We start from the raw sequence: 112,525 nt of genomic DNA, 5'->3' as shown, positions 1-112,525 counted from the left end.
GTAGACGTCGGCGTCGGCGAAGGCCTCCTTGAAGTCCCGGCAGCGGGCCCGCAGGTCGTCCTCATCCAGGAAATAAGCCGGCGTGCCGTGCTCCGCGGCCAGGTCGGTGACGCTCACGCCACCGACTTCCAGGACCCCTTCATCGGTACGCACAACCGTGCGCGGCCACAGCTGCGGCACGAGGGCATTGACGTCCTCCGGGCTACGCAGCCATGCCGGCCCCCGGTTGCCGATGTCGCCGTGCAGCGCTCCGGCCTCATGTGCCCGCATGACCTACATCCTCTCGGGCGCGGAGACGCCCAGCAGTCCCAAACCGTTGGCGATCACCGTTCGAGTGGCGTCGTTCAGCCACAGGCGGGCCCGGTGGAGGTCGTTGATCTCCTCGTCGCCCATCGGGGTCACCCGGCACTTGTCATAGAAGCGGTGGTAGTCCCCCGCCAGATCCTCCAGGTAGCGCGCGACCCGGTGCGGCTCGCGGAGCTCCGCGGCGCTGCCGACGACCGCCGGGTATTCGCCGATGGCCTTGAGGAGGTCGTTCTCCTTCTCGTGGACCAGCAGCTCGGGCCGGAAGTCAGCCGGCTCGCCGCGGGTCAGCCCGACCTCCGCGGCCTGGCGGGCGACACTCGCGGTCCGGGCTGCGACATATTGCACATAATAGACCGGGTTGTCGCTTTTCGCCCGGGTCCACAGGTCGACGTCGATGTCGATCTGCGAGTCGGAGGAGTAGCGGGCCAGGGCGTACCGCGTGGCGTCGACGCCGAGCGCGTCGACGAAGTCCTCCAGCGTCACCACCGTGCCGGCGCGCTTGCTCATCCGGACCGGCTCGCCGTCTCGTACGAGATTGACAAGCTGGCCGATCAGGATCTCGAGGTTGACCGCCGGGTCGTCGCCGAAGCACGCCGACATCGCCTTCATCCGGCCGATGTAACCGTGGTGGTCGGCGCCCAGCATGATCACGACCCGGTCGAAGCCCCGCTTGCGCTTGTCCAGGTAGTACGCACAGTCCGCTGCGAAGTAGGTCCAGTCACCGTCCGACTTGCGCAGCACCCGGTCCTTGTCGTCCCCGAACTCGGTGGTCCGCAGCCAGGTCGCGCCCTCGGACTCGTAGATGTGACCCTGCGCGCGCAGCCGGTCCAGCGCCTCCTGCAGCTCGCCGCGCTCGTGCAGGTCCTTCTCGTTGAAGTACGTGTCGAACCGCACCCCGAAGTCGGTCAGCGACTGGCGGATCTCGGCGAACATCAGCTCGACGCCGACCCGGCGGAACGTCTCCAGCGCCTCGGTCTCGTCCAGCTTCAGCACGTCGGGCGCCTCGGCCAGGACAGCCTGGGCGATCTCCGAGATGTACGCGCCGCCGTAGCCGTCCTCCGGCGCGGGCTCGCCCTTCGCCGCGGCAAGGAGCGAGCTGGCAAAACGAACGATCTGGGAGCCCGCGTCGTTGAAGTAGTACTCGGTGCCGACGTCCGCGCCGGAGGCCCGCAGCAGCCGGGACAGCGCGTCACCGACCGCCGCCCAGCGGACGCCGCCGATGTGCACCGGCCCGGTCGGGTTCGCCGAGACGAACTCCAGGTTGATGCGCTGACCGGTGAGGCGCTCGGTGTGGCCGTACTCCTGGCCCGCCAGCACCACCTCGCGCGCCAGCACCCCGGCCGCGGCGGCGTCGAGCCGGATGTTGAGGAAGCCCGGCCCCGCGATCTCCACCGACTTGATCCCCGGCTGGCTGCTCAGCTCCTCGGCGAGCGCCCCGGCCAGCTCACGCGGGGGAACGCCGGCCTTCTTACCGAGCTGCATGGCCATGGTCGACGCATAGTCGCCGTGCTCGGGGTTGCGGGGTCGCTCCACCGTCGTCGTCTCCGGCAACAGGGCGACGTCGAGGCCGCGAGTGACGAAAACGGCACGCGCAGCTGTGAGAACGGTGGAAGCGAGGTCAGCAGGAGTCACCGAGCCATGCTATCCGGGTAGACTTTGGCGCCCGGCGGCGTATCAGGGGCCTGCACGCGTTCCCGGGCGGACCAACCCCATGCCGGCCAACCCCATGAATTGACGAGGCACGATGAGCATGAGCACCCCGGGGCCCGAACGGACCCCGTCCTCCGTGAAGGTCGACAAGACGTCCGGCCAGGGCAAGCCCCCTGTCGCCAAGAAGACCGTCGCCTCGTCGAAGAAGGCCGGTCCGTCGCGACCCACCGGCAAGGGCAAGAAGGTCGTCACCCCGGTCAAGGTCAGCGGGGGCCGCAACTGGGGCCCGATCGCCGTCGCCGGCGTCGTGGTCCTGCTCGCGGTCGGCATCATCGGCTACGGCGTCTTCGCCTCGGTCAAGGGCGGCGGCTCCTGGGAGGACAAGGTCAACGCGATCAAGGGCGTGACCGACTACCGCGCCCAGAAGAACGCGCTGATCGACTCGCGTAACCACAAGGACGGCACGCTCACCTACGTGACGAACCCGCCGGTGGGTGGCGACCACAACCCCACCTGGCAGAACTGCATGGGCGACGTCTACACCGAGCCCATCGCCAACGAGCACGCGGTCCACAGCCTCGAGCACGGCGCCGTCTGGGTGACGTACAAGCAGGGCCTCGCGGCCGACCAGGTCGCCAAGCTGCAGTCCAAGGTCGAGGGCAAGGACTACATGCTCATGAGCCCGATCGCGGGCCTGGACAAGAACGTCTCGCTGCAGGTCTGGGGCTACCAGCTCAAGGTCGACAACGCCGACGACTCGCGCATCGACGCGTTCATCAAGAGCGCCCGCCTGAACGCCTCCATGGAGCCCGGCGCGGCCTGCTCCGGCGGCAACACCACCTCCGACCCGGTCGCGGCAGCCACCACCGGCGCCACCGGCTCCTGATGACCGTCTCCACCGACCCGGACGCGGCTGCCCCGGCCGCCGCGGCGGTCAACGGCTCGGCCCCGAACCGCCCACTGCGGTTCGGGCCGATCTGGCTGGCCGCCGTCCTGGTCTTCGGCCTGCTGGTCGGCGCGGCGGGCGGCATCCTCATCCCCCGCCTCTACGGCACCCCGAAGGACACCTCGGCCGAGGCCGGCTTCCTGCGGGACATGAGCACCCACCACGCCCAGGCCGTGGAGATGGCCATGATCGCCCACGCCAACTCCACCAACCCGGCCGTCGTGACGCTCGCCGGCGACATCGCCCTCACCCAGCACGGCCAGATCAACTACATGCAGGCCTGGCTCCGCGACTGGAACCTCAGCCCCACCGGCTCCGAGGCCCCCATGGCCTGGATGCCCGACTCAGCCGGCGCGGTCCAGAACGGCCTCATGCCCGGCATGGCCACGCCGGAGCAGCTCGCCAAGCTCCGCACAGCCACCAGCCCCGACCTCGACATCCAGTTCCTGACCCTGATGCGCCAGCACCACCTCGGCGGCATCCACATGGCCCAGGCAATCCTGGACCAGTCGGACAACAAGGACGTCACCTGGCTCGCCCAGACGATGGTCGCGTCCCAGCAGGGCGAAATCACCCTGATCGACGACATGCTCAAAAAGCTCCAAACCAAGTAGCCCCCGGGTACGCAGCAGCCTGCGTACCCGGGAATACTCCCCACCCGTGACGCGTCGCACAAAGATCGCCGTCGCCGCGCTGAGCGTCACCCTGCTCGCCAGCCTCCTCCTCGGCCTGGTCATCCGCCCCTACCTGGCCCGAAAACCAGGCGACCCCGGCCCACAGCTGACCCACGTCTCCGCCGTGGCAGCCGCCGCCTACACCATCGACTCAGCCTTCCAGCGCGACGCGATGCACAAAGCCGACGAGTACGCCCACACGGCCGCCCAGTTCGAAGGCGTCGAGGTCATGTCCCTCACCGGCGAAACCCACTGGCAGAGCGGCATCGAACTCACGGTCCGCATCCCCGCCGACGGCATCGAAAAAGGCTGGGACGGCTACACCATCAAAACCAGCCACGAACTCATCTGCTTCCACTTCCACCTGGGCCCCGACGACGACACCCGCACAGACGACGTCCCCTGCCCTCCTTCGGCCCCACTGCAGATCGCGAAAGACCCCGACCTCACCGGCGTCGACGACCGCCTCAAAGCCGCCCTGACCGGCCGGGCCGATGAACCCAAGGTCCGCGCCGCGGTGGCCGCCCTCAACCTCGACCCCGCCATCCGCCAGGACTTCGCGTCAGGCGACGGCAAGGTGGGGGTCGCCCTCCGGGCCGCTCAGTACGAGTGCATCATCGCCCGGGTGGCTGGCGGCAAAGTCTCAACGTGGCGGCCCTCCCGCATCCAGCTCTCCCCCGGCGAGCTCGATTACACGGCAAGCATCGCCCTGGGCTCGACCTTCGGCACCACCCCACACTGACCCCGACGGGGGCGCGCCGCGTATCCGGTTGGCGGGGCTTCAGGGCGGGCTGCTAGAGTTTGCCTCGCTGAGCCCCCGTAGCTCAGGGGATAGAGCGTCGCCCTCCGGAGGCGAAAGCGCAGGTTCGAATCCTGCCGGGGGCACTCACTCAAAGCGAATCATGTCCGCTGAGAAGCGCGGACCTGGTTCGCTCGTTTATTTCCTGGGCACGAGCCCCAGACCCCACGCCGTGGGGCTCCGCCCCCGGATCCCCGGCCAGATGGTGGCTGGCCTGGTAAGGCGACTCCTGGACGAGCAAGTCCCAACGATGCTGGTCGAGCAGGACGCACGGGTATTTGTTTGGTGTGCAAACCCGGACTCCGTGACGTGCCAGCGCCTCGGCGGAAATCCGCTGGATTTCACCCGTGCCGCCGTTGCGCGCGCTGCTGTCCTGGGCGTTCCGCATCTGGTGTCAGCGGCTTACCGTTGGGCAAGTTGGCCGCGCCGAAATTTGATCACGCGGCCGAGCTTGGTGAGGTGGCCCTTTTGTTAGCGTCGGCCGCACGCCGAGAGAGTCTTCCACCTTAGGCGCAGCGTGAGATCCGCTGCCTTTAAGGGTCATGTTGTTGACCCTTAAACCGTATATCGGTCAGCATCTTGACCTTTACGTCGAAGGAGCGGCCATGCCTCGACCCTCTGCTCGCGTAAACGCAGCCGCTCGGAGTATTGGCGAGCAATTCACGGCGTGGCGAAAGCTCCAAGGGCTCACCGCTGTACAGGTGTCCGAGAGAGCTGGGATATCCCGGAACACCCTGCGCCGGATCGAGACCGGAGACACCGGTGTCGGCTTACAGGCATTCTTGGGCGTCGCTTGGGCATTGGGCGTGCTGGACGCTCTGGTGACCGCCACAGATCCCTATGAGACCGACCTCGGTCGCGCCCGTGCCGACGAGACCCTGCCGACGCGGGTGCGCACATGAGCCGCATCCGAAGCTATGTAGAACTCGGCGGAAAAACCATCGCTGCCGGGGATACCCACTTCAACTTCCGCCGCGGCCGGCTGACATCGACCTTCTCCTACGATCGCGGCTACGTCGCGCTACCTGGCGCTTATGCCGTCGACCCGGCACTGCGCCTGACAACGGGTTCATGGCCATTGCCTCAAGGACTCCCCGGGGCCTTCAGCGATGCAGCACCCGACCGGTGGGGCCGGAATCTGATCGCCAAGCGTCTTCGCGCCGAGGCCAGCGCTGAGAGCCGGGCCGTGCCGACTCTTGACGACCGGGACTACTTGCTCGGAGTGAGCGATGAGACACGGCAAGGCGCGCTGCGATTCAAGACAGATGCCGGTGACGAGTTCCAGCACCCGGCGCCGGACGTACCGAAGCTCATCGCCCTTCCCTCGCTGTTGTATGCCGCCAATGCTGTCGCCCGCGACGAGCCGGACAATCTGGATGCGATCAAGACGCTCCTGGACGCCGGGACAGGCTCACTCGGTGGCGCTCGGCCCAAGGCGTCAGTGCGCGACGACCGAGGTTCCGGTTGGAGACTGGCCCCCGCCTTCGACGTCAACCCCAACCCAGAGCTTGCGGCGCAACGCGTAACCAGCGTCGGCGGAGCAACCCGTCCGGCCGACGAGGTCAATGCACTCCTCGTGTACGCAGAGAGTTTCGGCTTAACGGACAGCCAGGCCCACGCCATCCTCCGTGAAGTAGCGGAGGCCGCCGACAACTGGGATCCGATCGCTCGCCGTAATGGAATCTCTCAGGCGGAGAGAGCCCGCTTCGAGCCGACCCTGAGCCACACCATCAACGCTGTACGCCCCCACTGAGCCCAGCCGGATCGCAGCACCTCGCCCCGCCCGTACCAGCCGGAGACAAGAGCAGAGCGGGGCGCCCCGAGAGAACGGGACGCCCCGGTCGTGCGGTAGTCAGAACGTCAGGAGATGTTCAGGGCTGTGTCGTCGATGGTGAAGGACGTCTGGAGGGATGAGTCCTCGGTGCCGTAGAAGCGGAGGCGGACGGTCTGGCCCGCGTAGGACGCGAGGCTGAAGGAGCGGGCCGTGTAGCCGCTGGCCGCGTTCAGGTTGGAGTACGTGCCGACCGTGCCGAGGACGGTGCCGCTCGTGTTCAGGACCTGGACCTGGAGCTTGTCGTACTGCGTACTCGTGGAGGTCTCGGCGGTGTCGATGTGCAGGTAGAACGACAGGGCGTACGTTGCGCAGCCGGTCGGCAGGGTGACCTGCTGGTAGATGTACTGCGTCGACGTGGAGCCGTTGCCGTTGAGCCAGGCGGCGTAGCTGCCGGTGCGGGCGGGTTGGGTGCTGTGGATGCCGATGACGCCGGACGGGCTCTGGGTCCAGGATGTGGCGCCTGATTCGAAGCCGGCGTTGGCGAGGAGCTGGGTGGCCGAGCAGGTTCCGCCGCCGCCACCGGACACGGTGAGCGTGTACGTCGCCGTGCGGGTGACCGAGGTGCCCGTGCCGGTGACCGTGATCGAGTAGGTGCCGGCCGGGGTTGATGCGGACGTGGCCAGCGTCAATGTCGACGAGGCGCCCGAGGTGATGGAAGCCGGGTTGAAGGTGGCCGTGGCGCCGGTCGGGAGGCCGGAGGCGGTGAAGGCGACGGTCTGGGCGGTGCCGGTGTTGACCGTGGTGGCGGTGGTCTGGACGGACGCGCCGGGAGCCACCGTGCCCGAGGTAGACGAGAGTGCCAGGGTGAAGCTGTTGCCGCTGGTGGAGCAGGTGGCGTCGGCGCCGGCCACGTTCACTGCGGTCCAGGCGGCCTGGACCGCCTTGTATTCGGTGCTGCAGTTGCCGTAGAGGTCGGTTGCGGCCGACAGGGTGTGGGCGCGGGCCGAGTTGGCCAGGTTGCTGGACAGGTAGTAGCGGGTGGTCGAGGTGAAGTACGTGCTCAGGGCGCGGTACCAGATGGCCGCTGCCTTGGCGCGGCCGATGCCGGTGACGGCCGGGGCGGAGCTGCAGACGGGGGAGGTTCCGTACGCCGTGGCGCCCGTACCCTCGGCCAGGTCGAAGAAGAAGTGGTTGCCGGGGCCTGACGAGTAGTGGACGTCGACGCTGTTCGTGGTGGAGGACCAGCAGCCGTGGGAGGCGCCGTCGAGCGTGGGGTTGTACATGTAGCGCAGCGGCGTACCGTCGCCGTTGATGTCGATCTCCTCGCCGATCTGGTAGTCGCCCGGGTCGGAGGTGTTGTTCGCCGAGAATTCGACCATCGTGCCGAAGATGTCGCTGGTCGCCTCGTTGAGGCCGCCGGACTCACCGGTGTAGTTCAGGTTCGCCGTGTTCTCGGTGACGCCGTGCGACATCTCGTGCCCGGCGACGTCGAGGGAGACCAGCGGGTCCGCGTTGCCGGAGCCGTCGCCGTACGTCATCTGCGCGCCGTCCCAGAAGGCGTTGACGTAGCTGCTGCCGTAGTGCACGCGGGACGGCACGCCGGCACCGTTGTTGAAGATGCCGTTGCGGGCATGGTTGTTCTTGAAGTAGTCGAACGTGAGCGCGGCGCCGTAGTGCGCGTCCACGGCGGCCGACTGGTCGCTCGACTGCGCGCCCGTACCCCACGCATTGTCGGTGTCGGTCATGGTCGAGCAGGTCGTGGTGGTGTTGTTCATGTCGCACGTGTAGCCGTTGCCGTGCGTGGGGTCGGTCAGCGTGTAGCTGCTGCCGGACTGGGTGGTGCTGAGCGTGACGGTGCCGACGTAGATGCCCCGGCCCGTACCGTCAACGGTCTCGATCTCGTCCCAAGAATCACGCACCGCACCGGTGGTCGCGTCCGTGACAACCTGCAGCCTGGACGGCGTCTGCCCATCAGTGGCCCAGCCTTCAACTTCCGTCTGGTACGCCAGCACGGCACCGCCCGCGGAGGCGTCCACGATCTTCTCCGGGGTGCCCACCTCGGTGACCTTCCCCCGGAACGCCTTCTTGGCCGCGGCAGCAGCGGCATCGGAGGAGATCGCGGCGCTGGTGCCCAGCGAGAGCGGCTTGGTGAGGCCCACCGACGCCTTCTCGAAGCTACCGTCCGGCGCGGTGTGCACCACCGTGTCGCCACCCCTGACCCGCAGGCCCTGATACGTACGGTCATAGTGGACGTGCGCGGAACCATCTGCGTCGACGGCACTGCTACGCACGGAGAACGCATCCGAGGAGCCGGCCTGCAACGCCGGGCGGTGCTCGGTGAGGGCACGCGAGGCCGCGGCCAGTGGCGTGACGGGAGCCGGGGGCGCCGCCGCGGCGGTCGCCACGGGGCCGACGCCTGCCATCAGCCCACCCAGGAGCAGGGCGGCACTGACGGCCGACAGAGTTCGATTCACTAGGTCCTCCTGAAACCGCAGGATCCGTAGCGGTAGCTACACATAGACATATAGCGATGTCCGTGTGTACGAGGAGGCTTCATGTTTCGGGCCGATGGTCTCCCAGCGGGAGGGATCGGGCATCCCAAAGATCCATAAGATCAAATGTATGGACCACCATCCGCCAGCCACGGCCCGCTCGAACACTGGGACGGCGGCCACACTCTGCGGGCGCGCGGTCTAATCTCGACCGTCCGATGTAGATCCACACCGTCCGCGCCCAGCCGGATGCGGGACGGCAGCCTCGATGCGAGGTGGAACCGACAAGGCGACGAGATCAGCCAAATAGCCGAGTGTACGTGAAATGAAACCGTGAATACATAGCACCTATCGCCTTGACGGACTCCGCTTTTCGGAGTTGGTAAGGTCACAATGGCCAACCGTGCCCACAATTGATCAACATTCACGCAAGGCTATGAACGATATGCGCCTAGTCGCTCGCTCGAACCGAGGACACGGTCGTACATCAGTCACTGAACGAGCTTTATTCATATAGCCCTCGATCGCTTCTGATCAGAAGTTTGGAGGTTCCCGTGCAGCCTGCCGGCAGGGGGGATCACGCCAGGGACCTTCGCTACGGACTCGTCGAGGGGCTCGTCCGGATTCCCCAGACCACCTCGACGGGCGACCGGCGCCTCCTGCTGAGCCTGATCCGCCGCGACACGATCCTGCCGGAAGTCGAGGAACATCCCGAGGCCCGGGGGCACATCGTCCGCATCGTCGTCGCCTGCCTGGAGCGGCCGGCCAGCCTCTGGGCCCTGCGTGCCGCGATCCAGGCGATGGCGCCGGACGAGGCCGGCACCCGCCGGGTCTGCGACCTGGTGGAATCTGCGAGTCTGGCCGGGCTGCTGCCCGAGGAAGACCTGAAAGAGGGTCGTGACCTGCTCCGGCGACTGACTGACACCGCCGGCTCAGCCGGCTGGCGGGCCGTCGTCGGGAACATCGCACCTCAGTTCGCCGACGTAGCCACCGACCTTGCCGGCTCGTTTGACCATCTGGTCGGCATCGGCGGCGGAGTCGATCGCCGGTACCCGGCCCTGACCCTGATGGGATGGGCTGCCCGGACAACAAATGAGCCGATCGGCGCTGAGCTCCGTAATTGGTGGCGTAAGCAGTCAGATCGGCTTGGTGCACCCTTGGGGCCGGCCCTGGATACCGAGGCGGTTCCTGCAGATACCACGGAGTCCGGAATGACACCTGGCTGCCCAGTTGACGGGCAGGGAGGCGACACCCATTCGGGCGTCTCAAAGATACCTACTGATAGTGAAGAAAACGCTAAGTTGGACTTATTAGACAACCTGACTGACGGCGAAACCGGAGACGACATGGACACGGCCGCCGCTACCATGGCCGGTGCACCACGGTTGCCGCGTGTCTGGGGCGGAGTTCCACCGAGGAACCCCAACTTCACAGGCCGCGATCTAATCCTGGGGCGCTTACATCAGGACCTCCTGGAAGCTCGGGAGGCAGCAGTGCTCCCCCAGGCTCTGCACGGCATGGGTGGTGTCGGCAAGTCGCAGGTCGCGATCGAATACGTGCACCGCCACAGCGGCGACTACGACCTCATATGGTGGATTCCCGCCGAACAGAACAGCCAGGTCCTGGCTTCGCTCACCCGCCTCGCGCAACGCCTCCACCTCGAAGTCAGCCCGGAGGCCAACACCGCCGTCCCCGCCGTGCAGGACGCCCTGAACACCGGGGAGGTCGAATACAAGCGATGGCTGCTCGTCTTTGACAACGCGGAATCGCTGACGGATGTCCGGCCCTACTTCCCGACCGGGGGTGCCGGGAAGATCCTGGTCACCTCGCGGAACCCGGAATGGTCGGCGGTCGCGCGCTCTCTCGAGATCGATGTCTTCACCCGAGAGGAGAGCCGAAGCTTCCTCAAGAACCGGACACCCGAGCTCTCCGACGCCGACGCTGATCGGCTGGCCGAGGCGTTGGGCGACCTTCCGCTCGCCGTCGAACAGGCCGCCGCATGGCACGCGACCACGGGCATGCCCGTCAGCGAATATCTCGACCTGCTCAAGAAGAAGCTGCTCGAGTTGCTCGCCGAGAATGCGTCCCCCGACTACCCGCTTTCGGTCGCCGCTGCCTGGAACGTCTCTCTGGACCGGCTCGAGAAAACGGACAGCGCGGCCCTTCAGCTGTTGCAGGTCTGTTCCTTCTTCTCACCCGAGCCGATCTCCCGGGAATTCTTCGGCGGCGCCCTCTCCTCCGGGATTGTCGAACCGCTGGACGAGACGCTGAAGGATCCGATCAAGCTCGCCCGTGCCATCCGGGCCATCTCCCGCTACGCCCTGGCCAAGTTCAACCATCGAACCAACACTCTGCAGATCCATCGGCTGGTCCAGGCCGTCCTGGTCAGCCGGATGGACGAGGACCAACGGGACCTGATGCGCGCCGGGGCGCAGGCGCTGCTCGCCAGCGCCAACCCGCACAGCCCCGGACGTCGCAGCAACTGGGACCGTTACCAAGCGATGTTGCCGCACGTGCGGATGTCGGACGCCCTCAACTCCACCGATCCCAACGTGCTTCGCCTAGTGATGGAAACAGTGGAGTTCCTCTATCACTGGGGCGACCACCGCGGTTGTCTCGAGTTCGCCGAGGAGGCGTACCACAACTGGCTCAGCAAGCTGGGCGAGGATAACCCGTACACGCTGCGGCTGGCGAAGTTCCTCGGCTATGTCAAGGCGCTCATGGGACAGTACGAGGAAGCGGCCCAGTTGTTCGAGCGTGCCCTGGAGTTGTATCGCGAGACCGTCGGCGCCGACGACGAGGACACGCTGGACGCCCAGCTCCTGGTGGCCTACTCGCATCGCCTGCAAGGGGACTTCAAGAAGGCCAAAGAGCTGGACGAGAAGACCTTCCTGGCCTGCCGCAGACATTTTGACGACGATGACCCGACGACCCTACGAGCTGCCCACAACCTCGGGCTGAGCCTGCGGCTGATCGGCGACTTCACCGGGGCTGCGAAGCGGGACAAGGAGACGTACGAACGCCGGCAGGAAATCCTCGGCAACGATGATCCCGATACCCTGCTCACGCTACGCAACTATCTTGTGGACCGACGGGAGGCCGGCGAGTTCGTCAAGGCCGCCCAGGAACAGGCAGCAGCGCTCAAGCGGACACTCGCGGCCACGGCTGACCAGAACAACCCGCAGGTCATGCACTCAACCCGGAACTTGGCGGTGGCGCGCCGCAAGGCCGGCGACCATTACGGCGCTCTCGAACTCTCTGGGGACGCGTTGGAGCGCTTCCGCCGCCGCTACGGCGACGATTTCCCGGACACGATGGCAGCCGCTCTGAATCACGCGGTTGATCTCCGTCAGACCGGTGACCTGGAAGGAGCGCGCGAGCTCGGCGAAGAGACCTTGAAGCGGTACCAGGCAAGCCTGAGCCCGCTGCACCCGTACACCCTCTCGGCGCAGGTGAATCTGGCTGTCGTGGACCGCCTGCTCGGCCAGCCGCAGAAGGCGTACCGATCCAACAAAGCGGCCCTGCAGGGCCTCACAGAGCAACTGGGGAAGGACCATCCCACCTCGCTCGCCTGTGCCACCAACATCGCGAGTGATCTCTTTGCGATGGGTGATGTCCAGGCCGCTTACGAGCAGGACACGGACACGCTCGTACGCTCGGAGAAGACGCTCGGGGTGGAACATCCATCAACCTTGGCCGTCGGCGTCAACCTCGTGCTCGACCTGCGCAAGCTCGGGCGGGAGCAGGAGGCGGACCTCCTGCACGCGGACACCATGGCCCGGTTCCGCCGGTCCCTGGGCGATCAGCATCCCGCGACCTTGAACGCGCTACGAAGCCTGCGAGCGGACTGCGACCTGGATCCGATGCCACTCTGAACGTCGCCGGGGCCGCAGCACACCGGGTTCGGTCAGGACCGGTGTGCGCGGCCCCGATCGGCGTCCAGCCAGACGGCGACGGCGAGCGGAGAGACCGAGCCTCGGACAGCGTGCGCGGCGACGTACACGGCCCGGACCAGATCGGGCCTGCGCGTGAGGGCCTTCCAGGCCGTACTGCCCGCCGTGGCGCCGTTTGCGACCGCCAAGCCGGACCAGGCGGAGATGTCGTCCGGATCTGCGGCGATCATCGCCCGGTACCCGGCGGCGGCCCTGGCGATCCGGCCCTGAACGAGAGCCAGATCGGCCTGGCTGGCACCATGGCGCGCCGACCACCGAGATGACTCCTCCGGCCCACCCCGCACCAGCTCCGGCCGGTAGAGACCGTCGCGATGCAGTGCGACCCGAGCGAAATTCCACTCTCCTGGCTGGGGGGTGAGTATCGACTCAACCTGCCGCGTCCCGCGTGGCGGTCGCCCGGCCAGGAACATGCGAGCCAGGCGGCCTACGCCGTCCGGGTCCGGCCGGAAGTGTCGCAACTTCCAGACAACTTGATGATCCGTCGCGGCTGCCCAGGCGGTGCGCGCCGCAGCAGACGTGACCGGCTCGGCGTGCTGGCTCCTGACCTCCCGGGACAACTCTGCGACGAAGCTCCTGCCGAGGTCAGTCAGCTGCGAGGTCCGCCGTAGCGCGTTCATCCCCAGCCGGGTCTGGCGGCGGGCGTAGGCGAATTCGAATTCGGCGACGGCCCTGTCGGCACCGGTCAAACCATGCCGGTAGTTCTGCCAGAACTGCGCTATACCGAAGAACGCGAACACGCCCTGGAGCAATCCGGAAATAGGCCTCGGGTCATTTCTCCACGGGGCGTAGGACAACTCCGAATTCATTTCCGGCTCCAGCAGGGAAACCATATGGAGCAGACCACCGAGCTTGATGTGCTGAAATTCGTGGATCAAGGCGACGGCCAGCGCAACCGGGTCGGCCGGCGGGGAGATGAGCGCCGACCCGAATCCGTCACCGGTTGAGCTGCTTCGGGTCTCGGCGCGATCGCCCTCGGGCAACGGCGCGAGCGACTGCATACCGGCGCCCATGGCTTCAGCGGTTTCCGGGAACACGCGGGACACAATCTGCCAGGCATCGCCGATCTGCCGGCGCCAGCGCTGAAAGTCGGAGTCGCTCAGCCGCACCGCCGGAACCGGGTCGGCAAGGTCCCGATAGGGATCCAGGTCGTCGAGCCAGATGTCGAGCCGGGCCGCGTCGTGGCCGACGACCACCTCGCGTAGGCCCCACCAGCCGTTGCCGTCCTCCTCGGTAGCGGCCGGGATGACCACCTCGGGCTCGCCGAGCCTCAGCCAGGCACCAGTGAGCTCCGAATATCCGGCCTCCACGACAGACCAGGCCTCGGTCGCGGGAAGACATGCCATTCCCAGCGTGGGAATCATCACGTGGCCCGCGCGGGCCGGAATGCTCGTTTCCAACGCGGTTTTCGTGCGGACAGCCACCGCGAAGGCAATGGCATGCAGGTGACCGAGCTCCACCCATAACGGGCCGGCACTGACCGCTCTCCCGCGGAGCAGCCGGAGCATGCGGGACAGCCAGATCCCCACCTGGGGGCTGAGCAGCACCTTCTCAACCGTCGCGGAATCCTGCTCGTTCGCCTTTACCAGCGCCGCCCAGGCCCGGTCGTAATGTGGCAGCGGACCGAGTGCATCGGGATGAGACTTGAGCTGGTCGAGCAGGAGCCAGACCATCAGGAGCCGGCGGCTGCGTTCACCGGCGAGCATCACCTTGATGGCCTCTGCCCCGCCCTTGCCTCGGGCCAGTTCCCGGAAGCGCCGCAAAGGCAGGACGTGGGGGCGAAGGTGCTCGTGGTCTGACGAGGACATCGCGGACGCCTCCGGCGATACGATCAATCGACCCGCCCGGGCGGCCCGGTGCCGGCATTTTTCCGTGGCCTGTCGACCTGCTGCAGAATGACTCTCGCGGACGATTCCAAATCCCGCGGATCGCGGCTTTCTATCTGCGTTATCGAGACCGATTCTAAATCGACAAGAAGAGTCTCTATATCCATATCGGGTTGACTCACGACTCAGTTCCTCCCGCCAAGGGACCTGATGAGGTAGACGCGGGATCACCGCCGCTGGCGATTCGACCGTCACCAGCCAATCTACAGGCATCATTGGCGCATGCACATAGTAACGCTATGTATTTCACGGGGGCGGGCATATTCCCACCAGGTCACCCTCTGTGCAAACTGGACGGCTCGGCGACTACCTGCACTTCGGCGCATCGGGACGAACGAAACGATTACTGAGCCGGACCAGCGGCACCTGACGCTCTGTACTTGCTGGCTTCGCTCTGCGACGCTTAGGTTTTGCTGTCGACCTCGAGCGGTGGTTGCCGGGTGGAAAAATCGCGGATCTTGATTGGTCTGGTGACCGCGTTATCTGACGAGTGGGACGCGGTTGAATCGACGATCGACAATCCAGCTCAGGTGACCGTCGATGGTGACACGACCTCCTATCTTTACGGCACCGTGCCCAGCCGGGTGCAGGGACAACCGCACCACGTCATTGCCGTCCAGCAGGTGATCGACGGCAACCGGAGCGCGGCGGCGGTCAGCGCCCGCCTGGCAGCCAGCTTCCCGGGCGTCCGGCATCTCATCATGTGTGGCATCGCCGGAGGTGTCCCGTCAGCGGGCCACGACATCCGGATCGGCGATGTCGTTTCCTCGACCAGAGGAATCGTCGACTACGACCATGTGCGATCCGAGGCAGGCGGCGACCGGCTCCGGCGTCCGGTGGAGGGCCTGTCGAAGCTGCTCCTCAGCGCGGACCAAAGACTGGAGGCCGCGGAGCGGGCTGGACGGGCGACCTGGTTCCAGGCACTTGAGGCACCCTTTGACAGAAAGCCGGCCGTGCACCGCGGCGCGATCGGCAGCGCTGACCGGTTGCTGCGCAACGCCGCACTCCGCGATCGGCTGGCGCGCGAGTTCGGCGTCATCGCCGTCGAGATGGAAGCGGCCGGCCTCGCCGTCGGTGCGGACCTCAACGGCCTGCACTGGTACGTCGTCCGGGGAATCTCCGACCTCGCCGACGGCACGAAGAGCGACGACTACCACAAATACGCCGCGTCCACTGCTGCCGCCTACGTCCGTTCGCTTCTGCACGAGGTGGCGCCGCCCTCGGGCCACGCAGAAGTCTCGGAAGACGGGTTCGGTGCGATCGTTTCGGCACTGACGCTGCTGCTGAGCGACGAGCAGAACCGCCGGACCATTCTGCGCCGACTCCCCGCGAACATCAGGACTCAGGTTCCCAACCGGGACACCGCCCGAATCCAAGCGGTCGAGTTGGTGGGAACCTGCGAACGTTTTCCCGGTGGCGGGGAGAGCCTGCTCGATGCCGTCGGCGCGGTGGCGGCCGACGATCCGGATTTTCCGATGTTCACCGAGGCGCTCCGCCTGCATTGGCGGGGTCGTTAGCCGGGTCGGGAACGAGGCTGTCAGTCGTCGGAGTCGGTGGTCCAGGCGGCTAGGCCGGGGCCGAGGATGGCGGCGAAGATCATGAGGAGCCAGGCGGCCCAGGACCACCACGGGAGCACCGAGTTGGGGCCGACCAGGTCGTTGGCGAGCTGGACCGCCTGATCGGTCAGGGTGCTGATCACGCGTGGGCTCCTCGGCTCGGTGGGCACTCCTTATCGGCGGGTTGGACCCGGACTTTAGGTACGGCGCCAGGTCCAGTCGCGCAGGTCGACCTCGTGTTGTGGGGCCCAGGTGGCGTTTTCGCCGGGCCAGAGGGAGATTGCTTCCGCCTGCAGGCGGGCGGTGACAACAGAGCCCCAGCCGGTCTTGGGGGTACGCGAATACGGCGCCGGAAGCCGGTGCCCGTCCACGGCGAGCCGCACGCGAAGGCGTACCGGATCGACGGTGAAGTTGACCGTGTGCCAGGCGGTGTCGGGCCTGAGGTATCCCGCGGGCGTCCAGGAGTCGCCGGTCCAGGCCATGACCTGGCCGAAGGTGTCGACCCACGGGTTGAGCACCCACTGGAACGCAGTGCCGTGATCGAGCCCGCCGTCCCACACGAACAAGCCGCCCTCGACGGTCTGCGCGTTCAGGTCGCCGCCGGCCTGCGACGGGAGGTACGGCAACCGGAACGAGAAACCCGCGCGATGGGTCACCCGCATCATTCGGCTCCCACTCCGGCTCGCGTACGAGATCCCGTGCGCCATCACACCCCGGTTGAGAACATTGGCGCGCAGCCGCGAATACGTCCCGTAGTTCTCCAGCGCGATGTCCGCGTCGGTAACGGGGTCCTGCCCAGTGGCTGCATACACGCCGTCGCCGACCACCGTCGTGAAGCCGGAGAGGTCCCAGTGTCTTCCGGCTCCGAGGCCTGCCGCCGCGGCAACCCCGCCACCGAGCACCGTCAGAAATTGCCGCCTACTGGTCACGCACCGCGTTATCGGCGCCTGCGAGGGCGAGTTGAGCGGGACCGGTGGTGATTCTCATCCCGGCTGGCCTGCTTTCCAGTAGCCGCCGAAGTAGTGCGACTTGCTGTCCCATCCGCGGTCGCTGCAGAGGTAGCGGCGTACGTCGCGGACCACCGCGCTCTCGCCCGCGACCCAGGCGTAGGGGTTGCCGGTCGGGAACTCCGCCCCGCGGACGGCGTCGGCGAGGCCGTGGCCGATGGTCCAGGTGATCTGGGTCCGGCCGGCGCAGGGCAGGTCGCGGACGTCGCCCGCGTGGGGGACCTGGACGAAGACGTGGGCGGCGGCGCCGGGTGGGAGGGATTCCAGGATGGAGGCGATCGCGGGTATGGCGGTGTCGTCGCCGACGAGGAGGTGCCATTCGGGATCGGGTTCGCTGGGGGCGTACGCGACAGCATTGATCTCGTCGTTGATCCCTGGGCCGATGATGCCGAGTTTGCTGCCGGGACGCGCGGCACGGGCCCAGGCCGATGCCGGGCCCGCGTCACCGTGGAGGGCGAACTCGATGTCGACCAGCGGGCCGTCCTGGGAGCGGATGGTGAAGGTGCGCATGATCGGGCGTTCGTCCTCCGGCATGGCCAGCCACGAGCCGTACCAGTCGGATTCCTCGGGAAGCCTGGGGCCGTCCTGGCCGGGGCGGGCCAGCAGGATCTTGATGCGCTGGTCGTAGCCGCCGCTGCTCATCTGCGAGCAACCGGCGAACGTGATCCGCTTGAACGACGGGCTCAGCTCCTGGACGGCGACCACCGTCGCCTCGACCACGGCTGCCATCAGCTGACTCCTCCGGTGCGGTGCCGTCCGATGGGGACGATCATGGGGGTACGCGAGACGGGGTCGGGGACCACCCGGCAGCGCATGTCGAACACGCTCTCGACGACCTGTTCGGTGAGGACCTCGCCCGGATCACCGGCGGCGACGATCGCGCCGTCCTTCATCACGACGAGGTGGTCGGCGTAGCGGCAGGCGAGGTTCAGCTCGTGCAGCACCATCACCACGGTCGCGCCCTCGGTCTCGTTGAGATCGGTGAGCAGGTCGAGAACCTCCACCTGGTGGCTCAGGTCCAGGTAGGTGGTGGGTTCGTCGAGGAGCAGGATGCCCGTACGCTGCGCGAGCGCCATGGCGATCCACACGCGCTGCCGCTGCCCGCCGGAGAGCTCGTCGACCGACCGCGCGGCGAGCTCGAGCGTGCCGGTTGCCGTCAGAGCCGCCGTGACCGCGGCGTCGTCCTCGGCCGTCCAACGCCGGAAGTAGCCCTGATGCGGGTGCCTGCCCCGGCTCACCAGGTCGGCGACGGTGATGCCGTCCGGCGCGATCGGGCCCTGCGGCAGAATGCCGAGCTGGAGCGCGACGTCCTTGCTCGGCGTCGAGTGGATCGACCTGCCGTCGAGCAGGACGGTCCCCGAGGAGGCCGGCAGCAGCCGCGCGAGGCCGCGCAGGAACGTCGACTTCCCGCAGGCGTTCGGGCCCACGATGACGGTGACCTTGCCGGCCGGGATCTCGAGGGTCAGGTTGTCGACGACGTGCCGGTCGCCGTAGCCGAGGGAGAGCTCCTCGGCTCGCAGGGTGGACGGTGCGGGCACGGTCATCCTCCTCGTCCGGTTCGGTTGGCCGTGGCGAGCAGCCAGAGCAGGTAGGGCGCGCCGATGACGCCGGTGACGACGCCGACCGGGAACTGGGCCGGGCCGAGCAGGTGTGATCCGATGAAGTCGCCGGCGAGCACGATCACCGCGCCGACGAGGCCGGCCGGGAGCAGGACCGGGCGTCCGCCGCCGACCATCCGCGCGGCGATCGGGCCGGACATGAACGCGATGTACGAGATCGGGCCGGCCGCCGCGGTCGCCGTGCCGGCCAGGCAGACGCCGACGATCAGCAGGAGCAGCCGGCCGCGTTCGACGTGCAGGCCGAGGCCGCGGGCCACGTCGTCGCCGAGCTGCAGCCCGGTCAGCGGCCGCCCGAGCAGCACGGCGCCCGGCACCAGGATCAGCGACGCGATCGCCAGCGGGACCACGTTGTCCCAGGTGCGACCGTTGAGGCTGCCGGCGAGCCAGATCAGTGCCTCCTGCGCCGCCCGCACGTCGGCGCGGGTCAGCAGGAACGAGGTCAGACCGGCCATGGCCGCGCCGATCCCGATGCCGACGAGCACGAACCGATAGCCGCCGACGCTGCCGCCACGCCAGGCGAACAGGTAGATGAGCAGCGCGGTGATCAGCGCGCCGCCGAGGGCGACCAGCGAGAGCACCGGGCCGCTGGTGGAGAACACCACGATGGACAGTACGGCTGCCGTGGTCGCGCCCGAGGTGACGCCGATGACGTCGGGGCTGGCCAGCGGGTTGCGCAGCAGCTGCTGGAAGATCGCGCCGGCGAGACCGAACGCGATCCCGGCGAGCACGCCGACGAGCGCCCGGGGCAGCCGCAGCGTCTGCACGATGTAGTCGACCTGTGGCGGTGTCGGCTGCCCGAGCAGGGACCGCACGACGTCGGGCAGCGAGACCTGGAAGGACCCGTAGGACAGGCTCAGCGCGAAGAGCGCGACGAGCGCGACTGCAAGACCGATCGTGACGGTACGCGCGCGGCGCGATTCGTGGCGGCGGGTTGCCGCGACGACGCTCATAGTTCTGCCAACCGGCGCCGGCGGGCCAGGGCCACGAAGACGGGTGCGCCGATGATCGCGGTGAGCACGCCGACCTGGACCTCACCGGGCTGGGCGATCACCCGCCCGAGGACATCGGCGAGGAGCAGGAGCAAAGGCGCAAGCAGCATCGCGTACGGAAGCAGCCAGCGATGATCCGGACCGGTGATGATGCGAGCGACGTGCGGGACGACGAGCCCGACGAAGACCAGCGGGCCGGCCATCGCGGTAGCCGTGCCGCAGAGCACCACGACCGCGGCCGCGGCGACGAGCCGCGCGACGCCGACGTTCTGGCCCAGTGACGTGGCGACGTCGTCGCCGAGCGCGAGGGCGTTGAGCAGCCGCGCCGAGGCGAGGGCGATCACCACGCCGACGATCAGGAACGGCGTGCCCTGCTTCGCGATGTCCATGCCCCGCCCGGCCAGCGAACCGACCTGCCAGAACCGGAACTGGTCGTAGGTCTGCACGTCGGTGACCAGCACCGCCGTGGTGAAGGAGAGCAGTGCCGCGGTCAGCGCGGTGCCGGCGATGGCGAGCTTGACCGGGGTGGCACCGCCGCGGCCCATCGAGCCGATCGTGTAGACGACCACGGCGGCCAGCGCCGCACCCGCGAAGCCGAACCAGACGTAGCCGGTCAGGCTCGTGACGCCGAAGACGCTGATGCCGATGACCACGAAGAGCCCGGCGCCCGCGTTGACCCCGAGGATGCCCGGGTCGGCCAGCGGGTTACGGGTCACCGCCTGGATGATCGCGCCGGCCAGGCCGAGGGCGAACCCGGCGAGCAGGCCGATCAGGGTGCGCGGGATGCGTACCTCGGTGACGATGAGGCTGTCGCGGACCGAGTCGTCGGGGTGCACGAGCGCCTCCAGCACCGTGCCGAACGGCACGTGCTGGGAACCGACGGCGAGGCTGAGCAACGCCGCACCGGCGAGGGCCGCCGCGAGCACCACGAGACCTGTGGTGAGCGCGACGGCCCGGCGGACGCGGGTGTCCGGCATGGTTGGTCAGCCGGCCAGCGCGGCGGCGAGCAGCGGCGGAACCTTCTCCAGGGCGTACTTCAGGCCCAGGACGGAGTTGCTGGAGAACGCGGTCGAGATGCCGTTGTCGTCCAGGTAGACGACGTGACCGGCCTTGACGGACGGCACGGCCTGCAGCAGCTTGTCGCTCTTCACGTCGGCGGCGGTCACCCCGATCATGAAGACCGTCGTGAGGTCGGCGTCGAGCAGGCTGACCTTCTCCTGCGACAGCGGGATGAAGAAGCTGTCGGCCTTGAGCGCCTCGACCGCGGGCGCGTCCTTGAAGCCGAGCTTCTGCAGGAAGTCGACCCGGCCGTCGCCGCTGACGTAGGCGCCCCAGCCCGTGCCGGACTTCACGCCCGCGCTCACGGTCTTGTCCTTGAACTGCGGGTTCGCGGCAGCGACCGCGGCGAACTGCGCCTCCAGGTCGCTCTTGAGCTTGGCCGCCTCGGCGGTCTTGCCCAGCGCCTTGCTCACCAGGTCGAGCTGCTGCTCCCAGGTGGTCTTGTACGCCTCGCCGCCCTTGGGGATGTCGACGACCGGCACGCCGAGCGCGTTGATCTGGTCGTAGCGGGCCTTGTCGCCGCTCGCGCGGGTGTCGAGGATCAGGTCGGGCTTGAGCGCCGCGATCTTCTCCATGTCGAGCTCCAGGGTGCCCACCTTCTCGGGCGGGGTCGTGTACTTGCCCTGGTTCCAGACGCCCTGGCCGTCACCCTCGAAGGCCATCCAGTTGGCGTCGCCCACCGGCTGCACGCCGAGCGCGAGCGCCACCTCGGCGTCGCTCCAGCCCAGGGTCACCACGCGGGTCGGCTGCTTCGGGATGGTGACGTCACCGAACGCGGTGGTCACGGTGACCGGGAACTGGTCCCCGGCGGCGGACGAGGAGGCGGCCGGAGCAGCGCTGTCGTCATCCTCCGTGCCGGTCGTCGTGCACGCGCTCAGGGTCACGGCGGCCGCAACGGCGGCGAGCAGAACCCGGCGCCCTCGGTTGGGAACGAAACGCATATGTGATGACTCCGTGGTCTTGGAAGGTTTGCCTTACCTAACAATGCCTACCACTTGATCACCAAGCCGATGCGGAAAAGGTCACACAGGGAGCCCTTCCGCCCCCGCGAGCTTCCCCAAAATACGCGTCAGAGCGGCACGCTCAGTAGCTGACAGCGCCGTGACCAGCTCTTCATCCAGTGCGTCCGCGGCACCCACACAGTCATCCAGCAGCCGCTCCCCCACGGCGGTGAGCACGAGCCGCTGCCGCCGCCGGTCCCCCGGGTCCCGCTCCCGCGACACCGCCCCGAGCGTCTCCAGCTGATCGGCCAGCAGGACCACGAGGCTCGGCGCGACACGCAGGGTGGCGGCCAGCTCCAACTGCGAGTCGGCGGCACCCAGACGCAGCGAACTGAGCAGCGCCACGTGCTTCGGCTTCACCCCGTGCCCAGCGATCCGCCCGGCCCACCGCGCCTCCGCCATGGCGCCGAGCACGCCCAGCCGGAACGAGAGCGACGTGGCCGGCGTACGCGCGCTTCCCTGATCCATACCCATACGCTACCGTTCGAGAATGATTCAAACCGTGAATGATTCAAGCCGTAAACCGATGCTGGTTCTCAACGGGATCTCGGCCCTGGCCTCGGCCTACTTCGGGATCGTCGCCCTCGTCGCACCCGGCGCCCTACCAGGCATCAACGACGGCGTGACGGACACTGCAAAATTCTTCGCCGACATGTACGCCGTCCGCGCCCTGCCCATCGCGGCCGTACTCCTCTGGCTGGTGGCGTGCGGCTGGCGCCAGCACCGGCCGGGCCTGATACCGGTACTGCTGGTCGCGGGCATCTCGCAGTTCGGCGACGCGACCATCGGCATCGCCGCCGGCACCGCATCCATGATCGTCGGCGCCGCCTTCGCCACGATCGTTCATCTGGGTTCGGCCTGGTGGCTCGGGCGGCCCGCGGCACCGCGCTGATCAGCGGAGCTCCACCTGGTGGGCTGACCGGATTCACAGTGTCGCGGTATTCGACAAAAATGTTCATCGAGTTGGATCATCGCGGTTAACGGCAGCGGCTTCGATCACAAACTCGGCGGGATGCGGCATCGCGCAAATGATCTCATCGCCGAACAGTGCTTTCCCCTGCCGGAGATCCATCGGGAGCAAAGATCATCGATGGGGCCGCAGTCTGCGTGATGCTGCAGAATTCCAGTGATGTCCGTCGATGTCAAGCAGAAATGCACCCCACATATATCGGTAACATTCTGACGCTCCGCGACTTGTTGACCACTGCGTGCTTGCCTTCTTACGCTCCGACGCGGCACTTCCACACTGGACACTGGAGGTTTAGTCGTGCGAAATGTACAACTCTTCTCGACCGACACGGATGACGGTGTCGTCTCCGTAGTCGCCAAGACCGGGCCCGGCGAGCACCGCACCGTCAAGCAGATCAGGGTCGGCAACGCCCCGCGCGGTGGCGTCAAGTTCACCGCCGGCGGACGTGGCTTCGTGTGCAACACGAGCCAGAACACGATCTCGGAGATCGACGCCGTCGCTCTGCGCGAGGTGCGCCGCATCGAGGTCGGTTTCGCTCCCCGTGGGCTCGGGATCATGCCCGGCGAGAAGTACGCGCTGGTCAGCAACTCCGGCTCGGACAGCATCTCGGTGGTCGACCTCGAGCTCAACGTCGAGCTGCGCCAACTCGAGATCGGCCGGGACCCACGGCACATGATGATCACGAAGGACGGCAAGTACGCCTACGTGTGCATCTGGGGCGCCGGCTACGTCAGCAAGCTCGACGTCAGTGGGCTCGCCACCGGCGACGTGGAATCGGTGCACGAGGTGACCCGGATTCCGGTGGATGTCGAGGCGCACCCGTACAGCCTCAACATCGACCCCAGCGGTGCCCGGGTCTTCGTCGCCAACACGCAGGCCACGTACTGCACCGTGATCGACGTGGCCACCGACGAGGTGCACCAGGTCGACCTGGGCTTCATCGGCGGCCGCGCCGTCGCGTTCAGCACCGACGGCAAGTACGCCCTCATCACCGTCGAGACGGTCAGCCGGATCTACGTCATCGACGTGGCGACCCTGGAGGTCACCCGGCACATCCCCGTCGGCCCCGGCCCCCGCGGCGTGGTCGTCGACCACACCGATTTCACGGTCTACTGCAGCAATTTCGCCCGGGCATTCCACCGTGATGTGGAAGGACCGGACTACGGCCCCAACACCCTCACCATGGTCGACCTCAAGTCGGCACCGCTGGACCGGCAGGAAGGCGAGTTCACCTACGAGGAGATCTTCGTAGGATTCGGCCCCTGCAGCGTCACGATGTTCGATCTGGACTCGATTCCCGAGCAGGAGAGGCAGCGCCGCCTGGACTACGTCGAGGCATAGAGTTTCGCGCTGGGCGTGCTCGTCGATAAGCGTCATCGAGGCGGGCACGCCGCTCTCACCGAAAGGGAAGAAGTTGGCCGAAGTGAGGTTCTCGCCGATGCAGCCGTGGGCCCTCGTTCCGCAGGCGCACCGGATCGACAGGCGGGGCGCGCGCGAGGAACGCGACGCCTACCACGACCATTTCCGGTACAAGCGGATCACCAGGCTCGCCTCCGACTGCCCGCCCTGGGTGCTGGGTCAGGAGCTCGGCTGGGTGGTCCGGTCGCCGATCACCGTGGAGATGACGCCCGTCGGTGACATCGACTTCGGCCTCCCGGAGGGCGAGGACCTGCGGGTCGTCGGCAACAAGGTGGGCCGCAGCGAGATGTGGCGCCGGGGCGCCGGATGGATCGCCACCCGGGACACCGATTGGCTGCGGTTCCACGACTTCCAGACGCCTGCCGGGTGGGAGAGCATGTTCCTGCCGAACGGCGCGGGCACCGTCGAGTGGCGCCTCGGCTGGGGCATCCAGATTCCCGAGCGTTACTTCGTCATGGTGCTGGGCATGGCGGAGCCAGGCCTGACGGTGCCGGTCGGTGTCATCCCCGCCCGGACCGCCAACGCCATGACCAGCCAGGGCGGCTTCTCCATCGCGATCGAGCCGACGCGGACCGTGAAACTGAACCGCGGCGATCCCGTCGCCCGGATCGTGTTGCTGCACCCGGAATCGTTGCAGGCCACCGTCGCCGAAGAAGCGGCACATGCCTGAGCTCAGCAGCGATCGGGCTCGTGAGATCGCCGTAGCCGCGCAGGGACTGCACCTGAGGACCCCGTCTGACGGTACGGCCGCCGTGCTGCGGGCGCTGGGCACGATCCAGCTCGACACCATCCACGTCGTACGCCGCTCGCACGAACTCGTGCTGCGCGCCCGGGGCATCGCCGATCAGCAGGCCCGCGCGTTCCTCGACGACGTGCCCGAGCCGCGGCAGTTCGAGTACTGGGGACACGCGGCCAGCGTGATGCCCCTGGATCTGTGGCCCTACCTCGCGTTCCGCCGGCGGCGTTTCCTGGCCCAGGGCTGGAGCGGGCCCGACGTGGACCCGGCGGCGTGCGACGTCGTCCGCGCGGCGGTGGCCGACGGCGGCGCGGTGACGATCACCGATCTCGGCGGAGCCCAGGGCAGGGGGTGGGAGCGGAGCGCGCCGGCCAAATGGGCCGCTGAATGGCTGCTCGCCACCGGGGAGCTCGTGTGTGTCTCCCGGCGGGGCTTCAGCCGCGTCTACCGGTCCGCCGCCGAGGTGGTGCCCGATACGCTGCGGCACGACCTGCCGGACATCGACTGCTACGACCACCTCATCGCGGCCGGGCTGAGCGCGATGGGGGTTGCCACGGCTGACGACATCGCCGATTACTTCCGCCTGCCCAAGCCCGCTGTACGCGCCGGGCTGACCCGGCTCCCGGATGCTTCGCGGGTCACCGTGCGGGGCTGGGCCGAGCCGGCCTGGGTCAGCGAACGGGCGCTGGAGCACGGCGAGCTCGACGAGGATGCCTGCACACCGCTGTCGCCGTTCGATTCGCTGATCTGGCACCGGCCGCGCGCCCGCCGGCTGTTCGGGATCGATTACGTGCTGGAGGCGTACAAGCCTGCGGCGAAGCGTGAATGCGGTTACTTCGGCATGCCGGTGCTCAGTGGCACGGAGATCATCGGCCGGTTCGCCATGCGGGCCACCCGCGGCGTGGCGGCGCTCGAGGGGCACGAGGTCATCGAGGGCCACGACCCCGGACTGCTCGCCCGGGCCGCGCGGACAGCCGCCGGATGGGCCGGCGCGAGCCTGGTTCTGCCCGCCGTCGCGGCAGGTGCGTCATGAGCGAGCCCGGATACCTTCGTACCCTGCGGATTCCCGGGGTTCTGCCGGTGCTCGCCGCGGGCACCCTCGGCCGTCTCGCGTTCGGCATCGTCCCGTTCGCCACCGTGATCGCGTTCGCCACCACGCACGGCTTTCTCATCGGTGGCATCGCGTCCGCGGGTCTCATGTCGGCCATCGCCTTCCTCGCTCCGCTGCGAGGCCGGTTGACCGATCTGAAGGGCCCCCGCGTCCTGCCGCTCCTGGCCGGCGTCCACATCCTGCTGGTGGTCGCCACCACGCTGGCACTCGGCGGTGCCGCCTGGCCGGTCGCCCTGGTCCTGATCACGCTGGCCGGTGCCACCGCGCCACCGATCGGCGCAACCGTACGCACGTGCTGGTCCCGCCTCGTCAAGGACAAGGACCAGCTGCAGCAGATCCACGCACTGGACTCCATCGTGGAGGAACTGACGTTCGTCGTCGCGCCGCTGCTGACCACCGTGCTCCTCGCGGCGGTCACCCCCCGATGGGTGTTGCCGATCGGCGCTCTCCTGCTGCTCCCGGCGACCACCGGCATCGCGTGGTTCGCGGGAAACCAGCGTGCCGCCGCCGTCGCCGCCGGGGAGGACCCCGCGCCGGCCGGCAGGCGCCGATCCGTGATGCGGCTGGCCGACGGGCAGGGCATCGTGATTCCCGTGCTCACCCTCGGCGCGGTCGGGGGTGGGCTGGGCGTGCTGCTCCCGGCGCTCGCGGACCACACCGGCAACATCGGTTCCGCCGGGTACGGCTTCGCGGCGTACTCGCTCGGCGGTGTCGTGGCCGGGCTCATCTACGGGCGGTTGCGCTGGCACGCGTCGCTGCGGCGCAAGTACGTCATCATCGCGGCCTGTTTCACGCTCGGCGTGGCGCTGCTCATCCCCGCGGCGTCCACGGCGCTGACGCTGCCCGCGGTCTTCCTGGCCGGCGCGTCGATGACACCGATGTTCGTGGTCGGCTATCTGCTGGTCGACGAACGCATCCAGCCGGCCCAGCTCACCGAGGCGAACGCCTGGCTCGGGTCCGGTTACAACATCGGTTCCGCCGCGGGTTCCGCCCTCTGCGGGCTGCTCGTCGCCAGTCTGGCACCCACCGCCGTCGCCGCGGTGTTCACCGCCGTCGCCGCACTGGGCGTGCTCGGCGCGCTCCGGATCCGCCCGCTGTCCCCGGCGACGCACGCCCGCCCGGCCCAGAGCGCGCCGGAGACCGGCCCGGCCCCGGACGCCCCTCGGGAAGTCGCCCTTTCCAAGGAGACCTCGTGAAGGAGACATCGTGAAGGAGTCAACGTGAAGGAGACATCGTGACGGTCACCGATCAGGACACCACACAGTCGTCGGCACCGGCGGCCGTGATCGCGCAGACCTTCTCCACCCCGGTCGCCCGGATCCCCCGCCCGTACGCCGAAGCCATCAACGGCATCCTCACAGAGCTCGTACTGGCCAAGGCGCAAGCCGCGGGAAGCACCTACACCTACAAGTCCGAGACCCTGTCCGACCTCATGCAGTGGGACGACCCGACCGTCACGGCGCTCACCGACTGGACGCTGCAGATGGCGGGCCAGTTCGTCCGCACGGTGGGCCGCAAGCAGTCCGGCACCGAGCTGCCCGACTTCACCGTCGTGGTCGGCAGCGCCTGGGCCAGCGTCTACCGCAAGGGCGACCAGCACGAGTCGCACTTTCATCCCAACACCGCGCTGACCGCGATCTACTACGTGACCGCGCCCACGACCTGTGAGCTGGACCTGCTCGACCCCCGCGCCAACATCGACTACTTCGATCCCGGCATCTCCATCGCCGGCGAGGGCAGCCGGGTACGGCTCCGCAGCAGCCCCGGTGAGCTGGTGCTCTTCCCGGGCTGGGTCAAGCACGCGGTGCCCGAGTTCGACGAGGACGGCACCCGCATCTCCATCTCCTGGAACCTGGGGTACGACATCGCGGGCCGATAGCCGCCCGGAAGACGCGACCGGACCCGGCGGTCGAAGCCGGGTCCGGAAGCTCTTCACCCGTCGTGCGCGGGCAACAACCGAGCCGGGGAGGGGAGGCGCGCCTCGCGCGGTGCGGCGGGGGCGAGTGGCAGGCGGACCGTGAAGGTCGCGCCCGCGCCGGGGCGGCTCTCCGCGGTGATGGTGCCGCCGTGGCTCGTGACGACTTCGCGGAGCAGGGCCAGGCCGAGACCGAACCGGCGGTCGGTCGCGCCGGCACCGCGGTGGAAGCGGTCGAACAGCCGGGCGGCGTCGGCCGGGTCGAAGCCGGGGCCGGTGTCGTCGACGACGAGTTCGACGCGGTTGCGGGCGGCGGCCCGGACGGTCATGGTGATGCGGCCGCCCGGCGGGGTGTGGGTCAGCGAGTTGGCCAGCAGTTCGTCGGCGACCCTGCGCAGCGCCGATTCGATACCCGCCACGCACAGCTCGGTGCCGGGGGCGTCCAGCAGCATTTCGCGGTCGGGTCCGACTGCCGCGGCGACTGCCTGCCTCGCGACACGGACCAGGTCGACCGGGGCGCTCGGGGGCAGGTCGCCGGGGGCCGCCGCGAGCCGGGCCGAGAGCAGGAGTTCGTCGACGATCTCACCGAGACGGCGGGTGGTGCCGATCAGCCGGTCGAGGTCGCGGCGGTCGGCGTCGGTCCCGCTGGTCCGCGCTCTGCGGGCCAGAACCTGCGCGCGGGTGTGCACCTGGGCGATCGGCGTACGCAGCTCGTGGCTGGCGTCCGCGACGAACCGGCGCTGGCGGCCGAGCGCCTCCGCGAGGGGCGCAACCGCGCGACTGCCTACCAGGATGCCGGTGAGCACGGCTGCCGCGAGCCCGGCCGCGGCGGCGAGGAGGAACGCCATCAGCAGGTGACGCCGGTCGGAGATCTGGAAACGCGCGTCGAACACCGCCTGGACCACGCTCGCACCGCGGGGCTGGGTGCGGACGTAGTAGGTGGTCCCGTTGCGGTTCACCTCGGTCGTGGTCGCCGTGCGATCGGCGGCCACGGTGTCGATCTCGCTGGTCAGGGGGAAGCCGGGCGGTGGGGGGCGGTCACCGGTGTCGAGTGCGCTCCCGTCGTACAGAAAAATCCAGCTGCAGCCCGGCGGCCCGGCGGTGGTCCCGTTGGTCGCGCCATAACTCAGCTCGCGTTCGATCTGATTTTCCTGGCTGTGCAGCAGCGCCGTGTAGGCGATCGTGCCGGCGAGGGCCAGCAGCGCGCTGATCGCGAGACCGACGAGCAGCCCGATCCGCAGCCGGGTCCGCCGGACGATCTGATCCTCGAAGCTCACAGGGACCCCAGCCGGTAGCCGAGCCCGTGCACGGTCTGGATCACCGACCGGCCGAGCTTGCGGCGCAGGTAGTAGACGTAGGTGTCGACGATCGACGCGGCGGCGGCCTCGTCGAAGACCCGGCTGCGCAGCTCGGCGCGGGAATGCACCGCGCTGGGCCGGGCCGCGACGACCCGCAGCAGCTCGAACTCGCGTGCGGACAACGCGACCCGGGTGCCGTCGGGCAGCACGGCGTCGCGCAACGCGAGGTCGAGCAGCCCGGCACCGACCCGCAGGGCATCGGTCGAGTCGGTCGTACGCCGGCACAGCGCCCGGATCCGCGCGCTCAACTCGTCGAGGTCGAACGGTTTCACCAGGTAGTCGTCGGCGCCCGCGTCGAGCCCGGCGATCCGGTCGTCGACCGTGCCGAGCGCGGTCAGCATCAGCGCACGGGCCGCGACCGCCTTCGATCTCAGCCGGGTGACGAGGTCGAGCCCGTCGAGCGCGGGCAGGCGGCGATCGATGACCATGACGTCATACGTCCTGGTCAGACCGAGGTGCAGACCGCGCTGGCCGTCCGGGGCCTGGTCGACGAGGTAACCCTCGTCGACCAGCGTCTCGGACACCATGCCGCGCAGGTCGTGGTCGTCCTCGACCAAGAGCAACCGGTGCATATATCGACGATCTCATATGGACTGGGTGGCGTGACCAGTGAAACTTGTCTCTTCAACAGAAGTTGCGGAAGGCCGCTCGATCCAGGAGAGCAGCGGCGTGGTCATCAGCGTGGTGATCAGGGCGACCAGGACCAGCACGGTGAAGAGCGACGAGTTCACGATCCCCGCCTCGAGCCCGACGTTGAGCGCGATCAGTTGCATCAGCCCGCGGGCGTTCATCAGGGCTCCGACGCGCAACGCCACCCCGTTGGGCTCGCCCCGCAGCCGGGCCGCCGCCCAGCAGGCACCGAACTTCCCGGCGATCGCCAGCGCCACGCAGGCCGCCGCGAAGAGCAGCACCGACGTGTTGCCCAGCAGCCCGAACTCGGTACGCAGCCCCGAATAGGTGAAGAACAGCGGCAGGAACACGGTCGAGGCGATCGGGGTCAGCGTGTCGACCACCCTGTCGGTGCGTTCCGAGGGCGGCATGACCACCCCGACGGCGAACGCGCCGAACACCGCGTAGAGGCCGATCTCGTCGGTGTACCAGGCGACCAGGAACAGCAGCGTCACCGTGGCCAGCAGCCGTACCCGCTCATCGGCGACGGCCATCAACCGGGCGGTGATCCGGCCGCCGCCCAGCCACAACACGAGCCCGAAGAGGATGGCGCCACCGGCCGTGACGAACGCCGGGCCCGCCTTGCCGGACGCGAACGCCAGCACGACGGCGAGCAGGATCCAGGCGACCAGGTCGTCGATGGCGCCGCTGGCCAGCGCGAGTGAGCCGTGCCGGGTGCCGGCCTGCCCGCGCTCGGTGATGATCCGGGCGAGCATCGGGAACGCGGTGATCGCCAGCGCCACCCCGACGAAGGCCGCCGAGATGCCGACCGGGACGCCGTCGGCCTGGATCGGGACGGCGCCGGAGGTGACCAGCACCAGCAGGACGCCGAGCACGAGGGGCGCGGTGACCCCGGCCAGCGAGACCACACCCGCGGTGCCGGCCAGGTTGGTGGTGCGGTGCGACTTGAAGGCGTACCCGGCCTGGAACATGAAGAGGACGAGTCCCACCTGGCCGACCACGTAGAGGATCGGTAGCAGTGCGGGTGGGAAGAGCGCGGCCTGGGCGCCGGGGAAGAGCAGGCCGAGCAGCGACGGGCCGAGCAGGACGCCGGCGAGCATCTCGCTCACCACCGCGGGCTGGCCGACCTTGGCCAGCAGCCAGGAGACCAGCTTGCAGAACAGCAGGATGACGGCGACCGCGATGAAGAACCGCGGGGCCAGCTCAGTCGGTTTCACTGCCGGACCTCCGAGAAGTAGGTGGCGCACAGGCGCTGGCGACGGGCGTCGAGAACCATCCAGGTACCGAGCACGAGCTGTTTCAGCGAGCGGCCCGCGTCGGCCACGCGGTCGCGGCGCCGCAACCGGGCGAGCTGGGCCGGTCGGGGGCCGGGAACGCCGGGCGGGGTCAGGAAGGCCGGGCCCCGGTTGGGCAGGGAACGGGTGTGCGCCACCGAGGACGCGAGGGCGAAGTGCCGCAGCACCTCCCGGGTGACGGCCCGCATCATCACCGGGGCCGAGCCGCGTGCCGGGCACGCCCGGTTGGCCGTCACGCCGAACGGGATGAAGTGCGCGTCCTTACGCTTGAGTGTCAGCCACCGGCCGGGGTCGAAGCCGTCGTCCGCTGCGGGCCCGGAGCGCTGGTAGGCGAGGTAGTTGAAGAGCAGCACGGATCCGGTGGGAAGCGTGACGTGCTCGTCGACCACGATCGGCGCGGACGTGATCCGGTGGGCAATCCCGAACAGCGGATGCACCCGCAACGTCTCGTCGATCAGCCTGTCGAGGGAGTCGTCGTCCATGGGAAAGGAGTCGGCAGGGAAAGCGGTGGGAGCGCACAGCAACACGTGGGCCATCGCCTCGGACATCTGCACCACGGCCGTGTTGAAGAACGCGCCCTGCAGGTACCACGCCGTCTCCAGGTCGGTGAACGACGACGGCAAGGTCACCGGGCAGGTGCCGTCGGAAAGCCGGCCGAGCAGGTACTGCGTGAGTTTGTCGCGGCGGGACATGTGGCGCAGGCTGAGGCCCTTCAACGCGGTCACGACGTCGGAGGCGTTCGCCACGATCAGGTCGCGCACCGCACGCGGGCACGGTTCCTGGAAGACCAGTTCGTAGTAGACCTCGGCCCAGATCGGCATCATCAGGTCGCGCAGGCGTACCAGGCTGATCCGGTCGGACGGGAGCGCCGACAGGATCCGCCGGGCCGCCGCGGTGGCGAGCTCGTCCGAGCGTTCGTGCGGGATCGCGAGGACCTGCCGGGTCGTGCGGGCCACCGTCTTGTACCGCTCGCCGGGTTCCAGATGCTCCTGGTGCATCTGCGGGCCGGGCGCCAGCCAGTACCAGAACAGGTCGGAGAGGCCCGCGCCACGGCTGCGTCCGTCTGCGGCAGGGTCCGAGTAGACCCGCTCGAAATGCTCGACGCCGACCAGCGGCCCCGGCACCGGAATCCCCTCGTGCCCGTTGACCTTCTCGAAGATCCATTCGCGCAGCCGGATCACGGGGCTCATACCGCCACCAGGTCCGGCGTCAGGTCGGCCAGGCGTTTCGCCCCGGCCAGTGCCATCGCGTGGTCCAGCTCGCCGGTCAGGTCCCGCAGTTTTTTCAGTACGCCCGGAGCGCCGCCCGCCGCCAGCCCCCACACCACCGGCCGCCCGATGAGTACGGCGTCAGCGCCGAGAGCAAGCGCGACCAGCACATCGCCACCCCGCCGGATACCCCCGTCGACCAGCACCGGGACCCGGCCGCCGACCGCGTCGACAACAGCGGGCAGGGCGTCCACAGTGGCCACCGCGCCGTCGAGCTGCCGGCCGCCGTGGTTGGAGACGATCAGGCCGTCGACGCCGTGCTCGACCGCGAGCCGCGCGTCGGCCGGGTGCAGGATGCCCTTGAGCAGGAGCGGCAGCCCGGTGACCCCGCGCAGCCAGGCGATCCGGTCCCAGCCGAGGGTCGCGTCCATCTCGATCGACCGGACCCGGCCCTCGGCGTCACGCAGGTTCTCGCAGGCCAGCCCGGCGGGCAGGTCGAGGAAGCCGTTGCGCAGGTCCCGTTCGCGGCGGCCGAAGACCGGCGAGTCGACCGTCACCACCAGCGCCCGGCAGCCCGCCGCCTCGGCCCGCTTGATGACCGCAGCGGTGAAGGCCAGGTCGGGCTGCGGGTACAGCTGGAACCAGAGCGGTCCGCCCGCCGCGGCGATCTCCTCGATCGGCTGCGTGGCGGCCATGCTGACGACCATCACCGTCCCCGCCCCGGCCGCGCCCCGGGCGGTGGCTGCTTCGCCGTCCGGGTGCGCGAGCTTGTGGAAGGCCGTCGGCGCGACCAGAATCGGCGTTGCCAGCTCGGTGCCGAACAGGGTGAGCCGCAGGTCCCGGTCGCCGGTGGCACGAAGGACCCGCGGGACGATGCGCCGCCGCTCGTACGCCGCCTCGTTGGCGCGCAGCGTCCGCTCGTCCCCCGCACCGCCCGCAAAGAAATCCTCGTGCACCGGATCCATGTCAGCCCTCGGCGCCGGCGAGGCACCTGGCCAGGAAGGCTGCCAGCGGTTCGACGTGCACCGCGGGGCGGTCCCACTGGTTCTCCAGGTTCTCGGCGAGGTGGTGCGTGGCGACCACCGAACCCTCGCGGTGATAGCGGACCACCGGATGCAGGTACGCCGCATCGTGCGCCTGCCCGACCACGTCCTGCGCGACCCGGGACACCGTGATGTCGAACGGGTCCACCTGGTCGTGGTCGGGGCCGTACTCCAGCGTCACCACGAACGCGTGCTCGTAGTCGTGGTCGGCGGTGAAGAGCCCGGTCTGCGCGAAGTAGTCCACCGGGACTTCCTCGTGATAGCGCGCGCCGGATCCGTCCACGGTCACGACGTCGGCGAGGACGGCGAACTGCTGCCACAGCGCCGAGGTCCGGTTGACGCGGGCGATGATCGCGTCGGTCAGGGCCTCGGGGGTGGCGTCGAGCTTTTCCGTGGGCCAGGCGCTCTGGGCGTACCGTCGCTCGAGGATCTTGTGGAGCGCACGCACCGCATAGCGGAACCCGTGGATGAAACCGCTGGTGGATTTCTTGAAGTCACGCTCCTGCGAGAGCGTGCCGGCGAAGAACAGGCCGGGCACGTTGATCGACTCCCACGCCTCGGTCTGTGCCGGGAAGCGGTCCCTGATCACCAGCTCGGGCCGGCACGACTCGTCGAAGATCGACGCGTCGAAGCGGAAGCCGGTGCAGGCCAGCACCCGGTCGTAGTGCAGCTCCTTGATCACCTCGTTGACCCGGGAGAAGCTGAACGTGACCTTCAGCCCGTCGCCGTCGCGCTCGATGCTCTTGACGCTGCCGTCGAGGATCGCATTGGCCGACTTCAGCTGGTACGTGTCGAGGAAGTTGTTGTTGACCGCCCGCAGATGCCCGATGTAGTGGGTGCGCCACGCCATCCGCACCGAGCTCGGCCCGGCCAGGTGGATCAGCGTCGTCGTCTCCATCAGGCTGTCCGCGGTCTCGAACGCCGAGTTGCCCTTGCCGAGGATCAGGACCTTCTGGTCGAGATAGTCGCGCGGGTCGGTGGAGAACACGTCGTAGCCCTCGGCCAGCTCGAAGCCCGGGATGTCCGGCTCGACGGTCTTGGAGACGCCGGTGGCGACGATCACCGCGCGCGCCTGCCAGCTGTCGTCGCCCGCCGTGACCACGAAGACGCCGTCCCGCTTGGCGACGTTTGTGACGCGGGTGTTGTAGCGGACCTTGACGCCGGTCTTGGCCGCGAAGTCCGCGAGGTACTGCACCATCACGTCGGCGTCCGGGAAGTAGCGCTCGGTGTAGGACGTGAACCGCAGCGCCGGATCGTCGCTGAGCAGCGAGTTCCAGTCGAGCCGCAGGTTCAGCTCCGGGTCGTCGGTGCCCGTGTGCGGCTTGTTGATGGAGATCAGTTGCCGATGTCGGGGATAGGTGGCGAAGAAGGCGCCCGGCGCGTCCGAACCCTCCAGCACCAGGTAGTCGCGCTTGCCGTCGGCCTCGAGCAGGGCGGCCAGCTGAAGTCCGGCCGGCCCGGCCCCGATGATCAGGTAATCAAGCGTCACGGCGCTCTGTTCCAATCCGCAGCGGAAAACTGAGGTCAAAGCGAAGGGTATGAGTCAGAAATCAGAGAAATTTCAAGCTTTGCGAGTACGCGGGCCGCGGCGCGCACGTCGCCGTCCAGCGGACGGTCGGGATCTATCGGGGGTACGGCGTCCGCGAGCGCTTCGAAGATCGTGCGGGTGTGCGGCGCTGTGGGCGTACGCGAACCGACGTGAACGGCCTGGCGCAGACCCACCGCGAGCGACCCGGTGATCAGGCTGAGCAGCTCCGCCTGGTCCCATGCGCGCAGCGCGGCCTGCGTACCCAGGGGAATGACGTCCTGGTTGTGCAGGTTGGTGGGCAGGCTCTGCATGCTCGCCGGCATCGAGTCCCGCCGGATCTCGGCGATCAGCGCGGTCGAGGCGAGCTGGACGCCCTGCAGTCCGTGCTGCTGACCGGGACCCGCCGCGAGCATGGGTGGCAGGCCGTTGTTGCGGACCGGGTCGACGAGCAGGTCCAGCTGGCGTTCCGCGAGATTGCCGATCTGCGCGATCACCATCGTCAGCATGTCCCCCGCGAACGCCGCGGGCTGGCCGAAGAAGTTGCCGCCGTGCACCACCTTGTCGGCGGCGGCTTCGAAGATCGGGTTGTCACTGACCCCCGCCAGGTCGGCGGTGACCACGCCGTCCACATAGCGCAGGGCGTCCTCGGCCGCGCCGAGCAGCTGCGGCGAGCACCGGATGCTGTACGGCTCCTGCAGCGGCCGTTTGCCAGGCTCCACGCCCTGGAGAGTCGCGCGCATCGTGGCCGCGACGTCGATCGCGCCGGGGTGGGCGAAGCGGTCGATCAGGTCGGCGTCGAGGAACTGCGGATCGCAGCCGAGCAGGTCGGCGAGCAGACAGGTGAGCAGCTGGATCACCCGGTGCGAGCTGCGCACCCGGTCGAGGGCCAGCGCCAGCGCCGCCGTGGTCAGCGACGTGCCGTTGACCAGGGCGAGCGCGTCCCGCCCGTCCAGCGGCAACGGTTCCAGACCCGTTGCCTCAAGCGCTTGCGCCGCGGGGAGCCGCTCACCATCCACATAGGCGTAACCACGGCCTCGCAGCGCCTGCGCCGCAGCCCCCAGCGGGATCAGGTCGCCGCTCGCGCCGACCGAGCCGAGCCGCGGCATCGCCGGGGTGAACGTGGTGCCGAGCATGGCCACCAGCGCGTCGATCACATGCGGTGACACACCGGAGGCGCCCTGCGCGAGGGACCGGGCCCGGATCAGCATCGTCGCGCGTACCACGTCCAGGGCGATGTCCGGGCCCTGGCCGGCGCCGAGATGCGCGAGCGTGTTGTCGGCCTGGTCGCGCAGATCGGCCCGGCCCGCATAACCCACCAGCGCACCGAACCCGGTGGTGCTGCCATAGACCGCACGGTCGTCGCCGAGCACCTTGGTCAGGAAGACGCGCGACGCGGTGACCCGTTCCCGGACCTCCGGACCCGCGACCACCGTGATCGGATCGCGCGCTGCCCGCAGGTCGGCGATGCGCAACGGCGCCGCCAGATCCACCTCAATCGTCATGGTCGCCGACGGTAGAGACCATTTCTCAGAAGGCTCTGAAATCGCCTCAGTAGGTTGCGGCGCATGACGCACGACTACCTCATCATCGGCGCCGGACCCGCGGGTCTGCAGCTCGCCGCCCTGCTGGAGCGCGACGGTCAGGACTACGTCGTGCTGGAGGGCGGCGCCGCACCGGGCACGTTCTTCGCCACCTATCCGCGGCACCGCCAGCTGATCTCGATCAACAAGGTCTGGACCGGATCCAAGGATCCCGAGTACAACCTGCGCGCGGACTGGAATTCGCTGCTCACCGACGATCCGGCGCTGTTGTTCAAGAACTACAGCTCACGGTATTTTCCCTCCGCCGACGATCTCGTGCGCTATCTCGCGGATTTCGCCCGCGGGCTGAACGTCCGGTATTCCACGCCGGTTTCCTCGGTCTCCACGTCGACCGACGGCTTTGTGGTCAATGGGACATATCGGGCGCGGCGCGTCATCGTCGCCACCGGCGTCTCACAGCTCTACGTGCCGCCGATCGAGGGCGTTGAGCTGGCCGAACGCTACGACACCGTCAGCGTCGACCCCGACGACTTCGTGAACCAGCGGGTGCTGATCGTCGGCAAGGGCAACTCCGCCTTCGAAACGGCCGACGCGCTCATCGAGACCGCCGCGGTCATCCACGTCGCCGGCCCGCACTCCATCAAACTGGCCTGGCAATCGCATTACGTCGGGCACCTGCGCGCGGTCAACAACAACTTCCTCGACACCTATCAGCTCAAATCACAGAACGCGGTCCTCGACGGCACCATCGAGGAGATCACGCGCAAGCCCGGCGGCGGCTTCCGGGTCCTCTTCCGGTACGCCCGGACCGTCGAAAACCTGCGAGAGCTCGACTACGACCGCGTGATCCTGTGCACCGGTTTCCAGTTCGACGCGACCCCGTTCGACGACTCGGCGCGCCCCGCCCTGGTCATCAAGGACCGGTTCCCCGAACAGACCCCGGCATTCGAATCGGTCAACGTCCCCGGAATGTATTTCGCCGGCACCCTGACCCAGCAGCGTGACTTCAAGAAGTCGACGAGCGGTTTCATCCACGGTTTCCGCTACGGCGTCCGCGCCCTGCACCGCATCCTCGGCACCCGCTACCACGACACACCGTGGCCCGCCCGTGAGCTGGACCTGACGCCGGAGGCGATCGCCGACGCGATCATCGCCCGGATCAACGTGACCTCGGCGTTGTGGCAGCAGTTCGCCGTGCTGGCCGACGTGGTGACGGTCAGCGGGTCCGCTGTGCAGTACCAGGAGGAGGTGCCGGTCGCGTACCTCGCCGATGGTGGTCTCGGGGTCTTCGACCTGGCCTTCGTGACGACGCTGGAGTACGGCCCGGACCACGACCAGGTCGACCCCTTCGACATCAGCGTCCCCCGCATCGCCGAGAACGACGCGGCCGCGGCCCACGACGCGAGCTACCTGCACCCGGTGGTCCGCGTCCGCCGCGACGGCCAGGTGATCGCCGAGCACCACCTCGCCGAGAACCTCGAGAACCACTGGAACCTGCCGACCGTGCACCAGCAGCCGCTCGTCGCGTTCGTGAAGGGCATCCTCGCCGATGCACTCTGAAGTCTGGCCTCAGCCGCTGCTGGACCTGCTCGCCACGGGCGATGACCGCCCTGTCTTCGAGGACGGCGCGCGGGTGGTCACCGCCAGGGAGATGCACGGCATGATCCGCAGGATCGCGGCGGGCCTGCGGGGGCTGGGCATCGGCCCCGGGGTGGGCGTCGCGCTGAAGCTCGGTGTGTCGGCCCCGGCCTTCGCGGCCACCATCGCGGCTTTCACCGTCGGGGCCCGCGTCTCAGGCCTGCGGCCAGGGCTCACCCCGGCTCAGCTCGACCATCTGCTGAGCAACGACGACGCCACGCTGATCGACGACGCGGCGGTCACCGACCTGCTGACCACTGCGGATTCTTCTCACCCGCTCGTCGCGGAGGGAAGGCCGCCGGACATCGCCCGGATCATCTACACGAGCGGCAGCACGGGCGACCCCAAGGGCTGCACCCAGACGTACGCGGCCATGTCAGCGGCCTGGGCGCCCTACCCGGACCGCTGGCCCCCCGCCGTGGCCGAACTCGCCTCCCGGATGCAGCGCTACCTGGTCTTCGGCTCCCTCGCCAGCCAGGTGATGCTCGAATACGGCATCCTCACCCTGGCCGCGGGCGGCACCCTGGTCGTCGCCCACCCGCCGGCCTTCCCCGATGCCATCGTCACCCACCGGGCCACGGCCAGCGTCATCACGGTCGGCAAGCTCTACCAGCTCGTCCGCGACCAGCGCGCCGACCCCGCCGACCTGAGCAGCCTGGGCGCGCTGCTGGTCTCGGGCTCCCCGCTGGACCCCGGCCGGCTCGCCGAGGCCCTCGACGTCCTCGGCCCGGTCATCTTCCACGGCTACGGCCAGACCGAAACCGGCATGATCTCCATGGTCACACCCGCCGAGATGCTGGCCTCCCCGGCCGCCCTCGCCTCGGTCGGCCGCCCGCCCATGGTGAACGACATCTCCCTGCGCGACGGCGAACTCTACGTCCGCACCCCCGCCCAGGCCGGCTCCTACTGGAAGAACCCCTCCGAGTCGGCCGAGGTCTTCGCAGACGGCTGGATCCGCACCCGCGACCTCGCCGAACTCGACCCCCAGGGCAACCTGCGTCTCCTCGGCCGCACCCGCGACGTCATCATCGTCAACGCCAACCTCGTCTACGCCGGCCCGATCGAACGAACCCTCGCCACCGACCCGGCCGTCGCCGAGGCCTACGTCGTCGGCCGCCCGGACGAACAGACCGGCGAGGCCATCCACGCCTACCTCGTCGCGGCCATCGGCCAGACCCCCGACCCCGCCCTGCTCCGCAAACTCGTCGCCCACCGCCTCGGCGACGCCGCCGTCCCCCGGACGATCACCCTGATCGACCAGGTCCCGATCGCCCCCACCGGCAAGCCCGACAAGAACGCCCTCCCCTAGCCGCCGTAGCCTGCTCGGGCCAGTTGGCCCGACTATTTGTCGGGTTCCTGCATCCACCACTCGGTGAACTGGCGGGCCTGGCCGCTGTTGTCCAGGCGCAGCACCCACATGTTGCGGAAGACCCGGACCGCAGGTGCGGTGTAGGCGGTGCGGCCCTCGATGACGGCCAGCTCGTCGGTGACGATCACCGGGTGCCAGGTGAAGGTGAACGTGCCCGGGTCGTCCTTGCGGTCGAGCCACTTGGCGACGATGGTCTCGCGGCCCAGCCAGGGAGCGGCGAACGGCTCGGTGAAATAGGCGGCGTCCTCGGCGAAGAGGCCGCCGATCCCATCGGGGTCGTTGGAGAGCCAGGCCGCGCGGTAGTTCTCGACCCAGGCGGTGACGACGTCGAGGTTGGTCATGACGGCTCTGCCCCGGGGTAGTTCGCGATCTCCACGAGGTTGTCGTCGGGGTCCCGTACATAGACGCTGCGGATCTCGCCCTGGGCGCCGGTGCGGGTCACCGGGCCCTCGATCAGGGGCACCCCGTGCTCGGCCAGGGTGGCCATGACCTCATCCAGCGGGGTGGCGGCGATCAGGCAGAGGTCGGCCGTGCCGGGGGCCGGGTGGGCCGCCTTGGGTTCGAACTCGTGCCCGGCCTCGTGGAGGTTGAACTTCTGGGTGCCGAAGTGCAGCGCCCACCGCTCCCCCTCGAACGACTCGGCGCGCATGCCGAGCACGTCGCGGTAGAAGGCCAGGGTGCGGTCGATCGAGGCGACCGTCAGGACCAGGTGGTCGAGGGTGAGGATGCGCATCACTCGTACGCCAATCGCTCGAAGTCGGTCATCGTGCCGTTCCAGAGCACGTGGCTGGCCTGGGTGAACGCGAGTGCGATCAGGTTCTCGCGGCGGTTGTTGAACCAGATGGTGCCGTAGCCGCCGGGCCAGCCGTACCGCCCGTTGGTGTCCTTGACCGCCACGCCGAAGCCCCAGCCGTCGCCGTCGAGGAAGCCGGAGCCGGCGATCTGCTCGGGGGTCAGGTGGTTGGTGGTCATCAGGTCGACGGACTTCTCGGACAGCAGCCGGGTGCCGCCGTGCACGCCACGGTTGAGCAGCATCCGGGCGAACGAGTGAAACTCGTCCACAGTCGAGACGAGGCCGCCCGCGCCGGTGGGGAACGACGGGTCCTGAGCCCAGACCTCGGGGCCGGTCGCGGTGTTGGCAGTGAGCGAGCCGTCGGCGGAGTCGCTCGAGTAGTGCACCGGAAGGTCCCGGGCGCGCTCGGGCGGCAGCGAGAACCCGGTCTCGCGCATGCCGAGCGGGTCGAGGAGGCGCTCCCGCAGCACCTCACCGAGCGGTTTGCCTGCGGCGCGGGAGATCAGCACGCCGAGGACGTTGTAGGCGGTGTTGTACTGCCATTGCGTGCCGGGCTGGACCATGAGCGGCAGGGTGGCGAACCTGCGGATCCATTCGTCGGGCTCCCACGGCGTACGCGGCTCGGGGGCCCCGAGGGCGAGTTGCAGTTCCTCGGCCGCCTCGACGACGGGCCACACGGTCGCCGGGTTGAGGATCATGCCGGTGCCCATCCGGAAGGTCAGCAGGTCCTCGACGGTGACCGGGCGCTCCAGCGGAACCGTCTCGTCGAGCGGGCCGTCCGGGCGCGCCAGCACCCGCTGACCGGCGAGCTCCGGCAGCACCTTGTGGATCGGCTCCTCGAGATCGAGCACATCATCCTGCGCCAGCACCAGCGTCAGGGCGGCGAGCACCGGCTTGGTCATCGACGCGATCCGGAAAACAGTGTCGCGGCGCATCGGGACGCCGCCCTCGAACGCGGTCGCGCCGATCGTGTCGACGCGGACGTCATCACCGCGAGCGATGAGCGTGACGATCCCCGGGAACTCGCCACGCTCGACGCGAGCGGTCAGCACCTCATGCAACGTCATGGAACCCACCTTGCCAGGAACCTCCGGCTGCGGGGCTGTCGGACCCTCCGGATAGCGTCTTGGCGTGACCAATCAGTGGCGGCATCTGCCCGCGCCGGCCCGGCCCATCGCCGCGGCCCTGGCAGCGGCGGTCACAGCCGCGAAAGCCAAGGACAAGCAGGCCCTGACCGAGGCGGTGGCCGAGCTCAGCGCCCAGGACCAGGCCCAGACCGGGCTGATCCTGGGTACGACCGTCCGACTGCTCCTCGAGACCCGGCACCCGGACGGCATCGACGCCGACGACGTGCGCGCGGTGCTGAGCACCACCGTCATGCCGGCCCTGCCCTGGAGCCCCGAGGTCGACCCCCAGGTCCTGCTCTACCTGCTCGCCAATGCCCTCGGCGTCTGGGAGGACGACGGCGAGCCCAGCCCCAAACCGGAGCCGCTCGCGCTGAACGCCGCCCTGCTGATCGACCACCTCATCGGCGAGGACCCGATCGGCCAGGTGCTGACGGCGACCCTCGCCGAGATCGAGCGCGCCCAGCTCAACGACTGATCAGACCCTCGACCGGAACGCATGCCGGTACGCGTGCGGGCTGGTCCCGACGATGCGCTTGAACCGGTCACGAAAGGCCGTCGGCGAGCCGAACCCGACTGTCGATCCGATCCGGTCCACGCCCTCAGCCGTCGTTTCGAGCAGGTGCTGGGCCCGGCGGATGCGCGACAGGTGCAGCCACTGCAGCGGCGTCGTGCCGGTGTGCTCGCGGAAACGCCGGTTCAGGGTGCGGGTGCTCATGCCGGCGTGCGCGGCTATCTCAGCGGTCGTGAGCTCCCGGTCCCCGCTCTCGTCGAGCCAGCGCAACAGCGGTTCCATGGTCGAGCCACGCGGGGCGGGCGGCTGCTCGGGGACGATGAACTGCGCCTGACCACCCGCGCGTTCCAGCGGCATGACCGACAACCGGGCAGCGTCCGCCGCAACGGCCGAGCCGTGGTCCCGGCGGATCATGTGCAGGCAGAGATCCATTCCCGCGGCCGCTCCCGCCGAGGTCAGGAACTGTCCGTTGTCGACGTAGAGCACGCCCGGGTCCACCTCGACCGCCGGATGACGCGCCGCCAACTCGGGTGCGGCGATCCAGTGGGTGGTCGCCCGGAGCCCGTCGAGCAGGCCGGTCGCGGCCAGCACAAAAGCGCCGGCACAGATGGACGCGATCCGGGTGCCGCGCGCTGCGGCCTCCCGCAGCCCTTTTACAACCTCTTCGGGTACGCCCAGAGCCACGTCAGCGATCCCCGGCAGCACAATCGTGTCAGCGATCGCGAGGACGTCCAGCCCCCACGGCGCGCGCAGGGTGAACGCCCCGGCGTCGACCTCATCGGTTACGGCGCAGACGCGGACGTCGTACGGAAATGATCCGTCAGCCAGACGCGTGCGGGAGAAAACCTCAAGAGGCGTGGACAGGTCGAACGGCACCACGTTCTCCAACGCGAGCACGGCCACGATATGCATGGTCCCGGAGCCTATCCCGCCGCCTGGCTAAACTCCGTTGGCCTATGGCATTCCGGCCACTGTCCCCGGTTCCGGCGTGACCCTACGGTCGACAGACGTGACAGAAGTGCTCCTCTCCCTCCACGTCCTGGCAGCCATCCTCGCGATCGGCCCCGTAGCCGTCGCCGCCAGCATGTTCCCCGCGACCCTGCGCCGCCTCACCCCCGACACGGCCCCGGCACTGCGTACCCTCCACCGGATCTGCCGGGTCTACGCGGTCGTCGGCATCCTGGTCCCGCTCTTCGGCCTCGCCACCGCGAGCAGCCTGGGCGTACTGACCGAAATCTGGCTGATCATCTCCATGGCCCTGACCGCCGCGGCGGCAGCGATCCTCGCCCTGGCAATCCTCCCCCGCCAGGCGGCCGCCCTGACCGGCCCGCCACTGCCCGCCACCGCAGCCCGCCTCGGCATGCTCACCGGCATCTTCAACCTGATCTGGGCAGCCGTCGTCATCCTGATGATCGTCCGCCCCGGCTCAACAACCGGAGCCTGACCATGCCCCCTTCCCTGCGGCTCCGCACCGCCGCGATTGTCGAGCCGGCCTCGGTCATCCTGCTCTTCACCAACCTGGCCACCGTCCACTGGCCGGCGATCGCCACCCTCCTCGGCCCACTGCACGGATGCGCCTACCTGATCGTCATCGGCACAACCCTGCGAGAGTCCCCCGACACCCGCACCCGCCTCCTCGCCCTCCTCCCCGCGATAGGCGGCCTCCTGACCACCCGCCGCATCCTCGCCGCCCACAGATCGGAGGCAGACATCCCGGCGTGATCGATCAAGCACCCGGCCCGGTGCATCGCGGCCCGGTGCATCCCGGCCCGGTGCGTCCCTACGAGGTCCGCCGGATCGCGATCGTCCTGGAGGATCCGGGCTGTTCGCGGGCCGGAAAGCGGACGTTCGGGCCGTGACCCCGGCGGATCCGGCAGGTGCCGACAGGAACCTCGGCGGAGAGCCGTTCGCCCGGTCGGCGACCGGGAACACCGGTCAGCCGGGCCCCTCCCGAGGCGAAAGTGCCGATTCCCCCGACCACCGAAGTCGGCACGCTGGGAGCTGCATCGATGCGGGAGGCGAATCGTTGAGCCAACCGGTGGCGGCGAGCTCGCCGGCGCCGTCCGCTGCCCGACAGGAGTCCGCCCATGGCCAAGGAACGACCGGTGAACACCGGAGGCAAGGCGGCAAACGCCCGGGGCCGGCAGCCCGCAGCGCCGCCCACCCCGGGCCCGCGCCGCCCCGTCACCGGAAGCGCCTCCGACCCCCGCCCGATCGCCCCACCCTTCCTGGCCCAACCGGCCCCCACCCGGTCCGCCGGCCCACCCGCCGAGCCGGCCCCTACCCAGACCGGTCCAAGCCAGACCGGTCCAGGCCAGACCGGTCCAGGCCAGACCAGCCCGAGTCAGACCAGCCCGAGTCAGACCAGCCCGAGTCAGACCGGGCCAGGCCAGACCGGTCCAGGTCAGATCCGGCCAGGTCAGACCGGCCAACGTCAGACAGGCCAACGTCAGACAGGGTCGGGTCGAGCCGTTCATGACCAGACCGTTCAGGGCCGGGTGTCCGCCCAAGGCCAAGGTCCCCAAGTCCAAGACGCGCAGAGCCAGAGCGCGTCAGGCCAGAGCATCCCGGGCCGTGGTTTCCAGGGGCAGGCCGCCTCTCAAGGGCAAGCCGCAGCGGATATGGCCGCAGTGGGCCGAGCTGAACACGAGCGCTCAACCCGGGAAGGCGACGCAAGGGATGCCGGCATGCCGGTAGCCGGTGAACAGATGGACCAGGGATCAGCAAGCCAGGGACCAACCGGCCGAGAGCACGCAAGCCAGGGCCCAGCCAGCCGAGAGCACGCAAACCAGGGCCAGACGGACCTGCGGCAGGTTGGCCGGCAGCCGGTTGGCCCGGAACGGGTTGGCCCGGGGCAGGTTGGCCCGGAGCAGATTGGCCCGGAACGGGTTGGCCCGGAGCAGATTGGCCCGGAGCAGAGGGTTCGGCAGCAGGTTGGCCAGGGGCAGGCGATCCGTGGGCCGGCGGGCCAGGAGCAGAGGGGCCGGGAGCAGGCGATGGAGCAGCTGGTGGAGCAGGAGGAGCCGGGTCGGGATCGTCTGATCAGGGGGGATGCCGGACGGGGCCACATGGGTGAGGGGATGACGATGACGGGTGCGGGTGATGGTGTGACGGTTAGAGGGCGGGCTTCCGCTCCGGATCAGGCCGTGGAGCAGGCGCCGCAGCGGGCTGGGGGTGCGCAGTCGCCGGCGCGGCCCGCGGCGCAGAATCCGGGCGGGTTGCGGGCGCAGGGGCAGGGCGCGGAGCGGGCGCGGGCTCAGGACGGAGAGCGGACGCAGGGGCAGGACGCACAGCGGACGCAGAGGCAGACCGGAGAGCGCGCGCAAGGGCAGGGTGCAGAGCGGGCGCAAGGGCAGGACCCACAGCGGGCTCAAGGGCGGGCGCCGGAGCAGGGTGGGGAGCGGCGGGTTGAGCAGGGGGTGGGGCGGGGTGGGAACAGGGCTGGGGAGGGCCGGGCCAAGGCTGGGGGGCCTCGGCCTCGGAATCAGCGGGGGGTGGCGAAGGTTCCTGTGCGGCCGGCGCCTCGGGCGCCGTTTCCTGGGTTGAAGTTGCAGCCGATGGTGCATGTGGCGGACATGCCGGCTGCTGTGAATTTTTATGAGGCTATGGGCGGCGAGCTCATCCATGGTGACCGGGATGGGGAGTGGGTGCTCATGCAGGTCGGGAATGCCCAGATCGGGCTTGTTGTGCGGCCGCCTGATCCCTCTCGGGGGGAGAGCACCGTGGAGTTGAACTTCTCCGCGACGATGCCCTTGGATCGACTTGAACAGATGTTGCGGGAGCGGGACATCACCATCGTGGAGGTGGCTGACGATCCCGAGGTCGGGGTTCGGCTGCATGTGGAGACGCCGGACGGGATGCCGATCAAGATTCACCATGTAGAGCCTGACCTGCTGGTGTAACTGTCCGAATTGTCCGGTCGGCCGCAACCGGGGCCGGCCGGTCGGGACTAAAACAGGCCGGTCGGGACCAAGGCCCGCCCCCGACAAGGCGGCGGCTAAGGCAGCGGCTAAGGCCGGCCGGAGGAAGTGGCCCGGGCGCGGTGGTCGGGGTCGGGGATCGCCAGGTGCAGGATGAGCAGGCCGATCAGGGCGCCGGCCGTGTTGGCGATCAGGTCGTTGATGTCCACCGTTCGCCGGCTGCCCACCGTCAGGCCGAGGACCAGCTGCGCGAGTTCGATCGTCGCGCTGGCCAGCCCGGAGCGGAGCAGCATCGGCAGGTAGCCGTCGGATCCGCGCCAGAGCAGGGGCAGCAGGATGCCGAACGGGATGAACATGATGACGTTCAGGGTGAAGCTGGGGCCGTCCACGTCGCCGGGGATCCAGCGGAGCATGTCGCTGAACGGGTCGCCCGCCCAGTAGGACGCCGGGTGCGGGTGGATGGGGAAGATGGTTACGGCGATGACGCTCAGTGCGTACACGGTGAGGGTTGTGCCGATGAAATGCCGCCGCATGATCATTCAACCGTAATCGATTCCGGACGTACGGCCTTCGGGGCCGTCGCGGAGATGACCACGCCGCGCTTCGTCATGCGGCCAGGGTGCCGCGCATTACGGAGCGCGTCCAACTCCCTTCACCCGGTAGGCGGAATGGCGTACGCCACTTGCAGTCGATAAAAGTTTGCAGCGACTGCAAGTTCGACCGTACGGTGACCCGGTGGACGACGTGAAGACCGGACGGCGCGACCGCAAGAAACAGCAGACGCGTCAGGCGCTGATCGAGGCTGCGCTGCGGCTGGTCGACGAGCGCGGGCTCGACCACGTCACCGTCGAGGACATCGCCGACGCCGCAGACGTGTCGCCGCGCACGTTCTTCAACTACTTCGCCAGCAAGGACGAGGCGATCACCGGCGACCTGTTCGTCGAGGACGACGGCACCGGGGAGCGGCTCCTGTCGGCGGCTCCCGGCGTACCCGTCGTCGAGGCCTTTTTAAATGCGATGGCGCCGGGCCTGACCGCCATGCAGGATGACCGGGACGTCTGGTTCCTGCGCATGCGGGTGATGGAGGCCAATCCGTCGCTGATCCTGAGCCTGATCGCCCGCAGCAGCGCCGCCGAGAATCAGCTGGTCCGAGTCGTGGCCAAGCGTCTGGGCCTGCCTCAGGCCCACCCCTATCCGGCAGTCTTCGCGGCTGCGGCCGGCGGAGCGGTGCGCACCGCGATGATGCGCTGGCCGAGCGCCCGGCGACCCCTGACCGACCTGGTTGACGAGGCATTCAGCTACCTGGCAACCGGCCTGGCAGATCCCCGGGGCGAACAGGGATCCCCGGGCGGACAGAGTCCCCGTGACGAGCAAGATCCGGCAGATCCGATCAATGAGAGAAGAAATGAGCTCTGACACGCAAGGCGTGCAAGCGGAGGCGGAAGCAGCGGTCCCCGCGGAAACGGTGAGCAGCGCCGAGACCGCCGGCCGGATGACGCACCGCGAGGTCATCCAGGCCCTGTCCGGCCTGATGATGGGCATGTTCGTGACCATCCTGGCCTCGACGGTGGTGTCCAACGCGCTGCCCCGGATCATCGCCGACCTGGGCGGCTCGCAGTCCGTCTACACCTGGATCGTCACCACCGAGCTGCTGGCCATGACGGCGACCGTGCCGCTGTGGGGCAAGATGGCCGACCTCTACAGCAAGAAGCTGCTCATCCAGCTCTCGCTCGGGTTGTTCGTGGCGGGTTCGCTGATCGCCGGCTTCGCGCCGAACGTGGAGCTGCTCATCGTCAGCCGCGTGGTGCAGGGCGTCGGCGCGGGCGGCATGACGGCGCTCGCCACGATCGTCATGGCGGCGATGATCCCGCCGCGTGAGCTGGGCCGTTACTCCGGCATGTTCGGTGCGGTCTTCGGTGTCGCCACGATCGCCGGGCCGTTGATCGGCGGGCTGCTCGTCGACACCAGCTGGCTGGGCTGGCGCTGGTGCTTCTTCATCGGGGTGCCGTTCTCCGTCGCCGCGATCCTGCTGCTGCAGCGCACGCTCAACCTCCCGACCGTGCGCCGCAAGTTGAGCATCGACTGGCTGGGCGCTTTCCTGATCACGGCCGGGGTCAGCACGCTGCTGATCTGGTCGACGCTCGCCGGCGACAAGTACGACTGGGTGTCCGGCACCTCGGCGATCTTCGTGGCGGCGGGCGTGGTGCTGCTCGCGCTAGCCGTCTGGGCGGAGTCGAAGGCGACCGAGCCGATCATCCCGCTCAGCATCTTCCGCAACCGCACGGTCTCCCTGACCGTGATCGCCAGCGTGCTGGTCGGTGTGGCCATGTTCGGTGGCACGGTCTTCCTGTCGCAGTACTTCCAGGTGTCGCTCGGGAAGTCGCCGACGGTGGCCGGCCTGATGAGCCTGCCGATGATCTTCGGTCTGCTGGTCTCGTCGACGGTCGCGGGTCAGCTGATCACCAAGTACGGCAGGTGGAAGCGCTACCTGGTCGCCGGCGCGATCGTGATGACGGCCGGGATGCTGCTGCTCAGCACGATCGACGAGCACACGAGCGTACTGATGCTGTCGATCTGGATGTTCGTGCTCGGGGCCGGCGTCGGCATGCTGATGCAGAACCTCGTGCTCGCGGCGCAGAACGACGTCCCGGCGAACGAGCTGGGCGCGGCCACCTCCACGCTGACGTTCTTCCGCAGCATGGGTGGCGCGATCGGGGTCAGCGCCCTGGGCGCGGTGCTGGCCGGCAAGGTGACGTCGCTGTTCGCCGAGAAGTTCCCGCAGGCAGCGACCGGCGGGACGGCAGCGGTGCCCGATCTGACCACATTGCCGGAGCAGGCCCGCGCGATCGTGGCGAACATCTACGCCCAGGCGACCTCGGAGCTGTTCCTGGTGGCCGCACCGATCGCCGCCCTCGCCTTCGTGGCGGTGGTCTTCGTCAAGGAGAAGCCGCTGCACACGATGAGTGGTGACGAGCGCCGGGCCCAGGAAGAAGCCGGGCTTCCGCTGCACTGATTTCTACACAATATGGAGAAAAGGCCCGGGGCGACCCGGGCCTTTTCCTCAGGCTCCGCGCGGGGCGTACATGATGACGCCGACCCCGGCGAGGCACAGGGCCGCCCCGATCAGGTCCCAGCGGTCGGGCCGGAACCCGTCGACGAGCATCCCCCAGACGAGTGAACCCGCCACGAAGACGCCGCCGTACGCGGCCAGGATGCGGCCGAAGTTCGCGTCGGGCTGCAGCGTCGCCACGAACCCGTACGCCCCGAGCGCGACCACCCCGGCACCGGCGAACACCAGCCCTCGATGCTCCCGGACGCCCTGCCAGACCAGCCACGCACCGCCGATCTCAGCAAGCGCGGCCAGCAGGAACAACGCGACGGACCGGAGCACTGTCATGTGCTGCATTCTCGCGGACGGACACCCGCTCCCCGCGGCAACGGGGTTTCACCCGCCTCCCCTGCGGCAACAGGGAAGACGAGTGGGGTGGGTCAGCTCGGGCGCAGACCGACAGAAGTACGCGGTGACGGGGGTTCCGCACAGCCCAGCAGGCCGACGAGGCCCGAGATCCAGAGCTGGCGGTAGACGGTCGGACTCGGATGGCTGACCACCAGCTTGACACCGGACGCCGCCGCCGTGTGGAAGCAGGCGACGAGAATACCGATGCCGATGCTGTCGATCAGCATGACGCGTTGCAGGTCGAGGTCTATCCGGCCCGGCGTCTGCGAGGTCAGGACGTCGTTGACGGCGTCTCGCATGACGTGGGCGTTGTCGAGGTCGATCTCGCCACTGGGCGCGATCTCAATGGTGCCATCGGCCAACTGACGAGTGGTGATCGGCAGATACACGGCTGCCCTCTTCCTGTCCTGGCGTCGTGCGGGCGACGCCGAACCTCCTGCGGAGTCTGCTGCACCCCGGAACTCAGCCGGATTGCCGGCAAATGGGGGACAGCCCGGTGCCTCACCAAGGCACCGGCCGACATTGCGGCTCAACAACAATCCGCTGGTCTGCAAGTTACGCCAGGTAGGCGCGGAACGCCAGAGTAGTTCATCGAGCCGGAATGTGCTGGAACGGTCACCCGGTGGCACGAACATTGACGATCGGGTACACCTTACGAATACTCAGCGTATGCGTAGGAGTGCCATACGAGATGAATGACGTTCACTTCAGGACGGTCACATCGCCTGTGGAGGCTCCCGCCTCAGCAAGTGTCAACAGTGTTGATATCGACGAAACACGATTCTTGCTAAACCGGTTCTATTACCCGGTAGCGGTGGGGGTGCCGGAGGGGGCGGAAGGCTTCTCGTTCCGGGCGGATGTGATCCAACTCGGACCGCTGACCGTCGGCCAGCTGGGCTACGGGGGCACCACGATCACGACGATCGCCTCGGAGCTGGACGCGTACCACCTGAGCATCCCGACCTCCGGAAAGTTGTATGCGCACCACGCGGGCCACAAGGCGGTGATCCTCCCGGGCCGGGCGGCCGTGTTCGGACCGGGCGGCCCGGTCTACGTGCTGCACGAGAGGGACTCCGTCGAGCTGGACGTCAAGATCGAACGCTCGGCCCTGGAGGCGGAGCTCGCCACCATGCTCGGTCACCGGGTGCACGGCCCGCTCGGCCTGCCTCCGGTCATCGACATGTCCCGGGGGCCACTGCGCAGCTGGGCCCGGCTGGTGGCATTGCTGCGCGGGGAGATCACCCACCCGGGCAGCCTGCTCAGCCAGCCGATCATCGCCGGGCAGTTGCGTCAGGGCGTCCTCAGCGGGCTGCTGCTGAGCGTCCCGCACCGCTACACCGACGAGCTGAACGCCCCCGCACAGGCAGGGCCGCCGCGAGCCATCCAGCGGGCCATCGACGCCATCAACGACGAGCCGGAAAGGCCCTTCACGGTGGCCGATCTCGCCGCGATAGCCGGGGTGAGCGTGCGGTCACTGCAGGAGGGATTCCGACGGTACGTGGACAGCGCGCCGATGACGTACCTCCAGCAGGTACGCCTGAGCCGCGCCCATGACGCGTTGCTGCGCGAGGATCCGGCCCGCGCGACCGTGGCGTCAATTGCGCACCGGTGGGGATTCGCGCATCTGGGGCGTTTCGCCTCCGCCTACCGCGTGCGTTTCGGGGTCTGCCCCTCGGACACCCTGCGCGGCAACAGCTAGCTGACCAGGGGTTATTCTCCCGGGTCCCGGCGGTGCCGGGGGCGCGGCAGGCCATCCATCCGGGAAGCGGCGGACGCGCCACCGAAAAGGTTGCCGCGCGGGGGCACCCAGTCGCGCCACGGGCCCAGGTGGGCCGGCACGGCAGCGGCTTCGCCATCCCCCGCACCCTGCAGGACGCGCAGATATTCCAGGACCCGGGCGGCCGCCGCGCCGCCGTCCCGGGCGAGCGCCGCCAGGATCTCGCGCTCGTCATCGAGGTCGGCACCCCGTCGCTCCATGGCCGTGGCGAGCCCGATCAGGAGCCGCACCACCTCGCTCGCATCTCGCTCGGCGTCGGGCAGGCTGGTCATCGTGGACCGTCCGGCTGCATTTCTCCGCGATCGCTCATCTCTAGTCACGTTCCCCTCGCCATCAGTGTGCGCGTCCCCGCCGGACACACCCACACAGATGACACCGCAAAAATGTATTCGTCCCACTACTCACCGTCCATCCGATGCGCGCGAGGGTTGTCCGAATCACGCTCGCACGGCGCCGAAGTGAGTGATCGTCCCATTTATTCCGTCGTACCGCGCTGTGACGAGCGGCTCGCGTTGAGAAGTGTTTGCACGGGGTATGCGGGAGAAACAGAAATGCAGGCATCCATCTTGGAGGGGCGATGACCGAGCAGATCCGTCAGCCGCTGGAGGAAGAGCCCGAGGTCCTGGACGCCATCGAGGACGACGTGGCGGTGGAGGCATTCGTCACCGGCGGCGGTCCCGACGCGGACACGCCCGAATTCGTGGCGCCGGGCGAGCTGCCCGCGATCCGCACGGGCGCCGGCCAGCCCTGGGACCCCGAGGACCTGGCCGAGGCCGAGGGCAAGGACCCGACCCCGGCACACGTTGAATACGCCCGCGAAGAACTCGAGCGCGACGGCGCCGCGGCGATCGAGCGCACCGTCCCCTGACGGGTCTGGCCGGCGAGGCGAGCGCCTCGCCGGCAAGGTCGAACCGTCGCGACAGTTATCCCACTGTCGCGGTGATGGTGTGCCAGCCGGTTGCGCCGTCGGGGAACGGCGTGACGCGTTGTTCCGGCTGGATCGCACCGGTGCCATCGGTGGCGCGGACCGAGAGGGTGTGCGGGCCGGCCGTGGCCTGCCAGGCGTAATGCCATTGGACCCACGTGTCCGAGGACGGCACCGGGAGGAGTTCCGCCTTCTGCCAGGGGCGGTCGTCGACGCGCACCTCGACGTTGCGGATGCCGCGGCCCTGCGCCCAGGCGACGCCGGCGACGCTGACCTTGCCGGCCTGGATGTCGGCGAACGGCTTCGGCTTGTCGATGCGGGACGCGGTCTTCACCGGGCCCTCAGCACCCCAGCCGCGCTGGACCCAGTAGGCGTCGTAGTCCGCGAACGTGGTCAGCTCGAGTTCGGTGATCCACTTGCAGGCGCCGGCGTAGCCGTACAGGCCGGGGGTGAGCATGCGAACGGGGAAGCCGTGCTCGAGCGGCAACGGTTCGCCGTTCATGCCGACCACGAGCATCGCGTCGCGGCCGTCGTTGATGGTGGCGACCGGCGTGCCGATGGTCATGCCCTCGATCGAACGGGCAACCAGCTGGTCGGCCGCCGGGTCGACGCCCAGCTCGGCCAGCAGCGGTGCGAGCGGTACGCCCAGCCACCGAGCCGTGCCGACATAGGGCCCGCCGACCTCGTTCGACACGCAGTTGAGGGTGATGTCCCGCTCGATCAGCGGGCGTTTGAGCAGGTCGTCGAAGCTGAGGGAGACCTCCTTGCCGACCATGCCGTGAATCCGCAGCTTCCACGTGGACACGTCGATGCGCGGCACGGTGAGCGCGGTGTCCACCCGGTAGAGCTTCTCGGAGTAGAAACCGGGGTCGATCCCGGTGGGCAGGGGTTTCGCCGGGTCGGCCGCCGCGGGCAGTGCGATGGCCTCGCGCGATTTGGTGATCGCGCCGCCGCGGACCCGCTTGACCGTCTCGGCGGCACCGCCGGCGATCAGCGCGCCGCCGCTGAGCACGATCGCGGCGCGCAGGAACTTGCGCCGGTTGATGACAACTTCGCGGGACGGCCGGGAGAGGCGGTAGAGCAGGAAGCCGGCGATCGCCGCGCCGAAGAGGGAGGGGACCGCGTCATAGAGCTCGGCCGCGGGGCGGGCCAGGGCTGCTGCCGCACCGGCGATGCCGAAGACTGCGGCGCCCGCGATGCCGATCCAGCGCCGCCGGAAGCTGAGGATGCCGACCGTGGCGGTGAAGAGCACGAGGACCAGGGCGATCGTGCCGAGCAGGACAGGTTTGTCGTTGGTGCCGAGCGTGCGTACCGCGAATTCCTTGACCGGGGTCGGCGCAGCGTCGATGACCGCTCCGCCGACTGCGACCAGCGGTCCGGCTGCCGGCCGGGTGGCCGCCGCGAGCAGTTCCGCAGCGGCCACCCCGAGGGCGGCGGAGAGTACGCCGATCAGCGCCGGTTTTCCCGTGCGCTGCAGCATGGTCAGCTCTTCGGCATCAGAACGGAGTCGATGATGTAGACGGTCGCGTTCGCCGTCTGCACGTTGCCACAGACCACGGAGGCATCGTCGACCTTGAAGTCGGTGCCGCTGCCGGTGACCGTGACGGTGTCACCCTCGAGGGTCTTGTGCGTGCCAGCCAGCTCGGCCGGGGTGAGCTTGCCGGCCACCACGTGGTAGGTCAGCACGCTGGTCAGGGTCTTCTTGTCGGCGAGAACCTTGTCCAGGTCGGCCTTCGGGATCTTGGCGAACGCCGAGTTGGCCGGGGCGAAGACGGTGAGCGCATCGGCGGTGTTGAGCGTGTCCACCAGGCCGGCCTTCTTGACCGCGGTGACCAGCGTCGACAGCACCGGGTTGCCCGAGGCGGCGGTCGCGACCGGCACCTGCGCCATGGAGGCGAAGCTGCCCGGGTCGGTGGAGTCGGTCGGAACGGCCGAACAACCGGCGCCGAAGTTGACCATGCTGTCGGTCGCGGCGGAGGCCGACGCCATCGGGGCAGCGGAGGTCGACATGGGTGCCGCCGCCGAGCCGGACTCTGTGGAGTCGTCCGAGTCGCTCCCACATGCGGCGAGCGAAACGGTGAACAGTGCGGCTGCGGCGACGGCGGCGAACTTGGTGCTGCGCATTTTGTACCCCTCAGTTGTGATTTCTTCCTTCACAACTGATTCGGACCGAAATAGCAACCGGATGGGTCTACGTCAGAGAAACTTTGGCGAACAGCGGCGTCGTCGGCACCTTCGAGCCTCCGGCAGGCTCGAGGGTCACCCCGAGACCGTCGTTGCCGGGCAGGCCGTCGACGACCTGGACCGCAGAGCCCTCCCCCGCGGCCAGCACCCCGGCACTGGTCGCCGTGTCCCCGCGGAGCGACCAGAGCTGGAACGCCTGGCCGGACCGGGGTGCCGAGTCGGCGCCCAGGGCGACCACCGAGGCGTTCCTGGTCGCTGACGAGGCCACGGTCACCTTGCCGCCGCCCCGCATCGGGGACGTCCGCACGACGAGGTCCGGCGAGGCGAGGATCGACTGGATGCGCTCCTGACGGAGCTCGGCTGCCGAGGCGATCGCGCTCTGGTCGCGTACCCGCTGATCCTGAATCGCAAAAACGGTCGTGCCCGTGCCGGCTGCCAGGACCACCGCGGCGGCCGCGGCCAGCGTCCACCGCTGGGTGCGGGAACCGCGAAGCTTGCGCTCCGGCTTGATGGTCTCGGGCGGGGGCAGCTGACGGGTACGCCCGACCGCGGCCATCACGCTCGTCTTGAGCTGCGGCGGCGGCACCGACCAGGTGCTGTCCGCCATCCGCGCCGAGGTCTCCCGCAGCTCGTCCAGCTCGGTCCGGCACGACGAGCACTCCTGCACGTGCCGCTCGAACGCGGCCCGTTCGAGGTCGTCAACCGCGTCCAGCACATATGCGCCGACCAGCGAATGAACATCTGTTGGGGTCATGCCGCCACCTCCACACCCAGGCAGTCACGCAGCCGGATCAAGCCGTCGCGCATCCGGGTCTTCACCGTGGGCAGCGGCGCGTTGAGCAGTTCGGCCACCTCGCGGTACGAGTGGCCCTGGTAATAAGCGAGCGTCACGGCCTGTCGTTGCAGCTCGGTCAGGTCGTCCATGCAGCGCCGGACCTGCTGGCGCTCAAGCCGTCCGGAAACCTCGTCGGCAACCTCGTCATAGGGGGTATCGACCGAGGCGGCGCCGACCTTCAGGGTCCGATCGGCCGCCGACTGCTCGGAGCGGACCCGGTCGACCGCGCGACGGTGCGCGATCGTGAAAACCCAGGCCGTCGCCGAACCGCGGGCACCGTCGAAGCGCGCCGCCGTGCGCCACACCTCGACCAGCACCTCCTGGGCGACCTCCTCGGCCTGCGCCGGGTCCCGCAGGACCCGCCTGATCAGGCCGTATACCCGCGGCGCCACCAGGTCGTACAGTTTCGTGAACGCGGCTTCGTCGCCGCGCGCCACGGCCCGTAACAGGTCACCGACGTCGGTCGGGGGCGCTGGGACAGCGGACAGGTGATCCGGCCTCCGCGCCGTTCCGTGGTCCGTCATCGGCTCCGCCTCTCGGTCATCCATGGGCATTCAACGCTGATTCGGCGCAACCGGCTACGTGGATGGGTCGTTTCCGCGTACAACCTGATCCGGGGAGCCCGCGTCTACTGGTCGGACGAGCCGACGGGAGTGCTTGATGGCGGACGGATCGGAAGCGGGGTACGTCGCTTACGTGAGCGGGCGGATACCCGCGTTGCGGCGGCTGGCGTACCTGCTCTGCGGGAATGATCACCAGGCCGACGACCTGGTACAGGAGACGATAACCAAGATCTTCGTACGCTGGTCACAGGTCCGCAAAGCCGAGAATATCGACAACTATGTCCACACGATCCTGGTGCGGACCTTCCTGGACGACCGCCGCCGGGGCTGGTGGAAGGTGTTGCTGGGCACCTCGCCGGAGCGTGCGGCGCCGGCCGGGGCCGCGGTCGAGGATCGCGAGGTGCTCCGCGCGGCGCTGGCCAAGGTGCCCCCGCGGCAGCAGGCGGTGCTGGTGCTGCGGTTCCTGGACGACCGGCCGGTCGCCGAGGTGGCCGAGATCATGGGCTGCAGCCAGGGCACGGTGAAGAGCCAGACCGCGCACGGACTCACGGCGCTGCGGCGCATCCTCGGCGACCAGTACGCCGGCACCTTCACCTACGGGGAGGCCCGATGAGCGACCACGACATCCGACTGCTGCAGCGCCTCGCCTCTTCGCCCTCGGAGCACTCCCGCGTCGACATCGGGCGTGCCGTGTCCGAGGGACGCCGCCGCGTGCGACGGCGCCGCCTAGCCGCCGGAGCGGTGGCCGCGGTGCTGGTAGCCGCGGTTCCGGTCAGCGCCGCCGTCTGGGCGCGGCCCACCACTCACAGCACCCCGGTCTCCCAGGCGCAGGGCTGCGCGCCCGGGGTGAAGCTGCCGGTGCCGGCCGGTAGCAAGAAGTCGTTCGTCGTGGCCGGTGACCGGTCCGGGCGCTACCTGGCCGGCGAGATCGACGGCCGCGCGGCGCTCTGGCACGACGGCGCCCTGGAAGTGGTCGCCGAGGCCGACGGCCCGAGCCGGTTCACCGCGGTCAATGCCTCCGGGCTGGCGGTCGGTGCGGGCTGGGCGTACTCCGCCGGCACGTTCACCAAGCTCGCCTCCCCCACCGCCGCCCTGGCCAATGCCGTGAGCGACAACGGCACCATCGTCGGCGCTCGGGAGCGGAACAACAAAGTCGTACCGGTGATCTGGGACTCCACCGGGGCGGCCGTCCGTGACCTCCCGACGCGCAACGGCGAATCCGGGCAGGCCGTCTGGGTCTCCGACGAGGGCGTCGTCCTCGGCCTGGTCCGCGGGGCGTACTACCGGTGGGGGCCGAGCGCGGGATACACCAACGAGATCAACCTCGACGGTGAGAAGAACCTGATCCTGCACGCGGGTGTGACCAACGGCCAGATGATCGCCGGGAACGTGAACGTGGCCGGGAAGGAGGTCGGCATCCGGGCGTTTGTGCTCTCCGACGCGGAGCGGCTCCCGGACGCCGTGCGCGAGCCCACCGCGATCAACTCACGGAACTGGATCGCCGGCCTCGACCCGGAGACCGGCGCCCTGACGCTGCTGGCCGGCGACGACCTGGTCGCCGTGCCGTCCGGTGATCACGCCGCTGTCACCGCCGTAGCCGCCGACGGCACGACGCTCGGTGGTTACGACGGTGAGGCTGCGACAACGTGGAGGTGTCAGATCACAGGGTGATCGTGCGGCCCGTGGTGATCGACTCGGCGGCGGCGGTCAGGATCCTGACGACCTGGGCGCCGAAGCCGAGGTCGAGCGGCGAGGCCTCGCCGCCACCGGCCGCGCTGATCAGTGAGTCGACCGCCCGGCCGAACGCCTCGACCGGCTCCCACGGCACCGGCGGCACGGGGGCCACGCCGGACTCGCCGTAGAACGCGGCGTCCTCCCGCTCGAGCTTGGGAGGGGCGTCGACCGACAGGGTCAGCGTGGTGATCGTGCCGCCGGCGTGGCGCAGCAGCACGTGGGTCATGTCCCGGTTGCCGGCGAGCGCGGTCACCTGCTCGACCGGGCCGAGCACCGGCAGGACCAGCGCGACCGCGTGCGGGCCGACGTCCCAGAGGCCGCCGCTCTGCTTGCGCCACGCTGACTCGCCGAACGGGTTGCCCTCGCCGTAGATCGAGCCGAGGTGGTCGACGCGGGCCTCGAGCCAGCCGCCGGTGGCCTGGACCGCGGCGAGGAACTCCTGGATCTGCGGCATGAACCGACGGGTGAAGAACACCACACCTTTCGCGTCGCCGGCGGCCGCGGCGGCGACGATCTCGTCGGCGGCCTCGGCGGTGAACGCAATCGGCTTGTCGAGCAGCAGGTGCTTGCCCGCGCGGGCGGCACGCAGGGCGATGTCCGCCTGCACGTCGGGCGGCAGGGCGACCGCGATGGCGTCCACGTCGGCGATCAGCGCGTCGATGTCCGAATACGGCTTGGCGGAGAACTGCTCGGCGAGCGCCGCGGCCTTCTCCGGGTTACGTCCCCACACGCCCACGAACTCGACATCGGGGTGGGCCGCCAGTGCGGGGGCGTGCGCCATGTGGGCCCAGGGCCCCGTACCGAAAAGTCCGAACCTCATGGCCGTGCCGCCTTCCACGCGCTTGGATCACCCGGCCGAAAACTAACACGCCCCGCAGATCAGTACGCTGTGCCCGTGATGAACGGCCCCCTCTCGCTCGCGACGATCGTCGTGGCCCTGGTGCTGGGCGTCTGGTATGTGATCCGGTGCGCGCTGAACAAGGCACCGAGCAACACCGATCTCTGGTCGATGCTCGGTCTCGGCCTGCTGGTCGTCGTCCTCGTCGTGGTGGCGATCGTCGGGCTGTTCGGCCCCGACCGGCCCGCCGACTGGACGACCTTCGTCGGCTACCTGATCACCACCATCGCGTTCGCCCCGGTCGGGGTCTACCTGGCCCGGCTCGAGCCGACCCGCTGGGGACTGCTCATCCTCGCCGTCGCGGCGTTGACGCTGCCGGTTCTCGTGCTGCGCCTGCAGCAGATCGCGGAGGTGACCAGTGGCTGAAAACCCGACCCCCACCCCGGCAAGGCCCCGGGACGCGGCCATCGGCACCGGTCTCGGCCGGGTCCTGCTACTGGTCTACGGCATCTTCGCGCTCTCCGCGAGCGCCCGGGCGCTGGTGCAGATCAGCTCGCACTTCTCCGAGGCGCCGCTGGCGTACCTGCTGTCGGGCTTCGCCGGGCTCGTCTACATCGCCGCCACCGTGGGGCTCGCTATCGGCGGCGAGCGCGGCCGGATCCTCGCGCTCGTCAGCTGCTCGATCGAGCTGCTGGGCGTGCTGGTGGTGGGCACGCTGAGCATCGCCGACGCGGTCGCGTTCCCCGACGACACCGTCTGGTCGCACTACGGCAGCGGATACGGCTACGTGCCCCTGGTGCTGCCCTTCATCGGGCTGTGGTGGCTGTGGCGAAACCGCCCTCGCCCCTAGTTCAGGACGGCCTGCTGGCCGTCGCTCTCGGTGCCGTCTCCTTCATCCCGGGCGTCTCCGCCGCCGGGATGACGCTCGGCGAACTGCCGCACCACAGCATCGACGCCCTCGCCGTCGTGCTGGCCGCGGCCCAGTGCCTGCCGCTCGTGCTGCGCCGCCGTTATCCCGCGACCGTGCTCGGCGTGGTCGGTGTCGCGTTCGCGCTGTACGACTCGATCGGCTACACCCCACTGGCCGCGAGCTGGGGACTGCTCCCGGCGCTCTATACCGCGGGCACCGTGCTGGGCCGGCGCTGGCAGATCGGCGCGGCGGTGGCATATCTGCCGTTCGTGGCGGTGCTGCGCGTACGAGGATCGCAGGAAACCGCCCTCGAATATGTGACGTTCTTCGTGGTGCTCGCCGCGTGCTGGGGAGCCGGTGCCTGGGTGCGCCGCCGCCGCGCCGTCGACGCGGAGGCGGAACGAGCCCGGATCGCCCGTGAGCTGCACGACGTCGTCACCCACCACGTGACCGCGATGGTCGTGCAGGCCGATGCCGCGCAGTACGTACCCAATGCCGACCTCTCCGTGATCAGCGACACCGGCCGGCTCGCGCTGAAAGAGCTGCGGCACCTGCTGGACGTCCTGCACGCGGGCCCGGATCTGAAGATCGGCGAGTTGGTCGAGCGGGCCGTGGGCACCGGGCAGCCCGTGACGCTGCGCGAAGAGGGCTCACCCGAGCTGCTCGCCGCCGGCGCGGAACTCGCGGCCTACCGGGTGGTCCAGGAAGGCCTGACCAACGCCATGAAGCACGCACAGGGCCAGCCCACCAAGGTAAATGTCCGCTACGGCACCTCCGCCACCGAGATCGAGGTCCTCACCGACGGCCCGCCGGTCCAGCACAGCGGCGGCCACGGCCTCGACGGCCTGAAAGAACGGGTCTCGGTCTTCGGCGGCACGGTCAGCTCGGGCGGTCGTCCCGCCGGTGGCTTCCGCCTGTACGCCCGCATCCCCGCGAAAGGCCCCCGCCGATGATCCGCGTCGTGGTCTGCGACGACCAGGCACTGATCCGCTCCGGTTTCGTGGCGATCCTCGGTGCCCAGCCCGACATGGAGGTCGTCGGGGAGGCGTCGGACGGCCCGTCCTCGGTCGCCACGGCGCTGCGCCTGCAACCCGACGTCGTGGTGATGGACATCCAGATGCCCGGTCTCGACGGCATCGAGGCGACCCGCCAACTGGCCGGCCCCGGCGTCGACAACCCGATGAAGGTGCTGGTGGTGACCACGTTCAACGTCGACTCGTACGTCTACGAGGCGTTGCGTGCCGGCGCCAGCGGCTTCCTGCTCAAGGACGCCCGTCCCCCCGAACTGATCGGCGCGGTCCGGACAATCGCAGGCGGCGAGGCGTTGCTCGATCCCGCGGTGACGCGCCAGCTGGTCGGGCGCTTCGCGGCACGGGTACGCCGTGACGAGGGCTCGGCGCTGACCGGTCTCACCCCGCGCGAACTGGAGGTCCTCAAGCTCATCGCCGCGGGCCAGTCCAACGCGGAGATCGCCGCCACGCTCGTGATCAGCGCGGAGACGGTCAAGACGTACGTCTCCCGGATCCTGACAAAGCTGAACCTTCGCGACCGCGTGCAGGCTGTCGTCCTCGCGTACCGGACGGGTCTTGTCTCTGCCGATGGGTGACCATCCCCCGGCAGAGCTACCCCCGATCGTCCTCCCGCGGGCGATGAGAAGGACCCCGTCCGATCAATAGCGTCAACGCCATGAGAACCCTCCTGGCGGCCGTGACCCTGATCGTCCTCAAACTCGTCTTCGGCGACCCGGGCCTGATCCTCGGCCTCGTCGCCGCGACGGCCATGCTCGCGGCCTACTACTTCATCCTGCGCCGCCCGGCCGAGCTGTCGTTCCCGGACGCCCCCCGCGAGGCGGCCACCGGCTTCGGCATCGGCTTCGGGCTCTGCGCCCTCACGGTCACGTTCATCGCCATCTTCGGCATGTACCACGTCGACGCGTTCGGCAGCATCGGCGCATTGTTCACCGCCCTGGGCAGCGCGATCGCCGCAGCCGTCTTCGAGGAACTCCTGATCCGGGGCATCATCTTCCGCCTCATCGAATCCCGCCTCGGCACCTGGTGGACGGTCGCCGTCAGCTCCGCGATCTTCGGCGCCCTGCACCTGCTCAACGACGGCGCCACCCTCACCGGCGTCCTGGCCATCGGCATCGAAGCCGGCGCCCTCCTCGGCCTGGCCTACGTCGCCACCCGCCGCCTCTGGCTCGCCATCGGCCTCCACGCCGCCTGGAACTTCACCGAAAGCGGCATCTTCGGCATCCCCGTCTCCGGCCTCGACGTCAAGGGCCTGCTCGAAGCCCACCTCACCGGCCCGTCAGCCATCTCCGGCGGCACCTTCGGCATCGAAGGCTCCCTCATCACGGTCCTGATCTGCCTCGCCGCCACGGCCGCCCTGACCCGCCACGCCCGCCGCCACGACCGCATCCTCCCCCGCCACCGCCGCGACTACGCCCTCCACGCCTGATGACGACAGCGTCAGTGAAAGTCTTCAGCAGCTGTAGCGCCGCAGACCATCAGGTGATGATGTGCGGAAGGAAGTTGCAGGCGTCCTTGGTGACCAGACCGTCGGTGCCGAGGCCTTCGCGGATGCCCATGCCGGCCGGCTCGCCGTCGATGAGCCAGGAGCCGATGACCGGGTGCACGATGCCCTCGAGTCCTTCGAAGGACGGGAGCTCCAGCAGCTCCTGGACGACGTAGCGGCCGTCGGCGCCGTACTCGGAGGGGTTCTCCGAGATGGTGACGCCGTCTTTGACCAGGGTGACCGAGCCGCCTTCGCGACCCCAGACCGGCTTTTTCGCGTACGACGTGAGCTTGGCCGCCGCGGTTGACTCGGCGAAGTAGGCGGGAAGCAGGTATTTGCTCCGCTCGGGGTCCTTGCCGAAGAGCTTCCACAGGACCGGGAGCAGCGCCTTGTTGCCCAGGAGGGCGGCTTTGTACGGGGGCTCGATCCAGACCGTGCCGCGTTTGGTGGGGTCGGCCATGTTGCGGAAGAAGCCTTTGCCGCCCTCTTCGTTCCAGAACCATTCCCAGGGGTAGAGCATGAAGACGACGTCGATCGGCTCGGATTTGTTCTCCTGGCCGGGGCCGGGGACGAAGAGGACGCGGTCGCCGGCGACGTCCCAGCCGATCTGGCTCATGGCGATGAGTTCCACGGGGTAGCCCGCTTCTTCGGCTGTGGCCATGAGGTAGGCGACGTTCATGCGGTCTTCGCCGGTGGGTTCGCTGGTCTCGTACGCGAAGAAGAGTTTGGGCTTTTCGGGGAGCCACGGGCGGGCTTCGCGGAGTTTGGCGATGTTGCGCCGCCAGGCTCCCGGGTTGGCGGGCTCGCCGTCCTCAGCCTCCCAGCCGACCAGGCGGTCGTGGATCGAATTCCACTGGCGCCACGGGTGCTGGGTGAGGTTGGTCTGGTCGGCCCAGTGCCATTGGACGACCGCGGCCTCGACCAGGGAGGTGGGGGTCTGTGCGTTGTATTCGAGCAGGCGGGGGACGGTGCCGGCGCCGTTGTACCAGAGGTCGAAGCGGCCGTAGACCGTCGGGGAGAAGTCCGGGGTCTGCATCGGGAGCCGGCCGTCGGGGTCCTTGTCCTGGTGGGTCCACGTTTCGGCGTCACCGTCGAACCAGGTACGGATGATCTGCTCGTGCGCGTACTCGGGGATGCCGATCTTGGTGAGGAAGCAGCTCTCCGGGGTGCACACGGAGGTGAAGTAGCCGTCGCGGCGGCCCTGGGCGGTGTGCCGGGGGCACTGCTGGACCATCCAGTCACCCGCGTCGAGGCACATCTGGTAGAGGACGGTGGTCGCCGTCTCCAGCTCCTCGATCTCGGGCTGGCTGAAGTCGTAGTACGGACCTTCCTGCCAGTACGACATCATCGTGCCGTCGGGCAGCTCGGTGTCGTTGTAGGTGAGGCCGAGGCTGTAATTGGTGAGTTTCCAGCCGTCGCGGACCGGGCCGTACGGGATGCGGCGCACGGGTCAGCTTCCCGACTTGCTGGTGGTGCCGCTGCCGCCCTTGCCGACGACGCTGGTCTTCACCGTGCCGTTGCCGACCTTGCCGGTGGACGGCAGGCCGAAGGAGCGCCGGGCGGCCGCGTCGTTGTAGGCGAACTTGGAGCCGCCCGACGGCAGCCGGGAACCGATCGGATAGCCGGACCGGTATCCGGACGAGTGCCAGATGAAGAATCCGCCGCCGCCACCGCTGCCGTGATAGTTGTCGTCGCAGTAGTCCTCGTCGACGATCACGCCGTTCGCGTCCGCGCAGTAGAAGCCCTCGTCGTGATACTTGTTGCCGTTGTCGCACGCCGCCGCGCCACCCGCGGCGAGCAGCAGAAAAGTGCTGGTCAGCGACACGCTTCGCGAGGTCATCCGTCGGTTCACAGTCGGCTTCTCCACCCTTTCGTGGTCCGGGTCGCCCATTCCTTTGTAGCGACCCGGATCAACACCCCCGTCAGGCGCGCGGGCCACCTGCCACATAGATGACCTGGCCCGACACGAACCCGGCGCCTTCACTGACCAGGAAGGATACGGTGTTCGCGACGTCTTCGGGGCGCCCGGCCCGCGCGACCGGGATCTGAGCGATCGCGGCCTTCTGGAAGTCGGCGAAATCGACACCGACGCGGGCGGCCGTCGCGGCGGTCATATCGGTCACGATGAAGCCGGGCGCGACCGCGTTGGCGGTGACGCCGTAACGGCCGAGCTCGATGGCGAGGGTCTTCGTGAAGCCCTGCAGACCGGCCTTGGCCGCGGCGTAGTTGGCCTGGCCCCGGTTGCCGAGCGCGGACGTGCTGGAGAGGCTGACGATGCGGCCCCACCCGGCGTCGACCATGTGTTTCTGCACGGCCCGGCTGAACAGGAACGCGCCGCGCAGGTGGACCGCGATCACGGTTTCCCAGTCGTCGTCGCTCATCTTGAAGAGCAGGTTGTCGCGGAGCACGCCGGCGTTGTTGACCAGCACCGTGGGCGCGCCGAGCTCGGCGACGACCTTCTCGACGGCGGCGGTGACCTGGGCCGGATCGGACACGTCGGCGCCGACGGCCAGGGCGGTGCCACCGGCGTCGTGGATCTCGGTGACCGTGTTGGCGCAGGCACCCTCGTCGAGGTCGACGACCGCCACGGCAAGCCCGTCTGCTGCGAGCTTGCGGGCGGTCGCCTCCCCGATCCCCCGTGCGGCACCGGTGACGATCGCTACCCGACTCGGCTGGGTCATGTTCGTGGCCTCCCGCAGATCAAATTGATCGGTCGGCCGACTCTAACCCAGGTGTTACCGGTCGGTTAACAGTGCCGCGAGCGATTTATTTCACTAGCAGTGCAACATCTCAGGGGTGGCGCTTGAGCCGGATCCAGCGGTATCCGTACCCGCCGATCGGCAGGGCGTCGAGCTTGCCCAGATCGGGGTATTTCTGGTCGGCGAGCACGTCGTTGGGGAACTCCGCCTCGGGCTCCAGGCTGCTCAGGTCGACCACTCCCTCGGACTCCCCGAGGTTGTGGATGAAGACCATGGTCCCGGTCTCGGCGTCCGCCCGGTGCACCAGCACGCCCGAGGGCACCGGCACGTCGACGTTCTTGCAGGTGCCGCTGCCGACCTCGGGGGCCTCGCGGAGCGTACGGATCATGCGCTCGAACCAGGACAGCAGCGACTGCGGATCGTGACGCTGGAGCGTGACGTTGATCTTCTCGTAGCCGTACTCGGGGTCCGACACGACCGGGCGCACGAGGGTGTCGGACGTCGAGAAACCGCCGTTGGGCAGCGACGACCACTGCATCGGCGTACGGATGGCATTGCGGCCCTCCTGGGTGAGGTCGTCACCCATCCCGATCTCCTCGCCGTAGCGGATGACCGGCGTGCCCCGCAGGCTGAACTGCAGCGCGTAAGCGAGCTCGATCCGCCTGCGCTCACCACCCAGCATCGGGGCGAGCCGGCGCCGGATGCCCCGGCCGTACAGCTGCATGCTCTCGTCGGGACCGAACTGCTCGAAGACCTCGTCGCGCTGCTCGACGGTGAGCCGGGAGAGGTCCACCTCGTCGTGGTTGCGCAGGAACGTCGCCCACTGGGCACCGGACGGCAGCTTCGGGGTGTCCTGCAGCGCGTCGATGATGACCTCGGGGTGCCGACGGGCCAGCGCGAGCATCAGCCGGCCGTTGAGCATGAAGTCGAACAGCATGTGGATCCGGTTGGCCGAACCGCCGTCGTCACCGAAGAAGTGCTTGAGCTGGTCGGGCTCCACATTGGCCTCGGCGAGCAGCACCGCGTCGGCCTTGCGCCACTGCACGTGCTGGCGCAGATCGGTCAGAAAGTCCAGGTCCTTGGGCGGGTTGGGGTTGCCCGGCTGGGTCTCCTCGATGATGAACGGCACGGCGTCCATCCGGAACCCGGCGACGCCCAGCTGCAGCCAGAACGCGCAGATCTTCTTGATCTCCTCGCGGACCTGCGGGTTGTTGATGTTCAGGTCCGGCTGGAACTTGTAGAAGCGGTGGTAGAACCACTTCTTGGCGGTGCGGTCGTAGCTCCAGGTCTCGTTCTGCTCACCCGGGAAGACCATGCCCTGGTGGCGGTCGGACGGCTGGCTCTCGGACCAGACATACCAGTCGTGGTACGCGGATTCGGGCGACGACCGCGCCGACTGGAACCACGGGTGCTGGTCCGACGTGTGGTTCACCACGAGGTCGATGATGACCTTGATGCCCCGGTTACCGGCCTGGTGCAGCAACTCCGCGAAGTCGCCGAGGTTACCCAGGCGCGGGTCGACGTTGTAGAAGTCTGCGACGTCGTACCCGTCGTCGCGGTTCGGCGTCGGGTGGATCGGATTGAGCCAGAGGCAGGTGATCCCCAGGCGGGCCAGGTAGTCCAGCCGTCCGATCAGCCCACGGATGTCACCGACACCGTCACCGTTGGAATCCGCGTACGTGTCGAGGTCGAGGCAATAAATGACGGCCTTCTCATACCACCGGTCGCTCATGCCCCCTTACATGACCGCGACGGCGGTTCAGGAAACCCCTGGTCCATGCCACAGGGCGGATCTTCTCCAGCGACAGGAAGCTCGCGAGGGCCGCCAGGTGCGGCGCGAACGAGATCGTGATGGTGGCGAACGTGGCCACGTGGAACGAGTAGAAGAACGCGACCATCCAGTTGCGCCGGCGGGGTGTGAGGAAGAAGATCGCCGGGCTGCTCAGCTCGAAGACCATGATCCCGATCTGGGCGAGAATCAGCAGGTACGGGACGCCGGCGATGAGGTCGGCGAGGTCGGTGCCGCGGCGGATGATCGCGCGGGCCAGCACCGAGCTCGTCACCCAGTCGAGGCCACCGAAGCGGACCTTGGCCCAGGCGGCCAGGAAGTACGTGCAGATGGCCGCTATCTGGGTGACCCGCAACGCCCAGCCGCCGGCCTGCGTACGCGTGGGATCGCCGTGTCTCGCCCGACCGGCAGTGGGCAGTGCCGCGAGCGCGACCAGCAGCCCGACCCGGTCGTGGTCGACCTTGCCGTAGCTCATCGCGATGACCATCCACTCGAAGTAGAGCGCGAAGACGGTCCAGCCGAGCAGGCGCGGAGCACGCCCGGTCGCGGCGGCGAGCGCCAGCACGATCAACACCCAGAAGATGGTGTGTACGAGCAGAGGTGTCGGGGTCGGCAGGTGCAGCAGCCGGCCCACGAGCAGCGGCTGGTAGAGGTCGCCCGGGGTGCTGGCGTGGTTGCGCACCCACGGCGTGAAGATGACCAGGTCACCGGCGACGAAGAGATAGACCAGCGTCCGGAACGCCGCGATCCGCCCGCGCGGCACCGCCTCGGTCAGCCAGGCCGCGATGCGGTTCATCGGGTCACCGTCCAGTGCGCGACGACCTCGTCGTGCGACTCACCGGTCGGCCGGGCATGCTCGATGCCCACCCAGTGGACGACGATCTCGACGGTGGCCAGCGGCGGGGCATCGGGGCTCTTGTCCGCGTACGCGATCGCCACCTGCTGCAACCGGCTCGGGTCGTCGACGTACTCCTGCTGCTGGCCCTCGATCTCGGCCCGGCGCAACCCGCTGTTGGACTCGTTCAGCTCGATCGTGCGCCCGGTGGTGTCGACGCCCTCCAGCCGGGTGTCCGGGGCGTCCGCGTTCGGGTCGGGCGCGGTCGAATACATCCGGAACGGGCCGAACGGGAAATCGTCGTCCTGACCCCACAGGGTGCCGATCAGCAGCAGCAACGCCCCGAGCGCGGTCACCACGACCCGGATCGTGCGGCCCCGCGGGCTCAATGTCTCTTCCATCGTCCCCGAAACTTACCGGCTGCGTGCCAGCGTCCTTCTACCTGGCCAGATCAGCGGGAGCGTGGCCAGCGCGGTGATCACGGCGGGCAGGGCCAGCAGGTAGAACGCGGCCGATCCGGCGACACCGCTGGTGACCGTGCTGCGTGCCGACATGTCGACCGCGTCCTCCAGGAGCGGCTGCCCGGCCGCGATCGCCGCGAGGCCGGCCAGCATGACGCCGAGGGCCGGGCGAACCTCCGCGTCGGCCCGCCACAGGGCGCTGCCGGTGAGGAAAACCCCCGCGAGAAACAAAGGCACAGATACTGCGGACCGTACGCCGTCAAGCGCCACGAGGTAGGACACGCCCCCGGACATCCCCGCCAGGAACACTCCGGTGGACAGCCGGGTGACACCGCGGCGGCCGAGGATCCGGGCCGGGCGTCGACCACGGGTTGCGTACGCCAGCAGCCCCACCAGCGCCGGAACGGCCACCAGCAGCCAGCCGGACGCGAGCCAGCGTGGCGTGCCACCGTCGGCGAACGCGAGCACCGATATCTCCAGGAGGCCGGCGAGCACGGCCAGAGCGACGGCGATCCAGCGCCAGCCGAGGGTCAGCGCCGCAGCGACGAGGATCCACCCGAGCGAGCGCAGCAGCAGGTCGGTCGATTGGACCACCATGTAGGCGCCCGGGAAGCTGTGCTCGTCCGCGGAGGCGAGCCAGGACATCGGCCAGGCGATCCGGCGCAGCGGGACGACCGCCAGCACGAACGAGCCGAACAGGGCAGCGACGACGGCGGCATCACGACGGCCCAGGTCCGGGCCGGCCGAGGGCGCGCCGAGCAGCCGGACGATCAGGCCGTTGCGGAGCACGTCGGCGATGTCGGGCAGGCTCGGCCGGCGCTGTCCGGGACGGGCGCCGGACATGAGAACGCCGACCATCTCGTCGCCGTACTCGTGGCGGTGCCCGGCGGGGTAGATCGCGAGCAGCCGCCGGTAGCGGGTCTCCAGAGCGGTCATGCGGCGAGCATATACCGGTCATGGGTATATACGCGAGATGGTTCGTACTCTGGTGATCGGGTACCAGACCTGAACCCCTCGACCAGCCCCTCCACTGAGCAAGGAGTGCCGATGAGTGAGCCGTACCCCCTGGCGGCCGAAACCGATCTGAGCCGGCTCAGCGGTCTGACCGGCTGGGTCGCGTCCGTGATCGAGTCGCTCGGGGCGCTGGGTGTCGGCCTGCTCGTGGCGCTGGAAAATCTGATCCCGCCGATCCCCAGCGAGATCGTGCTCTCCATGGCCGGCTTCCTGGCCAGCGAGGGCCGGGTCGACCTGGTCCTCGTCACGATCGCCGCGACAGCCGGGTCGGTGGTCGGCGCGCTCGCGCTCTACTGGCTGGGCCACGCTCTCGGCGAGGAACGGCTGCGCCGCTGGCTCGACCGGATCCCGCTGGTCGACGCGGACGACCTCAACACCGCGGACCGCTGGTTCGAGAAGCACGAGAAGTCAGCGGTGCTCTTCGGGCGGATGGCTCCCGTGGTCCGCAGCCTGGTGTCGATCCCGGCCGGGGCCAACCACATGAACCTCGGGCTCTTCACGCTCTTCACCACGATCGGCAGCGCCGTCTGGAACACGTTGTTCGTCGGCGCCGGGTATGCCCTCGGCTCCCGCTGGCAGGACGTCGAGAAGTACAGCCACTGGTTCGACTACGCGATCTGGGCGTTCTTCATCATCGCGATCGGCAGCTGGGTGACCAAGAAGGTCCGCAAACGCAGGCGCGCGGCCGCGGATCTGTAGAGATCCACGACCGCACGTCACCCCTTGCGAGCAAAGTTCCGTTTTTACAATCTGTTTCCGCCGCGGGTAGGGACAGCCCGTTTAGAAACCGGCGCTGATGCGGGTGAACTCCCAGTCGGACTGGGCGATGCCGGAGCAGTCGGAGACCACGCCGCCGCCGGCGCAGCCACGGTCCCGGTTGACCGACCAGAAGGTGAAGCGCGCGAAGTTGTTGGTCTTCGCGTAGTCCCGGATCCGGGTCCAGGTGTCCGTGGTGGTCAGCTCCTGCTGGTCGGAGAGGCCGTTCATGCCGGAGATGCCCATGTGCGAGTACGCCTGCGCGTCGGTGTAGCCGAAGGTCGTCTTGAGCTGGCTCTTCAGACCCTCCGAGGCGCCGACCGTGGCGGCGTACATGTCGGTGCCGCCGAAGTCGAACGGCATCTGCGCGAAGATGTCGATGTTCGCGCCGAGCGCCTTGGCCTGCGTGATCAGGCGGATGCCGTAGTAGTTCGGGCCGGTAGGCGACGTACCGAAGGTGAGGATCGTCTTCACGGTCGGGTTCTTCTGCTTGACGATCTTGAGGGCGCCGAGGATGCGGTCCTGCACGACGGCGTTCTCGAACTCGTCGGAGTTCTCGATGTCGATGTCGATCGCCTGCAGGCCGAAGGCGTCGATCACCTTCTGGTACGCACCGGCGAGCAGCTCCGGGGTGGCGCAGTTCGGGCCGAGCTTGTTACCGCTCCAGCCGCCGATCGAGGGCACCACGCTGCCGCCCGCGGCCTTGATCGCGGCGATGGTGCTGGCGTGCACGCCGCCGGTCAGGCCACCCTCGCCGTCCCAGACCGGGTTACACCCGTTGGCCAGCACGAACGCCATAGTGAACGCGCGGATCCCGGTGGCGTTCATGACGGTCGACGGCGCCGGCGGGTTACCCCAGCCAGGATAGATGTACGGCGCGGCCGCCATCTTGGTGCCGCTCGACGGCGGCGTGGTCGTGGGAGGCGTGGTCGTGGGCGGTGCCGTGGTCGGCGGGGTGGTGCCGCCACCGCAGGCGCCGTTGTCGGTCCAGACGTCCCACTGGCCGCTGTGCGTGGCCGGGCTCTCGTTCTGGGTCCACCACTTCGCCGTGTAGTTGTGGGCGTTCTGCGACGCGGTCTGGCCACCGGTGTAGACCGCGCTGGAACTCCACGCCGTGACGCAGGCGACGGCGGCGTTGGAGGCGGTCATGGGGATGATCGCGGTGGCGGCTGCCGTCGTGGCGACGGCTATTCCGACGAGGAGTTTCCGCTTCAGTTTCATGGGGATGGCTCCGGCTCAGGGAAGGGCGTGGACGTGGGGGGAGACTGCGTTGGCCCAGCCGTTGCCGGCGGTGACGTCCCAGTTGATCGACCAGGTCATCGCGCCGCGCAGGCCGGGATAGGTGTGCGGGGGCTTGAACGTGCCGCAGTTGGTGCCGAGTGCCAGACAGTCGAGCGCCTGGTTGACCACGGCCGGCGAGACGTAGCCGCCGCCCGCCGCGCTGGTGGTGGCGGGGAGGCCGATCGCCACCTGGTCGGGGCGCAGGCCGCTCTCCAGCTGGATGCAGGCCAGCGCGACGATGAAGTTGACCGAGCCCTGGCCGTACGCCGCGTTGTTGTCGCAGCCGAGCATCGCGCCGGAGTTGTAGAACTGGGTGTGGACGACCGTGAGGATGTCCTTGATGTCCAGCGCGAGCTTGAAGTACGAGCCCGCCGGGTTCTGCATGTCGATCGTCTGCGGCGCCATCGTGATGATCAGGTTCGCGCCGGCCTTGGTGCGCAGGCTGCGTAGCGCCTGACCCATGTACGTCGGGTTGAGCCCGTTCTCCAGGTCGATGTCGACGCCGTCGAAGCCGTACGTCTGCATCAGCGACCAGACCGAGTTGGCGAAGTTCGTCGCGGCCGTCGCGTCACCGACCGCCACCGAGCCCTTCTCCCCGCCGACCGAGATGATGACCTTCTTGCCGCGCGAGTGCAGCGTGGCCACGTCCGCCTTGAACTGCTCGTTCGTGTAGCCGCCGACGCTCGACGACAGGCCCGGGTCGATGCTGAATGTGACCGCACCCGCCGTGGTGGTCGCATCCGCGAACGCCACCGCGACGAGGTCGTACGTGCTGGGCACCGCGGCCAGCTTGATCTCGTTCGCCGGGTTGTCGAAGTTCTGCCAGTAGCCCGTGACGAAGTGCTTGGGCAGCGTCCCCGAAGAGGGCGGCGTAGTGGTCGGCGGGGTCGTCGTGGGCGGCGTGGTGGTCGGAGGTGTTGTCGTGGGGGGCGTCGTCGTGGGCGGTGCGGTTGTCGGCGGGGTCGTGCCGCCGCCTTCGCATGCGCCGTTGTCGGTCCAGACGTCCCACTGGCCGCTGTGCGTGGCCGGGCTCTCGTTCTGGGTCCACCACTTGGCGGTGTAGTTGTGGCTGTTCTGGGCGGCGGCCATGCCACCCGTGTAGACGGCGGTGCTGCTCCACGCGGTGGAACACGCGACGGCGGCGCTCGCCGAGGCCGCCACATAGATAGTCGAACCGGCCGCCGCGAGAACCGCGGCGGCCGTCAGAACTACGGATCGGCGCATGGGGATGGGCCTTCCACGGGGATGAGTGGGGGTGGCCCAATTATTAGGAGTGTTAACAGACGCTGTAAAGGCATCTGTAAAGTTAAATTTCTTTAAGGTGGCCCGCCAGGTGGCCCGCCAGGTGGCCCGCCAAGTGGCTTCAGCGGCGGAACTGGAACCAGATTGATGTTCACGAAGTCGGCGGCCTGACCGCTCGTGAACGTCAGGAACACAGTGTGTGTCCCCGACACCGCGGAGACGTTGGCCGCGACCGACTGCCACGACTGCCAGCCACCGGTGCCCGCGATCGCGAAGGAACCGATCGGGGCGTTGCTCCGGCTGTCGATGCGCACCTCGACGAGGCCGCTGACGGCTCCGGTCGCGCCCGATGCCGCACGGGTGACGAAGTCGAGCGCTCCGCCCGTACCAAAATCGACGTTGTTGAACTGCAGCCAATCGCCATTGGCGAGGTTGCCTACGTCCTGGCCACCCTCGGAGCAGGTTTCCGTCAGTACGGCCGACGCGGCGTCGTAGGACTCGGCCTGGATCGCGCCAAAAGCATCCCGCGAACCACTGCTCCCACCGCCGCCACCTTTGGAATAGACGGCGCTGCGGTCCCACTCGATCGCGTGCGTGTGGAAGGCGGATTGGCAGCTCGAGCCGGGGCAGGCGCGGCTGGCGACAATTCCGGTGGTCTCGTTGCAGGGACCACCGGGGTTGACGGCGCAGTGCAGCACGCCCTAGACGGAATTGATCCCGCGGGCCAGTAACCGATCGCCTGGGACCCCGTCACATTCGGCATCTGGATCCGGCTCTCGATGCGCAGCACCCCACCGGCCGCGGGCCTGAAATTGGAGCGCTGCGTCTCGACCCGCCCCGACGTCCACTGCCCGGAACTGCTGCGCACCGGCGTGATCCGCAAATTGCCGGAGCCGTCCGGTGAAGTCGTCCGCCCAGACCTGCGTCCACCCCGAGGGCGGCGTGGGGAGGGAGGCCTGGACGGAGACGGCGGCAGAGGCGACGAGGACTGCGGCGACGAGCACGGTTCTCATGAGGACTCCTGAGGGTCTCAAGAGCGCTCTCAGAAAAGTTTCGCCGCCGTTTTGTATTGATGTCAATCAACCCTGCAAGTGCAGATTTCAGCGGCGCAGGATCAATTGCTCCAGCGCTGTCCACGCCGTCGAGGTGACCAGGTAAAGGCCCACGGCGAGCGGCAGCCAGGCGATCGCCGCGATACTGAGATACGGCATCCAGCGCAGGAGGCCCTGCGGCATCCGCTTCGAGGACCACCACGCCAGGAACCCGGCAAGGGCCAGCAGCACGAGGAAGATCGGCAGGCCCGCGAGCAGGTGTGCGGTGAGTGGCACGCCGAAGAGCGTTCCGGACACGGACTGCACCTGGTGGTACATCAGCATGAAGAACGGCGCCTGCGCCAGGGCCGGCAGCAGCGCCGCCCACGGGCTGATCCCGTTCGCGCGCTGCAGGGCGAGGCTCTCGGTGGCCAGGGTCATCGGGTTGTCGCGGTGCTTCTCGCGCAGTGCGGCGAGCTCGGGGGCGAGGGCGGCGCTGCGCTTGGCGGCACGCGCCTGCAAATAGGAGAGCGGGCTGATCAGGAGGCGTACGGCCATGGTGAGAACGACGATGGCCAGCGCAGGAGTCAGGACAGCATCAAACACGGTGGGGTCATCCCTACGGTCCGGAGAACGGGCTTATGACAGCGCGATTACCGGAGACGGGGACGGGGCTCGAGGACGGGGCCGACCGGCGGCGTCCGGGTCGAGGGACCGGGGCAGGTGCTGGATCTCGGCGCCGACGGCCCGGGCCCGCCGCACGAGAAGCGGCCGGGGCGCCGTCATTCCCGCGACGGCCAGGGCCACCAGCAGGGCGACGGCCACCGCGGCCAGGCCCATCAAAAGATGGGGCGACGACGCGGCGGGGCTCTGCAGAGCGACAAACGCCCAGAACCCCAGCAGCACCATGCGATGAACGGTACGCCTGAGGAGCAACACTCGTTTTCCGCAGAACACCGGGGGGTACGTTGCGGCGCATGGCGACTTCGGAGAGTTCAGCAGGTGCGACGACCATCTCCGAGGAGATGCGGGGCGAGGCCGAGTCACAGGGTCTGCTGACCCTCGGTGTCGAGGAGGAATACCTGCTCGTCGACGCGGTGGAACCCCGAGCGGTCGAGGCCGTCGAGGAGGTGTTCGACCTCGTCCCCGATGACCTGCGCGAGTCGGTGCAGCACGAGTTCCAGCGCAGTCAGATCGAGACCGCGAGCCCGCCACAGCTGGAGCTGAGCGGGCTCTACAACGCGTTGCAGCGGCAGCGCGCCGGCATCGCTGCCGCCGCGGCGGCAGCTGGAGCCCGGCTCGTCGCGGTCGGTGCTGCCCCGGCCATCGGGCCGAACACGCGTGTGGTCGACAACCCCCGCTACCACCGGATGCGCGAACGCTTCGGCGACCTCGCCCCCGGCGCCGGGCTCTGCGGCATGCACGTCCACGTCAGCATCCCGGACTCCGAGACCGGCGTGCAGATCCTCAACCATCTGCGTCCCTGGCTGCCGATCTTCCAGGCAGCGACCGCGAACTCCCCGCTCGCCGGCGGCCACGACACCGGCTACTCGAGCTGGCGGTCGGTGATGTGGGAGCGCTGGCCCACCGTCGGACCGGCGCCCTACCTGCAGTCGTTCGAGCACTACGAGACGCTGGTCGCCGATCTCGAGGCGAGCGGTGCGATGCTCGACGAGGGCATGCTCTATTGGTACGCACGCCTCGCCGCCCGCTACCCCACCGTCGAGATCCGCATGGGCGACGTCTGCCCCTCCCTCGACGACACGCTGCTCCTCGCGGCCCTCGCACGGGCGCTGGTGTCGACGCTGCTGAACGACGTACTCGACGGAAAGCCGGCGCCCGACGTGCCGCACCCGTTGCTCGTCGCGGCGCACTGGCGGGCGGCGAAGGACGGCCTGGAGGGCCTCAACATCGACATGGCGACCCGCGAACCGAGGCCGGCGTGGCGACTCGTGCGCCAGCTCTTCGACTACGTGCGCCCCGAGCTCGACCGCCACGGCGACCTGGAGATGGCGACGATCCTGATGGGCCGGCTGCGCTCGCACGGCACCGGCGCCGCCCGGCAGCGCGCGATCCTGTCCCAGCAGGGCACGGTCGCGGATGTCGTCGACTGGCTCGCCCGGACCACCGCCGGCGCGGCCCCGCGGTGAAACTCGTCGTGATCGGCGCGGACGCCGCGGGGATGTCCGCCGCCTCGCAGGCCCGCAGGCGCAGGACCCCGGACAAGCTCGAGATCGTGGCGTTCGAGCGGGGGAACTTCACGTCGTACTCCGCGTGCGGGATCCCCTACTGGATCAGCGGGGTGGTGCCGGATCGCGACGCGCTGGTCGCGCGGACGCCGGCTGAGTTCGAGAAGGCCGGGGTGCGCGTACGGATGCGGCATGAGGTCGTGGCCATCGACCTGGACCGGCGCGAGGTGGTCGCCCGGGACCTGGAAGGCGGGGGCGAGATCCGGGAGGGCTTCGACGAGCTCCTGTACGCCGCCGGCGCCGTCCCCGTCACCCCCGACTGGGCACGGGTCGACGGTGGCGGCGTGTTCGGCGTTCAGACGCTCGACGACGGCACTGCGATCAAGGCCTGGCTGGAGAGTGATCCGAAACCGCAGCGCGCGGTCGTGATCGGTGGCGGCTACATCGGCGTCGAGATGGCCGAGGCGATGATCAAGCACGGCCTCGACGTCACGCTGCTGGAGAAGTCGTCGCAGCCGATGTCCACGGTCGACCTGGACATGGGCGAGCGTGTCCGCGCGGCGATCGACGGTCTGGGGATCACGGTCCGCACCGGCGCGCACGTGCAGGGGATCGAGACTTCCCACGGACGGGTACGAGCGGTGGTCACCGAGGACGGCACGGTTCCGGCAGACATCGTGGTGCTGGGTCTGGGCGTACGCCCGAACACCAGCCGCGCCGTCGAGTCCGGCATCCCCGTCGGCGTGACCGGCGGTCTGCGTACCGACCTGCGAATGCGCGTGGTCGGACCGGAGGGCCACGTCGAGGGCCTCTGGGCAGCCGGGGACTGCGTGCAGACGACGCACCGGATCAGCGGCCAGCCGATGCACGCGCCGCTCGGCACCCACGCCAACAAGCAGGGGCGGGTCGCGGGCATCAACCTCGGCGGCGGTTACGCCACGTTCCCCGGCGTGATCGGCACCGCGGTCACGAAGGTGTGCGACCTGGAGGTGGCGCGGACCGGGCTCAGCTCGAAGGAGGCGACCCGGGCCGGCTTCGAGTACGTCACGGCCACGGTGGAGTCGACCAGCCGGGCGGGGTACTACCCGGGTGCCGAGACGATGACGGTCAAGATGATCGCGGAGCGGCGTACCGGGCGGCTGCTCGGCGCGCAGATCGTCGGCCGCGAGGAGGCCGCGAAGCGGATCGATGCGCTCGCGATCGCGGTCTGGAACGAGATGACGGTCGAGGAAATGACCGCCCTCGATCTGAGCTACGCACCCCCGTTTGCCCCGGTGTGGGATCCGGTTCTCATCGCAGCACGGAAAGCGACGGACGCCCTACTCGCCGCCGACCAGGGATAACTACCAAAGGTGAGCCCTAGGTCACGAATTCGGTATCGTCTTTGATCATGCGGCACGGTATCCATGACGAATGCCGCCGCAACCCCCCAAACGTACGGCGACCGGAAACGCGCCGCGCCACGCGGCCGTTCCGGCCCCGCGCGCCCATGTCAGCGGCGCCCTTACCAGTGGCACCGGGGGCTTCCCCCACGTCGAAGTCCTGGAGGGTGAGACCACCCTCGGCCGCCACCGCCGCCCGGAGTCGCTAGCCGACCCGACCACCCTGCGACCCGCCCCGACGCAACGCGTCGCGGGCGGTCGCCGCACGTCCCTGGACCTGACGCCCCGGTCCACCACCGGCACGCCCCGCCTTTCCACCGGCCAACTTCCCACCGGCCGTTCTTCTACCGGCCCTAAGAATCGCGCGCCCCGCGGCCGGCACTACAAAGCGGCCGAGGAACGCGCCATCACGGTGCGCCCACTTTCAGTGACGCGCTCCGGGTCCGGGCCCGCCATCGGCTCCCACCGCGCACCCGGCACGCTGCCCATCGAGTCCTGGCTGCTCATCGGCCGGCACCGGCAGCAGGCCCTGCTCGCCGCCCTGGTCGCGGTCGGCATCATGCTGATCGTCTTCCCGATGCAGCAGCGCGACACGGGCACCGAGGTCGACACGATCACCGCAGGCCAGGCCATCACCACGACCGCCAAGCCGAAACCGGCCACGTCGTCCTCAGCGCCGCGAGGTGCGGCACCGGCCACAGCTCAGCCCGCCACCTCCGAGGCGGCGGCCCCAGCTCCGTCGGCACCCCCCGGCTCCACCCCCGCGGCCGCTGCCCCTTCCGCGCAGGCCGCTTCCGCACCGCCGACCGTCGCCCCGGCGACCCTGGTCCCGGCCGGCACCGGCCCCGGCCAGTCCCTGCGCACCACCGGCACCAACACGGTGGCGCTGACCTTCGACGACGGCCCCGACCCGGTCCAGACCCCGAAGATCCTCGCCCTGCTCGACAAATACCAGGTCAAAGCCACGTTCTGCCTCGTCGGCTCGCAGGTCGCCCGGCACCCCGAGATCGTCCGCGACATCGTCGCCGCCGGTCACACCCTGTGCAACCACACCTGGGACCACAGCCTGACCATCGGCAAGCAGAAACCGGAAGCCATCCAGAAGGACCTGCTCCGCACCAACGAGGCCATCCGCGCCGCGGTGCCCGGCGCGGAAATTCCGTTCTTCCGGGCCCCGGGCGGCAACTTCAGCGACACCCTCGTCCAGACGGCGTACACGGATGGAATGGTCTCGCTCTACTGGCAGGTCGACCCGAGCGACTGGGACCATCCCGACAAGGAATCGGTCACCCAGCACATCGCCAAGGTCACCAAGAACATCCAGGAGAACACGAAGCCCGGCTCGATCATCCTGTCCCACGACTTCAACCAGCCGGACACCATCAAGGCCTACGAAACCCTGGTCCCCTGGCTCCAGGAACGCTTCGCCCTCGGCCTGCCGACAATCCCGCCGGTCGCCTCGGCCCCGGCCGCCTCACCGTCGGCCTCGGCACCCGCGCTCTAACGATCTTTCTGGCAGGTCGCACACCAGTAAAGGTTGCGGCCTGCCATCTCTCCCCGCAGAATCGGCGACCCGCAAACCAGGCAGGGCTGCCCCGGCCGCCGATACACATAAACCTCACCACCGTGCCGGTCGATGCGCGGAGCCCGCCGCATCGCCTCCGGAGTATGTGCGGTGTGGACGGTGTCGATCCGCCCCCGCACAACCCCCTCCTTCATCAGGGCCCGCAGGTCATCCCAGATCTCCACCCACTGCGCCGCACCGATCGCCCGCCCCGGCGTGGCCGGCGCCAGCCCTGCCCGGAACAACACCTCATTCGCATAGATCAGCCCGCACCCCGCCACGACGGTCTGGTCGAGCAGCAGCGCAAAAAGGGCTTTGGAAGACGACCCCACCTTTCGGTACGCCGTGAGCGCATCAGCATCATCCCGAAGCGGATCCTGCCCCAACCGCACCCGAATAGCGTCAACCTCCACCGGCGAAAGCACCTCACAAGCGGTCGACCCCCGCAACTCCAGCCAATGCGCGTCCCCGCTCATCCGCATCCGCAACTGCCCCACGGGCGCCGGAACGGGCAGTTCCCCGTCGGCGAACTTGCCATAAAGTCCGAGGTGGATATGCAGGCTCAACTCACCCGCAAAATGGTGAAACAAATGCTTCCCATAAGCCTCGGTATCTTCCAGCCGCCGCCCGCTGACCAACCCGGCCCCATCGGCGAACCGCCCCTGCGGACTGTCAACATCCACAACCTGCCCGGCGAACAACTCCCGATGACGAGCCGCAAGCCGATGAATCGTATGTCCCTCTGGCACACACCAGACGTTAGCGCGACCCCCCGGTCTCGTTCCCGAGGGTCATTCGGGTCTCGTTCCCGAGGGTCATTCGGGTCTCGTTCCCGAGGGTCACTCGGGTCTCGTGCCCGCGGGTCATTTCGCAGGAGGACGCACGAAGGGGCGAGGATCGCAACGCTGGGATCCTCACCCCTTCGTCATGCAGGCGACATCGGTGTGGATGCGCCTTGTCCATCCGCCCTGATCAGCTACCAGCCCTGATCAGAGCTACCAGCTCTGATCAGCTACCCAGGCTCGAGTACAGGCTGTCCGGGGCCTCGGTGATCTCGGTGGCGGCCGGGCGCTTGGCGTCGACCTTGGTGCCGTAATCGGTGTAGAGGACCTCGAGGGGCTGAGCCTGCTGGCCGCTCACGGCGGGGAGCTGGATCGTCAGCGCCGAGAGGCGGCCCTGGTCGTCGAGGCCCGCGGTGAAGGGAACGTTCTGGGCCTGACTACCCCACGCGGTGATCATCTTCTGGTCGACACCGGCAACGCCCGCGGCCTTGGTCAGGTCGAGCGTGCCCGCGTAGCTGCCTGACCCGGTCTGGCGCACGTCGGTCGTCGAGGTCAGCAGCTGCGAGGTGTTGGCCGGGTCGATCTGCCCGGGCCGAAGACCGGTGTTGGCACCCTCGGGCAGCCGCGACACGTCGAGGTGGGTCCACGTGCCGGCCTTCGTCACGCCCGGCACCTGCACGTAGAGATCCTGGTCGACCAGAAGCGTCTTGACCTCGATCTGCGTGTTGGGCCCGGTAGCGGTAAGCGTGGCCGTGCCGACCCCGTTGGGCGAGTCGATCAGCCCGTCGACCTTGAAGCCCGACCCGGAGGTCATGGTCAGTTTGAAGCTGCTCGTCCCGAGCTTCGCGGTGGCCCCGGCGAGCGCAGCAGCAGCCGCGGGATCAGCGGCACCGGCACTCGCGGACGCACCGGGCACCCCTGCCGAGGCGGTGGCTCCCGCCGAAGCGCCTGCCCCGGGCGTCGTGCTGCCGTCGGCGGAACAACCGCCCGCCGCAAACGCAACCGCGGCCATCGAAGCAAGCCCGAGCCCAGCCAGTCGTGGCGTCCGCATGTCGGTCCTTCCCTGCCAGCCGTCCGCCGGAATGGCAACGGTTCACCCCAGGAATGCCCGATCCCGCCGATCCGCAAACAGCGCCCACATCGGACACTCATTCCCACCCGCCGTAGCCGCCCGCTCACAAAATGGCAAAAGCACCACCCCGGAAAGCAGCTTGGATGCACTACGCAGAATGATCCGAAACAACCACACCTTGCGCTCGAGCTGCCCAGCGCAAGCCTGGTGCGACCCAGCGCGACCCAGCGCAAGCCTGGTGCGACCCAGCGCGACCCAGTGCGACCCAGCGCAAGCCTGGTGCGACCCAGCGCGACCCAGCGCAAGCCTGGTGCGACCCAGTGCGACCCAGCGCGACCCAGTGCCATAGGCCTGGCATGGCCCGGGGCGCAAGCCTGGCTCGGCCGAGCGCGACACCGGCGGCACAGGCCTGGCGCATGGCCGACGCAACCCTGGCGGCACGGGCTTAGAGCATGGTCAGGGCTGCCGCCAGCGCCCGCCGGGACGGTGGCCCCCACTCCCCTGCCCAGCAGCCCAGGGCTAGAGCATCGCCAACGCTCCCACCCGCACCCGCCCGGACCGTGGCCCCGCTCCCCTGCCCCTCGGATGCGGCAGGGGAGTCGGACAATGGTCAGGCGTTCAGGATGCCCGAGAGCGAGCTCGGCATTTCCTGGACCTGGGCCGCGGACGGGGCTTCGACGGAGACCTTGGTGCCGAAGTCGTGGTACTTGGTGGTCATCTTGCCGGCGCCGGAACCCAGGCTGCTCATGTCGACCGTGAGCTCGGTGAGGCGGCCCTCGGTGTCCTTCGTCGCGGTGAAGGGGAGCTTGGTGGCCTTGTCGCCGAGGGCTTCCATGCCCTTGCTGTAGCGCGGGGACTTGGTCAGGTCGAGGGTGCCCTTGAAGCCGGTGTCGCCGACCCGCTCGACCTGGGTGACCGCGTCGAGGAGAGCCTTGGTGCCGGCCGGGTCCTCCTTCGAGTTGAAGTTGAAGCTGTTGCCCTCACCGAGTTTGGTGGCGTCGATGTGCATCCAGGGCTTGCTGCTGTCGGCGCCCAGGGTCTTGCCGAGGTTGCCGTCGATCTTCATGTAGATGTCATTGCCGATCTTGCGCATGACCATCTTGGAGTCCGAGCTGAGCGCGCCCATGTTGATCGTCGTCTCGGCGTCGCCGGTGCGGCCGTCGGCCACGCCGGTCATGCTCATCGCGCCGGACATGTCCATGTCGATCTTCATGGTGTCGGTGCTGAGCTTCTTGGCGGCGGCGGCCAGGTCGAGCTCGGGGGTGAGCTGCTCGGCCGCTGCCTCCTTGCCCGTGACGCTGCTGCCTGTGCTGCCGGTGGACGTGGCGCTCTCGGGACCGCAGCCGGCCAGACCGAGTGAGGTCATGCCCAGTGCGGCGACCAGAGCCAGGCCTGCGATGACCGGCCGTCGATTCCTCATGGAGATCCTCCCCGTTGTCCTCTATGTCGGCGCCCACCGTAGCGAAGCCCTGCGACATTTTCGGCCCCGTTTCATCGACCGCCACCACCTTCGAAACCGATCTATGGCCTGGTGGCGCTGCCTTGGTGCCAATGCTGGCGGTGTTCTGCTTCACTCGATCGGTGGGCGGGATGGTCACGGAAGGCTACGGGCGGTTACGAAGAGGCGAAGTTATCCACACCGGGTTGGCAGGCGGGGCGGCCCAGACGGCATGATTGCCCGGTCAGCCGCACACGCGTACCAACCGGGAGGCCACCTTGAGATTTGAGGTCAGCAAGGTCCTCGACGCGATCGAGGGTCGTCTCACCACGGACCCCGCCCTCGCCCGCGCCGTGATCGACCTGTCCGAGATCGTGCGCTATGCCGATCTTGACGGCGGTCGCCCGGCCAGCTTGCTCCGGCTCGGTCTGGTCATCGACGCCCTCGGCCGGCATGTCGCCGAGGAGAACGTCCCGGTCTACGCCATCGTGCCGCGCGGCCTGCTCTCCGATGCCGACCTCACCTCCAACGAGCGCATGGTCGTCCGCCGCTGGGCGGACGACGGCGTGGTGGAGGTCGTCCCGCAGCTCGACGACCGGGTGCTGGAGGTGGCCGAGCTGCTCGGGCTGCCGGTCCTCACGCGCACCCGGGCCGAGCAGTTCCGCGATCGCCGGCCCTGGGTCGAGGATCCGGGCCGGTTGCTCGCCGCCGTTCCCGGCGCGGGTGGTCCGGTGCTGGTCGCGCGCGTCGGGCGCGGTGAGATCCCGGCGGTCGCCGAGCCGTCCCCGATGGGCCGCAAACTGCTGTCCCGGGTCTGGGGCTGCCCCGACACCAACTGCGGCGCCTACGGCCAGGGCGGCGACCCGGACAGCCCCTTCGCCGACATGCGCAAGACGACCAGCCCGGTCTCCCAGCCGCCGCCGTCGCTGCGGGCCGGCGTGCCGACCTGCCCCAGGCACGGGACGCGGTTGCGCGACGCGGGCCCCCGCCCGGCTGTCGAGGTGCTCTCGGTGCGCATCGACGGCGTGGTCCGCAAACGCTTCGTGGTCTCGACGGAGACTCCGGTGGTGGTCGGCCGCGCTCCCGAGGGCGGCGTGATGCTCGGCCAGTGGCTGACCGACGACGCGCGTAAGTGGATCAGCCGGGGGCATGTCCGGTTCGCGCTGCGCAGCGGCGAGCTGAGTGCCCAGGACGTGAGCACCAACGGCACGGGCATCCGGCCCAACGGTTCGCTCGAGGACGACGACCGCATCACCCTCGGTCGCGACGAGATGCGAGCGCTGGGTCCCAACGACATGGTCGAGCTGTATGCGCAGGTGCACGTGGGCCGGGCCAAGCTGTGGAACAACGGCGGCGTCACCCAGCCCCACTCGGTGATGGGTGAGGCGCCGACCATGGCGATGCGGAAGTTCAACCCGTAGGAGACCTCGGACAAAACAGGCTCCCGAGCAGATGCCCGGGAGCCTGTTCACAACCCCATGGTGTTCGTGACCGCTGTCAGAGAATCGCCTCCAGCTGCGCGACGGCGTGGTCGATCTCCTCGGCGGTGACCACCAGCGGCGGTGCGAGCCGGATCGTCGAGCCGTGCGTGTCCTTGGCGAGCACACCGCGAGCGGCGAGCCGTTCGACCGCCTGCCGGCCGGTCATCAGGGCCGGGTCGATGTCGACGCCGGCCCAGAGCCCACGGCCTCGCACCGCGAGCACACCCCGGCCGACCAGGGCGTTCAGACCCTCGTGCAGCCGGGCGCCGAGTTCCGCCGAGCGCTGCTGGAATTCGCCCGTCTCCAGCAGCCGGACCACCGCGGTGCCCACGGCACAGGCCAGCGGGTTGCCACCGAATGTCGAGCCGTGCTCACCGGGCTTCAGCACGCCGAGCACCGACCGGTCCGCGGCCACCGCCGACACCGGCACGATGCCGCCGCCCAGGGCCTTGCCGAGCAGGTACATGTCCGGAACGACACCCTCATGCTCAATGGCGAAGGTCTTGCCCGTACGCCCGAGGCCCGACTGGATCTCGTCAGCGATCAGCAGAACGTTCTCCGTCGTGCACAGCTCCCGCACCCCGGCGAAGTAACCCGCCGGCGGCACGAGCACGCCCGCCTCGCCCTGGATCGGTTCAAGGAGCACCGCCACCGTGTTCGGCCCGACTGCGGCTCTCAGCGCGCCCAGGTCACCGTACGGAACAATCTTGAAGCCCGGGGTGTACGGCCCAAAGTCGTCCCGCGCGTCCGGATCGGTCGAAAAGCTGATGATCGTGGTGGTACGCCCGTGGAAGTTGCCGTCCGCGACAACGATCTCCGCCTGCCCGTCCGGCACGCCCTTGACCTGGTAACCCCACTTGCGGGCAACCTTGATGCCGGTCTCCACGGCCTCGGCGCCGGTGTTCATCGGCAGCACGAGCTCCTTGCCGCAGAGCTCCGCGAGCCCCTGGCAGAACGTCGCGAACTGGTCGTGCACGAACGCCCGGCTGGTCAGCGTTAGCCGGTCCAGCTGGGCGTGCGCGGCGGCGATCAGATCGGGGTGCCGGTGGCCGAAGTTCAGCGCCGAGTAGCCGGCGAGAAAGTCCAGGTAGCGGCGGCCGTCGACGTCGGTCACCCAGGCGCCCTCAGCGTCGGAGATCACCACCGGCAGCGGGTGGTAGTTGTGCGTGGTCCAGCGTTCGGCGGCTTCGAGCTCTCCGGGCGTACGCATATCAAGATCGGTCATGCTGAGCTCCCCTTTGTCATGCCCTTCTGGCCCTCGCCATCACGGCCGTCTTCCGCGAACGCTGAGCGCAGCTCGGTGCAGTCGGTCATGACCTGACCTCCAGCGTGCAGCACTTGGGGCCGCCGCCGGCTTTGCGCAGCTCGCTCACATCAACCCCGACGGTCTGGTATCCGGCGGCCTGCAGGGCCGCCGTCAGTGCGGTGGCCTGGACCGGAAGCACCACGGTACGTCCGTCGCTGACCGCGTTGAGGCCCAATACCTCGGCATCCTCCGGCGTCGCAATGACCGCGTCCGGGAAGAGCTGCCGCAGCACGGCCTGAGAACCGGGCGAAAAGGCCGACGGAAGGTACGCGACATTGCGCTCGTCCAGCACGCACAGCGCGGTGTCCAGGTGGTAGTACGCGGGGTCGACCAGCTGCAGCGTGATCACCGGCCGGCCGAACACCTCCTGCACCTGAGCGTGCGCCGCGTGGGCGGTGCGGAAGCCCGTGCCCGCCAGCAGCACGTCGCCGGCGAGCAGGATGTCGCCTTCGCCCTCGTTGGTGTGCTTCGAGTCGACCGTTTCGAAGCCGGCGCTCTCGAACCAGGCTTTGTAGGCGGGGCCCTCGTCGGCGCGCTCGGCATCCCGGAACTGGACGGCGAGCACCTTGCCGCCGACGACCGTGGCGCCGTTCGCGGCGAAGACCATGTCGGGCAGGCCGGGCAGGGGCTCGATCAGGTCGACGGTGTGGCCGAGGTCGAGGAAAGTCTGCCGCAGATTTTCCCACTGGCTGACGGCCAGGGCGTTGTCGTACGGAGCCGTCGGATCCATCCACGGATTGATCCGGTAGGTGACGGCGAAGTGGGTGGGCCGGCACATCAGGTAGCGCCGGGCGGCAGCGGTCGTCATGCGCCCAACGCTATGCGGGAAAGCCCTGTACAGCGCCTAGATCAGCGTTGCGCACCAGCGAAGAATCGTTGCGTCATGGGCCCTTGCGTCGACGATTCGTTGCGCGTGCCCTGTGACGCCTTTTGCGAAGTTTGACCCGGCAATGCGTCGGGGCAGCGAAGTCTGACCCCGGCAGTGCATCGGGGGCGGCGAAGTTTGACCCGGGCAATGTGTCGGGAGCGACGAAGTTTGACCCGGGCAGTGCGTCGGGGCGGCGAGGTTTGACCCTGGACATGCGTCGGGGGCGGCGAACCGCCGCCCCCGCACAACGTCGCGGTGCCAACCCCGAGCCGGTCGACGGTGATCGCCGTTCGGACTGTTCCGCACTTTCCAGCGAACCGCCGGATGTTTTCGGGGCGGGCCGGCGGTTAGCCGACCCGGTTCCGAGGGGTTACCGGGGGCGCATCGCCTCCGGTGGTCATCTGATACCCGTCAGAATCGATCTACAAACTGTGTGTCAAGCCACTCCCGCAGGCTGCTGACCGGCTGCATGTCAGTGCCGAGCCAGGACAGCGCCCCGGCCAGGGCGAGCACGCCGACGACGATCGCGCCGAGCGCCAGCACCATGCCGAGCAGGGCGTCGGTCTTACCGGCGACGTGCCGCTTGCCGGTCGCGTGGATGCCGGCGAGGGAGAGCACCAGCGCGAGCACCGCGACGCCGATGCCGTATCCCAGCAGCGGCCCGGAGAGCACGAGCATCGCGGCCATGACACCGGTGATCAGGCCGAGCATGGCGAGGAGGCTGGCCCGGGGCTTGGGGCCGGCAACCACCGGCGCCGGCGCGGGCCTGGCCTCGGTAACCGCGGGCCGGGTCTCGGTGACGGTGTCGGTCTTGACGGCGGTGTCGGTGGCACGCACCGGCCTGAGCTCGGTGGTCGTGTTGTCCGAATTGCTCGGCGCCACGGTGGCGTTGGTCCGCGGCGCGGGCGGGGGCGGCGGAGGGGTCGCGCGCCGGGCAGCTTCGCGGCGCTCGGCTTCCTGACGCTCCGCCTCGCGGCGCTTGGTGAGCACAGTGGCCCGGTCGTCGGCTGCGGGCTCGGTTCGGAATTCCTCGGTCTTCGCCGTCTCCGTACGCGCAGAGATCGGCGCGCGGTCCTCGGTCTCAGTAACGGTTTCGGACTGGCGGGAGAATGTAGGGATCCTCACGTCAGCACCTCCTTCGCAAGCCTTCGGGGGATGACGTGGCTATACCCCGAAGGCCCACAGTGCACACAAACGGGCGCGCGGCTGGCCGCGCGCCCGTTCGGTTTACTGCTCTATCTGCAGGTCGGACCGGCAGTTATCCGGTCAGATCCACCCTCTCACAGGGTGAGATCAGGATCAGACCAGCGCCGAGGAGCTCGGCACGTCGGCCGCCTTGGCGATCACGTGGTCGACGATGCCGTAGTCCTTGGCCTCCTGGGCCGTGAACCAGCGGTCACGATCGGAGTCGCGGTTGATCTCCTCCGGGGTGTGCCCGGTGTGGAACGCGATCCGGTCGTTCATAACGTGCTTGATGTGCAGCATGCTCTCGGCCTGGATGGCGATGTCGGCCGCGGTGCCGCCGATGCCGCCGGAGAGTTGGTGCATCATCACCCGTGCGTGGGGCAGTGCGTAACGCTTGCCGGCCGTGCCCGCGCAGAGCAGGAACTGGCCCATGGAGGCCGCCATGCCCATCGCGATGGTCGCCACGTCGTTCTTGATGTACTGCATCGTGTCGTACACCGCCATGCCGGCGCTGATGGAGCCGCCCGGCGAGTTGATGTACAGCGCGATGTCCTTCTCGCTGTCGGAGGAAGCGAGCAGCAGCATCTGCGCACAGATGCGGTTTGTCACCTCGTCGTTGACCTCGCTGCCGAGGAAAATGATGCGCTCCCGGAGCAGCCGGTCGAAGACCTGGTCGTCAAAGGATGCGCCACCCGCCCGCATCACAAGCTCGTCAACACTCATGGACCCACCCTCTCGCACCGGCCGGGGGACGGCAGCACCGACCCGGCATCAGACGCTTACTACCTTCCCTTTTAACGCTGCCACTGCCCAGTGATTCCCCTAAGGGCGAAAGCCGACGATCAGCCGACCGGGGTGCGGCGGGCGACCCAGTCGGTGGTCAGCGGGCGCGAGCGGGGCCTGTTCTCCTCGACCCAGGTGTCGATGCGGGCCCACCAGTCGTAGAGCCAGGCGATGCGCTCCTCCTCACCGGCGGGTATCTCCTCCGGCGGGACACTCCAGAACCGCATCACGAGATGCTTGTCCATGGGCAGCTCACGCCAGACGTCCGACACCGTGATCATCTTGTCGAGCCCGGTGTGGGCCACGAAGATCACGCCGGCGTCGGGAGCCGCCTCGATGGCCGCGAGCAGGCCGCCGGGCTTCGGGGGCAGCAGATTACGGAGGCCTTCGGCCCGCTCGGCCATGTCCTCCATGCCCTTGGCGCGCAGCCAGGCGATAGCCCGTACCCGTCGCCTGGGGGTGAAGTTTCCACCCTCGGGGAAGATGACGAAGGCGTCGTTCTCGTCGAGGCCCTTCGCGAGCGCCCCGACCTCCTTCTCGAGGTCACCGTTGCCGGGGCGCCCCGGCGTGATGAACCGGTTGGGCAGGCGGTTGAGCAGCACATCGACGGCCGGATCCCACTGCAGGGTGGCCTTGAGCACGATGCGCGGCTCGCGGTCGAACCAGTTGACCAGCCCGTGGATCAGAATGAACGAGTCGCCGGGACCCGCGTGCCGGCTCGCCACGATCTCCGGCCGGCCCGGCATGCCGGTGTCGGGGTCGGTGCCGACCACGTCGATGGTCAGGTGCAGCGACCATTTGGCCAGCCAGAAGAGCACACCCAGAAACTTGCCGGTGAGTACGTAGTGAGCGCGCTGGAACGCTGGGGTACGAATCTTCCAGCCGAAGCCCGAGGCCACCCAGAGCACCGCCAGGCTGACCAGCGCCGCGGCGTCCCAGACCACATACGCGACGGCCAGGAACGCCAAGCGCGGGACACGCAGGTGACCGGGCACGAGCGGCGAGACCGCGAGGGCCACCAGCAGCCAGATCGGCAGCGTCGTGACCAGCGCGAAGGCGAGGACCACCACGAGGGGTGCGATGACGAAGTGCCGGATCCAGCGGGGTGGGATCATCTCAGGCGCCGATGCCCGGCGAAGGGGTCACGTTGGCGGAGAGGTAACGCCGGGAGGCCGTGTAGGCGCGGCTTATCCGCCGGCCCGAGGCCGCCATGTCGCGATAGGCCCAGGGCGAGTCGTCCCGGCTCTCGCCGCCGCCGGTAGGAAGAACATGCACCCGTACATCGTCGGGCAGCGAGGCAAGCTCCCGCGCGAACCGGTGCCGCCGGGCAATCTCGAACGCGACCTGCGCGACCTCCCACGGCCGCCGCGGCGCCACGAGCGGCCGCTCGATCCGCCCGACCTGGAGCACAAAAATCAGCTTGGCACCGAGCCGGACCGCCTCCCCGATCGGGATCGAGTTGACGATGCCCCCGTCGACGAAGTGCTCACCACCGATCTCCATCGGCGGCAACAGACCCGGCACCGACGACGAGGCCAGCACCGCATCAACCAGCGGCCCGCTGTCGAACCAATGCTCGGCGGCCCGCTCGATGCTCGCTGCGCAGCAGTGGAACGGCACCTTCAGGTCACCGAAGGAGGCGTTCTCCCCCAGCTCCGAGATGAGCAACCGGCGCAACGGCATCGGTGAGTGCAGGTGGGTCCGAGCCGCGAACCGCCGGACCTGGCGCGCGATGCTGTCGCCGTACACCTCGGCAGCCTCGGGCGACGACCACAGCCGGACCAGCCGCTCGGTGACGGCCTCACTGGGATCAGCAGCGACCAGAGCGCCGTTGACCGCCCCGATCGACGTACCGACCACCAGATCGGGACGGTAACCACCACGGAAGAGGGCACGCAGCATGCCGACCTGAACGGCGCCGAGGACTCCTCCCCCACCGAGCACAAACGCGACCGGATTCTGCATACACCCATCGTTCCACGCCCCAGAAGAAGCGATCACGCCGCAAGCAAAGCGACCGCCGCGTGGGCGAAGCGACCGCCGCATGGGCGAAGCGACCGCCGCATGGGCGAAGCGACCGCCGCATGGGCGAAGCGACCGCCGCATGGGCAAAGCGACCGCCGTGGCGTAGGCGTCGCGACGAAGGCGGTGTGGGCCACTCAGCGAAAGGTTGTGCACAATTAAATTGTGCACAACCTTTCGCGCCGCGGACGGAGCGATCTCACCGCGAGCAGAGCGCTGACGGACCAGACCAGCCGTGGACGGAACGATCTCACCGTGAGCGGAGCATTCGCAGGCCGAACGAGTCACGGACGGATCGATCTCGCCGCGGACAGAACACAGACGGGCCGGACCAGCCGGGGGAGCGATCTCGCAATGGGCGGAGCACTGGCGGGCCGGAGCACTGGCGGGCCGGAGCACTGGCGGGCCGGAGCACTGGCGGGCCGGAGCGCTGGCGGGGACGGGAGCGATCTCACCGCGAGTAGAGCACTGGCGGGCCGGACCTGAGGGCCGGCCCGCGCATGCGTCAGCCGAGCCCGTTGAGGAACGGTTCGTGAGCGTTCTGGAATTCGTAGTTGTAGAAGTGGTCCCAGTTGATCGACCAGGTCATCAGACCGCGGAAGCTGGGGTTGGTGCCGCTGCGGACGGTGTAGCCGCCGCAGTTCGTGCCCTTGACCAGGCACGTGACCGCCTGCTGGATTGCGGCCGGTGCGATATAGCCGTTGCCGGCGCTGACCGAGGACGGGGCTCCGAAGGCGATCTGGTCCTCGCGCAGGGCCGGGAACAGGTTGGCCGTGTTGCCCGCGACCGGGAAGCCCGCGAGCAGCATGTCCGTCATCGCGATGTGGAAGTCTGCGCCGCCCATGCTGTGGTACTGGTTGTCGAGGCCCATGATGGAGCCGCTGTTGTAGTCCTGGACGTGGAGCACCGTGAGGTCGTTCCGCATCGCGTAGATGACCGGCAGGTAGGAGCCCGCGCGCGGGTCCTGGCCACCCCATGGGCCCGAGCCGTAGTACTGGTAGCCGAGCTGGACGAAGAACGTTTCCGGGGCCATGGTCAGGACGAAGCCGGCGCCGTAGCGGGCCTTCAGGGACTTCAGCGCGGAGATCAGGTTGACGATCACCGGGGTGGTGGGGTTCTTGAAGTCCGTGTCGCCCGTGTTCAGTGACAGGGAGTGGCCCTCGAAGTCGATGTCGACGCCGTCCAGGCCGAACTTGTCGATGATGGCGCTGACCGATGAGACGAAGGTGTCCCGAGCCTGGGTGGTGGTGAGCTGGACCTGGCCGTTGGCGCCGCCGATCGACAGCAGGACCTTCTTGCCCACCGCCCGCTTCGCCTTGATGGCGGCGATGAACGCGGCCTCCGACTCGACGCCGGCGCACTCGGTTGCCGGGCAGAGGGTGAAGCGGATGTCACCGGAGGTTGCCGAGGTGGGTTCGCCGAACGCCAGGTTGATGATGTCCCAGTCCGCCGGCACGTCGGCCATCTTCAGGTAGCCCGAGCCGTTCGCGAAGCTCGAGTGGAGATACCCGATCAGCGCGTGCTTGGGCAGCCCGCCAACAGGGGGAGGCGTCGTAGTGGGAGGCGGCGTGGTGGGAGGCGGCGTAGTTGTGGGTGGCGTGGTTGTGGGCGGCGGAGTTGTGGGCGGTGTGGTTCCACCGCCGCAGGCGCCGTTGTCGGTCCAGACGTCCCATTGGCCGCTGTGGGTGGCCGGGCTCTCGTTCTGGGTCCACCACTTGGCGGTGTAGTTGTGGCTGTTCTCGGAGGCGGACGTGCCGCCCGTGTAGACGGCGGCGCTGCTCCACGCCGGGGCGCAGGCGACCGCGGCGCTGGCGGCGGACGCCACATAGACGGTGGACCCGGCCGCCGCGACGATCGCGACGCAGGTGAGGACTAGGGATCGGCGCATGGGGGGATGGCCTCCAACGTCGGCATATCGACAGTTGGCTAATTATTAGGACTGTTAACTTATTCTGTCCAGAGGGGCGCCGAATCTGATCCGCTTGCCGGCGCCGTCGAAGAGCAGCAGGTCATCCACGCCGACTCCGACGGTCAGCGCATCGCCGACGGAGAGCGGCGCTGTCGCGCGTACTGACAGGAAAGCCGCCGCCGGGCCGAAGAGCGAGGGCACGCCACCCACCTCGACCAGGACCAGAAGCTCGTGACCGAGGTTTTCGATCGAATGGACCTTGCCCGTCAACGACATGGGGCGCCCGCTGGCGAAAAGCAGCAGCGGGCGGATCGCCACCGTCACCCGCGCGTTGCCGAACGATGCGGGGAGGGAGGCCGAGGGGAGCGTCAGCGCCTGCGAGCCGAGGTCGACGACCACCCCGGCATCGGTGACCTGCAGCGCTCCGGCCAGCAGGCTGATCGGCGGGGCGCTCAGGAAGGTGGCGACAAAAACGTCGTCGGGGTCGGCGTACACGTCGTGGGGTGGGCCGACCTGCTGGACCGCGCCGTCGCGCAGGACCACCACCCGGTCGGCCATGGTCATCGCCTCGGTCCGGTCGTGCGTCACATAGAGCGTGGTCACGCCCAGCTCGCGGGTGACCGTCACGATCTCGCCGCGCAGCGCCGCCCGGGTCCCGGCGTCCACATTCGACAGCGGCTCGTCGAGGAGAAGCACCTGCGGCCTGCGCACCAGCGCGCGGGCGATCGACACCCGCTGGCGCTGGCCGCCGGAGAGGTGTTCGGGAAAACGGTTGAGCAGCTCGGCCACCCCCACCCGGGTGGCGATCTCGAGGACCCGGGCGGCGACCTCGCCGGCCGGCCACGAATGGGCCCGCAGCGGGAAGCCGATGTTCTGCGCGACGCTGAGGTGCGGGTAGAGCGACGGCGAGACGAGCGAGACGTCCTTGTAGACCGTCACCTCGCCGCTGGTGGGGACGACGAGCCCGGCGATCAGGCGCAGGAAGGTGGACTTGCCGCAGCCGGTGGGCCCGACGACGACCACGAATTCGCCCGGCGCCACGTCGAGGGTGATGCCGTCCACCGCCACCGTGGCGCCGCCGCCGTCATCGTCGTAGATCTTCGTGAGCGCACGGGCCGAGATGGCGACCATGCCCTCATAGTGCGGGTCGATCGCCGTCAATGAAAGGGTCAGGGCACAACGGGGCCCGACGGATTGGACTCCGTCGGATTCGAGGGCTCCTCCGATGGTGGTGCAGACGTGGGCGGGGTCGTCGGGGGTGTGGTGGGCGGGGTCGTCGTCGGCTTCGAGGTCGGGGGCTTCGTCGTCGGCCGGGTGGTCGGGCGGTTCGTCGTCGGGCGCGGCGAATCCGGCTCTTCCGTCTCGGTCGGGTCCTCCGTCGGATCCACGGTCGCGTCGGGCGCGGTGGTGGTCGCTTCGGGGGTCGGCGTCACCGTCGGCTCGGAGCTCGGCACCTCCTGCGAGGGCGTGGGCGTGAGGGCCGGGGCTTCGAGTTCGGTCGAGGCCGACTCCGAAGGCGATCCGGCAGGAGCTTCCACGGGTACGCCGTCAGCGCACCCCAGCGTCCCACTGCTGACCGCCGCCGGCGTCCCGTCGACGTACACCCGGCCGGTGGCGACAGAAACCGTCCCCGGCTCCACGGCGAACCACGCGGCACCGTTGTTCGTGACCTCCCCCGCCGTGCGCGGAAGGCTCAGCACGAGCGGCTCGTACGCCCCGCTGGTGCTCCCGGTGTCGGCGAGCACCCGCCCGCTCTGCACCGTCAGCGATCCGTGCGGGATCCGGCTGCGGCCGCTCTCCGTGGTGAGCGCGCCGAGCACGGTCCGGGAGTCGGCGCAGAGCAGGACCACCGAGCCGCCCTGGAACGTGAGCCGCCCCGAGCCGCCGGCCGGGATACGCACGCGGTCGTCCTTGTCGAGGTAGCGACGGCCACCCTCGCCGATCTCGACCTGCTTGCCGCCGACGGTGGCGACGATGGTGCCCTTGTCCGAGGTGAGCAGCGCGCGGTTGGCGGGCATCTCGGCCCAGGCCGGTCCGGCGGCGAAGTTCAGGCCGGTCAGGACGAGCGCGATCACGAGGACCAGGACGACCAGCCACCACATGCGCCGTTCGAAGCCGCGGTCGAGTTCGTAGTTCTCGGTGCCTTCGGGCGGACCGGGCGGCGCGGCGAGCGGCGGGTACGCGCTGCCGGCCCCCGATCCGGCACCGGGCCCGCCGGGGACGTGGTACGGGTCGCCGACGAGCGGTGGCAGGTCGGAGGCGTCCGGGATGACCCAGAGCCGGGCGGGCGTACGCGTCTGCGCCACCATCCCCGGATTGCCCTCCCCGACCGGCCCGATGAGCGTGCCGCGGCGCAGCTCCACGCCGTCGGCCATGGCGATGACGCCGGACTCGACCACGACGGCGTGGGTGGGACCGGGCAGCATGACCGGCGCACCCGGTTCGAGGTCGATGGGGTGCGAGGAGGCGATGAGCGCGAGCCGTTCGTCCCCGGCGAGCCCGGACAGCGCCGGGGTGTCGGCGAAGAGCGCCTCGGCCTCGTCCCGGGCGGCCGGCGGCGGGCCGGGGACCGGGCCGATCACGGTCGCGACGGTGGCGGTCGGCACGGCCAGCAGCGTGGTGCCGGCGGTGTGCCAGTCCAGCGATGTCGAGCGGCCCGTGAGCGCGTTGGCGAGCCCGACGATGCCGCCCGCACCGACGTGGTGGCGGATCGTGCCGCCGGGGTCGCCGGGCTTGCGGGCCTGCATGGCGCCGTCGACGACGACGTACACGGCCTGCTGGGCGGCGCCGGCGGCGATCATCTGGGTGCCGGACGGTGGGCGTACCCATCGGGCCCTGCTCGCCAGGCCGGCGAGCGCGTCGTCGGGCAGCCCGCCGAGGTCGGAGTTGCGCAGTGCCTCGAGCCGGCGCGGGGCGTCGGCTTCCCGGTCCTTCTCCGCGGCCTTCAGCCGCGAGCGGCGCCACCAGCGCGCGAAACGGCTGAAAGCGAGGTAGACGAGCGGGGCGCAGAGACCCAGCAGGACCGCCAGGAGCAGGGCCTGCCCACCGACCCCGTTGTGCCAGAGCCCGGTGACCAGGCCGGCGATCCGGTCGGCCCAGATCCGGTACGCGAGATTCACCGCAACGGCGACCCACAGCACCGCCAGCACCCCGTAGAGCGCGACGATCTTGCCCTCCCGGTCGAGGCCCGACCACGGCGTGGACCGCCCGCGTAGCCGCCCGGACAGCCACGCGAGACCGCGACCCCGCAGGCCGGGGATCTCCAGCCAGTCCATCAGCAGGTAGTTGCCGTCGAGCGCCAGGAACGGGTTGAGGTTGAACAGCACGTTCAGGTACCACAGGAACGCGAGTTTGAAGGCCAGTCCGGCGAGGGCGGGCACGGCGAGACCGACCAGCTGGATCGAGCCGGCCAGCACGAGCGCGGTGGCCGGGCCGGATGCGGTGACCAGCAGGCGCGCGCGGCGCCCGGCCATCCACGCGTCGGCGGTGTCCACGAAGACGGTCGGGATGCCGTAGGAGAACGCGAGCCCGGCAGCCGGCACCTCACGCCCCGCGTGCTTGGCGGCCATCGCGTGCCCGAGCTCGTGACAGGTCAGCGCGACCACGTTGAGCAGGAGCAGCAGGAGCGCTCCGAGCAGGTACGACCCGTTGGCCAGGAAGACGGCCTCGCTCCCCCGCGACCAGGTCGTCACGAAGAGCCCGATCCCGGCCAGCGCGAAGACGGCCATCACGATCGCGGCGGCCTTGCTGAAGAACAGCCGCCCGCCCGCGCGGTAGAGCACCCGGATGAGCGTGTCGATGTCGAAGACGAACATCCGGCGCCCGCGCGCGGCGTCGAGCACCCCGCGGCCGACCCGTTCGGGCAGTGCCGCCCGGCGTTCGTCCCGCAGCGGGTGGAACGCCTCATCGGGCAGTTCGTCGAGCATCCGGTTGGCCGCGAGGTCGGCGACCACCCGGCGGACCTGGTCCGGGGAGAGCCGGCCGGCGAGCCGGGCGAACTCCGCGACGAGGCGGGCCACCGTGTGGGTGCCGTCCATCATCAGGGCGAGCTGCCACTCGTCGGGGGTCAGCCGCAGATAGCAGGCGCGGGCTCCGTCGTCCGGGGAGCGGAGCATGACGTACGTGCTGCCGCGCACGCTGGTCAGCCCGACGGCCTCGATCCCGGGGCGCAGCACGGGCCGGGCCCGGGCAGGGTTCAGCCGGTCGACCACCGCACCCCAGAGTTCGGGATCGGCGGGTCCGAGCGGCTCACCCGGCGCGCGTCCGGCCAGGGCTTCCCAGACTGTCATCCGGGTATCGACGTTCGTCACTCGGGTCGGCCTTCCACTTCGCTATGGCGAATGGAGACTAGGCCGTCGGCCCTGTTCAGGGCGAGCCCCCAATTTCTCGCCCGCCGGGAGATATTTCGCAGAGTGGACATAAAGGTGCGGTGGGTGATCAGAACCAACCCCCTTGGTCCCGACCACCCACCGCTGGGAAGTGGTGCCACCCGATGGCCCGAGCGGCACCGGATGCTCTAGGAGGCCTCGGAGAGCGTGGCGCTGACCGTCTGCTCCTGGCCGTTGCGGGTGAACGTGATGGAGATGCTGTCGCCGACCTTGCCGGCCTGGATGATGGCCACCAGGTCGTCGGAGTCGTTGACCGCCTTGCCGTTGACCGACTTGATGACGTCGCCCTGCTCGATGCCGGCCTTGGCCGCCGCGCTGTTCGCGGTCACCGTGCTGACCTGGGCGCCGCCGCCCTCGGCCTCCGCCACGCTGACGCCCAGCGCCGGGTGGCTGACCTTCTCGCCCTTGATCAGCGACTCGACGACGGTCTTGACCTTGTCGCTCGGGATCGCGAAGCCGAGGCCGATGTTGCCGGTGCTGGAACCCGAGGTCGCGATCGCCGAGTTGATGCCGATGACCTGACCGTTCGTGTTCACCAGCGCGCCGCCCGAGTTACCCGGGTTGATCGGGGCGTCGGTCTGCAGCAGGCCGGACATCGACGTCGTACCCGCGGACTGCGACTGCTGCTGCTGTTGCTGCTGCTGGCCGCCGAACGGGTTGGCCGGGGTCTCCTGCTGCTGCTGCTCGTCCTCGCTGCTGGACTGGATGGTGCGGTCCTTGGCGCTGATGATGCCCTCGGTCACCGAGCCTTCGAGGCCGAGCGGGCTGCCCAGCGCGAGCACGGTGTCTCCGACCTGCATGTCGGCGCTGGAGCCGAGCGTCGCCGGCTTCAGGCTGTCGGCTGCCGCGACCTTCACCACCGCGAGGTCCGTACGCTGATCCGTGCCCGTGATCGTGCCCTGCACCTTGGTGCCGTCCGCGAAGATCACCGAGACGGTCTTGCCCGTCGCGGTGGCCACCACGTGGTTGTTGGTGACGATGTAGCCGTCCTTGTTGAGCACGACGCCGGAGCCCTCGCCGCTCTCCGTGGTGATCGAGACGACGCTGTCCTTGACCGACGAGACGATCTCGGCGAGCGAGGAGCGGTCCACGATCCGGGTGACCGCGGAGTTGCCGGTCTGCACCGAGGACGAGCCGCTGTCGTCGTGGAAAGCGAGCGCGGTGGCCGCGCCGACACCGCCGGCACCCAGGGCGATCAGCACTGCGACGGCGCCGGTGACCAGGATGCGACGGCCGCGGCGGGCCTTCTCGGGGTCGCGCTGCTGCTGCTCGGTGCCGACCGAGGTGGCCCAGATCGGGGCGTCAGCGTGCTGCTGGCCATTCCACTGCTGCGCGTCCGCGCCGTTCCACTGGGGCTGCTGGCCCTCGATGGCCGGCTGCTGCTGGGTGTGACCGTAGGGCGCCTGCGGCTGGCCGGGGTACTGCGGCTGGGCCTGGTAACCGCCGGCGTAGGCGGGGTACTGGGGCTGCTGTTGCGGCTGGCCCGAGTAAGGCTGCCCACCGCGCTGCCAAGGCGAGCCCAGCCACTGCCCGGGCTGCTGCTGCCCCTGCGGGAACTGGGGCTGCTGGGGCTGAACAGACTGGGGCTGGACCGACTGGGGCTGGACCGACTGGGGCTGAACCGACTGGGGCTGGGCCGAGATGGGCGCCTGGGGAGCCGCCGGGGAGGACGGCTGCTGCTGCGGGGCCGGCTGGTAGGCCGCCTGCTGAGCCGTAGTGTCGGACGTTCCCCGCTCCGGGCTGCTGGATGCGTGGGGGGCGTCCGCGGGCCGGTGCGACTGCTCCTCGGGAGAGGAGTCCTCGTGCCGCTGCGGGTTGGTCTCGTACTCGTTCATGTCCACCACACTGCCCCTCGACGATCCGTGTCACCTGTGCTGGCCCTGAAGGTTTTCTGTGAATGGCGGATGACCGGAAGATCAGGATTCGTCCGGGACGAGCGCGGGCAGACTGACCCGGAACGTGGCGCCCTTCCCGGGCTCGCTGATGACCTCGACGGTGCCGTGGTGGGCCCGCACGATGGCCGCCACGATGGCCAGCCCGAGCCCCGTCCCGGTGGCCGCCCGGTCGGTGCGCCGGGTCCGTGCCTCGTCCGCCCGGTAGAACCGCTCGAAGACGTGTTCACGCTGCTCAGGGCTTAGTCCGGGGCCGGTGTCGGAGATCTCTATGACGGCCCGGTTGCCCAGCGCCTTGGACAGCGACAGCGTGACCGCGGCCTCCGGCGGGGTGTGCACCAGCGCGTTGGTCATCAGGTTGCCGATCACCTGTCGCAGCCGGGCGTCGTCGCCGTACGCGATCAGGTTCTCGGGCTGATCCCGCACGTCCAGCGTGATCGTCCGCTCGGGGGCGACGGCCTCCGCGGCCTGTACGGCGTCCAGCGCGAGCACAGGAAGCTCCACCGGCGCGAGCGTGATCGGGCGTTCCCGGTCGAGCCGCGCGAGCAGCAGCAGATCCTCGACGAGCAGACCCATCCGGGATGCCTCGTCCTCGATACGGCGCACGAGCTTGGCGACGGCCTCCGGCTCGCTGACCGCCCCCTGACGGTAGAGCTCCGCGAAGCCACGGATCGACGTCAGGGGCGTACGCAACTCGTGGGAAGCGTCCGCGACGAACTGCCGCATCTTCCCCTCGGAGCGCACCGCCCGGGCTTCTGAAGCATGAGCCGCCTCGGCGGCGTCCCTGGCCTGGGACTCCGCAGCCCGCGCCGCCGTCTCGGAGAGGGCCCGGGCCGTGAAGGCGGCCTCGATCTGCGCGAGCATGGCGTTCAGCGCGCGGGACAGCCGGCCGAGCTCGGTCTGCGGCTCGCCCTCGTCGGGCTCCGGGTCGGGCACCCGCTGGGTGAGGTCACCGGCCGCGATCGCCGCCGCGGTGCGCTCGATCTGCATGAGCGGGATGAGGCTCTGCCGCACGATCGCCGCACCCACAGCGGCCAGCGCGAACAGCACTCCCGCGCCGACCAGGATGTCGACCCAGACGAGCCGGGTGATCGCGTCGTCGATGCCGACCAGGCGCTCGGCGACGTACAGCACCGAGCCGTTCGGGGTGTACGTCACCAGCATCCGCCAGTGCACCGTGCCGTCGGACGAGTTGACCGTGTACGCCTTGTCGACGTGGGCGTTCACCTGGTCGACCCCGGTCAGGATCGGGGGCAGCTGGGTACGGCTGGTGAACACCTTCGTGTCGTAGCGCTCGTTGTCGGTCGCACCGATGCCGTTGATGGTGGTGACGTTCACGTAGTAGTCGGAGGGGGGAACGACGCCCTGGTTCGGACGCAGCCCCTCGAGCGTGGTCGTGAACTGGACGAGCTGGGAGTCGAGCCGCGCGATCAGGTAGTTGTGCAGCGCATACGTGCTCGCCGCGCTGATCAGGGTCAATGCGGCGAAGACCAGCGCCAGCACGGACGCGACGAGTTTCGTGCGCAGTGGCACCCGGCGGAGCCCGGTCTTGTTCGGTACGTGGCTGCGGACCCGCTGGGCGAGTTCCATGCCGGGCTCAGGCGGCCGGTTTGCGCAACACGTACCCGACGCCACGCAGGGTGTGGATCAGGCGCGGCTGCACGTTGTCGACCTTGCGCCGCAGGTAGGAGATGTAGGACTCCACGATGTTGTCGTCGCCGCGGAAGTCGTACTTCCACACGTGATCCAGTATCTGCGCCTTGGAGAGCACCCGGTTGGCGTTGAGCATCAGGTAGCGCAGGAGCTTGAACTCGGTCGGCGAGAGCTGGACACGCTGACCGGCCCGGTAGACCTCGTGCGTCTCCTCGTCGAGCTCGAGGTCGGCGAAGACCAGCCGCGACGGCTCCTCGTCCCCGGCCGTGGTGCGGCGCAGCACGGCCCGGATGCGGGCCGTGAGCTCCTCCAGGCTGAACGGCTTGGTGACGTAGTCGTCGCCACCGAGCGTGAGCCCGCGGATCTTGTCGTCGGTGCCGTCACGGGCGGTGAGGAAGACCACCGGGGTGCGCGCGCCACCCTCGCGCATCAGCCGGATCACCTCGAAGCCGTCGAGGTCGGGCAGCATCACGTCCAGCACCACGAGGTCGGGGGCGGCGTTCTTGGCCGCGGTGACCGCGGCGCTGCCGCTGGTCGCGGTGCTGACGTCGAATCCCGCGAACCGCAGGCTGGCGGAGAGCAGCTCGAGAATGTTCGCGTCGTCCTCGACCACGAGGAGCTTCGCCTCGCTCTGCTTTCCATGGGTCTGGGTAGCCATGCGACCCATCCTCACGCAGGTCGCTGCGCTCGGCCTGCACGTTGCCTGAAAGTTTTCTGTGAGCCTGCTAAGCGGCCAGCTCGAATTTCGTCGAACGCAGACCGGCTGAGGCCTGGGCCGCGCGTGCGAGCACCCGGCGATCGGCTCCCGGCTCGGGACGCAGCGCCGGCGAACCGACGAGGGTCACGGTCAGCCCACGCAGGGCAACCACACGCCGTATCGAGGACCATAGCGTGTCGTCACCGATGAAGGCTGCCGCCGGGGAGGCGTACCTGATGGAGATCGGCACGACGGGGACGCCGGCGTCAACGGCGGCCTGGAACACCGCGGGCCTGAACTTACCCCGCTCGGCACCGCAGAAGGTGGTGCCCTCCGGGAAGACCGCGACCGAACGACCGGCCCGCAGCGAGGCAGCCACATCGGCCACCGCGAGCGGCAGGGTCCGGGGCCGCGAGCGGTCCAGGAAGATCGCCCCACCCGCCTTGGCAACCGCGCCGACCAGCGGCCAGGTGCCCACCTCGCTCTTGGCGACAAGGCGGACCGGCGTCACCGCGAGCAGGGCGAGGATGTCCAGGAAGGAGACGTGGTTGGCGACCAGCAGGCTGCCCCGTCGCGGCGCCGGGCCGCGCCACACCAGCTTGACCCCCAGGGCCGCGAGCAGGGCGCGGGCGACCGACCGCAGGGCGGCACCACGGGTGAGCGGCACCACGACCAGACTGCTGATCAGTACGCCCGCAGCTGCCACCAACCGCACCACCCTCGTGACCCGGCTTGTTGCCGGGTCACCGCCAGGGATGCAGTGGGAACCGCAGTCCGACACCGGTCGCCACATCATCGCGTGGCTCCGAGGAAGTGCCGGCGGTACCGCGGGTCCATCCGGTCCATGGAGAACAGCACGTAGAAGTCGGCGCAGTTGAAGTCCGGGTCGTACGCGGGCTCCCCGCACACCCAGCTGCCGAGTCGCAGATACCCCTTGAGCAGGGGCGGCGCCTGCACCTTGGGGTCACCGACGAGCTCGGTCTCAGCGAGCCAGTTGCGTCGCGGCTGCACGCGCAGTGCGGGCGGCGACATGTTCTTGTTCTGCACCCGCGCCCAGACCCCGGCCGCCGTGGCGCCGCCGTCGTCGAGCGAGACCGACGCGCAGCCACCGAGCCAGCGCAGGTTGTTGAGGTGCAGGTAGCGCGCGAGCCCGGCCCACATGAGGTTGACCACGGCGCCGGAGCGGTGGTCGGGGTGCACACAGGAGCGTCCCGTCTCGACGAGCTGGTCACGCAGCGGGCCGAGGCCGCTCATGTTGAACTCGCCGTCGCCGTAGCGGCGGCCGGCGCGCTCGGCGCCCTTGGGGGTCATCATCCGATAGGTGCCGACGACTTCGCCGGTGCCGTCGTCCCGGACGATGAGGTGGTCACAGAATTCGTCGAACTCGTCGACGTCGCGGCCGTCGGTCTCGGTCCGGAGGGTGGCGCCGAGTTCACCGGCGAAGACGTTGTGGCGCAGCCGCTGTGCGGCGGCGACCTGATCCGCGTCGTCCGCGATCAGGAGTGAGTAGCCGCTGGTCCCGATGGGTGCGGCGGCGGTCATGAGTACCGTCATGTGACCTGTGTAACGGCCGTGATTGCCGTCGGCGTGTCGGTCCAGGTGGACTCGGATGACAGATGAGTGAACGGCATGTCGCGGGGCAGCCGGAGTGGACCCCACCCGGTAGGTTCAGTCCTCAGCCCACGGGGAGGAACCCACGTTGACGGCCAGGTCAGGGGAGATTGTCGTCTCCCATCTCACGAAGCAGTACAAACAGCTCCGCGCTGTTGACGATCTATCTTTCACCGTGCAGCCGGGCCGGGTCACCGGCTTCCTCGGCCCCAACGGTGCCGGCAAGACCACCACGCTGCGCATGATGCTCGGCCTGGTCACCCCCAGCTCGGGCAACGCGCTGTTCGGCGGGGTCGCCTACAAGGACCTCGACGAGCCGATCAAGCACGTCGGCGCCCTGCTCGAGGCGTCCGGCGCGCACAAGGGCCGCACCGGCCGCAACCACCTCCGGGTGATCGCCACCGCCGCCGGGCTGCCCGCTTCCGCAGCCGACGAGGCGCTTGCCCGCGTGGGGCTCACCCCCGCCGCCAAGCGCAAGTTCAAGGGCTACTCGCTCGGCATGAAGCAGCGCCTGGGCATCGCCGCCGCGCTGCTCGGCAACCCGCAGGTGCTGATCCTCGACGAGCCCGCCAACGGGCTCGACCCCGAGGGCATCCGCTGGATGCGCGACCTGCTCAAGGCGCTCGCCGTGCAGGGCCGCACGGTCCTGGTCTCCAGCCACCTGCTCGCCGAGATGCAGCAGCTCGCCGATGACGTGGTGATCATCGCGGCCGGGAAGCTGATCCGGCAGGGCCCGGTCGGCGAGGTGCTGGGTTCCATGGGCGGCGGCGCCGTCGTCCGCGTGCGCACCCCGAGGCCCGCCGACCTGGCCGCGGCCCTGACGGCGGCCACCGGCCACGTCACCACGCTGCCCGACGAGGCCCTCTCGGTGACCGGGCTCGACCCGGCCCGGATCGGGCACATCGCCTTCACCTCCGGAATCGAGCTGCACGAGCTCACCGGCGAGAAGGCCGACCTCGAACAGGTCTTCCTGCAGCTCACGGCCGGAAAGGCGGATATCCGATGAAACTGCTCCGCGCCGAGCTGCTCAAGATCTGGACCACCAGCACCTGGTGGGTCTTCGGCATCGTCACCCTGGTGCTCTGGGCCCTGACCACGGGCATCAACTGGCTCACCGCCAGCGCCACCCTCGACGTCGACACCACCGGCATGGACGCCGAGACCGCCGAGCAGGTGCGGGTCGCCGGCGAGGCCGTCAACGTGGCGACCAACCTCTACACCAGCGGCCAGTTCTTCGGCGTGCTGATGGTCATGCTGCTGACCGCGATCCTGTCGACCAGCGAATATTTCCACCAGACCGCGACGACGACCTTCCTGCTGACCCCGCGCCGGGAGACGGTCGTGCTGGCCAAGCTCGGTGCCGGCGTCGTCTTCGGGCTGCTCTTCTGGGTGATCACGACCGTTCTCAACCTGATCGTGACGCCGCTGATCCTCTCCTCGCTCGACGTCGGCGCCCAGCTGGGCGAGGGAGCGGTGTGGCGGGCGATCCTGCTCAACGGGCTCGCGTACGGCATCTGGGCCATCCTCGGCGTCGGCGCGGGCATCCTGATCCGCAGCCAGCTCGCCGCCACGATCACGCTCAGCCTGATCTACGTGATCGGGTTCCTCGGCGCCGCGATCATCTTCCAGCTGATCGGCGACCGCTTCGGCGACTGGTTCCAGAACCTCCAGGTCCTCATCCCCGGGCTGGCCTCTCAGCTCATGGTGAGCGGCACGGAGTTGCCCGGAAACCCGCCCAGATGGGTCGGCGCGGCGGTTCTCATCGTGTACGCACTGGTCGCGGGCATCGTGGGCACCATCATCACCAAGAAACGCGACATCACCTGACGTATCCGACGCCTCACACATCTCACTTCGGTGGCGGGCGTTAGTCACAGACCGGACGTGCGCATGGCTACGCCTCCATCACGGCGTAGCCTTGACGCCGAATCCTTCGTCCCGTGTGTGACGAACGTCGCGTGCTGACAAGATGGTGAAAGAGGCGAACACGGAAGTGTCGACCCAGCAGACTTCGCATGAGAATCCGCTCGCAGACTTCGGTCCGAACGAGTGGATCGTCGACGAGATGTACCAGCGCTACCTGGCCGACCCCACCAGCGTCGACCCCGCGTGGCATGACTTCTTCGCCGATTACAAGCCGGCCATGGCCTCGGGCTCCATCGTGACACCCGATGAGGCCACCGCCGCGAACGCGAAGGCCACAGCTGAAAAGGCCGGCACCGATGCCCCGGCCGCCACAACCGTCGCTCCGGTCAAGCCGACCGTGCCGACGCCACCTGCGCCTGCGCCGAAGCCGGCCCAGGCTCCGGCTCCGAAGGCACCGGCCGCGCCGGCGCCCAAGGCTGCTCCCGCTTCGGAGAAGACGGCCGCTGCCGCTCCGGAAGGCGCCAAGGTCACCACCCTGCGCGGTGTCGCCGCCAGCATCGTCCGCAACATGGACGCCTCGCTGGAGGTGCCGACCGCCACGTCGGTGCGCGCCATCCCGGCCAAGCTCATGGTCGACAACCGCATCGTGATCAACAACCACCTCTCCCGCGGGCGGGGTGGCAAGGTCAGCTTCACCCACCTCATCGGCTGGGCGCTGATCCGCGCGGTGGTGGCCCACCCCGAGATGAACAGCTCGTTCGCCAAGGTCGACGGCAAGCCGTCACTCGTGCAGCCCGAGCACATCAACCTCGGCATCGCGATCGACATGAAGAAGAAGGACGGCTCGCGCTCGCTGGTCGTCCCGTCGATCAAGAACTGCGAGCAGATGGACTTCCGGCAGTTCTGGCAGGCGTATGAGGACGTGGTCCGGCGCGCCCGCCGCAACGAGCTGACGATGGAGGACTACTCCGGCACCACGATCTCGCTGACCAACCCCGGCGGCATCGGCACGGTGCACTCGATCCCCCGCCTGCTCACCGGGCAGAGCGCGATCATCGGCGTCGGCGCGATGGAGTACCCCGCGCCCTACGCCGGCATGTCCGACGAGATGCTCACCGACCACGGCGTCAGCAAGGTCACCACGCTGACCAGCACCTACGACCACCGGGTCATCCAGGGTGCGCAGTCCGGCGAGTTCCTCAAGGCGATGCACGAGTTCCTGCTCGGCGAGCACTCGTTCTACGACGACATCTTCACCGCCCTGCGGATCCCATACGAGCCGGTGCGGTGGGTGCGCGACGTCGCCCGGACCTCCGAGGGGCAGATCGACAAGGCGGCGCGGGTCGTCGAGCTCATCCACGCGTACCGCGTGCGCGGCCACCTCATGGCCGACACCGACCCGCTGGAGTTCGAGATCCGGCGCCACCCCGACCTGGACGTGCTCCAGCACGGCCTGACGCTGTGGGACCTCGACCGCACGTTCCCGGTCGGCGGTTTCGCCGGCAAGCAGCGGATGAAGCTGCGCGACGTCCTCGGCGTCCTGCGCGACACCTACTGCCGCCGGGTCGGCATCGAGTACATGCACATCCAGGGTCCCGAGGAGCGGCGCTGGATCCAGGACCGCATCGAGATCAAGTACGAGAAGCCGGACCAGGAGGAGCAGAAGCACATCCTGAGCCGGCTCAACGCCGCCGAGGCGTTCGAGACGTTCCTGCAGACGAAGTACGTCGGCCAGAAGCGCTTCTCGCTGGAGGGCGGCGAGTCGCTGATCCCGCTGCTCGACGCGGTGCTGGAGGACTCGGCGGAGGCCGGGCTCGACGAGACGGTCATCGGCATGGCCCACCGCGGCCGGCTGAACGTGCTCGCGAACATCGTCGGCAAGCCGTACGAGAAGATCTTCAACGAGTTCGAGGGTCAGATGGACCCGAAGTCGGCCCACGGCTCCGGCGACGTGAAGTACCACCTCGGGCAGACCGGCAAGTACACGACGCCGGACGAGCAGCACTCCACCACGGTCAGCGTGGTCGCCAACCCGTCGCACCTGGAGACGGTCGACCCGGTGCTCGAGGGCATCGTCCGCGCCAAGCAGGACCGGCTCGACCTGGGCCTGCACGGCTACACGGTGCTTCCGGTGCTGGTGCACGGCGACGCCGCGTTCGCCGGTCAGGGCGTGGTCGCCGAGACGCTCAACCTGTCGCAGCTGCGCGGTTACCGCACCGGCGGCACGATCCACGTCGTGGTCAACAACCAGGTCGGCTTCACCACCGCCCCGGAGTACAGCCGCTCGTCGCTCTACTCCACCGACGTGGCCCGGATGATCCAGGCGCCGATCTTCCACGTGAACGGCGACGACCCCGAGGCCGTCGTGCGGGTCGCGAAGCTCGCCTTCGAATACCGCCAGGCGTTCAACAAGGACGTCGTGATCGACCTGGTCTGCTACCGCCGCCGCGGTCACAACGAGGGCGACGACCCCTCGATGACCAACCCGCGGATGTACGAGATCATCGACACCAAGCGCTCGGTCCGCAAGCTCTACACCGAGGAGCTCATCGGCCGCGGCGACATCACCGTGGACGGCGCCCAGGAGCAGCTCCGCGACTACCAGACGAAGCTCGAGGGCGTCTTCAAGGCGACCCGCGACACCGCCGGGTCGCCGCCGCGGGTGCGTCCGCCGCTGGCGGAGGAGCCGGAGCCGCAGGTCGACACCGCGATCGAGGCCTCGACGGTGAAGGCTGTCGGCGAGGCCCACCTGGACCTGCCCGAGGGCTTCACCCCGCACAAGCGCGTGCAGCAGCTGATCGAGCGGCGCGCCAAGATGTCCACCGAGGGTGGCATCGACTGGGGCTTCGGCGAGCTCATCGCGTTCGGTTCGCTGCTCAGCCAGGGTGTCACGGTCCGGCTCGCCGGTCAGGACTCCAAGCGCGGCACGTTCGTGTCCCGGCACGCGGCCCTCGTCGACGCCAAGACCGGCGACGACTTCCTGCCGCTCTCCACGCTGGCCACCGGCAACGCCCGCTTCTTCGCCCACGACTCGCTGCTCAGCGAGTATGCGGCGATGGGCTTCGAGTATGGCTACTCGGTCGAGAACCCCGACGCGCTGGTGCTGTGGGAGGCCCAGTTCGGCGACTTCGTCAACGGCGCGCAGTCGATCGTGGACGAGTTCCTCTCCTCCGGCGAGGCCAAGTGGGGCCAGCGCAACTCGCTGGTGCTGCTGCTCCCGCACGGCATGGAGGGCCAGGGCCCGGACCACTCGTCCGGGCGTCCGGAGCGGTTCCTGCAGCTCTGCGCGCAGGACAACATGCGGGTCGCCAACCCGACCACCCCGGCCAACTACTTCCACCTGCTGCGCCGCCAGGCCCTGTCGAGCAAGAAGAAGCCGCTGATCGTCTTCTCGCCGAAGTCGCTGCTGCGGCACAAGCTCGCGGTGTCGTCGGTCGCCGACTTCACCACGGGTACGTTCCAGCCGGTGCTCGCCGACGCGGGCATCAACGGCACCCCGCTGGACGCCGCGGCGGTCAATCGGGTCCTGCTCTGCTCCGGCAAGGTCTACTACGACCTGTTCCAGGCCCGGGCCGAGCGTGGCAGCTCCGACACCGCGATCATCCGGATGGAGCAGATCTACCCGCTGCCCGTCGAGGAGCTCAAGGCGGTCCTCAGCCAGTACCCGAACGCCGAGGACTTCGCCTGGGTCCAGGAGGAGCCGGCCAACCAGGGTGCCTGGTCGTTCGTGGCGCTCAACCTCCTCGAGCACCTCGAGGGCGTCCGGCTGCGTCGCATCTCCCGCCCCGCCGCGGCCGCCCCGGCGGTCGGCTCGGCCAAGATGCACGAGGCCGAGCAGGCAGCACTGGTCGAGGCCGCACTTCCGCGGCCCTGATGATTTAGGTACGCCCGAAGCAGCGCCCCGCCGTTCGTCCGGCGGGGCGCTGCTTCGTATCATCCGGGGCATGTACTTCACCGATCGTGGCATCGAAGAGCTGGTCGAGCGGCGCGGGCCGGAATCCGTGACCCTGGAATGGGTGGCGGAGCAGCTCCGCACGTTCGTCGACATCAACCCGGAGTTCGAGACCCCCATCGAGCGGTTCGCGACCTGGCTGGCGCGTCCCGACGAGGACGATGAGGACTGATTTCGGGCCCGTACGCCGGGTCGAGCTGGACGTGGGCGTCGAGGTCGACAGGGCTGCCTGGTGGGCGAAGATCCCGGCGGTCGCGGCGCTGCTCGAGCACGGGCTCAACCTCCCCGCCGGGGTCACGTTCCTCGTCGGGGAGAACGGGTCCGGCAAGTCCACGCTGATCGAGGCGCTCGCGGTCGCGCACGGGCTCAACCCCGAGGGCGGGTCCAAGGGCGCCCAGCACAGCAGCCGGGTCACCGAGTCGCCGCTCGGGGAGCTGCTCAAGGTGGTGCGGACGCCGGGGCGGCGGGTCAACGCGTACTTCCTGCGTGCCGAGACGATGCACGGGCTCTACACGTACCTCGAGAATCTGCCCGGCGCGATCGACACCGACCTGCACGATCGCAGCCACGGTGAGGGTTTCCTTGAGCTGCTCGACCGCAAGTTCGACGGGTACGGCTTCTACCTCATGGACGAGCCCGAGGCGCCCCTGTCGTTCACCTCGACCCTGGGCCTGCTCGCCCGGTTGGAAGCGCTGCGGGACGACGGCGCCCAGGTGATCGTCGCCACCCACTCGCCGCTGCTCACGGCCCTGCCCGGCGCGACCATCCTGGAGCTGGGCGCGCATGGCATCCGCCGGGCCACCTGGGACGACCTGGAGATCGTCGCGCACTGGCGGCGTTTCCTCGACCGCCCGGACGCTTATCTGCGGGCGCTGCGCTGACTTCCGTACTTATCCACAGGGTCTTGCGACCCCGGGCAGGATGAGGGCCCGGCCGGTAGGTTGAGCACGTGGCAAGCAGCGTCTATGTCGCCGGGCTCGGCTCCGGCGTCGGCAAGTCGACCGTGGCCGTCGGGCTCGTGGAGCTCCTCTCGCGGCAGGTCGCCCGCATCGGGGTGTTCCGCCCCCTCGTGCCCGGCACCGGCAAGGATCCGCTGCTCACCCTCCTGACCGAGCGCTATCCGCTGATCGCCGGTTACGACGACTCCTACGGCCTGACCACGACCGAGGCCTCCGCGCTCGTCGCCGACGGCAAGTGGGAGGAGCTCATCTCCCGCATCGTCGAGCGCTACCGCGAGGTCGAGCGGCAGTGCGCGTCGGTGGTCGTGATCGGCAGCGACTTCGCCGACGGCCAGCAGGCCGGCACCGACGAGATGCCCCGCGAGCTGGGCTTCAACGCGCGCCTCGCCACGGAGTTCGGCAGCGTGATCCTCCCCGTCGTCGGTGGGCAGGGGCGCGTGGACATCAGCGGGGCGGTGCGGTCGGCGTACCACTCGCTCACCGATCTTGACGCGACGGTCCTGGCCGTCATCGCCAACCGCGTGCCTGCCGGCACCCCGACCCCGCAGGGTCTCCCCGTGCCGGTCTGGACCATCCCCGAGGTGCCCAGCGTTGCCGCGCCCACCGTGGCCGAGGTGGCAGCCGCGCTCGATGCGACCGTGGTGACGGGCGGCGACGCGGCGCTCGACCGTGACGTCCTCGACTACGTGGTCGGGGCGGCGCACGTGCCGGCCGTGCTCGACCACCTCACCGACGGGGCGCTGCTCATCACCCCGGGCGACCGCGCCGACCTGCTGGTCGCGGCCAGCGCCGCGCACTCCGCGGGCAACGTCACCCTGGCCGGGCTGGTGCTGACCCTCGGCGAGTTCCCCGACCCCCGCGCCGTCCGCGTCATCGAGCGGCTCAACACCGGCCTGGCGATGCTGGTGGTCAAGTCCGACAGCTTCGACACGATCAAGGCGGCCGGCCGGATCGAGGCCAAGCTCAGCCCCGCCACGCCGCGCAAGGTGGAGGCCGCCCTCGGCGCCTTCGAGAAACACGTGGACACCGCCGAGCTCGCCCGGCTGCTCGACGTCACCCGGTCCGCCCGCGTGACGCCGCTGATGTTCGAGAACGACCTGATCGACCGTGCCCGCGCCGACCGCCGCCACCTCGTGCTCCCGGAGGGCACCGAGGAGCGCATCCTGCGCGCGACCGAGACGCTGCTGCGCCGTGGCGTCGCCGAGCTGACCCTGCTCGGCGACCCGGCCGAGATCACCCGCCGGGCCCGCGAGATCGGCGTCGAGATCGGCGGCGCCCACCTGGTCGACCCGGCCACCAGCAGCTGGCGCGACGACTTCGCCGAGCAATATGCGGAGCTGCGCAAGCACAAGGCCGTGACCCTCGACCTGGCCTACGACGTGGTCCGCGACGTCAACTACTTCGGCACGATGATGGTCGCCGCCGGGCACGCCGACGGCATGGTCTCCGGCGCGACCCACACCACCGCCGCCACGATCCGCCCGGCCTTCGAGATCATCAAGACGGTCCCCGACGTCTCGGTCGCGTCCAGCGTCTTCTTCATGCTCCTGGCCGACCGCGTCCTGGTCTACGGCGACTGCGCGGTCAACCCCGACCCCAACGCCGAGCAGCTCGCCGACATCGCGCTCTCCTCAGCGCAGACCGCCGCGGCCTTCGGCATCGAGCCCCGGGTCGCGATGCTGTCCTACTCCACGGGCAGCTCGGGCGCGGGCGCCGACGTCGAAAAGGTCGCGGCCGCCACCGCCCTGGTCCGCGAGCGCCGCCCGGACCTCCCCGTCGAGGGCCCTATCCAGTACGACGCGGCCATCGACCCGGCGGTCGCGGCGACCAAGCTCCCGGACAGCGCGGTGGCGGGCAAGGCCACGGTCTTCGTCTTCCCCGACCTCAACACGGGCAACAACACCTACAAGGCCGTGCAGCGCTCGGCCAACGCGGTGGCGGTCGGCCCGGTCATGCAGGGCCTGCGCCGCCCGGTCAACGACCTCTCCCGCGGCGCAACGGTGAAGGACATCGTCAACACCGTGGCCATCACCGCGATCCAGGCACGCTCGGCCGCATCGCCTCCATCACCGCCGCCCGTGTCGCCGTCCGTGTCGCCGTCCGTGTCGCCGCCCGTGTCGCCGCCCGTGTCGCCGTCCGTGTCGCCGTCCGTGTCGCCGTCCGTGTCGCCGTCCGCTCAGGAGCAGTCGTGAAGATCCTCGTCCTCAATTCTGGCTCCTCCTCGGTCAAATACCGCCTCTTCGACGACGGCACCACCATCGCCAAGGGCCTCATCGAGCGCATCGGCGAGTCCGGCGGCGACGCGAGCGACCACACCGGGGCACTCCAGCACGTCATGGAGTCCATCAACCTCGACGGCCTGGGCGCGGTCGGCCACCGCGTGGTCCACGGCGGCACCGAGTTCAGCGACGCCACGGTGGTCGACGACACCGTGGCCACAGCCATCGAAAACCTCATCCCGCTCGCCCCGCTGCACAACCCCGCAGCCCTGAGCGGCATCGAAGTGGCCCGCAAACTCCTGCCCGACGTCCCCCAGGTCGCCGTCTTCGACACAGCGTTCCACCAGAGCATCGACCCCGCCGGCGTCACCTACGCCATCGACGCCGACCTCGCCGACCGCTGGCAGATCCGCCGCTACGGCTTCCACGGCACCTCCCACGCCTACGTAGCCCGCGAAACAGCCGCCCTCCTCGGCCTCCCCGCCACCTCAGCCAAGGTCATCACCCTCCACCTCGGCAACGGCGCCAGCGCCTGCGCGGTCTCCGGCGGCCGCAGCGCAGCCACCTCCATGGGCATGTCCCCGCAATCCGGCCTCGTCATGGGCACCCGCAGCGGCGACATCGACCCCACCGTCATCTTTCACCTGCACCGGGTCGCGGGCCTGCCCCTAGACGAGATCGAACGCTCCCTGACCCGCTTCGCCGGCCTCCAGGGCCTCACCGGCGACAACGACATGCGCACCATCCAGCAACGCCGCGACCAGGGCGACCAGGCCGCCACCCTGGCCTTTGACGTCTACACCCGCCGCATCAAGGAATACATCGGCACCTACCTCGCCATCCTCGGCGGCACCGACGCCATCACCTTCACCGCCGGCGTCGGCGAAAACGCCCCCGCCGTCCGAGCAGCCGCCCTGGAAGGCCTCTCCGCCCTGGGCATCGAGATCGACCCCACCCGCAACACCCGCGGCGACCGCATCATCTCCCCCGACGGCGCCCCGGTCACCGTCTGCGTCATCCCCACGGACGAAGAGGCAGAAATCGCCCGCCAGGTCGCCGAAAAACTGAATGCCTGAAGCCTCCGCCAAGACCGATCCGAAACGGTCACGTCTGCCAGATCGCGGCGAGATCCAGCGCCGGCTCTGAACGACCGCGCCGAGGAGCACGATCAAGGAGTTGCTGACCCTCGGGGGTCAGGCCGCACGACAAGACAAAGGCTGGCCACCCACAGACTTCGGCCCGCGCTCACGACGAAGGCTGGCCACCCACAGACTTCGGGCCGCGCTCACGACGACGGCTGGCCATTGGCCGTCACGGCAACCTGGAGCTGCGGCAGCGCTTTGAGCCACGCTCCGCACGGCGCGCTAGCGGCGCGTTCCCACGGCGCGCTAGCGGCGCGTTCCCACGGCGCGCTGGCGGCGCGTTCCCACGGCAGCGCTTTGAGCCACGCTCCGCACGGCGCGCTGGCGGCGCGTCCCCACGGCGACACCCTCGTCGGCGCAGCGGCGGTCCTGCTGCAGGACCGCGGCAGTGAGGTTAGGGGTGGCCCTGATCCGGTGGGCGGACCAGGGCCGTCAAGGCGCCGGGCGGCCCCCGCCCGGCAGCCCATCAGCCCAGGGCGAGCCAGGCGATGACCGCGATGAGCACAACGGCCACGGCGACGACACCGATGATCAGCGGAGTCTTCGAGGCCGCGACGGGCTCCTCGGGGGCGTTGTGCGTAAAGGCGCGGAACGCCTCGGTGTTGCCACTCGGATCGACGCTGTTGTCAGACATGCCGAAGACCATAGCGAAGCCCGGCGCCCCCGCGACACCCCAGCAAGCGTGCCTACCAGGGACTTCGCCCACAGTTCGGCACCGCCTAATCTGACCCGGTGAACGCTCGCGCCCAGCTTTCGGTCATCTCCGAGGTCGTACGCACCAGCACGACCGCCGGGCTCCCCCTCTGGTTACGAGGCGGCTGGGCCATGGACTTCTTCCTCGGCGAGATCACCCGCCCACACCGCGACATCGACTTCTTCTGCCGCGCCCCCGACGCCGACCGCCTCCTCACCGAGCTGCACAAACTCGGCTACCGCGACGACCCCGGCCCACCGCCGGCCCAGCAGCGAGACCTGATCACGCCGGACGGAACCGAAATCAGCTTCGCGCTGCTCGGCGAGTCCCCGGACGGCCTCCCCACGGTCGCGGGCGGCCCCCACGCGGGCGCTCGCTGGCCCGCCGACCTCCTGGACGGTCCGATCGGCCGCGTGGGCAAGGTCAGTTGCCCGGTCATCAGCCCCCGCGCCCAGATCGAGATCAAGGAAATGATGCCGATCTGGGTCCCCAGCATGCCCCGCCGCCCCAAGGACGCCACGGACATAGCCCGCCTCAGAGCAGGGCAACACTGACCCGCTGCCGCCCAGCAGGCCCACGAGGCGGCAACCCCACATCCCCGGCCAACGCCCGGCCAGCCCCCACACGCGCCAACGCCCGGCCAACCCCACACCCGGCCAGCACCCAACACCCGCCGATACCCGGCCAGCCCACATCCCGGACAGCCCACACACCCCGGCCAGCCCACGATGCCCGGCCAGCCCACAATGCCCGGCCAGCCCACAATGCCCGGCCAGCCCACAATGCCCGGCCAGCCCACAATGCCC

Annotated in this window: 105 protein-coding genes, 1 tRNA gene and 2 pseudogenes (1 of these 108 cut by a window edge); 45 read left to right on the top strand and 63 right to left on the bottom strand. The window is 69.2% G+C overall.

Annotation, left to right across the window (positions count from 1 at the left end):
- Together lysA and argS are read right to left on the bottom strand one after the other, a co-directional pair.
- A protein-coding gene (gene lysA / locus Ahu01nite_RS29485) for a diaminopimelate decarboxylase (protein ID WP_203839920.1) crosses the window boundary here: on the bottom strand, positions 1 to 270 show its 5' portion. It extends 1,116 nt beyond the left edge of the window; the window shows 270 of its 1,386 coding nt (coding positions 1-270); its start codon is at positions 268 to 270; its stop codon lies beyond the left edge, outside the window.
- 3 nt (positions 271 to 273) lie between these two features.
- Entirely contained in the window at positions 274 to 1,938 is a 1,665-nt protein-coding gene (argS, locus tag Ahu01nite_RS29480) for an arginine--tRNA ligase (protein ID WP_203839919.1), read from the bottom strand.
- Between the two features lie 112 nt (positions 1,939 to 2,050).
- On the opposite strand from argS, the gene Ahu01nite_RS29475 reads away from it, so the two are divergent.
- The 6 genes from Ahu01nite_RS29475 (at position 2,051) to Ahu01nite_RS29450 (ending at position 6,128) form a co-directional block, all read left to right on the top strand.
- A complete protein-coding gene (locus tag Ahu01nite_RS29475; protein WP_203839918.1) occupies positions 2,051 to 2,842 on the top strand; it encodes a thioredoxin-like domain-containing protein in 792 nt (263 codons plus the stop codon).
- Complete coding sequence (locus Ahu01nite_RS29470) at positions 2,842 to 3,516, top strand: DUF305 domain-containing protein (protein ID WP_203839917.1); 675 nt, start codon at positions 2,842 to 2,844, stop codon at positions 3,514 to 3,516. The genes Ahu01nite_RS29475 and Ahu01nite_RS29470 overlap by 1 nt, the downstream gene beginning before the upstream one ends.
- Positions 3,517 to 3,562: 46 nt before the next feature.
- Complete coding sequence (locus Ahu01nite_RS29465; RefSeq protein WP_203839916.1) at positions 3,563 to 4,318, top strand: hypothetical protein; 756 nt, start codon at positions 3,563 to 3,565, stop codon at positions 4,316 to 4,318.
- Between the two features lie 71 nt (positions 4,319 to 4,389).
- A tRNA-Arg gene (locus Ahu01nite_RS29460) sits at positions 4,390 to 4,461 on the top strand.
- Between the two features lie 456 nt (positions 4,462 to 4,917).
- Positions 4,918 to 5,277 carry a helix-turn-helix domain-containing protein gene (locus Ahu01nite_RS51700; protein ID WP_307794594.1) on the top strand — a complete coding sequence of 120 codons (360 nt, stop codon included), beginning with the start codon at positions 4,918 to 4,920 and terminating at the stop codon, positions 5,275 to 5,277.
- A complete protein-coding gene (locus tag Ahu01nite_RS29450) occupies positions 5,274 to 6,128 on the top strand; it encodes a HipA N-terminal domain-containing protein (protein ID WP_203839914.1) in 855 nt (284 codons plus the stop codon). The genes Ahu01nite_RS51700 and Ahu01nite_RS29450 overlap by 4 nt, the downstream gene beginning before the upstream one ends.
- Positions 6,129 to 6,235: 107 nt before the next feature.
- Here the strand turns inward: Ahu01nite_RS29450 and Ahu01nite_RS29445 are convergent, their stop codons facing one another.
- Positions 6,236 to 8,623 carry a M4 family metallopeptidase gene (locus Ahu01nite_RS29445; protein ID WP_239159235.1) on the bottom strand — a complete coding sequence of 796 codons (2,388 nt, stop codon included), beginning with the start codon at positions 8,621 to 8,623 and terminating at the stop codon, positions 6,236 to 6,238.
- A gap of 572 nt (positions 8,624 to 9,195) precedes the next feature.
- Between Ahu01nite_RS29445 and fxsT the strand changes: the two genes are divergently transcribed.
- Positions 9,196 to 12,516, top strand: a complete 3,321-nt coding sequence (fxsT, locus tag Ahu01nite_RS29440; RefSeq protein ID WP_203839913.1) for an FxSxx-COOH system tetratricopeptide repeat protein — start codon at positions 9,196 to 9,198, stop codon at positions 12,514 to 12,516.
- Positions 12,517 to 12,548: 32 nt separating this feature from the next.
- Here the strand turns inward: fxsT and Ahu01nite_RS29435 are convergent, their stop codons facing one another.
- Complete coding sequence (locus Ahu01nite_RS29435) at positions 12,549 to 14,354, bottom strand: HEXXH motif domain-containing protein (protein WP_203839912.1); 1,806 nt, start codon at positions 14,352 to 14,354, stop codon at positions 12,549 to 12,551.
- Between the two features lie 533 nt (positions 14,355 to 14,887).
- Between Ahu01nite_RS29435 and Ahu01nite_RS29430 the strand changes: the two genes are divergently transcribed.
- The gene (locus Ahu01nite_RS29430; protein WP_203839911.1) at positions 14,888 to 15,994 is read left to right on the top strand and encodes a phosphorylase family protein; all 1,107 of its coding nucleotides are present in this window, start codon (positions 14,888 to 14,890) and stop codon (positions 15,992 to 15,994) included.
- A 20-nt stretch (positions 15,995 to 16,014) separates the two neighbouring features.
- Here the strand turns inward: Ahu01nite_RS29430 and Ahu01nite_RS29425 are convergent, their stop codons facing one another.
- The 8 genes from Ahu01nite_RS29425 to Ahu01nite_RS29390 all read right to left on the bottom strand — a co-directional run bounded on the left by Ahu01nite_RS29425 (position 16,015) and on the right by Ahu01nite_RS29390 (position 22,176).
- Positions 16,015 to 16,176 carry a hypothetical protein gene (locus Ahu01nite_RS29425; RefSeq protein ID WP_203839910.1) on the bottom strand — a complete coding sequence of 54 codons (162 nt, stop codon included), beginning with the start codon at positions 16,174 to 16,176 and terminating at the stop codon, positions 16,015 to 16,017.
- A gap of 54 nt (positions 16,177 to 16,230) precedes the next feature.
- Complete coding sequence (locus Ahu01nite_RS29420; RefSeq protein WP_203839909.1) at positions 16,231 to 16,962, bottom strand: hypothetical protein; 732 nt, start codon at positions 16,960 to 16,962, stop codon at positions 16,231 to 16,233.
- Between the two features lie 54 nt (positions 16,963 to 17,016).
- Positions 17,017 to 17,769: a siderophore-interacting protein gene (locus Ahu01nite_RS29415; protein ID WP_203839908.1), complete on the bottom strand. Its 753-nt coding sequence runs from the start codon at positions 17,767 to 17,769 to the stop codon at positions 17,017 to 17,019.
- Positions 17,769 to 18,584: an ABC transporter ATP-binding protein gene (locus tag Ahu01nite_RS29410; RefSeq protein WP_203839907.1), complete on the bottom strand. Its 816-nt coding sequence runs from the start codon at positions 18,582 to 18,584 to the stop codon at positions 17,769 to 17,771. The genes Ahu01nite_RS29415 and Ahu01nite_RS29410 overlap by 1 nt, the downstream gene beginning before the upstream one ends.
- Positions 18,581 to 19,609: a FecCD family ABC transporter permease gene (locus tag Ahu01nite_RS29405; RefSeq protein ID WP_203839906.1), complete on the bottom strand. Its 1,029-nt coding sequence runs from the start codon at positions 19,607 to 19,609 to the stop codon at positions 18,581 to 18,583. Before Ahu01nite_RS29405 ends, Ahu01nite_RS29410 begins: the two co-directional genes overlap by 4 nt.
- Entirely contained in the window at positions 19,606 to 20,625 is a 1,020-nt protein-coding gene (locus tag Ahu01nite_RS29400; RefSeq protein WP_203839905.1) for a FecCD family ABC transporter permease, read from the bottom strand. The genes Ahu01nite_RS29405 and Ahu01nite_RS29400 overlap by 4 nt, the downstream gene beginning before the upstream one ends.
- A gap of 6 nt (positions 20,626 to 20,631) precedes the next feature.
- Entirely contained in the window at positions 20,632 to 21,648 is a 1,017-nt protein-coding gene (locus Ahu01nite_RS29395; RefSeq protein ID WP_203839904.1) for an ABC transporter substrate-binding protein, read from the bottom strand.
- Between the two features lie 81 nt (positions 21,649 to 21,729).
- Complete coding sequence (locus tag Ahu01nite_RS29390; protein ID WP_203839903.1) at positions 21,730 to 22,176, bottom strand: MarR family winged helix-turn-helix transcriptional regulator; 447 nt, start codon at positions 22,174 to 22,176, stop codon at positions 21,730 to 21,732.
- Between the two features lie 34 nt (positions 22,177 to 22,210).
- Between Ahu01nite_RS29390 and Ahu01nite_RS29385 the strand changes: the two genes are divergently transcribed.
- The 6 genes from Ahu01nite_RS29385 (at position 22,211) to Ahu01nite_RS29360 (ending at position 27,823) form a co-directional block, all read left to right on the top strand.
- Positions 22,211 to 22,600: a hypothetical protein gene (locus tag Ahu01nite_RS29385; RefSeq protein WP_203839902.1), complete on the top strand. Its 390-nt coding sequence runs from the start codon at positions 22,211 to 22,213 to the stop codon at positions 22,598 to 22,600.
- Positions 22,601 to 22,975: 375 nt separating this feature from the next.
- Positions 22,976 to 24,019 carry a YncE family protein gene (locus tag Ahu01nite_RS29380; protein WP_203839901.1) on the top strand — a complete coding sequence of 348 codons (1,044 nt, stop codon included), beginning with the start codon at positions 22,976 to 22,978 and terminating at the stop codon, positions 24,017 to 24,019.
- A 97-nt stretch (positions 24,020 to 24,116) separates the two neighbouring features.
- Positions 24,117 to 24,767 carry a pseudouridine synthase family protein gene (locus Ahu01nite_RS29375; protein WP_239159234.1) on the top strand — a complete coding sequence of 217 codons (651 nt, stop codon included), beginning with the start codon at positions 24,117 to 24,119 and terminating at the stop codon, positions 24,765 to 24,767.
- On the top strand, positions 24,760 to 25,866 hold the full coding sequence (locus tag Ahu01nite_RS29370; RefSeq protein ID WP_203839899.1) for a DNA glycosylase AlkZ-like family protein: 1,107 nt from the start codon (positions 24,760 to 24,762) through the stop codon (positions 25,864 to 25,866). The genes Ahu01nite_RS29375 and Ahu01nite_RS29370 overlap by 8 nt, the downstream gene beginning before the upstream one ends.
- Complete coding sequence (locus tag Ahu01nite_RS29365; RefSeq protein ID WP_203839898.1) at positions 25,863 to 27,140, top strand: MFS transporter; 1,278 nt, start codon at positions 25,863 to 25,865, stop codon at positions 27,138 to 27,140. The genes Ahu01nite_RS29370 and Ahu01nite_RS29365 overlap by 4 nt, the downstream gene beginning before the upstream one ends.
- 38 nt (positions 27,141 to 27,178) lie before the next feature.
- Complete coding sequence (locus Ahu01nite_RS29360) at positions 27,179 to 27,823, top strand: TIGR02466 family protein (protein ID WP_203839897.1); 645 nt, start codon at positions 27,179 to 27,181, stop codon at positions 27,821 to 27,823.
- A gap of 53 nt (positions 27,824 to 27,876) precedes the next feature.
- On the opposite strand, the gene Ahu01nite_RS29355 is transcribed toward Ahu01nite_RS29360, so the two are convergent.
- The 7 genes from Ahu01nite_RS29355 to Ahu01nite_RS29325 are packed head-to-tail and all read right to left on the bottom strand — an operon-like array spanning position 27,877 to position 36,423.
- Positions 27,877 to 29,136 carry a sensor histidine kinase gene (locus Ahu01nite_RS29355; protein ID WP_203839896.1) on the bottom strand — a complete coding sequence of 420 codons (1,260 nt, stop codon included), beginning with the start codon at positions 29,134 to 29,136 and terminating at the stop codon, positions 27,877 to 27,879.
- Entirely contained in the window at positions 29,133 to 29,789 is a 657-nt protein-coding gene (locus tag Ahu01nite_RS29350) for a response regulator transcription factor (RefSeq protein ID WP_239159233.1), read from the bottom strand. The genes Ahu01nite_RS29355 and Ahu01nite_RS29350 overlap by 4 nt, the downstream gene beginning before the upstream one ends.
- Positions 29,790 to 29,801: 12 nt before the next feature.
- Positions 29,802 to 31,064 (bottom strand): cation:proton antiporter, encoded by a 1,263-nt coding sequence (locus Ahu01nite_RS29345; RefSeq protein WP_203839895.1) that lies wholly within the window; start codon positions 31,062 to 31,064, stop codon positions 29,802 to 29,804.
- On the bottom strand, positions 31,061 to 32,332 hold the full coding sequence (locus tag Ahu01nite_RS29340) for a cytochrome P450 (RefSeq protein ID WP_203839894.1): 1,272 nt from the start codon (positions 32,330 to 32,332) through the stop codon (positions 31,061 to 31,063). Before Ahu01nite_RS29340 ends, Ahu01nite_RS29345 begins: the two co-directional genes overlap by 4 nt.
- A complete protein-coding gene (locus Ahu01nite_RS29335) occupies positions 32,329 to 33,315 on the bottom strand; it encodes an alpha-hydroxy acid oxidase (protein ID WP_203839893.1) in 987 nt (328 codons plus the stop codon). Before Ahu01nite_RS29335 ends, Ahu01nite_RS29340 begins: the two co-directional genes overlap by 4 nt.
- A gap of 1 nt (position 33,316) precedes the next feature.
- Complete coding sequence (locus Ahu01nite_RS29330) at positions 33,317 to 34,882, bottom strand: FAD-dependent oxidoreductase (RefSeq protein ID WP_203839892.1); 1,566 nt, start codon at positions 34,880 to 34,882, stop codon at positions 33,317 to 33,319.
- 35 nt (positions 34,883 to 34,917) lie between these two features.
- Positions 34,918 to 36,423, bottom strand: coding sequence for an aromatic amino acid ammonia-lyase (locus Ahu01nite_RS29325; RefSeq protein ID WP_239159232.1), 1,506 nt, complete (start codon positions 36,421 to 36,423; stop codon positions 34,918 to 34,920).
- Between the two features lie 63 nt (positions 36,424 to 36,486).
- Here Ahu01nite_RS29325 and Ahu01nite_RS29320 point away from each other — a divergent pair, with 63 nt between their 5' ends.
- Both Ahu01nite_RS29320 and Ahu01nite_RS29315 read left to right on the top strand, forming a co-directional pair.
- Positions 36,487 to 38,022, top strand: coding sequence for an NAD(P)-binding domain-containing protein (locus Ahu01nite_RS29320; RefSeq protein ID WP_203839891.1), 1,536 nt, complete (start codon positions 36,487 to 36,489; stop codon positions 38,020 to 38,022).
- Positions 38,012 to 39,409 (top strand): class I adenylate-forming enzyme family protein, encoded by a 1,398-nt coding sequence (locus Ahu01nite_RS29315; protein WP_203839890.1) that lies wholly within the window; start codon positions 38,012 to 38,014, stop codon positions 39,407 to 39,409. The genes Ahu01nite_RS29320 and Ahu01nite_RS29315 overlap by 11 nt, the downstream gene beginning before the upstream one ends.
- Before the next feature lie 32 nt (positions 39,410 to 39,441).
- On the opposite strand, the gene Ahu01nite_RS29310 is transcribed toward Ahu01nite_RS29315, so the two are convergent.
- Genes Ahu01nite_RS29310 through Ahu01nite_RS29300 form a run of 3 tightly spaced genes read right to left on the bottom strand, consistent with a single transcriptional unit; the run spans position 39,442 to position 41,329 of the window.
- Complete coding sequence (locus Ahu01nite_RS29310; protein ID WP_203839889.1) at positions 39,442 to 39,810, bottom strand: YybH family protein; 369 nt, start codon at positions 39,808 to 39,810, stop codon at positions 39,442 to 39,444.
- A complete protein-coding gene (locus tag Ahu01nite_RS29305) occupies positions 39,807 to 40,202 on the bottom strand; it encodes a VOC family protein (RefSeq protein WP_203839888.1) in 396 nt (131 codons plus the stop codon). Before Ahu01nite_RS29305 ends, Ahu01nite_RS29310 begins: the two co-directional genes overlap by 4 nt.
- On the bottom strand, positions 40,202 to 41,329 hold the full coding sequence (locus Ahu01nite_RS29300; protein ID WP_203839887.1) for a serine hydrolase domain-containing protein: 1,128 nt from the start codon (positions 41,327 to 41,329) through the stop codon (positions 40,202 to 40,204). Before Ahu01nite_RS29300 ends, Ahu01nite_RS29305 begins: the two co-directional genes overlap by 1 nt.
- 64 nt (positions 41,330 to 41,393) lie before the next feature.
- Here Ahu01nite_RS29300 and Ahu01nite_RS29295 point away from each other — a divergent pair, with 64 nt between their 5' ends.
- A complete protein-coding gene (locus Ahu01nite_RS29295; protein ID WP_203839886.1) occupies positions 41,394 to 41,864 on the top strand; it encodes a hypothetical protein in 471 nt (156 codons plus the stop codon).
- Here the strand turns inward: Ahu01nite_RS29295 and Ahu01nite_RS29290 are convergent, their stop codons facing one another.
- Entirely contained in the window at positions 41,865 to 42,812 is a 948-nt protein-coding gene (locus Ahu01nite_RS29290) for a GlxA family transcriptional regulator (RefSeq protein WP_203839885.1), read from the bottom strand.
- Between the two features lie 97 nt (positions 42,813 to 42,909).
- Between Ahu01nite_RS29290 and Ahu01nite_RS29285 the strand changes: the two genes are divergently transcribed.
- The 3 genes from Ahu01nite_RS29285 to Ahu01nite_RS29275 are packed head-to-tail and all read left to right on the top strand — an operon-like array spanning position 42,910 to position 43,759.
- Positions 42,910 to 43,344: a hypothetical protein gene (locus tag Ahu01nite_RS29285; RefSeq protein ID WP_203839884.1), complete on the top strand. Its 435-nt coding sequence runs from the start codon at positions 42,910 to 42,912 to the stop codon at positions 43,342 to 43,344.
- Between the two features lie 2 nt (positions 43,345 to 43,346).
- Complete coding sequence (locus Ahu01nite_RS29280; protein WP_203839883.1) at positions 43,347 to 43,622, top strand: DUF3817 domain-containing protein; 276 nt, start codon at positions 43,347 to 43,349, stop codon at positions 43,620 to 43,622.
- Positions 43,619 to 43,759, top strand: coding sequence for a hypothetical protein (locus Ahu01nite_RS29275; protein ID WP_203839882.1), 141 nt, complete (start codon positions 43,619 to 43,621; stop codon positions 43,757 to 43,759). The genes Ahu01nite_RS29280 and Ahu01nite_RS29275 overlap by 4 nt, the downstream gene beginning before the upstream one ends.
- Positions 43,760 to 44,620: 861 nt before the next feature.
- Here the strand turns inward: Ahu01nite_RS29275 and Ahu01nite_RS29270 are convergent.
- Positions 44,621 to 45,274 carry a hypothetical protein gene (locus Ahu01nite_RS29270; RefSeq protein WP_203839881.1) on the bottom strand — a complete coding sequence of 218 codons (654 nt, stop codon included), beginning with the start codon at positions 45,272 to 45,274 and terminating at the stop codon, positions 44,621 to 44,623.
- 183 nt (positions 45,275 to 45,457) lie between these two features.
- On the opposite strand from Ahu01nite_RS29270, the gene Ahu01nite_RS29265 reads away from it, so the two are divergent.
- On the top strand, positions 45,458 to 45,802 hold the full coding sequence (locus Ahu01nite_RS29265; RefSeq protein ID WP_203839880.1) for a VOC family protein: 345 nt from the start codon (positions 45,458 to 45,460) through the stop codon (positions 45,800 to 45,802).
- 107 nt (positions 45,803 to 45,909) lie between these two features.
- On the opposite strand, the gene Ahu01nite_RS29260 is transcribed toward Ahu01nite_RS29265, so the two are convergent.
- Positions 45,910 to 46,353 (bottom strand): VanZ family protein, encoded by a 444-nt coding sequence (locus tag Ahu01nite_RS29260; RefSeq protein WP_203839879.1) that lies wholly within the window; start codon positions 46,351 to 46,353, stop codon positions 45,910 to 45,912.
- Positions 46,354 to 46,555: 202 nt separating this feature from the next.
- Between Ahu01nite_RS29260 and Ahu01nite_RS29255 the strand changes: the two genes are divergently transcribed.
- Both Ahu01nite_RS29255 and Ahu01nite_RS29250 read left to right on the top strand, forming a co-directional pair.
- Positions 46,556 to 47,236, top strand: a complete 681-nt coding sequence (locus Ahu01nite_RS29255; RefSeq protein ID WP_203839878.1) for a TetR/AcrR family transcriptional regulator — start codon at positions 46,556 to 46,558, stop codon at positions 47,234 to 47,236.
- The gene (locus Ahu01nite_RS29250) at positions 47,226 to 48,833 is read left to right on the top strand and encodes an MDR family MFS transporter (RefSeq protein ID WP_203839877.1); all 1,608 of its coding nucleotides are present in this window, start codon (positions 47,226 to 47,228) and stop codon (positions 48,831 to 48,833) included. Before Ahu01nite_RS29255 ends, Ahu01nite_RS29250 begins: the two co-directional genes overlap by 11 nt.
- A gap of 48 nt (positions 48,834 to 48,881) precedes the next feature.
- Here the strand turns inward: Ahu01nite_RS29250 and Ahu01nite_RS29245 are convergent, their stop codons facing one another.
- Together Ahu01nite_RS29245 and Ahu01nite_RS29240 are read right to left on the bottom strand one after the other, a co-directional pair.
- The gene (locus Ahu01nite_RS29245) at positions 48,882 to 49,217 is read right to left on the bottom strand and encodes a YnfA family protein (RefSeq protein ID WP_203839876.1); all 336 of its coding nucleotides are present in this window, start codon (positions 49,215 to 49,217) and stop codon (positions 48,882 to 48,884) included.
- Between the two features lie 92 nt (positions 49,218 to 49,309).
- Positions 49,310 to 49,666, bottom strand: coding sequence for an STAS domain-containing protein (locus tag Ahu01nite_RS29240; protein ID WP_203839875.1), 357 nt, complete (start codon positions 49,664 to 49,666; stop codon positions 49,310 to 49,312).
- A gap of 302 nt (positions 49,667 to 49,968) precedes the next feature.
- Here Ahu01nite_RS29240 and Ahu01nite_RS29235 point away from each other — a divergent pair, with 302 nt between their 5' ends.
- Positions 49,969 to 50,976 carry an AraC family transcriptional regulator gene (locus Ahu01nite_RS29235; protein WP_203839874.1) on the top strand — a complete coding sequence of 336 codons (1,008 nt, stop codon included), beginning with the start codon at positions 49,969 to 49,971 and terminating at the stop codon, positions 50,974 to 50,976.
- Between the two features lie 11 nt (positions 50,977 to 50,987).
- Here the strand turns inward: Ahu01nite_RS29235 and Ahu01nite_RS29230 are convergent, their stop codons facing one another.
- Complete coding sequence (locus tag Ahu01nite_RS29230) at positions 50,988 to 51,326, bottom strand: hypothetical protein (RefSeq protein WP_203839873.1); 339 nt, start codon at positions 51,324 to 51,326, stop codon at positions 50,988 to 50,990.
- A 305-nt stretch (positions 51,327 to 51,631) separates the two neighbouring features.
- On the opposite strand from Ahu01nite_RS29230, the gene Ahu01nite_RS29225 reads away from it, so the two are divergent.
- A complete protein-coding gene (locus tag Ahu01nite_RS29225) occupies positions 51,632 to 51,922 on the top strand; it encodes a hypothetical protein (RefSeq protein WP_203839872.1) in 291 nt (96 codons plus the stop codon).
- Positions 51,923 to 51,977: 55 nt separating this feature from the next.
- On the opposite strand, the gene Ahu01nite_RS29220 is transcribed toward Ahu01nite_RS29225, so the two are convergent.
- The 4 genes from Ahu01nite_RS29220 to Ahu01nite_RS29205 all read right to left on the bottom strand — a co-directional run bounded on the left by Ahu01nite_RS29220 (position 51,978) and on the right by Ahu01nite_RS29205 (position 55,522).
- Positions 51,978 to 53,459, bottom strand: coding sequence for a molybdopterin-dependent oxidoreductase (locus tag Ahu01nite_RS29220; RefSeq protein WP_203839871.1), 1,482 nt, complete (start codon positions 53,457 to 53,459; stop codon positions 51,978 to 51,980).
- 2 nt (positions 53,460 to 53,461) lie between these two features.
- A complete protein-coding gene (locus Ahu01nite_RS29215) occupies positions 53,462 to 54,103 on the bottom strand; it encodes a fasciclin domain-containing protein (RefSeq protein WP_203839870.1) in 642 nt (213 codons plus the stop codon).
- Positions 54,104 to 54,170: 67 nt separating this feature from the next.
- On the bottom strand, positions 54,171 to 54,917 hold the full coding sequence (locus tag Ahu01nite_RS29210; protein WP_203839869.1) for an anti-sigma factor: 747 nt from the start codon (positions 54,915 to 54,917) through the stop codon (positions 54,171 to 54,173).
- Positions 54,914 to 55,522 (bottom strand): sigma-70 family RNA polymerase sigma factor, encoded by a 609-nt coding sequence (locus Ahu01nite_RS29205; protein ID WP_203839999.1) that lies wholly within the window; start codon positions 55,520 to 55,522, stop codon positions 54,914 to 54,916. The genes Ahu01nite_RS29210 and Ahu01nite_RS29205 overlap by 4 nt, the downstream gene beginning before the upstream one ends.
- 136 nt (positions 55,523 to 55,658) lie before the next feature.
- Between Ahu01nite_RS29205 and Ahu01nite_RS29200 the strand changes: the two genes are divergently transcribed.
- Both Ahu01nite_RS29200 and Ahu01nite_RS29195 read left to right on the top strand, forming a co-directional pair.
- Entirely contained in the window at positions 55,659 to 56,174 is a 516-nt protein-coding gene (locus Ahu01nite_RS29200; RefSeq protein WP_203839868.1) for a SigE family RNA polymerase sigma factor, read from the top strand.
- Entirely contained in the window at positions 56,171 to 57,232 is a 1,062-nt protein-coding gene (locus tag Ahu01nite_RS29195) for a hypothetical protein (RefSeq protein WP_203839867.1), read from the top strand. The genes Ahu01nite_RS29200 and Ahu01nite_RS29195 overlap by 4 nt, the downstream gene beginning before the upstream one ends.
- Here Ahu01nite_RS29195 and Ahu01nite_RS29190 read toward each other — a convergent pair.
- On the bottom strand, positions 57,222 to 58,115 hold the full coding sequence (locus Ahu01nite_RS29190; RefSeq protein WP_203839866.1) for a Gfo/Idh/MocA family protein: 894 nt from the start codon (positions 58,113 to 58,115) through the stop codon (positions 57,222 to 57,224). The genes Ahu01nite_RS29195 and Ahu01nite_RS29190 overlap by 11 nt on opposite strands.
- A 78-nt stretch (positions 58,116 to 58,193) precedes the next feature.
- On the opposite strand from Ahu01nite_RS29190, the gene Ahu01nite_RS29185 reads away from it, so the two are divergent.
- The 5 genes from Ahu01nite_RS29185 to Ahu01nite_RS29165 all read left to right on the top strand — a co-directional run bounded on the left by Ahu01nite_RS29185 (position 58,194) and on the right by Ahu01nite_RS29165 (position 61,500).
- Positions 58,194 to 58,559, top strand: coding sequence for a hypothetical protein (locus Ahu01nite_RS29185; protein ID WP_203839998.1), 366 nt, complete (start codon positions 58,194 to 58,196; stop codon positions 58,557 to 58,559).
- Positions 58,552 to 58,983, top strand: a complete 432-nt coding sequence (locus tag Ahu01nite_RS29180; RefSeq protein WP_203839865.1) for a hypothetical protein — start codon at positions 58,552 to 58,554, stop codon at positions 58,981 to 58,983. The genes Ahu01nite_RS29185 and Ahu01nite_RS29180 overlap by 8 nt, the downstream gene beginning before the upstream one ends.
- Positions 58,959 to 59,996 carry a sensor histidine kinase gene (locus Ahu01nite_RS29175; protein WP_239159230.1) on the top strand — a complete coding sequence of 346 codons (1,038 nt, stop codon included), beginning with the start codon at positions 58,959 to 58,961 and terminating at the stop codon, positions 59,994 to 59,996. The genes Ahu01nite_RS29180 and Ahu01nite_RS29175 overlap by 25 nt, the downstream gene beginning before the upstream one ends.
- A complete protein-coding gene (locus Ahu01nite_RS29170; protein WP_203839864.1) occupies positions 59,993 to 60,649 on the top strand; it encodes a response regulator in 657 nt (218 codons plus the stop codon). The genes Ahu01nite_RS29175 and Ahu01nite_RS29170 overlap by 4 nt, the downstream gene beginning before the upstream one ends.
- A gap of 80 nt (positions 60,650 to 60,729) precedes the next feature.
- Positions 60,730 to 61,500 carry a CPBP family intramembrane glutamic endopeptidase gene (locus tag Ahu01nite_RS29165; protein WP_203839863.1) on the top strand — a complete coding sequence of 257 codons (771 nt, stop codon included), beginning with the start codon at positions 60,730 to 60,732 and terminating at the stop codon, positions 61,498 to 61,500.
- 49 nt (positions 61,501 to 61,549) lie between these two features.
- On the opposite strand, the gene Ahu01nite_RS29160 is transcribed toward Ahu01nite_RS29165, so the two are convergent.
- The 7 genes from Ahu01nite_RS29160 to Ahu01nite_RS29130 form a co-directional block, all read right to left on the bottom strand.
- On the bottom strand, positions 61,550 to 63,004 hold the full coding sequence (locus tag Ahu01nite_RS29160) for a glutathionylspermidine synthase family protein (RefSeq protein ID WP_203839862.1): 1,455 nt from the start codon (positions 63,002 to 63,004) through the stop codon (positions 61,550 to 61,552).
- A gap of 3 nt (positions 63,005 to 63,007) precedes the next feature.
- Complete coding sequence (locus tag Ahu01nite_RS29155; RefSeq protein WP_203839861.1) at positions 63,008 to 63,397, bottom strand: hypothetical protein; 390 nt, start codon at positions 63,395 to 63,397, stop codon at positions 63,008 to 63,010.
- 82 nt (positions 63,398 to 63,479) lie between these two features.
- Positions 63,480 to 64,238 carry a 3-oxoacyl-ACP reductase FabG gene (gene fabG / locus Ahu01nite_RS29150; protein ID WP_203839860.1) on the bottom strand — a complete coding sequence of 253 codons (759 nt, stop codon included), beginning with the start codon at positions 64,236 to 64,238 and terminating at the stop codon, positions 63,480 to 63,482.
- A 109-nt stretch (positions 64,239 to 64,347) separates the two neighbouring features.
- Positions 64,348 to 65,988 carry an alpha-amylase family protein gene (locus Ahu01nite_RS29145; RefSeq protein WP_203839859.1) on the bottom strand — a complete coding sequence of 547 codons (1,641 nt, stop codon included), beginning with the start codon at positions 65,986 to 65,988 and terminating at the stop codon, positions 64,348 to 64,350.
- Positions 65,969 to 66,841, bottom strand: a complete 873-nt coding sequence (locus Ahu01nite_RS29140) for an HTTM domain-containing protein (protein ID WP_203839858.1) — start codon at positions 66,839 to 66,841, stop codon at positions 65,969 to 65,971. The genes Ahu01nite_RS29145 and Ahu01nite_RS29140 overlap by 20 nt, the downstream gene beginning before the upstream one ends.
- Positions 66,838 to 67,281, bottom strand: coding sequence for a hypothetical protein (locus Ahu01nite_RS29135; protein WP_203839857.1), 444 nt, complete (start codon positions 67,279 to 67,281; stop codon positions 66,838 to 66,840). Before Ahu01nite_RS29135 ends, Ahu01nite_RS29140 begins: the two co-directional genes overlap by 4 nt.
- 12 nt (positions 67,282 to 67,293) lie before the next feature.
- Positions 67,294 to 68,277 carry a hypothetical protein gene (locus Ahu01nite_RS29130; RefSeq protein WP_203839856.1) on the bottom strand — a complete coding sequence of 328 codons (984 nt, stop codon included), beginning with the start codon at positions 68,275 to 68,277 and terminating at the stop codon, positions 67,294 to 67,296.
- A gap of 111 nt (positions 68,278 to 68,388) precedes the next feature.
- Between Ahu01nite_RS29130 and Ahu01nite_RS29125 the strand changes: the two genes are divergently transcribed.
- Entirely contained in the window at positions 68,389 to 69,054 is a 666-nt protein-coding gene (locus tag Ahu01nite_RS29125) for a DedA family protein (protein ID WP_203839855.1), read from the top strand.
- A gap of 81 nt (positions 69,055 to 69,135) precedes the next feature.
- On the opposite strand, the gene Ahu01nite_RS29120 is transcribed toward Ahu01nite_RS29125, so the two are convergent.
- The 5 genes and pseudogenes from Ahu01nite_RS29120 to Ahu01nite_RS29100 form a co-directional block, all read right to left on the bottom strand.
- Positions 69,136 to 70,332 (bottom strand): glycosyl hydrolase family 18 protein, encoded by a 1,197-nt coding sequence (locus Ahu01nite_RS29120; protein ID WP_203839854.1) that lies wholly within the window; start codon positions 70,330 to 70,332, stop codon positions 69,136 to 69,138.
- A gap of 15 nt (positions 70,333 to 70,347) precedes the next feature.
- Positions 70,348 to 71,616, bottom strand: coding sequence for a chitinase (locus Ahu01nite_RS29115; protein WP_203839853.1), 1,269 nt, complete (start codon positions 71,614 to 71,616; stop codon positions 70,348 to 70,350).
- A gap of 139 nt (positions 71,617 to 71,755) precedes the next feature.
- Positions 71,756 to 72,647 (bottom strand): annotated as a pseudogene (locus Ahu01nite_RS29110) (carbohydrate-binding protein).
- Between the two features lie 87 nt (positions 72,648 to 72,734).
- A complete protein-coding gene (yidC, locus tag Ahu01nite_RS29105; RefSeq protein WP_239159229.1) occupies positions 72,735 to 73,271 on the bottom strand; it encodes a membrane protein insertase YidC in 537 nt (178 codons plus the stop codon).
- A gap of 33 nt (positions 73,272 to 73,304) precedes the next feature.
- Positions 73,305 to 73,574, bottom strand: a complete 270-nt coding sequence (locus Ahu01nite_RS29100; protein WP_203839852.1) for a DUF6412 domain-containing protein — start codon at positions 73,572 to 73,574, stop codon at positions 73,305 to 73,307.
- 68 nt (positions 73,575 to 73,642) lie between these two features.
- On the opposite strand from Ahu01nite_RS29100, the gene Ahu01nite_RS29095 reads away from it, so the two are divergent.
- The 3 genes from Ahu01nite_RS29095 (at position 73,643) to Ahu01nite_RS50675 (ending at position 77,740) form a co-directional block, all read left to right on the top strand.
- Positions 73,643 to 74,815 carry a carboxylate-amine ligase gene (locus tag Ahu01nite_RS29095; RefSeq protein WP_203839851.1) on the top strand — a complete coding sequence of 391 codons (1,173 nt, stop codon included), beginning with the start codon at positions 73,643 to 73,645 and terminating at the stop codon, positions 74,813 to 74,815.
- Entirely contained in the window at positions 74,812 to 76,197 is a 1,386-nt protein-coding gene (locus Ahu01nite_RS29090) for an FAD-dependent oxidoreductase (protein ID WP_203839850.1), read from the top strand. Before Ahu01nite_RS29095 ends, Ahu01nite_RS29090 begins: the two co-directional genes overlap by 4 nt.
- 70 nt (positions 76,198 to 76,267) lie before the next feature.
- Positions 76,268 to 77,740: a polysaccharide deacetylase family protein gene (locus tag Ahu01nite_RS50675; protein ID WP_239159228.1), complete on the top strand. Its 1,473-nt coding sequence runs from the start codon at positions 76,268 to 76,270 to the stop codon at positions 77,738 to 77,740.
- Here the strand turns inward: Ahu01nite_RS50675 and Ahu01nite_RS29080 are convergent.
- From Ahu01nite_RS29080 to Ahu01nite_RS29070, 3 genes are all read right to left on the bottom strand, one after another.
- The gene (locus Ahu01nite_RS29080) at positions 77,737 to 78,549 is read right to left on the bottom strand and encodes an Fpg/Nei family DNA glycosylase (RefSeq protein ID WP_203839849.1); all 813 of its coding nucleotides are present in this window, start codon (positions 78,547 to 78,549) and stop codon (positions 77,737 to 77,739) included. The genes Ahu01nite_RS50675 and Ahu01nite_RS29080 overlap by 4 nt on opposite strands.
- Positions 78,550 to 78,808: 259 nt before the next feature.
- Entirely contained in the window at positions 78,809 to 79,633 is an 825-nt protein-coding gene (locus Ahu01nite_RS29075) for a hypothetical protein (RefSeq protein ID WP_203839848.1), read from the bottom strand.
- 631 nt (positions 79,634 to 80,264) lie between these two features.
- Positions 80,265 to 81,074 (bottom strand): hypothetical protein, encoded by an 810-nt coding sequence (locus Ahu01nite_RS29070; protein ID WP_203839847.1) that lies wholly within the window; start codon positions 81,072 to 81,074, stop codon positions 80,265 to 80,267.
- Positions 81,075 to 81,370: 296 nt separating this feature from the next.
- Here Ahu01nite_RS29070 and Ahu01nite_RS29065 point away from each other — a divergent pair, with 296 nt between their 5' ends.
- The gene (locus Ahu01nite_RS29065; protein WP_203839846.1) at positions 81,371 to 82,513 is read left to right on the top strand and encodes an FHA domain-containing protein; all 1,143 of its coding nucleotides are present in this window, start codon (positions 81,371 to 81,373) and stop codon (positions 82,511 to 82,513) included.
- A gap of 76 nt (positions 82,514 to 82,589) precedes the next feature.
- On the opposite strand, the gene rocD is transcribed toward Ahu01nite_RS29065, so the two are convergent.
- The 14 genes from rocD to Ahu01nite_RS28995 form a co-directional block, all read right to left on the bottom strand.
- Positions 82,590 to 83,798 carry an ornithine--oxo-acid transaminase gene (gene rocD, locus Ahu01nite_RS29060; RefSeq protein WP_203839845.1) on the bottom strand — a complete coding sequence of 403 codons (1,209 nt, stop codon included), beginning with the start codon at positions 83,796 to 83,798 and terminating at the stop codon, positions 82,590 to 82,592.
- Between the two features lie 85 nt (positions 83,799 to 83,883).
- Positions 83,884 to 84,687 (bottom strand): dimethylargininase, encoded by an 804-nt coding sequence (gene ddaH, locus Ahu01nite_RS29055; protein WP_203839844.1) that lies wholly within the window; start codon positions 84,685 to 84,687, stop codon positions 83,884 to 83,886.
- 471 nt (positions 84,688 to 85,158) lie between these two features.
- Positions 85,159 to 85,872 (bottom strand): hypothetical protein, encoded by a 714-nt coding sequence (locus Ahu01nite_RS29050; RefSeq protein WP_203839843.1) that lies wholly within the window; start codon positions 85,870 to 85,872, stop codon positions 85,159 to 85,161.
- Between the two features lie 174 nt (positions 85,873 to 86,046).
- Positions 86,047 to 86,655 carry an ATP-dependent Clp protease proteolytic subunit gene (locus Ahu01nite_RS29045; protein ID WP_203839842.1) on the bottom strand — a complete coding sequence of 203 codons (609 nt, stop codon included), beginning with the start codon at positions 86,653 to 86,655 and terminating at the stop codon, positions 86,047 to 86,049.
- Between the two features lie 119 nt (positions 86,656 to 86,774).
- Entirely contained in the window at positions 86,775 to 87,830 is a 1,056-nt protein-coding gene (locus tag Ahu01nite_RS29040; RefSeq protein ID WP_203839841.1) for a 1-acyl-sn-glycerol-3-phosphate acyltransferase, read from the bottom strand.
- Between the two features lies 1 nt (position 87,831).
- On the bottom strand, positions 87,832 to 88,680 hold the full coding sequence (locus tag Ahu01nite_RS29035; protein WP_203839840.1) for a patatin-like phospholipase family protein: 849 nt from the start codon (positions 88,678 to 88,680) through the stop codon (positions 87,832 to 87,834).
- Positions 88,681 to 89,242: 562 nt separating this feature from the next.
- Complete coding sequence (locus Ahu01nite_RS29030; protein ID WP_203839839.1) at positions 89,243 to 90,625, bottom strand: chitinase; 1,383 nt, start codon at positions 90,623 to 90,625, stop codon at positions 89,243 to 89,245.
- A 54-nt stretch (positions 90,626 to 90,679) separates the two neighbouring features.
- Positions 90,680 to 91,777, bottom strand: coding sequence for an ABC transporter ATP-binding protein (locus Ahu01nite_RS29025; protein ID WP_203839838.1), 1,098 nt, complete (start codon positions 91,775 to 91,777; stop codon positions 90,680 to 90,682).
- 38 nt (positions 91,778 to 91,815) lie between these two features.
- Complete coding sequence (locus Ahu01nite_RS29020; protein ID WP_239159227.1) at positions 91,816 to 94,935, bottom strand: cyclic nucleotide-binding protein; 3,120 nt, start codon at positions 94,933 to 94,935, stop codon at positions 91,816 to 91,818.
- A gap of 227 nt (positions 94,936 to 95,162) precedes the next feature.
- Positions 95,163 to 96,869, bottom strand: coding sequence for a S1C family serine protease (locus Ahu01nite_RS29015; protein WP_203839836.1), 1,707 nt, complete (start codon positions 96,867 to 96,869; stop codon positions 95,163 to 95,165).
- Between the two features lie 81 nt (positions 96,870 to 96,950).
- Positions 96,951 to 98,516, bottom strand: a complete 1,566-nt coding sequence (locus Ahu01nite_RS29010) for a sensor histidine kinase (RefSeq protein ID WP_203839835.1) — start codon at positions 98,514 to 98,516, stop codon at positions 96,951 to 96,953.
- Between the two features lie 7 nt (positions 98,517 to 98,523).
- Positions 98,524 to 99,237 (bottom strand): response regulator transcription factor, encoded by a 714-nt coding sequence (locus tag Ahu01nite_RS29005; protein ID WP_203839834.1) that lies wholly within the window; start codon positions 99,235 to 99,237, stop codon positions 98,524 to 98,526.
- A 67-nt stretch (positions 99,238 to 99,304) separates the two neighbouring features.
- On the bottom strand, positions 99,305 to 99,982 hold the full coding sequence (locus Ahu01nite_RS29000) for a lysophospholipid acyltransferase family protein (protein WP_239159242.1): 678 nt from the start codon (positions 99,980 to 99,982) through the stop codon (positions 99,305 to 99,307).
- Between the two features lie 86 nt (positions 99,983 to 100,068).
- On the bottom strand, positions 100,069 to 100,830 hold the full coding sequence (locus Ahu01nite_RS28995) for a GNAT family N-acetyltransferase (protein ID WP_203839832.1): 762 nt from the start codon (positions 100,828 to 100,830) through the stop codon (positions 100,069 to 100,071).
- A 145-nt stretch (positions 100,831 to 100,975) separates the two neighbouring features.
- On the opposite strand from Ahu01nite_RS28995, the gene Ahu01nite_RS28990 reads away from it, so the two are divergent.
- The 7 genes and pseudogenes from Ahu01nite_RS28990 to Ahu01nite_RS28960 all read left to right on the top strand — a co-directional run bounded on the left by Ahu01nite_RS28990 (position 100,976) and on the right by Ahu01nite_RS28960 (position 110,959).
- Complete coding sequence (locus Ahu01nite_RS28990; RefSeq protein WP_203839831.1) at positions 100,976 to 101,893, top strand: ABC transporter ATP-binding protein; 918 nt, start codon at positions 100,976 to 100,978, stop codon at positions 101,891 to 101,893.
- Positions 101,890 to 102,714, top strand: a complete 825-nt coding sequence (locus tag Ahu01nite_RS28985) for a DUF2705 family protein (RefSeq protein WP_203839830.1) — start codon at positions 101,890 to 101,892, stop codon at positions 102,712 to 102,714. The genes Ahu01nite_RS28990 and Ahu01nite_RS28985 overlap by 4 nt, the downstream gene beginning before the upstream one ends.
- 166 nt (positions 102,715 to 102,880) lie before the next feature.
- On the top strand, positions 102,881 to 106,627 hold the full coding sequence (locus tag Ahu01nite_RS28980; protein WP_203839994.1) for a multifunctional oxoglutarate decarboxylase/oxoglutarate dehydrogenase thiamine pyrophosphate-binding subunit/dihydrolipoyllysine-residue succinyltransferase subunit: 3,747 nt from the start codon (positions 102,881 to 102,883) through the stop codon (positions 106,625 to 106,627).
- Between the two features lie 70 nt (positions 106,628 to 106,697).
- Positions 106,698 to 106,877 (top strand): DUF6104 family protein, encoded by a 180-nt coding sequence (locus Ahu01nite_RS28975; protein ID WP_203839829.1) that lies wholly within the window; start codon positions 106,698 to 106,700, stop codon positions 106,875 to 106,877.
- Positions 106,867 to 107,586, top strand: a complete 720-nt coding sequence (locus Ahu01nite_RS28970) for an AAA family ATPase (protein ID WP_203839828.1) — start codon at positions 106,867 to 106,869, stop codon at positions 107,584 to 107,586. The genes Ahu01nite_RS28975 and Ahu01nite_RS28970 overlap by 11 nt, the downstream gene beginning before the upstream one ends.
- Positions 107,587 to 107,654: 68 nt before the next feature.
- Positions 107,655 to 109,718: pseudogene (gene pta, locus Ahu01nite_RS28965) on the top strand (phosphate acetyltransferase); the annotation flags it as partial.
- A 134-nt stretch (positions 109,719 to 109,852) separates the two neighbouring features.
- Positions 109,853 to 110,959: an acetate/propionate family kinase gene (locus Ahu01nite_RS28960; protein ID WP_203839826.1), complete on the top strand. Its 1,107-nt coding sequence runs from the start codon at positions 109,853 to 109,855 to the stop codon at positions 110,957 to 110,959.
- A gap of 532 nt (positions 110,960 to 111,491) precedes the next feature.
- Here the strand turns inward: Ahu01nite_RS28960 and Ahu01nite_RS28955 are convergent.
- A complete protein-coding gene (locus tag Ahu01nite_RS28955; protein WP_203839825.1) occupies positions 111,492 to 111,659 on the bottom strand; it encodes a hypothetical protein in 168 nt (55 codons plus the stop codon).
- 98 nt (positions 111,660 to 111,757) lie between these two features.
- Between Ahu01nite_RS28955 and Ahu01nite_RS28950 the strand changes: the two genes are divergently transcribed.
- Positions 111,758 to 112,273, top strand: a complete 516-nt coding sequence (locus Ahu01nite_RS28950) for a nucleotidyltransferase domain-containing protein (RefSeq protein ID WP_203839824.1) — start codon at positions 111,758 to 111,760, stop codon at positions 112,271 to 112,273.
- The last annotated feature ends 252 nt before the right edge of the window (positions 112,274 to 112,525 follow it).

This window comes from Winogradskya humida, from assembly GCF_016862215.1.
GTDB lineage: Bacteria > Actinomycetota > Actinomycetes > Mycobacteriales > Micromonosporaceae > Actinoplanes > Actinoplanes humidus.
This window is presented reverse-complemented; position numbering and strand designations above follow the sequence as displayed.

Bases quoted from the DNA above. Each gene is read 5' to 3' on its own strand.
- Ahu01nite_RS29475 (WP_203839918.1), top strand. From the start codon at position 2,051: ATGAGCATGAGCACCCCGGGGCCCGAACGGACCCCGTCCTCCGTGAAG.
- Ahu01nite_RS29470 (WP_203839917.1), top strand. From the start codon at position 2,842: ATGACCGTCTCCACCGACCCGGACGCGGCTGCCCCGGCCGCCGCGGCG.
- Ahu01nite_RS51700 (WP_307794594.1), top strand. From the start codon at position 4,918: ATGTTGTTGACCCTTAAACCGTATATCGGTCAGCATCTTGACCTTTAC.
- Ahu01nite_RS29450 (WP_203839914.1), top strand. From the start codon at position 5,274: ATGAGCCGCATCCGAAGCTATGTAGAACTCGGCGGAAAAACCATCGCT.
- Ahu01nite_RS29415 (WP_203839908.1), bottom strand. From the start codon at position 17,769: ATGGCAGCCGTGGTCGAGGCGACGGTGGTCGCCGTCCAGGAGCTGAGC.
- Ahu01nite_RS29410 (WP_203839907.1), bottom strand. From the start codon at position 18,584: ATGACCGTGCCCGCACCGTCCACCCTGCGAGCCGAGGAGCTCTCCCTC.
- Ahu01nite_RS29405 (WP_203839906.1), bottom strand. From the start codon at position 19,609: ATGAGCGTCGTCGCGGCAACCCGCCGCCACGAATCGCGCCGCGCGCGT.
- Ahu01nite_RS29400 (WP_203839905.1), bottom strand. From the start codon at position 20,625: ATGCCGGACACCCGCGTCCGCCGGGCCGTCGCGCTCACCACAGGTCTC.
- Ahu01nite_RS29395 (WP_203839904.1), bottom strand. From the start codon at position 21,648: ATGCGTTTCGTTCCCAACCGAGGGCGCCGGGTTCTGCTCGCCGCCGTT.
- Ahu01nite_RS29390 (WP_203839903.1), bottom strand. From the start codon at position 22,176: ATGGATCAGGGAAGCGCGCGTACGCCGGCCACGTCGCTCTCGTTCCGG.
- Ahu01nite_RS29375 (WP_239159234.1), top strand. From the start codon at position 24,117: ATGCAGCCGTGGGCCCTCGTTCCGCAGGCGCACCGGATCGACAGGCGG.
- Ahu01nite_RS29370 (WP_203839899.1), top strand. From the start codon at position 24,760: ATGCCTGAGCTCAGCAGCGATCGGGCTCGTGAGATCGCCGTAGCCGCG.
- Ahu01nite_RS29365 (WP_203839898.1), top strand. From the start codon at position 25,863: ATGAGCGAGCCCGGATACCTTCGTACCCTGCGGATTCCCGGGGTTCTG.
- Ahu01nite_RS29350 (WP_239159233.1), bottom strand. From the start codon at position 29,789: ATGCACCGGTTGCTCTTGGTCGAGGACGACCACGACCTGCGCGGCATG.
- Ahu01nite_RS29340 (WP_203839894.1), bottom strand. From the start codon at position 32,332: ATGAGCCCCGTGATCCGGCTGCGCGAATGGATCTTCGAGAAGGTCAAC.
- Ahu01nite_RS29335 (WP_203839893.1), bottom strand. From the start codon at position 33,315: ATGGATCCGGTGCACGAGGATTTCTTTGCGGGCGGTGCGGGGGACGAG.
- Ahu01nite_RS29325 (WP_239159232.1), bottom strand. From the start codon at position 36,423: ATGACGATTGAGGTGGATCTGGCGGCGCCGTTGCGCATCGCCGACCTG.
- Ahu01nite_RS29320 (WP_203839891.1), top strand. From the start codon at position 36,487: ATGACGCACGACTACCTCATCATCGGCGCCGGACCCGCGGGTCTGCAG.
- Ahu01nite_RS29315 (WP_203839890.1), top strand. From the start codon at position 38,012: ATGCACTCTGAAGTCTGGCCTCAGCCGCTGCTGGACCTGCTCGCCACG.
- Ahu01nite_RS29310 (WP_203839889.1), bottom strand. From the start codon at position 39,810: ATGACCAACCTCGACGTCGTCACCGCCTGGGTCGAGAACTACCGCGCG.
- Ahu01nite_RS29305 (WP_203839888.1), bottom strand. From the start codon at position 40,202: ATGCGCATCCTCACCCTCGACCACCTGGTCCTGACGGTCGCCTCGATC.
- Ahu01nite_RS29300 (WP_203839887.1), bottom strand. From the start codon at position 41,329: ATGACGTTGCATGAGGTGCTGACCGCTCGCGTCGAGCGTGGCGAGTTC.
- Ahu01nite_RS29290 (WP_203839885.1), bottom strand. From the start codon at position 42,812: ATGCATATCGTGGCCGTGCTCGCGTTGGAGAACGTGGTGCCGTTCGAC.
- Ahu01nite_RS29280 (WP_203839883.1), top strand. From the start codon at position 43,347: ATGCCCCCTTCCCTGCGGCTCCGCACCGCCGCGATTGTCGAGCCGGCC.
- Ahu01nite_RS29265 (WP_203839880.1), top strand. From the start codon at position 45,458: ATGGTGCATGTGGCGGACATGCCGGCTGCTGTGAATTTTTATGAGGCT.
- Ahu01nite_RS29260 (WP_203839879.1), bottom strand. From the start codon at position 46,353: ATGCGGCGGCATTTCATCGGCACAACCCTCACCGTGTACGCACTGAGC.
- Ahu01nite_RS29250 (WP_203839877.1), top strand. From the start codon at position 47,226: ATGAGCTCTGACACGCAAGGCGTGCAAGCGGAGGCGGAAGCAGCGGTC.
- Ahu01nite_RS29245 (WP_203839876.1), bottom strand. From the start codon at position 49,217: ATGACAGTGCTCCGGTCCGTCGCGTTGTTCCTGCTGGCCGCGCTTGCT.
- Ahu01nite_RS29235 (WP_203839874.1), top strand. From the start codon at position 49,969: ATGAATGACGTTCACTTCAGGACGGTCACATCGCCTGTGGAGGCTCCC.
- Ahu01nite_RS29230 (WP_203839873.1), bottom strand. From the start codon at position 51,326: ATGACCAGCCTGCCCGACGCCGAGCGAGATGCGAGCGAGGTGGTGCGG.
- Ahu01nite_RS29225 (WP_203839872.1), top strand. From the start codon at position 51,632: ATGACCGAGCAGATCCGTCAGCCGCTGGAGGAAGAGCCCGAGGTCCTG.
- Ahu01nite_RS29220 (WP_203839871.1), bottom strand. From the start codon at position 53,459: ATGCTGCAGCGCACGGGAAAACCGGCGCTGATCGGCGTACTCTCCGCC.
- Ahu01nite_RS29215 (WP_203839870.1), bottom strand. From the start codon at position 54,103: ATGCGCAGCACCAAGTTCGCCGCCGTCGCCGCAGCCGCACTGTTCACC.
- Ahu01nite_RS29210 (WP_203839869.1), bottom strand. From the start codon at position 54,917: ATGACCCCAACAGATGTTCATTCGCTGGTCGGCGCATATGTGCTGGAC.
- Ahu01nite_RS29205 (WP_203839999.1), bottom strand. From the start codon at position 55,522: ATGACGGACCACGGAACGGCGCGGAGGCCGGATCACCTGTCCGCTGTC.
- Ahu01nite_RS29200 (WP_203839868.1), top strand. From the start codon at position 55,659: ATGGCGGACGGATCGGAAGCGGGGTACGTCGCTTACGTGAGCGGGCGG.
- Ahu01nite_RS29195 (WP_203839867.1), top strand. From the start codon at position 56,171: ATGAGCGACCACGACATCCGACTGCTGCAGCGCCTCGCCTCTTCGCCC.
- Ahu01nite_RS29190 (WP_203839866.1), bottom strand. From the start codon at position 58,115: ATGAGGTTCGGACTTTTCGGTACGGGGCCCTGGGCCCACATGGCGCAC.
- Ahu01nite_RS29185 (WP_203839998.1), top strand. From the start codon at position 58,194: ATGAACGGCCCCCTCTCGCTCGCGACGATCGTCGTGGCCCTGGTGCTG.
- Ahu01nite_RS29170 (WP_203839864.1), top strand. From the start codon at position 59,993: ATGATCCGCGTCGTGGTCTGCGACGACCAGGCACTGATCCGCTCCGGT.
- Ahu01nite_RS29165 (WP_203839863.1), top strand. From the start codon at position 60,730: ATGAGAACCCTCCTGGCGGCCGTGACCCTGATCGTCCTCAAACTCGTC.
- Ahu01nite_RS29155 (WP_203839861.1), bottom strand. From the start codon at position 63,397: ATGACCTCGCGAAGCGTGTCGCTGACCAGCACTTTTCTGCTGCTCGCC.
- fabG (WP_203839860.1), bottom strand. From the start codon at position 64,238: ATGACCCAGCCGAGTCGGGTAGCGATCGTCACCGGTGCCGCACGGGGG.
- Ahu01nite_RS29145 (WP_203839859.1), bottom strand. From the start codon at position 65,988: ATGAGCGACCGGTGGTATGAGAAGGCCGTCATTTATTGCCTCGACCTC.
- Ahu01nite_RS29140 (WP_203839858.1), bottom strand. From the start codon at position 66,841: ATGAACCGCATCGCGGCCTGGCTGACCGAGGCGGTGCCGCGCGGGCGG.
- Ahu01nite_RS29135 (WP_203839857.1), bottom strand. From the start codon at position 67,281: ATGGAAGAGACATTGAGCCCGCGGGGCCGCACGATCCGGGTCGTGGTG.
- Ahu01nite_RS29130 (WP_203839856.1), bottom strand. From the start codon at position 68,277: ATGACCGCTCTGGAGACCCGCTACCGGCGGCTGCTCGCGATCTACCCC.
- Ahu01nite_RS29125 (WP_203839855.1), top strand. From the start codon at position 68,389: ATGAGTGAGCCGTACCCCCTGGCGGCCGAAACCGATCTGAGCCGGCTC.
- Ahu01nite_RS29120 (WP_203839854.1), bottom strand. From the start codon at position 70,332: ATGAAACTGAAGCGGAAACTCCTCGTCGGAATAGCCGTCGCCACGACG.
- Ahu01nite_RS29115 (WP_203839853.1), bottom strand. From the start codon at position 71,616: ATGCGCCGATCCGTAGTTCTGACGGCCGCCGCGGTTCTCGCGGCGGCC.
- Ahu01nite_RS29100 (WP_203839852.1), bottom strand. From the start codon at position 73,574: ATGGTGCTGCTGGGGTTCTGGGCGTTTGTCGCTCTGCAGAGCCCCGCC.
- Ahu01nite_RS29095 (WP_203839851.1), top strand. From the start codon at position 73,643: ATGGCGACTTCGGAGAGTTCAGCAGGTGCGACGACCATCTCCGAGGAG.
- Ahu01nite_RS50675 (WP_239159228.1), top strand. From the start codon at position 76,268: ATGCCGCCGCAACCCCCCAAACGTACGGCGACCGGAAACGCGCCGCGC.
- Ahu01nite_RS29075 (WP_203839848.1), bottom strand. From the start codon at position 79,633: ATGCGGACGCCACGACTGGCTGGGCTCGGGCTTGCTTCGATGGCCGCG.
- Ahu01nite_RS29070 (WP_203839847.1), bottom strand. From the start codon at position 81,074: ATGAGGAATCGACGGCCGGTCATCGCAGGCCTGGCTCTGGTCGCCGCA.
- rocD (WP_203839845.1), bottom strand. From the start codon at position 83,798: ATGACCGATCTTGATATGCGTACGCCCGGAGAGCTCGAAGCCGCCGAA.
- ddaH (WP_203839844.1), bottom strand. From the start codon at position 84,687: ATGACGACCGCTGCCGCCCGGCGCTACCTGATGTGCCGGCCCACCCAC.
- Ahu01nite_RS29045 (WP_203839842.1), bottom strand. From the start codon at position 86,655: ATGAGTGTTGACGAGCTTGTGATGCGGGCGGGTGGCGCATCCTTTGAC.
- Ahu01nite_RS29040 (WP_203839841.1), bottom strand. From the start codon at position 87,830: ATGATCCCACCCCGCTGGATCCGGCACTTCGTCATCGCACCCCTCGTG.
- Ahu01nite_RS29035 (WP_203839840.1), bottom strand. From the start codon at position 88,680: ATGCAGAATCCGGTCGCGTTTGTGCTCGGTGGGGGAGGAGTCCTCGGC.
- Ahu01nite_RS29030 (WP_203839839.1), bottom strand. From the start codon at position 90,625: ATGCGCCGATCCCTAGTCCTCACCTGCGTCGCGATCGTCGCGGCGGCC.
- Ahu01nite_RS29025 (WP_203839838.1), bottom strand. From the start codon at position 91,777: ATGGTCGCCATCTCGGCCCGTGCGCTCACGAAGATCTACGACGATGAC.
- Ahu01nite_RS29020 (WP_239159227.1), bottom strand. From the start codon at position 94,935: ATGACAGTCTGGGAAGCCCTGGCCGGACGCGCGCCGGGTGAGCCGCTC.
- Ahu01nite_RS29015 (WP_203839836.1), bottom strand. From the start codon at position 96,869: ATGAACGAGTACGAGACCAACCCGCAGCGGCACGAGGACTCCTCTCCC.
- Ahu01nite_RS29010 (WP_203839835.1), bottom strand. From the start codon at position 98,516: ATGGAACTCGCCCAGCGGGTCCGCAGCCACGTACCGAACAAGACCGGG.
- Ahu01nite_RS29005 (WP_203839834.1), bottom strand. From the start codon at position 99,237: ATGGCTACCCAGACCCATGGAAAGCAGAGCGAGGCGAAGCTCCTCGTG.
- Ahu01nite_RS28995 (WP_203839832.1), bottom strand. From the start codon at position 100,830: ATGACGGTACTCATGACCGCCGCCGCACCCATCGGGACCAGCGGCTAC.
- Ahu01nite_RS28985 (WP_203839830.1), top strand. From the start codon at position 101,890: ATGAAACTGCTCCGCGCCGAGCTGCTCAAGATCTGGACCACCAGCACC.
- Ahu01nite_RS28975 (WP_203839829.1), top strand. From the start codon at position 106,698: ATGTACTTCACCGATCGTGGCATCGAAGAGCTGGTCGAGCGGCGCGGG.
- Ahu01nite_RS28970 (WP_203839828.1), top strand. From the start codon at position 106,867: ATGAGGACTGATTTCGGGCCCGTACGCCGGGTCGAGCTGGACGTGGGC.
- Ahu01nite_RS28955 (WP_203839825.1), bottom strand. From the start codon at position 111,659: ATGTCTGACAACAGCGTCGATCCGAGTGGCAACACCGAGGCGTTCCGC.